The organism is Paenibacillus sp. USDA918EY, assembly GCF_009870825.1.
GTDB lineage: Bacteria > Bacillota > Bacilli > Paenibacillales > Paenibacillaceae > Paenibacillus_AQ > Paenibacillus_AQ albilobatus.
The window spans coordinates 1-115,343 of the sequence record NZ_WTWY01000008.1; the positions used below are offsets into that span (position 1 = coordinate 1).

At 53.1% G+C, this 115,343-nt stretch carries 94 protein-coding genes, 1 pseudogene, 1 riboswitch and 1 other annotated feature (1 of these 97 running past the window's edge); of the genes and pseudogenes, 79 read left to right on the plus strand and 16 right to left on the minus strand.

Annotation, left to right across the window (positions count from 1 at the left end; translation table 11 throughout):
- Positions 1–120 precede the first annotated feature (120 nt).
- The 5 genes from GQY55_RS17155 (at position 121) to GQY55_RS17175 (ending at position 4,873) form a co-directional block, all read left to right on the plus strand.
- Positions 121–2,634 (plus strand): hypothetical protein, encoded by a 2,514-nt coding sequence (locus GQY55_RS17155; protein ID WP_160043103.1) that lies wholly within the window; start codon positions 121–123, stop codon positions 2,632–2,634.
- A 13-nt stretch (positions 2,635–2,647) separates the two neighbouring features.
- Positions 2,648–3,298 (plus strand): hypothetical protein, encoded by a 651-nt coding sequence (locus GQY55_RS17160; RefSeq protein WP_201452174.1) that lies wholly within the window; start codon positions 2,648–2,650, stop codon positions 3,296–3,298.
- Positions 3,291–3,434: an XkdX family protein gene (locus tag GQY55_RS17165; RefSeq protein WP_160043104.1), complete on the plus strand. Its 144-nt coding sequence runs from the start codon at positions 3,291–3,293 to the stop codon at positions 3,432–3,434. The genes GQY55_RS17160 and GQY55_RS17165 overlap by 8 nt, the downstream gene beginning before the upstream one ends.
- A gap of 67 nt (positions 3,435–3,501) precedes the next feature.
- Positions 3,502–3,969: a phage holin family protein gene (locus tag GQY55_RS17170; RefSeq protein ID WP_160043105.1), complete on the plus strand. Its 468-nt coding sequence runs from the start codon at positions 3,502–3,504 to the stop codon at positions 3,967–3,969.
- Positions 3,953–4,873: a glycoside hydrolase family 25 protein gene (locus GQY55_RS17175; RefSeq protein ID WP_160043106.1), complete on the plus strand. Its 921-nt coding sequence runs from the start codon at positions 3,953–3,955 to the stop codon at positions 4,871–4,873. Before GQY55_RS17170 ends, GQY55_RS17175 begins: the two co-directional genes overlap by 17 nt.
- Positions 4,874–5,060: 187 nt before the next feature.
- Here GQY55_RS17175 and GQY55_RS17180 read toward each other — a convergent pair whose 3' ends face one another.
- Entirely contained in the window at positions 5,061–5,300 is a 240-nt protein-coding gene (locus GQY55_RS17180) for a hypothetical protein (protein ID WP_160043107.1), read from the minus strand.
- Positions 5,301–5,756: 456 nt separating this feature from the next.
- Complete coding sequence (locus GQY55_RS17185; protein WP_160043108.1) at positions 5,757–6,917, minus strand: ROK family transcriptional regulator; 1,161 nt, start codon at positions 6,915–6,917, stop codon at positions 5,757–5,759.
- A 303-nt stretch (positions 6,918–7,220) separates the two neighbouring features.
- On the opposite strand from GQY55_RS17185, the gene xylA reads away from it, so the two are divergent.
- From xylA to GQY55_RS17240, 11 genes and pseudogenes are all read left to right on the plus strand, one after another.
- A complete protein-coding gene (gene xylA / locus GQY55_RS17190) occupies positions 7,221–8,537 on the plus strand; it encodes a xylose isomerase (protein ID WP_160043109.1) in 1,317 nt (438 codons plus the stop codon).
- 232 nt (positions 8,538–8,769) lie between these two features.
- Complete coding sequence (gene xylB / locus GQY55_RS17195) at positions 8,770–10,266, plus strand: xylulokinase (protein ID WP_160043110.1); 1,497 nt, start codon at positions 8,770–8,772, stop codon at positions 10,264–10,266.
- Positions 10,267–10,352: 86 nt separating this feature from the next.
- Positions 10,353–12,134 (plus strand): cache domain-containing sensor histidine kinase, encoded by a 1,782-nt coding sequence (locus GQY55_RS17200; protein ID WP_160043111.1) that lies wholly within the window; start codon positions 10,353–10,355, stop codon positions 12,132–12,134.
- A 6-nt stretch (positions 12,135–12,140) separates the two neighbouring features.
- Complete coding sequence (locus tag GQY55_RS17205) at positions 12,141–13,697, plus strand: response regulator transcription factor (protein WP_373309234.1); 1,557 nt, start codon at positions 12,141–12,143, stop codon at positions 13,695–13,697.
- A gap of 152 nt (positions 13,698–13,849) precedes the next feature.
- Positions 13,850–14,833 carry an ABC transporter permease gene (locus GQY55_RS17210; protein WP_373309219.1) on the plus strand — a complete coding sequence of 328 codons (984 nt, stop codon included), beginning with the start codon at positions 13,850–13,852 and terminating at the stop codon, positions 14,831–14,833.
- A 69-nt stretch (positions 14,834–14,902) separates the two neighbouring features.
- Positions 14,903–15,811 carry a carbohydrate ABC transporter permease gene (locus tag GQY55_RS17215; protein ID WP_236575679.1) on the plus strand — a complete coding sequence of 303 codons (909 nt, stop codon included), beginning with the start codon at positions 14,903–14,905 and terminating at the stop codon, positions 15,809–15,811.
- Positions 15,812–15,919: 108 nt separating this feature from the next.
- Positions 15,920–17,641: an ABC transporter substrate-binding protein gene (locus tag GQY55_RS17220; protein WP_236575680.1), complete on the plus strand. Its 1,722-nt coding sequence runs from the start codon at positions 15,920–15,922 to the stop codon at positions 17,639–17,641.
- 106 nt (positions 17,642–17,747) lie between these two features.
- Positions 17,748–20,072: an alpha-xylosidase gene (gene yicI, locus GQY55_RS17225; protein WP_160043113.1), complete on the plus strand. Its 2,325-nt coding sequence runs from the start codon at positions 17,748–17,750 to the stop codon at positions 20,070–20,072.
- A 162-nt stretch (positions 20,073–20,234) separates the two neighbouring features.
- Positions 20,235–22,607, plus strand: coding sequence for a glycoside hydrolase family 95 protein (locus GQY55_RS17230; RefSeq protein WP_160043114.1), 2,373 nt, complete (start codon positions 20,235–20,237; stop codon positions 22,605–22,607).
- A 13-nt stretch (positions 22,608–22,620) separates the two neighbouring features.
- Positions 22,621–22,770: pseudogene (locus tag GQY55_RS17235) on the plus strand (family 1 glycosylhydrolase); the annotation flags it as partial.
- Positions 22,771–22,793: 23 nt separating this feature from the next.
- Complete coding sequence (locus GQY55_RS17240; protein WP_160043116.1) at positions 22,794–24,824, plus strand: beta-galactosidase; 2,031 nt, start codon at positions 22,794–22,796, stop codon at positions 24,822–24,824.
- A gap of 191 nt (positions 24,825–25,015) precedes the next feature.
- On the opposite strand, the gene GQY55_RS17245 is transcribed toward GQY55_RS17240, so the two are convergent.
- The 3 genes from GQY55_RS17245 to GQY55_RS17255 form a co-directional block, all read right to left on the minus strand.
- The gene (locus GQY55_RS17245; RefSeq protein ID WP_160043117.1) at positions 25,016–25,687 is read right to left on the minus strand and encodes a response regulator; all 672 of its coding nucleotides are present in this window, start codon (positions 25,685–25,687) and stop codon (positions 25,016–25,018) included.
- Positions 25,688–25,817: 130 nt separating this feature from the next.
- Positions 25,818–27,017 (minus strand): sensor histidine kinase, encoded by a 1,200-nt coding sequence (locus tag GQY55_RS17250; RefSeq protein ID WP_160043118.1) that lies wholly within the window; start codon positions 27,015–27,017, stop codon positions 25,818–25,820.
- A 73-nt stretch (positions 27,018–27,090) separates the two neighbouring features.
- The gene (locus GQY55_RS17255) at positions 27,091–27,546 is read right to left on the minus strand and encodes a CcdC protein domain-containing protein (protein ID WP_160043119.1); all 456 of its coding nucleotides are present in this window, start codon (positions 27,544–27,546) and stop codon (positions 27,091–27,093) included.
- A gap of 548 nt (positions 27,547–28,094) precedes the next feature.
- On the opposite strand from GQY55_RS17255, the gene abc-f reads away from it, so the two are divergent.
- From abc-f to GQY55_RS17275, 4 genes are all read left to right on the plus strand, one after another.
- The gene (gene abc-f / locus GQY55_RS17260) at positions 28,095–29,936 is read left to right on the plus strand and encodes a ribosomal protection-like ABC-F family protein (RefSeq protein ID WP_160043120.1); all 1,842 of its coding nucleotides are present in this window, start codon (positions 28,095–28,097) and stop codon (positions 29,934–29,936) included.
- A gap of 110 nt (positions 29,937–30,046) precedes the next feature.
- Positions 30,047–30,312, plus strand: a binding site (T-box leader).
- A gap of 142 nt (positions 30,313–30,454) precedes the next feature.
- Complete coding sequence (pheS, locus tag GQY55_RS17265; RefSeq protein WP_160043121.1) at positions 30,455–31,489, plus strand: phenylalanine--tRNA ligase subunit alpha; 1,035 nt, start codon at positions 30,455–30,457, stop codon at positions 31,487–31,489.
- Positions 31,490–31,538: 49 nt separating this feature from the next.
- Positions 31,539–33,986, plus strand: coding sequence for a phenylalanine--tRNA ligase subunit beta (gene pheT, locus GQY55_RS17270; RefSeq protein ID WP_160043122.1), 2,448 nt, complete (start codon positions 31,539–31,541; stop codon positions 33,984–33,986).
- A 113-nt stretch (positions 33,987–34,099) separates the two neighbouring features.
- Entirely contained in the window at positions 34,100–36,964 is a 2,865-nt protein-coding gene (locus GQY55_RS17275) for a hypothetical protein (protein ID WP_160043123.1), read from the plus strand.
- A gap of 189 nt (positions 36,965–37,153) precedes the next feature.
- Here GQY55_RS17275 and GQY55_RS17280 read toward each other — a convergent pair whose 3' ends face one another.
- Positions 37,154–37,543, minus strand: coding sequence for a cytochrome C oxidase subunit II (locus GQY55_RS17280; RefSeq protein WP_160043124.1), 390 nt, complete (start codon positions 37,541–37,543; stop codon positions 37,154–37,156).
- Positions 37,544–37,810: 267 nt separating this feature from the next.
- Between GQY55_RS17280 and GQY55_RS17285 the strand changes: the two genes are divergently transcribed.
- Positions 37,811–38,953: a GGDEF domain-containing protein gene (locus GQY55_RS17285; RefSeq protein WP_160043125.1), complete on the plus strand. Its 1,143-nt coding sequence runs from the start codon at positions 37,811–37,813 to the stop codon at positions 38,951–38,953.
- Between the two features lie 74 nt (positions 38,954–39,027).
- Here the strand turns inward: GQY55_RS17285 and GQY55_RS17290 are convergent, their stop codons facing one another.
- Positions 39,028–39,381 (minus strand): phage holin family protein, encoded by a 354-nt coding sequence (locus GQY55_RS17290; protein ID WP_160043126.1) that lies wholly within the window; start codon positions 39,379–39,381, stop codon positions 39,028–39,030.
- 298 nt (positions 39,382–39,679) lie between these two features.
- On the opposite strand from GQY55_RS17290, the gene GQY55_RS17295 reads away from it, so the two are divergent.
- The 10 genes from GQY55_RS17295 (at position 39,680) to GQY55_RS17340 (ending at position 52,483) form a co-directional block, all read left to right on the plus strand.
- Positions 39,680–42,046, plus strand: a complete 2,367-nt coding sequence (locus GQY55_RS17295) for an endonuclease MutS2 (RefSeq protein WP_160043127.1) — start codon at positions 39,680–39,682, stop codon at positions 42,044–42,046.
- A 46-nt stretch (positions 42,047–42,092) separates the two neighbouring features.
- Positions 42,093–42,512: a DUF350 domain-containing protein gene (locus GQY55_RS17300; protein ID WP_160043128.1), complete on the plus strand. Its 420-nt coding sequence runs from the start codon at positions 42,093–42,095 to the stop codon at positions 42,510–42,512.
- A gap of 103 nt (positions 42,513–42,615) precedes the next feature.
- Positions 42,616–43,167: a hypothetical protein gene (locus GQY55_RS17305; protein WP_160043129.1), complete on the plus strand. Its 552-nt coding sequence runs from the start codon at positions 42,616–42,618 to the stop codon at positions 43,165–43,167.
- A gap of 99 nt (positions 43,168–43,266) precedes the next feature.
- Entirely contained in the window at positions 43,267–44,487 is a 1,221-nt protein-coding gene (locus GQY55_RS17310) for an MFS transporter (RefSeq protein WP_160043130.1), read from the plus strand.
- A gap of 255 nt (positions 44,488–44,742) precedes the next feature.
- The gene (locus tag GQY55_RS17315) at positions 44,743–45,510 is read left to right on the plus strand and encodes an ABC transporter ATP-binding protein (protein WP_160043131.1); all 768 of its coding nucleotides are present in this window, start codon (positions 44,743–44,745) and stop codon (positions 45,508–45,510) included.
- Positions 45,497–47,428: an ABC transporter permease gene (locus tag GQY55_RS17320; protein WP_160043132.1), complete on the plus strand. Its 1,932-nt coding sequence runs from the start codon at positions 45,497–45,499 to the stop codon at positions 47,426–47,428. The genes GQY55_RS17315 and GQY55_RS17320 overlap by 14 nt, the downstream gene beginning before the upstream one ends.
- Positions 47,429–47,441: 13 nt before the next feature.
- Positions 47,442–47,810 carry a YxeA family protein gene (locus tag GQY55_RS17325; protein ID WP_160043133.1) on the plus strand — a complete coding sequence of 123 codons (369 nt, stop codon included), beginning with the start codon at positions 47,442–47,444 and terminating at the stop codon, positions 47,808–47,810.
- Between the two features lie 183 nt (positions 47,811–47,993).
- Positions 47,994–50,195, plus strand: a complete 2,202-nt coding sequence (locus GQY55_RS17330) for a M1 family metallopeptidase (RefSeq protein ID WP_160043134.1) — start codon at positions 47,994–47,996, stop codon at positions 50,193–50,195.
- Positions 50,196–50,330: 135 nt separating this feature from the next.
- Positions 50,331–51,044 carry a response regulator transcription factor gene (locus GQY55_RS17335; protein WP_160043135.1) on the plus strand — a complete coding sequence of 238 codons (714 nt, stop codon included), beginning with the start codon at positions 50,331–50,333 and terminating at the stop codon, positions 51,042–51,044.
- Positions 51,041–52,483, plus strand: coding sequence for a sensor histidine kinase (locus GQY55_RS17340; RefSeq protein ID WP_160043136.1), 1,443 nt, complete (start codon positions 51,041–51,043; stop codon positions 52,481–52,483). The genes GQY55_RS17335 and GQY55_RS17340 overlap by 4 nt, the downstream gene beginning before the upstream one ends.
- Positions 52,484–52,500: 17 nt before the next feature.
- On the opposite strand, the gene GQY55_RS17345 is transcribed toward GQY55_RS17340, so the two are convergent.
- Positions 52,501–53,742, minus strand: coding sequence for an NAD(P)/FAD-dependent oxidoreductase (locus tag GQY55_RS17345; RefSeq protein ID WP_160043137.1), 1,242 nt, complete (start codon positions 53,740–53,742; stop codon positions 52,501–52,503).
- Between the two features lie 149 nt (positions 53,743–53,891).
- Between GQY55_RS17345 and GQY55_RS17350 the strand changes: the two genes are divergently transcribed.
- The 13 genes from GQY55_RS17350 (at position 53,892) to GQY55_RS17410 (ending at position 63,921) form a co-directional block, all read left to right on the plus strand.
- On the plus strand, positions 53,892–54,128 hold the full coding sequence (locus GQY55_RS17350; RefSeq protein WP_160043138.1) for a hypothetical protein: 237 nt from the start codon (positions 53,892–53,894) through the stop codon (positions 54,126–54,128).
- 26 nt (positions 54,129–54,154) lie between these two features.
- Complete coding sequence (locus GQY55_RS17355) at positions 54,155–54,544, plus strand: spore coat protein (RefSeq protein WP_160043139.1); 390 nt, start codon at positions 54,155–54,157, stop codon at positions 54,542–54,544.
- Positions 54,545–54,756: 212 nt separating this feature from the next.
- A complete protein-coding gene (locus GQY55_RS17360; RefSeq protein WP_160043140.1) occupies positions 54,757–55,257 on the plus strand; it encodes an Lrp/AsnC family transcriptional regulator in 501 nt (166 codons plus the stop codon).
- 13 nt (positions 55,258–55,270) lie between these two features.
- On the plus strand, positions 55,271–56,482 hold the full coding sequence (locus tag GQY55_RS17365; protein ID WP_201452175.1) for an aminotransferase class I/II-fold pyridoxal phosphate-dependent enzyme: 1,212 nt from the start codon (positions 55,271–55,273) through the stop codon (positions 56,480–56,482).
- A 279-nt stretch (positions 56,483–56,761) separates the two neighbouring features.
- Positions 56,762–57,028, plus strand: coding sequence for an aspartyl-phosphate phosphatase Spo0E family protein (locus GQY55_RS17370; protein ID WP_160043141.1), 267 nt, complete (start codon positions 56,762–56,764; stop codon positions 57,026–57,028).
- A gap of 205 nt (positions 57,029–57,233) precedes the next feature.
- Complete coding sequence (locus tag GQY55_RS17375) at positions 57,234–57,770, plus strand: hypothetical protein (RefSeq protein ID WP_236575681.1); 537 nt, start codon at positions 57,234–57,236, stop codon at positions 57,768–57,770.
- A 32-nt stretch (positions 57,771–57,802) separates the two neighbouring features.
- Positions 57,803–58,372, plus strand: coding sequence for a cob(I)yrinic acid a,c-diamide adenosyltransferase (locus GQY55_RS17380; protein WP_160043142.1), 570 nt, complete (start codon positions 57,803–57,805; stop codon positions 58,370–58,372).
- Positions 58,369–59,385, plus strand: coding sequence for an RluA family pseudouridine synthase (locus GQY55_RS17385; protein ID WP_160043143.1), 1,017 nt, complete (start codon positions 58,369–58,371; stop codon positions 59,383–59,385). The genes GQY55_RS17380 and GQY55_RS17385 overlap by 4 nt, the downstream gene beginning before the upstream one ends.
- A 54-nt stretch (positions 59,386–59,439) precedes the next feature.
- A complete protein-coding gene (locus GQY55_RS17390) occupies positions 59,440–59,799 on the plus strand; it encodes an arsenate reductase family protein (RefSeq protein WP_160043144.1) in 360 nt (119 codons plus the stop codon).
- Positions 59,800–59,901: 102 nt separating this feature from the next.
- On the plus strand, positions 59,902–60,786 hold the full coding sequence (locus tag GQY55_RS17395) for a 5'-3' exonuclease (RefSeq protein WP_268895033.1): 885 nt from the start codon (positions 59,902–59,904) through the stop codon (positions 60,784–60,786).
- A 181-nt stretch (positions 60,787–60,967) separates the two neighbouring features.
- Positions 60,968–61,849 (plus strand): ROK family protein, encoded by an 882-nt coding sequence (locus tag GQY55_RS17400; RefSeq protein ID WP_160043145.1) that lies wholly within the window; start codon positions 60,968–60,970, stop codon positions 61,847–61,849.
- Between the two features lie 196 nt (positions 61,850–62,045).
- Complete coding sequence (locus GQY55_RS17405; protein ID WP_236575682.1) at positions 62,046–62,726, plus strand: stalk domain-containing protein; 681 nt, start codon at positions 62,046–62,048, stop codon at positions 62,724–62,726.
- A 190-nt stretch (positions 62,727–62,916) separates the two neighbouring features.
- Positions 62,917–63,921, plus strand: coding sequence for an HRDC domain-containing protein (locus GQY55_RS17410; protein WP_160043146.1), 1,005 nt, complete (start codon positions 62,917–62,919; stop codon positions 63,919–63,921).
- Positions 63,922–64,108: 187 nt separating this feature from the next.
- Here GQY55_RS17410 and corA read toward each other — a convergent pair whose 3' ends face one another.
- Positions 64,109–65,044: a magnesium/cobalt transporter CorA gene (gene corA, locus GQY55_RS17415; protein WP_160043147.1), complete on the minus strand. Its 936-nt coding sequence runs from the start codon at positions 65,042–65,044 to the stop codon at positions 64,109–64,111.
- Between the two features lie 445 nt (positions 65,045–65,489).
- Positions 65,490–65,613: riboswitch (SAM riboswitch) on the plus strand.
- A 113-nt stretch (positions 65,614–65,726) separates the two neighbouring features.
- Between corA and metA the strand changes: the two genes are divergently transcribed.
- The 25 genes from metA (at position 65,727) to GQY55_RS17540 (ending at position 94,568) form a co-directional block, all read left to right on the plus strand.
- Positions 65,727–66,662: a homoserine O-acetyltransferase MetA gene (gene metA, locus GQY55_RS17420; protein ID WP_160043148.1), complete on the plus strand. Its 936-nt coding sequence runs from the start codon at positions 65,727–65,729 to the stop codon at positions 66,660–66,662.
- Between the two features lie 62 nt (positions 66,663–66,724).
- Positions 66,725–67,915 carry an aminotransferase class I/II-fold pyridoxal phosphate-dependent enzyme gene (locus tag GQY55_RS17425; protein WP_160043149.1) on the plus strand — a complete coding sequence of 397 codons (1,191 nt, stop codon included), beginning with the start codon at positions 66,725–66,727 and terminating at the stop codon, positions 67,913–67,915.
- Positions 67,908–69,086 (plus strand): aminotransferase class I/II-fold pyridoxal phosphate-dependent enzyme, encoded by a 1,179-nt coding sequence (locus GQY55_RS17430; RefSeq protein WP_160043150.1) that lies wholly within the window; start codon positions 67,908–67,910, stop codon positions 69,084–69,086. The genes GQY55_RS17425 and GQY55_RS17430 overlap by 8 nt, the downstream gene beginning before the upstream one ends.
- Positions 69,087–69,374: 288 nt before the next feature.
- Positions 69,375–70,508, plus strand: coding sequence for a cyclic dehypoxanthinyl futalosine synthase (mqnC, locus tag GQY55_RS17435; RefSeq protein WP_160043151.1), 1,134 nt, complete (start codon positions 69,375–69,377; stop codon positions 70,506–70,508).
- Between the two features lie 203 nt (positions 70,509–70,711).
- Complete coding sequence (locus tag GQY55_RS17440; RefSeq protein ID WP_160043152.1) at positions 70,712–71,293, plus strand: TetR/AcrR family transcriptional regulator; 582 nt, start codon at positions 70,712–70,714, stop codon at positions 71,291–71,293.
- Between the two features lie 49 nt (positions 71,294–71,342).
- Positions 71,343–72,653: a cytosine permease gene (locus GQY55_RS17445; protein WP_236575683.1), complete on the plus strand. Its 1,311-nt coding sequence runs from the start codon at positions 71,343–71,345 to the stop codon at positions 72,651–72,653.
- 4 nt (positions 72,654–72,657) lie between these two features.
- Positions 72,658–73,782, plus strand: a complete 1,125-nt coding sequence (locus GQY55_RS17450) for a DUF917 domain-containing protein (protein ID WP_236575684.1) — start codon at positions 72,658–72,660, stop codon at positions 73,780–73,782.
- The gene (locus GQY55_RS17455; RefSeq protein ID WP_201452176.1) at positions 73,782–75,362 is read left to right on the plus strand and encodes an ROK family protein; all 1,581 of its coding nucleotides are present in this window, start codon (positions 73,782–73,784) and stop codon (positions 75,360–75,362) included. Before GQY55_RS17450 ends, GQY55_RS17455 begins: the two co-directional genes overlap by 1 nt.
- A gap of 247 nt (positions 75,363–75,609) precedes the next feature.
- Positions 75,610–76,512: a putative sporulation protein YtxC gene (ytxC, locus tag GQY55_RS17460; RefSeq protein WP_160043154.1), complete on the plus strand. Its 903-nt coding sequence runs from the start codon at positions 75,610–75,612 to the stop codon at positions 76,510–76,512.
- A 376-nt stretch (positions 76,513–76,888) separates the two neighbouring features.
- A complete protein-coding gene (thrS, locus tag GQY55_RS17465; RefSeq protein WP_160043155.1) occupies positions 76,889–78,829 on the plus strand; it encodes a threonine--tRNA ligase in 1,941 nt (646 codons plus the stop codon).
- A 225-nt stretch (positions 78,830–79,054) separates the two neighbouring features.
- Positions 79,055–79,852: a 3D domain-containing protein gene (locus GQY55_RS32110; protein ID WP_160043156.1), complete on the plus strand. Its 798-nt coding sequence runs from the start codon at positions 79,055–79,057 to the stop codon at positions 79,850–79,852.
- A 116-nt stretch (positions 79,853–79,968) separates the two neighbouring features.
- Complete coding sequence (locus GQY55_RS17475; protein WP_160043157.1) at positions 79,969–80,181, plus strand: hypothetical protein; 213 nt, start codon at positions 79,969–79,971, stop codon at positions 80,179–80,181.
- Positions 80,182–80,395: 214 nt separating this feature from the next.
- The gene (gene liaF, locus GQY55_RS17480; RefSeq protein WP_160043158.1) at positions 80,396–81,454 is read left to right on the plus strand and encodes a cell wall-active antibiotics response protein LiaF; all 1,059 of its coding nucleotides are present in this window, start codon (positions 80,396–80,398) and stop codon (positions 81,452–81,454) included.
- 4 nt (positions 81,455–81,458) lie between these two features.
- Positions 81,459–82,517: a sensor histidine kinase gene (locus GQY55_RS17485; RefSeq protein ID WP_160043159.1), complete on the plus strand. Its 1,059-nt coding sequence runs from the start codon at positions 81,459–81,461 to the stop codon at positions 82,515–82,517.
- Complete coding sequence (locus tag GQY55_RS17490) at positions 82,517–83,173, plus strand: response regulator (protein WP_160043160.1); 657 nt, start codon at positions 82,517–82,519, stop codon at positions 83,171–83,173. Before GQY55_RS17485 ends, GQY55_RS17490 begins: the two co-directional genes overlap by 1 nt.
- A gap of 208 nt (positions 83,174–83,381) precedes the next feature.
- On the plus strand, positions 83,382–83,720 hold the full coding sequence (locus tag GQY55_RS17495; RefSeq protein WP_160043161.1) for a hypothetical protein: 339 nt from the start codon (positions 83,382–83,384) through the stop codon (positions 83,718–83,720).
- Between the two features lie 301 nt (positions 83,721–84,021).
- Positions 84,022–85,647 (plus strand): S1C family serine protease, encoded by a 1,626-nt coding sequence (locus GQY55_RS17500; protein ID WP_201452177.1) that lies wholly within the window; start codon positions 84,022–84,024, stop codon positions 85,645–85,647.
- A gap of 136 nt (positions 85,648–85,783) precedes the next feature.
- Positions 85,784–86,473: a response regulator transcription factor gene (locus tag GQY55_RS17505; protein WP_160043162.1), complete on the plus strand. Its 690-nt coding sequence runs from the start codon at positions 85,784–85,786 to the stop codon at positions 86,471–86,473.
- A gap of 2 nt (positions 86,474–86,475) precedes the next feature.
- Positions 86,476–87,942 carry a sensor histidine kinase gene (locus tag GQY55_RS17510; RefSeq protein ID WP_160043163.1) on the plus strand — a complete coding sequence of 489 codons (1,467 nt, stop codon included), beginning with the start codon at positions 86,476–86,478 and terminating at the stop codon, positions 87,940–87,942.
- Positions 87,943–87,997: 55 nt separating this feature from the next.
- On the plus strand, positions 87,998–88,945 hold the full coding sequence (locus GQY55_RS17515) for a 4-hydroxy-3-methylbut-2-enyl diphosphate reductase (RefSeq protein ID WP_160043164.1): 948 nt from the start codon (positions 87,998–88,000) through the stop codon (positions 88,943–88,945).
- A gap of 462 nt (positions 88,946–89,407) precedes the next feature.
- Positions 89,408–90,460 carry a 3-deoxy-7-phosphoheptulonate synthase gene (gene aroF, locus GQY55_RS17520; protein ID WP_160043165.1) on the plus strand — a complete coding sequence of 351 codons (1,053 nt, stop codon included), beginning with the start codon at positions 89,408–89,410 and terminating at the stop codon, positions 90,458–90,460.
- 250 nt (positions 90,461–90,710) lie between these two features.
- Complete coding sequence (gene glnA / locus GQY55_RS17525) at positions 90,711–92,135, plus strand: type I glutamate--ammonia ligase (RefSeq protein ID WP_160043166.1); 1,425 nt, start codon at positions 90,711–90,713, stop codon at positions 92,133–92,135.
- Between the two features lie 208 nt (positions 92,136–92,343).
- The gene (gene serC, locus GQY55_RS17530) at positions 92,344–93,435 is read left to right on the plus strand and encodes a 3-phosphoserine/phosphohydroxythreonine transaminase (protein ID WP_201452183.1); all 1,092 of its coding nucleotides are present in this window, start codon (positions 92,344–92,346) and stop codon (positions 93,433–93,435) included.
- 129 nt (positions 93,436–93,564) lie between these two features.
- Positions 93,565–94,029 (plus strand): tRNA (uridine(34)/cytosine(34)/5-carboxymethylaminomethyluridine(34)-2'-O)-methyltransferase TrmL, encoded by a 465-nt coding sequence (gene trmL / locus GQY55_RS17535; protein WP_160043168.1) that lies wholly within the window; start codon positions 93,565–93,567, stop codon positions 94,027–94,029.
- Positions 94,030–94,313: 284 nt separating this feature from the next.
- Positions 94,314–94,568: an AbrB/MazE/SpoVT family DNA-binding domain-containing protein gene (locus GQY55_RS17540; RefSeq protein WP_160043317.1), complete on the plus strand. Its 255-nt coding sequence runs from the start codon at positions 94,314–94,316 to the stop codon at positions 94,566–94,568.
- 293 nt (positions 94,569–94,861) lie between these two features.
- On the opposite strand, the gene GQY55_RS17545 is transcribed toward GQY55_RS17540, so the two are convergent.
- Together GQY55_RS17545 and GQY55_RS17550 are read right to left on the minus strand one after the other, a co-directional pair.
- A complete protein-coding gene (locus GQY55_RS17545; protein ID WP_160043169.1) occupies positions 94,862–95,929 on the minus strand; it encodes a phosphodiester glycosidase family protein in 1,068 nt (355 codons plus the stop codon).
- Positions 95,926–96,333: a hypothetical protein gene (locus GQY55_RS17550; RefSeq protein WP_160043170.1), complete on the minus strand. Its 408-nt coding sequence runs from the start codon at positions 96,331–96,333 to the stop codon at positions 95,926–95,928. The genes GQY55_RS17545 and GQY55_RS17550 overlap by 4 nt, the downstream gene beginning before the upstream one ends.
- A 324-nt stretch (positions 96,334–96,657) precedes the next feature.
- On the opposite strand from GQY55_RS17550, the gene GQY55_RS17555 reads away from it, so the two are divergent.
- Positions 96,658–97,314 (plus strand): response regulator transcription factor, encoded by a 657-nt coding sequence (locus tag GQY55_RS17555; protein WP_160043171.1) that lies wholly within the window; start codon positions 96,658–96,660, stop codon positions 97,312–97,314.
- A gap of 78 nt (positions 97,315–97,392) precedes the next feature.
- Positions 97,393–98,616 (plus strand): aminotransferase-like domain-containing protein, encoded by a 1,224-nt coding sequence (locus GQY55_RS17560; protein WP_160043172.1) that lies wholly within the window; start codon positions 97,393–97,395, stop codon positions 98,614–98,616.
- Here the strand turns inward: GQY55_RS17560 and GQY55_RS17565 are convergent.
- Positions 98,600–99,355, minus strand: a complete 756-nt coding sequence (locus tag GQY55_RS17565) for a DUF2161 domain-containing phosphodiesterase (protein WP_160043173.1) — start codon at positions 99,353–99,355, stop codon at positions 98,600–98,602. The genes GQY55_RS17560 and GQY55_RS17565 overlap by 17 nt on opposite strands.
- A 296-nt stretch (positions 99,356–99,651) precedes the next feature.
- On the opposite strand from GQY55_RS17565, the gene GQY55_RS17570 reads away from it, so the two are divergent.
- From GQY55_RS17570 to GQY55_RS17585, 4 genes are all read left to right on the plus strand, one after another.
- Positions 99,652–101,547, plus strand: a complete 1,896-nt coding sequence (locus GQY55_RS17570) for a PrkA family serine protein kinase (protein ID WP_160043174.1) — start codon at positions 99,652–99,654, stop codon at positions 101,545–101,547.
- Positions 101,548–101,745: 198 nt separating this feature from the next.
- Positions 101,746–102,753, plus strand: coding sequence for a globin-coupled sensor protein (locus GQY55_RS17575; protein WP_160043175.1), 1,008 nt, complete (start codon positions 101,746–101,748; stop codon positions 102,751–102,753).
- A 209-nt stretch (positions 102,754–102,962) separates the two neighbouring features.
- The gene (locus GQY55_RS17580) at positions 102,963–103,982 is read left to right on the plus strand and encodes a LacI family DNA-binding transcriptional regulator (RefSeq protein ID WP_328803746.1); all 1,020 of its coding nucleotides are present in this window, start codon (positions 102,963–102,965) and stop codon (positions 103,980–103,982) included.
- Between the two features lie 126 nt (positions 103,983–104,108).
- Positions 104,109–104,801: a response regulator transcription factor gene (locus tag GQY55_RS17585; RefSeq protein ID WP_160043177.1), complete on the plus strand. Its 693-nt coding sequence runs from the start codon at positions 104,109–104,111 to the stop codon at positions 104,799–104,801.
- Positions 104,802–104,872: 71 nt separating this feature from the next.
- Here GQY55_RS17585 and GQY55_RS17590 read toward each other — a convergent pair whose 3' ends face one another.
- The gene (locus tag GQY55_RS17590) at positions 104,873–107,314 is read right to left on the minus strand and encodes an S-layer homology domain-containing protein (RefSeq protein WP_160043178.1); all 2,442 of its coding nucleotides are present in this window, start codon (positions 107,312–107,314) and stop codon (positions 104,873–104,875) included.
- Between the two features lie 270 nt (positions 107,315–107,584).
- Positions 107,585–109,018, minus strand: a complete 1,434-nt coding sequence (locus GQY55_RS17595) for a SpoVR family protein (RefSeq protein ID WP_160043179.1) — start codon at positions 109,016–109,018, stop codon at positions 107,585–107,587.
- 422 nt (positions 109,019–109,440) lie between these two features.
- Between GQY55_RS17595 and GQY55_RS17600 the strand changes: the two genes are divergently transcribed.
- A complete protein-coding gene (locus tag GQY55_RS17600; protein ID WP_160043180.1) occupies positions 109,441–110,010 on the plus strand; it encodes a Uma2 family endonuclease in 570 nt (189 codons plus the stop codon).
- A 190-nt stretch (positions 110,011–110,200) separates the two neighbouring features.
- On the opposite strand, the gene GQY55_RS17605 is transcribed toward GQY55_RS17600, so the two are convergent.
- The gene (locus tag GQY55_RS17605) at positions 110,201–111,022 is read right to left on the minus strand and encodes a CPBP family intramembrane glutamic endopeptidase (RefSeq protein WP_236575685.1); all 822 of its coding nucleotides are present in this window, start codon (positions 111,020–111,022) and stop codon (positions 110,201–110,203) included.
- Positions 111,023–111,386: 364 nt separating this feature from the next.
- Here GQY55_RS17605 and GQY55_RS17610 point away from each other — a divergent pair, with 364 nt between their 5' ends.
- Positions 111,387–111,830, plus strand: a complete 444-nt coding sequence (locus GQY55_RS17610; RefSeq protein ID WP_236575686.1) for a J-domain-containing protein — start codon at positions 111,387–111,389, stop codon at positions 111,828–111,830.
- A gap of 135 nt (positions 111,831–111,965) precedes the next feature.
- Here the strand turns inward: GQY55_RS17610 and yhbH are convergent, their stop codons facing one another.
- Positions 111,966–113,123, minus strand: a complete 1,158-nt coding sequence (gene yhbH / locus GQY55_RS17615) for a sporulation protein YhbH (protein WP_160043183.1) — start codon at positions 113,121–113,123, stop codon at positions 111,966–111,968.
- 388 nt (positions 113,124–113,511) lie between these two features.
- On the opposite strand from yhbH, the gene GQY55_RS17620 reads away from it, so the two are divergent.
- Together GQY55_RS17620 and GQY55_RS17625 are read left to right on the plus strand one after the other, a co-directional pair.
- Positions 113,512–114,468, plus strand: a complete 957-nt coding sequence (locus GQY55_RS17620) for a copper amine oxidase N-terminal domain-containing protein (protein ID WP_373309233.1) — start codon at positions 113,512–113,514, stop codon at positions 114,466–114,468.
- 68 nt (positions 114,469–114,536) lie between these two features.
- Positions 114,537–115,343, plus strand: the 5' end (the start) of a protein-coding gene (locus GQY55_RS17625; RefSeq protein WP_201452184.1) for a DUF5704 domain-containing protein. Its footprint extends 2,427 nt past the window's final position; only the first 807 of its 3,234 coding nucleotides appear in the window; it begins with the start codon at positions 114,537–114,539; its stop codon lies off the right edge, out of view.

Genomic DNA, 115,343 nt, shown 5'->3' on the forward strand with positions numbered 1-115,343 from the left:
AAATCTGCGCCGTAATCTCGGCCTTGGTACCTTATCATTACGGCCAAGAAGAGGCAATTTTGCAAGGCATCAAGGATGCCGTGGAGCAAAGACTGAAGCATCTGAAAGGAGCTGAATCCAATGGCGAACCGATACGCGAACCTGCAAGGAAGTAAGAAAATATCGGAAGACTTTAACAACATCAATATCGGTTTTGACCGAGTGCAGGAGGACATGGACAAGAAAGCATCGGCGGACAATCCGGTGTTTACCGGCACGCCCACCGCTCCGACGCAACCGGCAGGCGATAATTCGAATAAGCTTGCCACAACCAAATACGCCGATCGTGCAGCCGGCACAGTGCAGACCAATCTGGATAAGCATACCGCTGATAAGGTTGTCCACGTCACGCAGGCAGACCATGACAAGCTGGGTGGGATCCAGGAGGGCGCAGAGGTTAACCAAAACGCCTTTGCCAAAGTGAACGATATTGCCGCGGCGGATCCGTCTTCGCAGTTTTTTATCGTCGGTGGCGTAGGAATCACCGTAACAACGAATCCGAACACCGGGGAAGTTACCATCACCGCCACGGGTCAAGCAGCTCCTGGGGCGCACGGTCCGACGCATACGGAACACGGAGCGGATCCGATCCCAGCGGCAACGCTGACTGAGGGCGGGCTGCTTTCGGCCGCTCAATTTGCGGAAATCGTCGCCCACGGCGAGCTGCTGGACGAGCATAGCGCGGCTATCACAGCGCTGGAAGATAGGCTCGACACTGCAGAATCCGAAACGCTCACGCTGCAGCCTGGTGTACAGATCGTTACAGCCAAACGTGATGCGCGGTTTAAGCTCGGGTCCATTAAAGGGAAGACGGAGATTAACGGGCAGGGACGAATAGGGATTATAGGTGTCGAGAATCCGTATGTGACACGGATCAGTGGAAACCTGCTACCGCCGTTTTACGAATGGAATCTCCATCCTAATGCCACCTTAATATCGCCTTACAAGCTTTCATTAAAAGCTAGTGCATCTTGGGAAGCAAGCAGCATAACAATTACTTTGATTGAGAATCAGTCTTATAAACTAAAACTGGATAAAGAGAATGGTTTATATGTTAAAGTTGCCGATTTAAAAGGGAATGTGATTAAAGAAGGATATTATGCTACAACGGGAGAGATTTCATTCACTACGGCAACAGGAATTAATAAAGTAGTAGTTACGTTTATGAGTGCCACTACTGGTACATTTACATTCGAGAATCCTATGTTAACTATCAGCACGAAATCAATGCCATTTACCCCACGAGAAGACGTTATGCTTGCTTTTCAAACGGAGCTACATGCTAACCCAACCGACGGCAGCGAGTCGGACGAATTGTTTGAACGTGATGGGCAGTATTACAAGCTAGCGAAGTGGAAGAAGGTTGTTCTGGACGGATCGTTTAATTGGCAATTTGGGGCAGCTTTTACCGGATTTAAACGAATTACGATAGTGACTAGCTTTAAGGACGCATTGGAAACATCCAATAATAGGGTCGTTAAATTTGACGGTAAGGTGGTAACTAGGGATGTCAACGTAAACCTACCGGACACGTTTAACCTCGATAAGAACGGTACTTTTCATATCCTTATTCCTAACTCAGACAGCGGATGGGGCGATAACTACACACCGACACCTGACGAGATTAAGGCGTATTTTATGGGATATAAGATGTACTCAGGCACACCTGAAACACCGTACAATGGTTCGGGGACAAAGTCCTTTGGTGCACGACAACCCAATGGGAACGTATATTGGGTGCAGGATACTACGCCACCAAATACGGTTAATGCAGCTTTGCCCTCATACAGCCTCTTATATAAACTCGCTTCTCCTGTTGTCGAGCCGGTTACGTCTGAGGGCTGCTTAACGCTGACTGAGGGCGACAATCAAATCGAAGTCGGTACAGGGATTATTTTAAGGGAGGGAACACATCCCAAGCTATCCGCTCTTTACAATACCTACGAAATAAACTCATTAAGCCCTGGGAATGTAGCTTCAAATCCGCTTAAGTACAAAGCTGAAAAGATATTGTCAGTGTATAAGTACAACCGCCCCGATAAATGGTCGAGGATTTCTGACACAAATTCCTATGGCAAGGAACGCGCGTTTTTAGATGCATCGCTGTTTGATCAAACCGCAGCGTACAGCGTGACTTATACCAAAATCGACAAATCGCCAGTCGTTCCGATCACCGGCAGCCTGGCCGTAAACGAAAAGGCGCAGCTTACCGATCTGATGACGGGGGTGCAAGAGGCGCTGCAACGTGTCAGCGTGGCCGAAATGAAGAAGGCGGAGAAGGATGCGCCGGGATGGATTACACCGACATTATTGAATGGCGCTTTACCTGGAACCACTCCGGTCGAGTATAAAAAGAAAAACGGATTCGTCATCATCCGAGGCGTATATACATCCAAAGCAGGATCTATACTTCTTTTCAAACTACCTGTGGGATATAGGCCTAAATATGTAGTTAGATATGGTCAAATGGGAGTAACAGGTGGACAACTTGTTCAATCAAATATAGAAATATACCCCAATGGCGATGTTGGTGTGGGATACATTGGAACTGACTACATGGTTTTAGACGGTATTATTTTTGAAGCTGAACAATAAAGGGAGGTATCACATGAAAGCAGTACCTAAAGTAAATACTGATGGCCTCTACATTGAGGACGCGCTTGTGAACGATGCCTTTTCCGGTGTTGCCCCTTTTTATGCCGATCCACCGGAACCGGAATCATTTGAACCGGGAGAACCGCAAGAGCATCCGGAAGACGGCGAAGAGCCTGAGAGGGAGATCGCCGGATATATCGTCGGCGTTCCGGTCGTGCCGGGATTGTATCTTCCGAAGTTTGACCTCATCGCCTGGGAAGCCCGAGAAGAGGATAAGCCGGTTAATCCAGCGGATTATTGGCGTGAAGGCTTAACGCCGGAAGAAATCGAGGATCTGCACAAGCCTGCGGAGCCAAGCAAACTAGAACGGTTGGAAAAGGATATGACGTCACTGAAAGAGGGAGTCGCCGATATAGCTTCGGAGCTGGATCAGGTTGCGCGAAAAGCAGATGATCGCATTGAGGACGTCGGTACAATTGGCTCCGAACAGGTCAAGCAAGACTTGGCTACGCTCGACCTAAAAAAACAGAGTACCGTTATTGGTGGCGAGTTAGTTAAAAAGGATATAGCTATTCTTGATTTATACCAGCAAAACAAGGCACTTGGTCAGATGTTAGCAGCCCTTGAATTAAAAATTTTAGCAGGAGGCGAATCAAATGTTTAACAGTGATTTCGAGCGTTTGTCATACTACTATGAAAAGAAATGGGTGTCAGACGTCCAACTCCGGCTTTACGTATCATTTAACGTCATCACAGCATCAGAGTTTAAAGTTATCACAGGCAAGGATTATAAAGCGTAATAATTATTCATCAATTCGCCCTCGGGTAATCCGGGGGCTATTTAAATCTAGAAAGGATTGATCAAGCTTGGATAAATACGTTATTTCCGTAGCTGGGGCCATACTGGTCCCGGCTTTTGAATTTTTGTATGGCGGCGGTGATGCAGTGGGTGCGATTATGACAGCTCTTTTGTTTTTTATCGTTATGGATTGGATCTCCGGCACCCGTGCCGCTAAAAAGGATAATTCGTATGCCAGCAAATACGGTATCGATGGGGTCATCCGGACCGTGTTTATGCTTCTGCTTCCAGCTGGCGGTCATTTGCTTGACGTTATCTTTAACCTTCCGGGTGTCATCTTTGGGGCGCTGGCATTCGGCCTCATTTACCACGTGCTGCAATCAATGACGGCCAACAGTATCCGGGCAGGGTGGGGCGACTGGCTGCCGTTGCCGGTTCTTAATGCTTTGATTGAGTGGGTAAAATCCGAATTGGACAAAAAGCTGAAACGAGCAGAGGATCGGAAAGGGGGAAGTGTCGATGCAAAACAGGGTTAAGGGAAATGCCCAAGGAATCGACGTATCGCATTATCAAGGCGTAATCGATTGGCCGGCGGTGGCAGCTGCCGGCATTTCTTTTGCCTTTATCAAGGCGACCCAAAACCGGATGGACACGAGGTTTTTGGAAAATCTTAAAGGCGCTAAGGCCGCGGGTTTGCTGGTCGGGGCCTACCATTACGTGGACGACTCGGTGACAACGCCGGACAAGGCGCGGGCGGCAGCTCAGCTCTTTTACAGCGCAATCAAAGCGGCAGGTGGGCCCGAGGTCTTTGACCTACCGTTTGTCATGGACTATGAGAGCAACAAAGGCGGATTAACGCCTGCAGGCTGCACTGCGGTAGCCAAGGCCTTCTTGGAGGAGACCGAGCGGCTGACCGGAAGGAGGCCGATGGTTTACACGTATCCGTCGTTTATCGGCCGGTTCTCTGGCCTGACGAATTATCCGCTTTGGATCGCAAGGTACAGCAACCAGGCGCCGGCGGATGCTTCGGGATGGAAGCGCTGGGAGTTTTGGCAGTACAGCGACGGCACGCTTGGCGGGGAGCTCCCGGGCGGCGGGCGCAAAGTGCCTGGGATCTCTGGCCCGGTCGATCTCAACGAGTTTGACGGGACGGTCGACGAGCTGCGGCGCCGGTATGGTAAAAAACAAACAGGAAAGGATGGGGAGAAGATGACTGAACGTGATATTAACCAAGTGAGCACTTGGGCAGCGGCAGCATGGGAGGAAGCGACGGCAAATGGATATTTTGACGGTAACCGCCCGGGCGCACCGGTAACGCGGGAGGAACTGGCGATCGTTGTAAACCGGATGAGGAAAAACTTCTTAGCCTTGATTGCTGGCAACACGGAGCGCATTGCTGAGCTGGAGCGGCAACTTCAGCAGATTGAAAAAGGCAAATGAAAAATCGCGTATAATGCGCATAATTTGACATAATTGATTAAATAATAACGGTGTGGCAAACCACCTTTATTCCAATAGACGTCCTCCCAAACAAGCGGTTGCCGAGCCGTTTGAGGGCTGTCGAGCAAAAAAACTGTTGGCACACTTACAGCCAGCAGGTTTTTTGCTATTTGATAATTTTCTTCTATTATATATTGAACTCTTCCCAGCCCGGATCCGGAGGGGGAAGCTCCACGATCTCCAGGTCCTCCGCTTCAATGACCAGCCTTGCCTCGCCTATGTCGACGAGCGCTCCTGATCGATGTTCGCCGGAAATGAGCTGGAACGTTCCGGCATCCAATACGATACCGCCGCGGCCACCGAAACCACTCTTGTGACCATCAGCAATTCGAACTGGCAATCCCGGTTTAAGGTCTTCAAATTTCAAACGATATTCCTCCTTGGTGTTTGCCCCTTCTATGCAAAAGGGGCAAAAAAGGGGCAAACTTTTTTCTGAATCTAAGGTTTGCTTGACCACCACAGACTAGGAGAAAATCGAAAAACCGTTAATCTATAAGGTTTTATGCCCAAATTGAACATCACAGACTAGGGGCGGTACCAGCCTTCCAAGCTGGTAGCGTGGGTTCGATTCCCATCACCCGCTCCATAAAACGAAAAGACAACGCCGATGGGCGTTTTTTTTGTTTTATGGAGGTTTGCGGGGAAGAGAACCCACGCGTGGGTGGATCGTCCGTGCAGGCATCTGGGGATGACCCGATCAGGGCGCGCGTCAACATCTACCTCTAGCTGCGAGCCGGAGGCTCGCTTTTAGATCAGGATGTTGAGTATTCCCATCACCCGCTCCATAGGAATTCAAAAAAAACGCCGAAAGGCGCTTTTTTGTTTACACCATCACCCTCGTGTGCCCCAGAAAATGCATCGCCGCGGAGAAACCGGCTCCGATCATCGTCGCCCGGCTGCCGAGCGCGGAAAACGCGATTTCGAGCTGCTGCTTGTGGTAGGGGAGCGTCCGTTTGGCGACGACCCGCTGCATCGGCTCCTCCAGCCATTCGCGGGCTTCGGACAACGCGCCGCCGAGCACGATCAGCTCCGGATTAAAGCCGTTGATCAGGTTCGTCAGGCCGATGCCGAGATAGTTGCCCATGACGTGAAACTGGCCGCGCGCAGCCTCGTCGCCTTCGGCGGCATAACGGACGAGCTCCCGGGTCTGATAGGAGGGAAGCTCGCTCGCCGCCAGATCGTACGCCTTCTCCGAAGCATACAGCTCCCAGCACCCGCGGCTGCCGCAGCTGCAAGGCATGCCTTCGGCTTCGATGCTCATATGGCCGGTTTCGCCGGCATATCCTCTGGAACCTTTGTACAGCTCGCCGCTGATAATGATCCCGGAACCGATCCCCGAACCCGCGCTGATATACAGCAAATGCCGGACATCCTGGCCCCGGCCGAAATGGAGCTCGCCGAGCGCTCCGCTGTTCGCTTCATTGTCGATGATGACGGGGAGAGCGAAATGCTCCTCCAGCATGCTGCGCAGATCGACCGTTTCCCAGCCGAGGTTGGGCGCAAACAGGACGACCCCGTTTTCGTCGACCATGCCGGGCACCCCGACGCCGATGCCGACGATGCCGTAGTGGGTTGACGGAACGCCTGCGATCAGCCCGGCAATCATCGTTTTCATTTGTTCAAACGTGTAAGCAAGATCGTGCCGGTGAAGCGGGGCCTCCGTTTCTGCGAGCACGTTCCCGTTCAAATCGCACAGGACGGCGGAGATCTGCTTAACGCGCAGCTCCATGCCGATCACGCAGCCGGCCATCGCGTTAAAATGCAAAATAAGAGGCTTGCGCCCTCCGCTCGATTCGCCCGGACCGGCTTCGAGGACAAGCTGCTCCTGCTGCAGCTCGGCCACCAAATTGGACACGGTCGCTTTGTTCAGTCCCGTAATTTCCGAAATCCGGGCGCGGGACAGCTCGGGATGCCTGCGGATCGTATGGAGGATCAGCGATTTGTTTATTTTTTTGACGAGCGCCTGGTCGCCGGTTACATTCATGTCAAACACATCCTTCAGGGAACCTTTCGATTTTCCAAAATAAAAGAATTTATAGGTTTCTCGCTTCGAAACAGGCTTGTATTTCATCCGCGAAACGGAATCTCCGCCGGTCAAGACGGCGATGCCGTTTATGATCGTATCCCCCTAGTCTAGTGTCTTCTTTTGCAAAATGCAACATGATAAAAATACTTAGTTTAACCAATATACAAAGTCGAAACTTTGTGTTAGGATGGTGTTGTAAAGGCTTTCGTCGATAAGAAATAGCAGGGTAAAACATACAGTATCCAAGGAGGAGCATGCGCAATGGCATATTTTGAAAACGTCGGAAAAATCAAATTCGAGGGCAGCCGCTCGACCAATCCGTTTGCGTTCAAGTACTACAATCCGGAGGAAAAGGTTGCCGGCAAAACGATGGAAGAGCATCTGCGCTTCGCCATGGCTTATTGGCATACGTTGACCGCGGGCGGAACCGACCCGTTCGGCAGCGAAACCGCCGTCCGCGGCTGGGATCACCTCAGCGGCATGGATAAAGCGAAAGCTCGCGTGGAAGCCGCATTTGAATTCATGGATAAAATGAATCTGCAGTACTTCTGCTTCCATGACGTCGACATCGCGCCGGAAGGCGGCAGCTTGAAGGAATTTTTCAGCAACATCGACACGATCGTGGACCTCATTGAGCAGGGCATGAAATCTTCCGGCAAAAAGCTGCTGTGGAACACGGCGAACATGTTCACGAATCCGCGCTACATGCACGGCGCAGGTTCGACCTGCAACGCCGACGTATACGCATATGCAGCGGCCCAAATCAAGAAAGGCCTTGAGGTCGGCAAACGTCTCGGAGCGGAAAACTACGTTTTCTGGGGCGGCCGCGAAGGTTACGAAACACTGCTTAACACCGACATGCAGTTGGAAATGGACAACATGGCCCGCCTGTTCTCCATGGCGGTGGATTACGCGAAGGAAATCGGCTTTGACGCGCAGTTCCTGATCGAGCCGAAGCCGAAAGAGCCGACGAAACACCAATATGATTTTGATGCGGCAACGACGATTTCGTTCCTGCAAAAATACGGTCTCGACAAACATTTCAAACTGAACCTGGAAGCCAACCATGCGACGCTGGCAGGCCATACGTTCGAGCATGAGCTGCGCGTGGCGCGGATCAACGGCATGCTGGGTTCGCTCGACGCCAACCAAGGCGACATGCTGCTCGGATGGGACACGGACGAATTCCCTGTGAACATCTACGACGCAGCGCTGACGTTGTACGAAGTGCTCAAAAACGACGGCCTCGGCAAAGGCGGCATCAACTTCGACGCGAAAGTGCGCCGTCCGTCTTTTGAGCCGGAGGATCTGTTCCTGGCCCATATCGCCGGCATGGATACGTATGCCAAAGGGCTGAAAGTAGCCGCCAAGCTGATCGAAGACCGCGTGTTCGACGACTTCATCGAAAAACGTTACAGCAGCTTCAAGGAAGGCGTCGGCGCCGAGATCGTTTCCGGCAAGGCGACGCTGGCTTCCCTGTCCGAATATGCGCTGAACAACGACCAGCCTCGCAAAAACGAATCCGGACGCCAGGAAATGCTGAGATCGCTGTTGAACCAATACATTTTGGCGGAATAAGCGAAGGTTCGCGAAAGGTACGCGAGGGAAACAAAGGCATGCAGCGGAGGTTGCCTGAAGAAGCATTCTTCGGCAGCCTCTTTCTTTTTAAAAGATAAGGAAGTATAAACCTTCCGTGCCAAAGCATCCTTAACTCGCAAAAAAACTTCCGCTAAAATGCGGTCCGTCTTCGGTGAAAGTACGTCGATAGACGTTTTCTTTTAAAAGAATTTAGCCTTGGGAGGCGCTATTCATGAAATACGTAATCGGAATCGACATCGGGACCAGCGCGGTCAAATCCGTGCTTGTGTCGGAGGAAGGCCAGGTGGTCTGCGAGCACGCGGAAAGCTATCCGCTGCATCGCCCGAATCCGGGCTGGAGCGAGCAACATCCGGAGGATTGGGCGGAGCGCACCATCGTAAGCCTGCGCAAGTTGATGGAGAAATCGCAGGCTGACCCGTCCGACGTGGAAGGCATCAGCTTTTCCGGACAGATGCACGGGCTTGTGCTGGTGGATGCGGAAGGAAAGGTGCTCCGTCCGGCCATCTTGTGGAATGATACGCGGACGACGCCGCAATGCCGCCAAATCGAACAAAAGCTTGGGGGCAAGCTGCTCGACATTGCGCGCAACCGCGCGTTGGAAGGGTTTACGCTTCCGAAAATATTGTGGGTGCAGGAGCATGAACCGGAAATTCTGTCCCAAGCTTCGCTCTTTTTGCTGCCGAAAGATTACGTCCGGTACCGTCTGACGGGCGATTTTGCGATGGATTATTCGGATGCGGCCGGCACGCTGCTGCTCGATGTGGCGGAAAAAGCATGGAGCGCGGACATTGCCGGCGCGTTTGATCTGCCCTTGTCGCTTTGTCCGAAGCTGGTGGAATCCTCCGACCTGACGGGCACGCTGCTCCCGGAAGTGGCTGAAGCGGCAGGGCTTCTCCCGGCGACGAAGGTGTTTGCGGGCGGGGCGGACAATGCGTGCGGAGCGATCGGCGCGGGCATTTTGGGCGAAGGCAAAACGATGTGCAGCATCGGCACGTCGGGCGTCGTCCTTTCCTATGAAAGCCGGAAAGACGTCAATCCGCAGGGAAAAATGCATTTCTTCAACCACGGGGAAGAGAACGCCTTTTACGTGATGGGCGTCACTTTGGCGGCGGGGCACAGCCTTTCCTGGTTTAAACAAACGTTTGCGAAGGAATCTTCCTTTGACGAGCTGCTGAAGGGCATCGAAGACATTCCGGCGGGGAGCGGCGGACTGCTGTTTACGCCGTACATTTCCGGCGAGCGCACGCCCCATCCGGATGCGGACATCCGCGGCAGCTTCATCGGCATGGATTCGGGCCATGCGCTAAAGCATTTTGCGCGTGCGGTTTTGGAGGGCATCACGTTTTCGCTGCGCGAGTCCATCGGCATCATCCGCGGGTCCGGCAAGGAAATTACCGAGGTGACGGCGATCGGCGGCGGCGCTCAGAACGAAACCTGGCTGCAAATGCAGGCGGATATTTTGAATGCCGACATCCTCAAGCTCGAAAGCGAGCAGGGGCCTGCCATGGGGGCCGCCATGCTGGCGGCGTACGGCTGCGGATGGTTTCCGTCGCTTGAAGCGTGCGCGAAGAAGTTCATCCGTCCGGCTGAAGTCTTTTCGCCGAATCCGGAGCAGGTCAAGCAGTATGACGGGTTGTTTGCGGTATATCAGGACGTATACGGCCAAACCAAGGAACTGAACCAAAGGCTTGCGGCCTACCGCAAATAGGATATAAAGTTAGAAGGTAAGAAAGGGACGGCATCCGCAAGGATGGGGACGCTTTCGGTAACTGACTCGCCGTGGGGGAAACAGACATGTGGCACCGCTTCGTCACGTTATTAAACGATATCAAAATACGGAATAAGCTGCTGCTGTCTTTCCTGCTTGCGGCGCTCCTGCCGGTGCTGCTGGTCGGGGGATACCTCACCGCCGAAATGAGGCAGATGGCGTTCAACAACGCGATGGAGCAAGCTTCGACGAACGTCGACCGGATCAAAAAGAGGACCGAGGAGGTCATTCGCGTCTCGCTCGACATTTCTTACCGTTTATCCAACGACGCCAGGCTTAAAAAGCTGGCGAACCGGCATTATGAAAGCGTATACGACGTGGTCGAGGCCTACAGGGAATATCCCGACATGCGGGAATATTTAAGGCTCTACAAAGAAATATCCAACATCCGTCTTTATACCGACAACGCGACGCTGCTCAACAACTGGGAGCTGATCAACGCGTCGGACGAGATCAAGGACAGCGACTGGTACCGGCATGCGCTCAAGCATGAAAGCCTGGTCAGTTGGCGGTATATCGAGGACGAACGCGACCATAAAAAATATTTGAGCCTGGTGCGGACGATCGAACTCGAAAGCTTGAAAAAATACGGCGTGCTGGTGTTGAACGTCAACGCGAACATGCTAAACTCGATCCTGAACCAGGAAACCTTCGATACGATGATCGTGGACGATCAGGACAACATCGTCGCGGCCAACCGCGATGATTGGAAGGACAAAAAGCTGACCGACCTTTCGCTCGACCGAAACATGATGACCAAACGCAGCGGAACCTTCGAGGCCACGCTCAACGGCGTCCCTTCCAAAGTGCTGATCGACGAGCTCAAACCGGTTTCCAGCGAAAACGGGGTGCGGATCATTTCCGTTTTTTCGATCGGCAGCATCGTCAAGGAACCGAACAAAATCATCCGATTGGCGCTTACGGTCATCGTGATCAGCATCATTTTGGCCTTCCTGCTCATTTATGGCGTCTCGTCCCTGTTTTCCCGGCGGATGCTGCGCCTCAGCAGGCATATTAACCGGGTCGGGCTCGGGGATTTCGACACGACGCTGCAAATCGACGGCAAGGATGAAATCGGGCTGTTGTCCAGGCAGTTCAACTCCATGGTCCGCAACATCCACGACTTGATGGAGGAAGTGACGGTGTCCAATGAACGGAACCGGCTGCTGGAGAAAAAACAAAGCGAAATCCGCTTTAAAATGCTGGCCAGCCAAATCAATCCCCATTTTCTGTTTAACGCGCTGGAATCGATCCGGATGGAGGCCCATATGCAAGGGCAGACGGAAATTGCGAGAATCGTGCGGCTGCTCGGCAAAATGATGCGGAACAACCTCGAGGTCGGCAACAGCAAAATTCCGCTCAAGCAGGAGCTCGAGATGGTCCACTGTTACCTGGAGATTCAGCGTTTTCGTTATGAGGACCGGCTCCGGTACGAGTTTCAAGTCGACCCGGATCTGGAGGCGCTGTACGTGCCCCCGCTGATCATCCAGCCGCTGGTGGAAAACGCCGTCGTGCACGGTTTGGACAATACGGCGGAAGGGGCGGCCGTCAAAGTTCGGATTCAGAGGAAAAACAACGCGGCCGAATTCACCATCACGGATAACGGTATCGGCATAACGGAGGAGAAAATGGACAAAATCATGCGGACGCTGGAAGATACGGAGGAACGGGAAGGCGAGCGGATCGGGCTGCGCAACGTGCATGTCCGGTTGAAGCTTACGTATGGGGAACCATGCGGTTTATCCATACATAGCCGGCCCGGCAGCGGGACGGCGATCTCCTTCGCCATTCCAATGGAAGGGGGGTGACGGATGATGCTGAAGGTATTGATCGTTGATGACGAACCGAAGCTGCGCGAAGGCTTGCGAACGTTGATCCCTTGGGAAGAACAGGGGTATCGGGTGGTCGATACGGCGGCGAACGGCCAGGAGGCTTTGGAGAAATACGAAGCGCATAAACCCGAGTTGATTTTGGCGGACATCCGGATGCCGGGCATGGACGGTCTGCAGCTCATTCAGGAGCTGCGCAGCCGCGGAGCGGACAGCCATATGCTGATTCTGAGCGGTTATGCCGACTTCGAGTATGCCAAACGCGCGATTTCCTGCCGCGTCGACGGTTATTTGCTCAAACCGGTGGACGAGGACGAGCTTGTATCCTATCTCGAACAAATTCGGGAGGCGATCGAAAAAGAGCGGCAGTTCAACCAGTGGAGCCGGGAAGAACCGGCCCGAAGCAAAGATGCGGTGCTGAAGGAATTGCTGCTGCCGGAGTCCGGCTCATTGGATGGCGGACGGCTGGCGAGCCTGGCGGCTTCCCTCGGCATTCCGGAAGGGCCTTGCGAGGTCGTGCTGCTGCGGCTCTGGCAATTGCAGGCGGCTGACGAAGAGGCGTTGTCCCGCATCCGGCAGGCTTTGGACGAGGGCTTTCGGCAGCAAGCGCTAGGTATATGCTTCCACTTTCCTCCGTATCTCGGACTCCTTCTAACGACACCGCCGGAATGCCGGGAAGGCGATCGGGAGCTGTACCGGATGATCGCGGAGTTTATGTCCGCGGGAGGCGCGGAGGGGCTGGCCTTCAGCGCGGCGGCGGGAGGAACGGTGTCCGGGCCGGAGGAGGCGCATATTTCCTTGGCGGCGGCAAGCGACGGGCTGAAGCGAAGTTTTTTCTGCCCGCAAGATACGTTTATACGGAACCGTTCGGCGGAGGTTTGGCAGGAAGAAGAGGGAGACCCGGTTTTGGAGCCTGACGAAGCCGAACACCGGTTGCTGCTTGTTTTGGAGACCGGCAATTCCGCAAAACTGCAGCCCCTCGTCGAAGCGATATGCCGGCGCATGGCGGCCGAAGGAATGGATGAAATGAAGCTGAAGGAGAATCTGATCCGGCTGGCGGGCGGCGTGCTGGCCCGTTTGGAATCGTCCCGCCCGGATATGCGCGCTTTTTGGACGGAGCACGGGGTTCCGGTCGGCGCTTTTTACGCAAGCAGTCACATAAGCGAACTGACCGGTTCGGCCGTCGCTTATTTTATGAAAATTTCCGAAAGGTTGCGCGGCGAAAGCCGGGGAAGCGAGATCGAGCGTATGTCGGAACTGATCGAGCGGCGTTACAATGAAAACTTAAAGCTCGAAACGCTGGCCGATCTGTTTAACTATAACAGCGCTTACCTGGGGAAAATGTTCAAAAATACGACCGGCGAATATTTTAACACGTATTTGGATAAGGTCCGCATCGAAAAAGCGAAGGCATTTTTGGACCAAGGCATGAAGGTGTACGAAGTCGCCGAAAAAGTGGGATATATGAACCCGGATTATTTTAATATGAAGTTCCGCAAATATGTCGGGGTATCTCCAACCTCTTACCGTAAGGGAAAATGACGGTAAGGGGTTTTCTTTTTTTGCATTCAAGGAACGGGTGTTCGGAGCTGGCGAAAATGTCTAATTTTCACAGGATTTTATCTCTAATTTTTCGGGTACTGCAATCGCTTACAACAATTTAAAATGGGGGTATAGAGAGGAGGGCATGTACATTGAGAGCGGCAGCCAACATAACAGACAGCGCTCCGGTTCGCGGGGGTAAGCCCGGCAAGAGGCCGGCGTCCCGAAAACGTTTTTGGAAAACGTTCCGAAACCAGAAGTATTTGTATCTGATGTCGATTCCGTTCGTCATTTGGGTGTTCGTGTTCAGCTATCTCCCGTTATGGGGATGGACGATGGCATTTCAAAAATATAAGCCGGCGCGAAGCTTTTTCGAGCAGGAATGGGTGGGATTCGAACATTTCAAGACGCTTTTCCACGACGAACAGTTTCTTTTGTCCCTGCGCAATACGCTGGCGATGAGCACCATGGGGCTGATTGCGGGTTTCGTGTTCCCGATTTTGTTCGCCATTTTGCTGAACGAGGTGCGCCTCAGCGTATTCAAACGTTTTGCCCAAACGATTTCGTATTTGCCCCATTTCGTGTCGTGGGTCGTGGCGGCGGGGATCGTCACCAAAATGCTGTCCACCGACAACGGACTGGTCAACGATGTGCTGCTGGGACTCGGGCTCATTCACGAACCGATCCAGTTTATGGCGAAGGGGCATCTGTTCTGGGGGATCGTGACCTTGTCGGACGTGTGGAAGGAAACCGGGTGGAACGCCATTATTTATTTGGCCGCCATCGCGGGCATCGGTCCCGAGCTGTACGAAGCGGCGCGAGTGGACGGGGCAAGCCGTTTCCGCCAAATATGGCATATTACGCTGCCGGGAATCCGGCCGACCATTATCGTACTCCTCATCATGTCCGTCGGCAACCTGCTGAACATCGGCTTCGAGAAGCAGTTCCTGCTCGGCAACAACCTGGTGACGGATTATTCGCAGGTGCTTGACCTGTATTCGCTGAAATACGGACTTGGCATGGCCCGTTATTCCTTCGGTACGGCGATCAACATTTTCAACTCGGTTATCAGCGTCGTGCTGTTGTTCACCATTAACGGCATTTTCAAGCGCACGACGAAAGAAAGCCTGTTATAGGATGCTGGGGACGGCCCTTACATACGGCTTCTTGCAAGCGACAACATTTTGGGAAAGGGGGAAACGATCGTGGGGAATACAGCATTTGCGCGCGGCAAATCTTGGTCCGACCGGATTTTTGATACGGTGGTATATGTGTTGGTGCTGTTCGTCGTCGTGGTGACCGTTTATCCGTTCCTGAACGTGCTCGCCATCTCGCTGAACGATTCCAGCGACAGCGTGCGCGGCGGCATTACCGTTTTTCCCCGAAAGTTCACTTGGGATAATTATACGAAAATATTCACGTTCAGCGGATTGGTCACGGGTTTTAAAATATCGGCGCTCCGCACCGTGATCGGCACGCTGCTTGGGCTGATCAGCGCATCGATGATTGCGTTTTCGATCAGCCGCCAGGATTTTCAAGGACGGAAATTCGTGTCCACGTGTCTCGCATTGACGATGTACGTATCCGGAGGACTTATTCCGACGTACATGCTGATGAAGGATTTGGGCCTCATGAACACGTTTGCGGTTTATATTTTGCCGGGTGTCGTAAGCGCTTTTAATGTTTTCGTCATGCGATCCTTTATCGACGGCATCCCGTATGCGCTGCAGGAATCGGCCAAGCTTGACGGGGCCAACGATTTTACGATTTACTGGCGGGTGATCCTGCCGCTGACCAAGCCGGCTTTGGCGACGATCTCGCTATTTTTGGCGGTGGGACAATGGAATGCCTGGTTCGATACATACCTGTACAATGGTTCCAGCGAGTCGCTGACGACGCTTCAGTATGAGCTGATGAAAGTGCTGCAGAGCACGACGGCGGGCAGCGGCGGCGATTACCGGACGAACGTGGTGGCAACCGCAGTCAATCAGGTGTCGCCGGAGTCGATCAAAATGGCCATCACCATTATCGTCACCGTGCCGATTTTGCTGGTGTATCCGTTCCTGCAAAAGTATTTTGTCAAAGGCATGACGCTCGGCGCGGTCAAAAGCTGACCCTTTGACGGTCCGAAACGGTATGATCAGGGGCGCTTAGCGGCTCCCTTGTTGTACAGATAGATCAGTTTGGAAGATCCATTCGAATCCATCAGGAGGGGTGCAAGTATGGCAAGCAACAGAAAGAGAAAAACGACAGCTTCGGTTTTGCTGCTCGTTTCCGCCTTGTTTGTCGGCATGTTGGCCGGATGCGGGGGGAATAACGGCAGCGACGCGGATGTAAAAACCGGCGGCTCCGGCAAGGAGGCGGCGACGGGCAGCGACAATTCGCCGATCACGTTCTCCTTTTTCAGCGCCGACCCGAGTCCGAACTGGACGGGGATGAAGGACGAAATCGGCAAAGTCCTTACGGAAAAAACCGGCGTGACCCTGGACGCGGAGTTCGCCGTCGGCGATCCGCAGCAGAAGGTGGCTTTGATCGCATCCAGCGGGCAATATCCCGACCTCATCAGCGCCAAAAACGATATCAGCAAGCTCGTCGACGCAGGCGCCATGCTGGATCTGACCGATCTCATCGACAAGTATGCTCCAAACATTAAAAAAGTGCTTGGCGATTCCTTGAAACGCGCCCGTTACAGCGATGAAGACCATGCCATCTACGCCATTCCGACTTATGCGGGGGTAGGGCAGCAGTACTTCCAGGCCGGCGGCGGCTTCGAACTCCAGCACCGGGCGGTCGCCGAAGCGGGATATCCGGAAATACGGACGGTCCAGGATTATGAAAACGTGATCAAATCCTATATCGAAAAACATCCGACGGACGAAAACGGCAACAAAAACATCGGCCTGACGTTAAACGCCGACGACTGGTACATGTACATTACGGTCACGAACCCGGCTTTTTACACGACGGGCTCGCCGGACGACGGCGAATACGCGATCGACGTGGATACGCAAAAAGTTACGTACCATTTCCGGCGCCCCGTGGAAAAAGAATATTTCCGCTGGCTCAATCATATGAACGATATCGGGCTGCTTGATCCGGAAAGCTTCGTGCAAAAATACGACCAATACAAAGCAAAGATCGCAACCGGCCGCGTCATCGGCCTGATCGATCAGGACTGGGCTTACGGCGACGCTGAAAAGGCGCTGAAAGCGGCGGGCAAATTCGATCAGGGCTACGGCCATTATCCGGTGACTTTAACCAAGGAATACAAAGAAACATCGTTCTGGCCGACAGGTTATATGGCAGGCTACGGCATCGGCATCAGCAAAGACTGCAAAGACCCGGTCCGCGCGATCAAATTCCTCGATTACCTGGCTTCCGATGAAGGGCAAGTGCTGCTGAACTGGGGAATTGAAGGCAAACACTACAACGTCGAAAACGGCAAACGCGTCATTCCGAAGGAAATCAGCGACCGCAAGGTTAACGACGCAACCAACTTCACCAAGGAAACAGGCATTGGCCTCTACAACACGCTTGGCGTTCATTACGGCGACGGCGTAAAAGATTCGACCGGAAACTACTACACGACGAACTTCCCGGAGCAAATCCAGACCTCGTACAACGAGGTCGAAAAGAAAACGCTGGCCGCCTACAACGTCAAATCGTGGAGAGATCTGTTCCCGAAAGAAGACGAGTTTAAAGTCAAACCTTGGGGCGCGGCATGGAATATCAACATTCCGGGCGACAGCGAAATCGTCGTGCTGGACAACAAGCTGAAGGATATTACGTGGAAACGGATTCCCGAAGCGATTTTGGCCAAACCGGCCGATTTCGATAAAGTATGGGACGCGTACATGAAAGATATCGAAAAAGCGGGCGTCGAAAAAGCCGAAACGCTGCGCGAGGAGCTCGTGAAAAAACGCGTGAAGCTGTGGAATGAATAATACCGCCCGCTAGGGCATTTAAAGGGATGCAAAAAAATGAATGGCGGGAAGTTTTGGCTGGTCAAAGCCGGGGCTTCCCGCCTGTTACCTGAGGTGAGCTGAAAAGATGAAATTTAGCGACGGCAATTGGTTGACGCTGCCCGGCTTCGAAATTATGAGCCCGATTCAGGCTTATGACCCGAAAGCCCGGGAAAAAACGGTAAGCGTGTACGCTTCGCCCCGGGATTTGACGCCGCGCTGGGCGATGCTTGACTTGCCCATGCTGACGGTGGGCCTTTCTTCCCCGATGGAGGACGTCATTCGCGTGTCCGTTCACCATCACAAAGGCGGAGCGCCGCTGAAGCCCGAATTCCGAATCCATGAACAAGAGGACCACGAGGTTCAAACGGGGCTTGGCGATGAAGAGGTTTGGCTGCAAAGCGGGCGGCTCAAGGCAAGCATCCGCCGCAGCGGCGACTGGGGCATGTCCTTTTATCAGGAAGGCAAACGGATCACGGGGAGCGGACTTAAAGCGCTCGCCCACATTACGCGCGCGGACGGTCAAACCTTCATGCGCGAACAGCTTGATTTGGGCGTCGGCGAGCATATCTATGGACTTGGGGAACGGTTTACGCCGTTCGTCAAAAACGGACAATCGCTCGACATTTGGAACCGCGACGGCGGCACGGGCACGGAGCAGGCCTACAAAAACATTCCTTTTTATCTGTCGAGCAAAGGATACGGCGTGTTTGTCAACAATCCGGGTCTCGTTTCCTTCGAAGTGGGTTCCGAGAAGGTGTCGAAGGTGCAATTCAGCGTCGAAGGGGAAAAGCTGGAGTACTTCATCGTCGGCGGCGAAACGCTGCGGCATGTGCTGCAAAATTATACGGCGCTCACCGGGAAACCGGCGCTGCCTCCGGCCTGGACCTTCGGCTTGTGGCTGACCACCTCTTTTACGACCGATTACGACGAACAGACGGTCATGAGCTTCGTCGACGGCATGAAGGAGCGCGACCTTCCGCTGCATGTGTTCCACTTCGACTGCTTTTGGATGAAGCCGCTTCATTGGACGGATTTCGAATGGGACGAGGCGGTATTTCCTGACCCCGGCGGTATGCTTGGACGATTAAAGGAAAAAGGGCTAAAAATTTGCGTCTGGATCAACCCGTATATCAGCGAGCAGTCGCGTTTATTCGACGAAGGGGCCGAAAACGGTTATTTCCTGAAAAACAAGGACGGCGGCGTCTGGCAGTGGGACCGTTGGCAGCCGGGCATGGCGATCGTCGATTTCACGAATCCGAATGCGTGCCGCTGGTATGGCGATTATTTGCGCGAGCTTGTCGATATGGGCGTGGATTCGTTCAAGACGGACTTCGGCGAGCGGATTCCGACCGACGCGGTTTATTTTGACGGCTCCGACCCGCACCGGATGCATAACTATTACACCCAGCTTTACAACCAAACGGTGTTTGAAGTGCTGGAAGAAAAGCTCGGCAAAGGGGAAGCGGCTTTGTTCGCCCGGTCCGCGACGGCCGGGGGCCAGCAGTTCCCGGTCCACTGGGGCGGGGATTGCACGGCCAACTACGATTCGATGGCGGAAAGCCTGCGCGGAGGCCTTTCTTTGGGCCTGTCCGGCTTCGGCTTCTGGAGCCACGACATCGGCGGCTTCGAAAGCACGGCGCCGGCCGACGTCTATATGCGCTGGGCGGCGTTTGGCCTGCTGTCCAGCCACAGCCGCCTTCACGGCAACCAATCGTACCGCGTGCCGTGGTTGTTCGGGGAGGAAGCCGTAGAGGTGGTGCGATTTTTCACGAAGCTCAAATGCCGCCTGATGCCGTACCTGTTCGGCGCCGCGGTGGACGCTTCGGTCCTGGGGCTGCCGTTGATGCGGGCGATGGTGCTCGAGTTCCCGGAAGATCCGGGATGCCGTACGCTCGACCGGCAGTACATGCTGGGCGATTCGCTTTTGGTTGCGCCCGTTTTCAGCGAAGACGGACAAGTCGAGTTTTATTTGCCGCCGGGTACGTGGACTTCCTTCCTGACGGGAGAGAAGGTGCAGGGCGGCCGGTGGATGTCCGAACAGCACGGTTTCATGAGCCTGCCGCTCTACGTGCGTCCGGGCAGCATCATCCCGGTCGGCGCCGTGGACGATAAACCGGACTATGATTTTGCGGACGGCGTGGAGCTTCATATCTTTGCGCCGGAGGAAGGCAAGGAGATGCGGGTGACCGTTCCGGACCTGAAAGGGAAGCCCGCGCTGCAGGCAAAAGCGGTTTTGGCCGGCGGCGAACTTTCCGTGCGCGTCGAGGCAGCGGGCACTTCGGACTGGAAGGCCGTTTTACCGGGCGTGAGCCGGGTGGCGAGCGTGAAAGGCGGCCGGGCGGCGAGCACGGAGCGCGGAATGATCGTGGCGCCGGATGCCGGCGCCGCGGAACTGACGATTTATTTGTAAACCGGGGTGAACTGAAAGTGTGTAAATATTTTAGCTTGTAATATTATAGTGTGTAATATTTTGCGGAAAATGCATCTGAAGGAAGGAACCTCCCGCACACCTATGGAAAGCTCTTGGCAAGAGGGATGAGTTGAAAAAGGGTCTGGGAAGGGGACAACGCGAATGAGTCAAAACAGAAAAACATTATGGTACAAGAGGCCGGCCGAGGAGTGGACCGAAGCTTTGCCCATCGGAAGCGGGCGGCTGGGCGGCATGGTATTCGGAGGAGCCCGGGAAGAGCGGATTCAGCTGAACGAAGACACGCTTTGGTCGGGGTTCCCGCGGGATACGTTAAATTATGAAGCGCTCCGCCATCTGAATCTTGCCAAGGAATTGGCGGCTCAGGGAAGATACACCGAGGCCGAGGCGCTGATCGAAGGAAGCATGATCGGCCGCCGGAGCGAATCCTATCAGCCGCTTGGCGATTTGCATATCGCAACCCGCATCGAAGGAGAAATCCGAAACTACCGCCGGACGCTGGATTTGGAGGAGGCCGTGGTAGAGGCGGGATTTGAAGCTGATGGCGTAAAAATCGTCCGGGAGGTGCTCGCCAGCCATGCGGACGACGTGATCGCCGTTCATATCCGCGCCGAAAAGGCCGACGGAAGCGGCGAAGCGGCGCTGCCCGATATCGATGTCTGGCTGTCTTCGCCGCATCCGTGCCGGATCGAAGAGGATGGGGCGCTGGTATTAACCGGCCGCAGTCCGTCCCATGTCGCGGAAAATTACCGCGGCGACCATCCGCGTCCGGTTCTGTACGAGGATACGATGGGGCTTAGCTTCTCGGTGATGCTGACCGCGAAAACCCAAGGCGGCGAGGCGGAAACGGAGAACGGGCGCTTGGTTATCCGGCAGGCCGGGTCTGTATTGCTCCTGCTTACGGCGGCGACGGATTTCGCCGGATACGACGCTATGCCGGGCCGGGACGGGTTGCCGCCGGCTGCAACATGCTCGCGGATTTTGCGGGACGCACCGGCGAGGTATGAAGAGATTCGGAAGCGGCATGTGCAGGATTACCGCTCCTTGTTTGACCGCTGCGATTTGCTCCTCGGTACGGAGACCCCGGGGACGGAAGCGGGAGCAGCCGCGAACCTCCCTGCGGATGAACGGCTGACAGCCTATCGGGGCGGAGCGTCCGATCCCGAGCTGGAAAGCCTGCTCTTTCATTACGGGCGATATTTGATGATCGCCGGCTCCAGGCCCGGTACCCAGGCCCTGAACCTGCAAGGGATTTGGAATCCGCATCTTCAGCCGCCGTGGAACAGCAATTATACGACCAACATCAATACGGAAATGAACTATTGGCCGGCGGAAAGCTGCAGCCTGGGAGAATGCCACGAGCCCCTTTTCGACCTGATCCGCGAGCTCAGCGACAGCGGCGGGCGTACGGCCGCGGTCCACTACGGATGCCGCGGGTGGGCCGCGCATCATAACACCGATTTGTGGCGGATGTCGACGCCGTCGGCAGGCAGCGCCAAATGGGCGTTTTGGCCGATGGCCGGCGTCTGGCTGTCCAGGCATTTATGGGAGAGGTATGCGTTCCGGCCGGATCTTTCGTTTTTACGGGAAACGGCGTATCCGATCCTGAAAGGAGCCGCGCTGTTTTGCCTGGATTGGCTGGTGCAGCGTCCGGACGGCGCATGGACGACACCTTTATCGACGTCGCCGGAGAACGTTTTTCTGACGGCGGACGGCACGCCGTGCAGCATAGCGCAAGGCTCCGCCATGGATATGGCCTTGATCGACGAGCTGTTCGGCCACTGTATTCAGGCGTCGGCCATTTTGAACACGGATGCCGAGCTCCGCGACGAGCTGGCGGCACGGCGGGAACGGCTGGCCCATCCGGGCATCGGGCCCGACGGGCGGCTCAGGGAGTGGAGCGGGGATTTTGCCGAGCATGAACCGGGACACCGGCATGTTTCCCATTTGTACGGCTTGTATCCCGGGAATGCCATCCATCCGCGGCTGACGCCGGAGCTTGCCGAAGCCGCCTCGGCGACGCTTGAGGCGAGACTTGCGGCCGGCAGCGGCCATACCGGCTGGAGCGCAGCCTGGATGATCAATTTATTCGCCCGGCTGGGCGACGGGGAACGGGCTTACCGCAGCATCCGCCGGGTGTTGACCGATTCGACCCTGCCGAACCTGTTCGGCAACCATCCGCCGTTCCAGATCGACGGCAACTTTGGGTTTACGGCAGGGGTGGCGGAGATGCTGCTTCAAAGCCATGCCGATGGTCTGGAGTTGCTCCCGGCGCTGCCTGAAGCCTGGAGTTGCGGCAAGGTTAAAGGGCTGGCCGCCCGCGGCGGATTTACCGTCGCCATGGAATGGGCGGAAGGCCGGCTGACCCGGGCGAACATCACGTCTACGCATGGCCACGCCTGCCGGATTTTGAACGGGGACGTTTATGTCGTCCAGCGCCAAGACGGGACGTTGGTTTCGGCCGCGGAAGAATTTGCGACGCAGCCGGGCGAGATCTATACGATAACACCGATGTGAGAGAAGAAATGGCATGAGCATATTTCAATTTCCGCCTGATTTCCGCTGGGGGGCCGCGACGGCCTTCTATCAGATCGAAGGGGCGTACGACGAGGACGGGCGCAGGTTTTCGATCTGGGATATGTTTTCCCATACGCCGGGAAAGGTGAAAAACGGGGACAACCGAGTAAAGGGGGCGACCGAATTTTGATCCATCCGAAACTGCCTAAAATTTGGTATGGCGGAGACTATAATCCGGAGCAGTGGGGGCCGGAAGAGTGGAAGGAAGACCACCGGATGTTCAAGCTGGCCGGGATCGACGTCGTGACGATCAACGTTTTTTCCTGGGCGCTGAACCAGCCGGATGAACATACGTACGATTTCGCCTGGCTGGACGAAACGATGGACCGCCTGCATGCGGACGGCATCGGCGTCGTGCTGGCGACGAGCACGGCGGCGCATCCGGCATGGATGGCCAAGCGGCATCCGGACGTGACCCGGGTCGATTTTTACGGGCGGAAGCGCAGGTTCGGCGGGCGCCATAATTCCTGCCCGAACAGCCCGACGTACCGCAAATATTCCGGGCGGATCGCAAGCAGGCTGGCGGAGCGCTACAAGGATCATCCCGCGCTTCTGCTCTGGCATGTCTCGAACGAATACGGGGGTTACTGTTACTGCGAACGCTGCGAGGCGGCTTTTCGCGAATGGCTGCAAAACCGCTACCGAACGCTCGATGCCGTCAATCAAGCATGGAATACGCGCTTCTGGGGACATACGTTTTACGATTGGGACGACATCGTGCTTCCAAGCGGCCTCAGCGAAGAAGGGGAAGGCAACGTCAGCGCGTTTCAAGGCATTTCGCTTGATTATCGCCGGTTTATGTCGGACAGCCTGCTGGCCTGCTACAAAATCGAAGCGGAGGCGATCCGCGAGCACAGCAAGGACGTGCCGATTACGACCAACCTGATGGGAACGTACCCGGAGCTGAACTATTTCGATTGGGCCAAAGAGATGGATGTCATCTCCTGGGACAATTACCCGTCGCTTAACACGCCCGTCAGCGAAACGGCGATGGTGCATGATTTGATGCGCGGGCTGAAGGACGGGATGCCGTTCCTGTTGATGGAGCAGACGCCGAGCCAGCAGAACTGGCAGGCCTACAACTCGCTCAAAAGGCCCGGCGTCATGCGGCTGTGGAGCTATCAGGCGGTCGCCCGCGGCGCGGATACGGTCATGTTTTTCCAAATGCGGCGCTCGATCGGAGCTTGCGAGAAGTTCCATGGCGCGGTCATCGAACATGCGGGGCATGAGCATACGCGCGTGTTCCGCGAGGTTGCGGAGCTTGGCAAAGAGCTGCAACGGCTTGGAGACAGTCTACTTGACGCCCGCAGCGACGCGAAAGTCGCGATCCTTTATGATTGGGAAAACCGCTGGGCGGTCGAGCTTTCGAGCGGTCCGACGGTGGAACTGCAGTATGTGCGCGAAGTGCATAAATATTATGACGCCTTGTTCAAGCTCGGGATTCAGGCCGACATGATCAGCGTCGAAGCCGATTACAGCCGATACGACATCGTCATCGCGCCGGTCATGTATATGGTCAAACCGGGGGTTGCCAAAAAGCTGGAGGCCTTTACGGCGGCGGGCGGCACGTTCGTCACGACGTTTTTCAGCGGCATCGTCAATGAAAACGACCGCGTCACGACCGGCGGTTATCCGGGCGAGCTTCGTCCGCTGCTTGGCATCTGGGCGGAGGAAATCGATGCCCTTCCTGCGGGACAGTACAACCAGATCGTGATGAAAGAACCGTTTGGCGAGCTGGACGGCTCCTACGACTGCGAAATGCTGTTCGACCTGATCCATGCGGAGGGGGCCGAAGTGCTGGCGGAATACGGCTCGGATTTTTATCAAGGCATGCCTGCTTTGACCGTTCATGCTTACGGAAAAGGCAAGGCGTATTATGTAGCCACTAGCGCAGCACCGGGATTTTTGCGTCCGTTCCTCGCCAAGCTGTGCGCGGATCAAGGGGTCAAACCTCTGGTCGAGCGGCTGCCCGATGGGGTTGAAGCCGCAAGGCGCGTGAAGGAAGGCCGTTCCTTCCTCTTCCTGTTGAACCATAACGCGGACCTTGCGGCAGTCGACATCGGCAGCGGCAAGCGTCGGGATTTGCTGTCGGGACAAATACTGTCGGGAACCGTGGAACTGCCGGGACGCGGGGTATTGATATTGGAAGAAGTATAGATTCATTCAATCGAATGCTGGATCCACTTCCAATTTCCACCGCGGACGAGAAACCATTCAGGAAATTGGAGCGCAAGAGCGACGGGAGGAATGATCCGTATCCGTAGCGTCTCGCAACAGAAAAAATCGGGCCGCCCTCAAGATCCAAGATCTTTTGGGACGGCTTTTTTTTGGTTTTCCGGTGTGCGGCCCTAGTCTACCCAGCGGTTGCGGATGGCCAGCACGACCGCCTGCGTGCGGTCTTCCGCGCCGATTTTTTGCAAAATCCGATGCACATGGGTTTTGACGGTGCTTTCGCTGATATGGAGCCTCGCGGCAATGTCCTCGTTTTTCAGGCCGTAAGCCATCTCCTGAAGCACTTCCAGCTCGCGGTCGGTCAGCGGATCGGGCAGACCGGAAAGCGCGTCCTTTTTGCCCTGCGCCGCAGCGGACATCTGTAAGGCTTCCGAAATCATTTTGGCCGCGGCGGAGGTACGGTAAATCGCTTCTCCGCGGTGGGCCGCGCGAATCGAGTTCAGCAGTTCGTCCGGGTCGGCGTCTTTCAGCAAATACCCGACGGCGCCGGCGCGAATGCCCTCGTACACGTATTCCTCCAGGTCGAAGGTGGTCAGGATGATCACTTTCGCATCCGGCAGCAGCCGCTTCAACTCCCGGGTGGCTTCGATGCCGTCCTGTTCGGGCATTTGCACATCCATCAGCACGATGTCGGGGCATTCCTTCAGGGCGAGCGTGACGGCTTCATGGCCGTTGCCGGCTTCTCCGCACCATTCCATATCCTGTTGGACTTTGATGATGAACCCGAGTCCGTGGCGGATCAAAGGCTGGTCGTCGGCAATGATGACGCGGATCCGTTCGGTGGGCATGTTGGGCCACCTCTTTCTCGTTTCGCCTGTTTTAAGACAGCGAAGCGTTTATAGTATTTTGTACCATTCATCATGGTTCTCCTAGCGTACCTGAATAACTTCGGAACAATCGCTCATTTGCGGGGATTCTCTAACCTTTCTTTTTCGGCAGCTGCGCCACAAGTTCCAATCCATGGGGGTGTATCGTACGGATCGCGAGAGAGCCTCCGGCTTTTTCGCATCTTGCCTTCATCGCCGACAGGCCGAATCCCGGCTTGACGGGAGACTCGGCCCGACCGTTATCGCGAATGGTCATGGTGATGCGGTCGCGCTCCCCCGACAGCCGAATTTCGGCTGCGGTCGCCTCGGCATGGCGCAAAACGTTCGTCAATCCTTCCTGTAGGATGCGGTACAGCACGTCGATTTGTTCGGGCGGAATTTGTTCGTGCAGATCGGCGGCAAAATCGGCCTCAAGCCCGCTTCGTTCGGCGAAGTTGTCGGCAAGCTTTTTCAGACCGGTCATGCCGGTATGGGAGAGACCCATTTCATGAACGACCGCCCGGACGTCCTGCAGGCACCCGCGGGCGATTTCGGTCACGCTTTGCAGCGCGGAGCGCGCTTCGTCCGGGGCTGCCCGGATCATGTACGGCAGCGCCTGCAGCTGCACGATGACGGAGGTCAGACCATGCCCGATGCTGTCGTGGATATCCGCGGCGATCCGGCTCCGTTCTTCCAGAACGGCATAACGGAGCGAACGTTCGGCGGCCTCTTCCAGCTCCAGATGGGCCTCGTGAAGTTGAGCGTAGGCTTGTTCAAGCTGTTGGTGCGCTTCCGTAAGCTCCCGTAAATGCCGCTGTTCCATCCTGCGCGCGTCCTTCCGGACTTTGCTGCCCCACATCAGCAGGTAAATGCCGGCGAGTCCCATCCCATGGGTAAACAACGATTCGGGTCCCTGTCCGCTCACATAAAAGAGGAGGAAAAGGCTCGCAACGCAGGTAGCAGCCGTAAAAATGGCGGAGTGCGCCGACGGCACCCATGAGGTGACCCATCCCGTAAGGAAGATGAGCACGATATAAACCGTCGCGTTCAACCCTTCGGCAAGCCAAAACGACATGGTGCCGATCCAAAGGATCGACGCGGCCGCAAGAATAATCCAGGGGCGCTTGAACCGGACCGGCATCCATAACAGCGATAAGCAGCCAATCATCAGGGCCGCGCCAGGCAATGCCTCATGGAGCGGGGCGCGGCTCAGGTTTTGAACCATGGAGAAGGCGAGGATGAGGGTGAACAGCAGGCTGCGCACGCGTGTGGCGGCGCCCGGTATTTTTGGATCGGCCTTGCTGTTTTGCATGGCGGTTACCTCCAAAACAAAAGATGCGGGCAGTCAAAGGCGAAACATGAACGGACGCCCGAGGCGCTTTCGGTTACATGCCGCGCCGGCTCAACATGGCTTGATAACGCCGGTAAATGACGATGCGGCGGGCACAAATCGTGCCAAGCGGAATGAACATCAGCGCATTCGCGAAGCTGACGAAGGAGTGCGTCTGCCCCCAATGTTCCGCAAACAGCCTGAGGGCGAGCACGGCGACAAAAATAAGCATGCTGACCATCGAGCCCTGCGTGACAATGCTGCCGTCCTCGCGGACGCGCATTTTTTCCAGTTTACCTCTGATGACGCCAAGAGCCAATCCGACGACGACGCATAAGGCAAACATGCCGGCTTCGAGGACGCCGACCGACTGCCATTGGATCGCGGGCAGCACCATAAACGCCCACAAGGCCGGGATGATCCACATACTTACGGGTTTCACGGTTCTTTTTCTGGCTGAAAGCAATAACACAAGCACAATGATAATAATATAGTTGGAAGAATTCGTCATCGTTAACCACCTCATGATTATACTTTTTTTAAAACTTCGTTCATGTCATGATTCAAGAATATCAACAGATCCGGCGGCCGGAATCCCACCGCGAGTCGATTCTTTATCCCGGGAGTACATCCGGAGATGTACGCGGGGGTTCTTCCAGGCTTCCCTTCCTCGGATAAATTTGATACAATGGCATCGAGCATTTCATCCTAACGAATCGAGGTAACCACAATACCAATGGATACACATGGCTATTCTCTTTAATCTGCATGCCGACATGAATATGTTGCACAGGCAGTTTTCTCGCGCCAAGCGCAGGGAAGAGAGTGGTTATGTCTATTTTTCGGGATTCGTGGGCCCAGTTAAGGATGCGGAGTGCTTTTTTTTCGCGTTTTTGGAGGCGTATAGGGAAGCAGCGTTCCGGGTTGCAGTCATGCTCCGGGTCGATGGCTCCGTATGTCCGCGTATGAACGAATAGGCATCATCCTATTTTGAATCCCTGCCGTAGGCGAGCTGCCTGCGGTTTTTCTTATTTTTGATTTCAAAAGGATGATGCATAGATGATGAATATTATGAAAGCAAAACAGCTAACCAAGGAGTTTAAAGGCAAAACGATTTTTGAAAACGTGGATTTCGAAATTTTCGAAGGCGAACGGGTGGCGTTATTCGGCGCCAACGGAGCCGGCAAAACGACGCTGCTCAACATCCTGACGGGGCGGCTGGCCCCGGACCGCGGCAGCGTGGAACGCGGACTGCCTCTCGAACAGTGGGGAATGATGGAGCAGGGCTCCGAATCGCTGATGTCCTTGAAAACGCTGGATGCGGCGGGATGCGACAGCGGGGAGGTTTGGCGCGCGAAGCAGAACCTGAAGCAGCTTGAACAGCGGCTCGCGGATCCTTCCGCTTCGGAAGACGGCACCGTGCTTGACGCTTATGGACAAACGCTGGAGCGTTATGAACAGCTCGGCGGGTTCCAGTGGGAAATCGAACTCGAGCGAGTGCTTACCATGCTGAATATCGGACCGGAGTTATGGGAGCTTCCTTTTGCGGATCTGAGCGGCGGCCAGAAAACGCGGGTACGGCTGGCGGCGCTGCTGGCCAAACGCCCGGCGTTTCTGCTGCTTGACGAACCGACCAACCATCTCGACGGTGAAAGCATGGCCTGGCTCGAAACTTGGCTTAACCAATACGACGGCACGGTGTTGATCGTTTCCCATGACCGGACCTTCCTGGATCGGGTGGCGACGGGAATCTGGGAGCTGACCCCGACCGGCGCAAAAAAATACAAAGGCGGCTATTCCGACTACAAACGGGAGAAGGAGCGGGAGTTGAGGGAGCAGGAGGCGCTGTACAAAAAGCAGAAGCAGGCGAAGGAAGCGCTGGAAGAGTCGATCCGCCGTTACCAGGAATGGTTCCACCACGCCGAAAAATCGGCCGATAAAAATACCGAAACCAAAGCCGCCACTCCTTATTACAAAGCAAAAGCGAAGAAAAACATTTCCAGGTACCATGCGAAGCAAAAAGAATTGGAACGATTGGAAAAGGACAGCGTGCAGAAACCGAGGGATACGCCGAAGGTCCATATGCAGCTTGGGGACGGAGGGTTTGCGGCCCGCTACCTGCTTCGGCTGGAAGACGTAACCTTCGGTTATGATGATGCACCGCTGTTCCGGGATTTGGACTTTGATCTGTCCCGAGGCGACCGGATGGCGGTAAGAGGCCCGAACGGCAGCGGCAAATCCACCCTTCTGAAGCTGGTGCTCGGCGAGCTTGAACCGGATCAAGGGAACGTGTGGATGCATCCTGCGGTTCGCATCGGTTATTTTTCGCAGGAGCTGGAAGGCTTGAATTTGGATGAAACGCTGCTGGACAGCTTGCTGCGCCTGCCGGACATGACGGAAACGCATGCGCGCACGATTCTGGGCTGCTTTCTTTTTTCGCGGGAAGACGTGTTCAAAAAAATCGGCAATCTCAGCATGGGCGAAAAATGCCGGGCGGCGTTCCTGCAGCTCTATTTCAGCGGCGCCAACCTGCTTGTGCTGGATGAGCCGACGAACTATCTGGACATCCAGACGCGCGAGGTGGTCGAAGAGGCGCTGGCTTCGTATCCCGGGGCACTGCTCGTCGTGTCCCATGACCGGATGCTGGTCCGCAAGCTGGCGAACCGCCTGCTGACGCTTTCCCCGGACCATGAAGCTGCGCTGTTCGAAGGCACGGTGGAGGAAGAAGAGGAGCGCATAGCTAGGCATGGGGGAGTTTTAAATGAAGATCCGGAGCGGGAAAACCGGAGGCTCGCGCTTGAATGGGAAATCGCCAGGCTGCTCGAGATCGATGAGGCGGAGGGCGCCGAAGAGCGCATCCGGCAAATTCGTTCGCTGCGGAAGGAACTGGAGAGCCTTTAATTCCGATGCGAACGGGGCGGTGGCTTGCCACCGCCGCCCTTTTTGCTTATAATAGATGACTATAGTGTGCAAGATGAAGTAAACGTCATATATTGATGTTCAACAACAAAACAAATGCCATGATGGAGACAAGTACGCAGTGCCGCTTTACAGGGAGGAGACGCCGGAGATTGAGAGCGTTTCTATAGGGACAGGGCTGCCGAAATTCCCTCCGGAGCAGTTCCCTGAACCTTTTGTCCGGCGCGGCCGGCACGGGGCAGTAGGGGAAACCGGTTTTCGTGCCGTTAACGACGAATCAGAGTGAGAACAGGCATGCCCGTCTGCGGGCGATATGCGGTTCTAACAAGGGTGGTACCACGGTCTTTTCGTCCCTTTTGGGGAGAAAAGGCCTTTTTTGTTTTTTGTAAAGCTTCAGGGATCAGGTTCGGGTCCAGTGTTCCTCTTCGTTGCGGGGAGGCTGCCGAATCGCCCTTGAGGCGAAAGAGGTACGTTTATTTTGAGAAGGAGGCAGGAAAAAGATGAAGGAGAAACTCGAAGCGCTGCGGCAGGAAGCCCTGGACCAGCTGCAGGGAGTAGAGGATGTGCAGCAGCTGAATGACCTGCGCGTCAAATATTTGGGCAAAAAAGGCGCGCTGACGGAAATTTTGCGGGGCATGGGCGCGCTGAGCGCCGAGGAACGCCCGGTCATCGGCCAGGTGGCCAACGACGTGCGCGGCGCGATTGAAGCGGTCATCGAATCGAAACAGGAAGCATTCCAGAAAGCCGAAACCGAAAAACGCCTGCAGGCGGAAAAAGTCGACGTGACGCTGCCTGGACGCAAAATGAAGCAGGGCGGCGTTCATCCGCTGAACCGGGTCATCCAGGAAATCGAAGAAATTTTCATCGGCATGGGGTATGAAATCGCCGAAGGGCCGGAAGTGGAGACGGACTATTACAACTTCGAGGCGCTGAATCTGCCGAAAAACCACCCGGCGCGCGACATGCAAGATACGTTCTACATTACGGAAGACATTTTGATGCGGACGCAAACGTCGCCTGTGCAAGTGCGGACGATGGAAAAGATGCAGGGGCATGTGCCTGTCAAAATTATTTGCCCGGGCAAAGTGTACCGCCGCGACGACGATGACGCGACGCACTCCTTCCAGTTCAACCAGATCGAAGGTTTGGTCATCGGCGAAAATATCCGGATGAGCGACCTGAAAGGGACGCTGCTCCAATTCGTGCAAAAAATGTTCGGGCCCGAAACCCAAATCCGCCTGCGTCCAAGCTTCTTCCCGTTCACCGAGCCAAGCGCCGAAGTGGACGTGACCTGCGCAAGATGCGGAGGCAGCGGCTGCCGCGTGTGCAAGCAAACCGGCTGGCTCGAAATTTTGGGCTGCGGCATGGTGCACCCGGAAGTGCTGCGCAAAGGCGGCTACGATCCTGAAGTATACAGCGGATTCGCTTTCGGCATGGGGCCGGACCGGATCGCGATGCTCAAGTACGGCATTGACGACATTCGTCATTTCTATAATGGGGATATGGCATTTTTGAAACAGTTCGCCCGCAGGTAAAGGAAATTGCGAACGGACATGAAATCAGGAAAGAAGGAAGGGACCCGGGATGAAAGTATCAACAGAATGGTTAGCGGACTATGTTTCGCTTGAAAACGTGGCGGCCGAAGAGCTTGCCGAACAAATCACGCGCGCGGGGATCGAAATCGACGAAATCGAAAACCGCAACAAAGGCGTCTCGAAGGTCGTTGTCGGCTACGTAAAAAGCAAGGAAAAACATCCGGATGCGGATAAGCTGAACGTCTGCATCGTCGATGCCGGACAAGAAGAAGACCTGCAGATCGTGTGCGGCGCGAAAAACGTCGCCGCAGGCCAAAAGGTGCCGGTGGCGCTCGTCGGAGCGAAACTTCCCGGAGGGCTGGAAATAAAAAAAGCCAAGCTGCGCGGCGTCGCGTCGCAAGGCATGATCTGCTCGGCGAAGGAGCTCGGCATGAACGACAAGCTTCTGCCAAAGGAACAGCAGGAAGGCATTCTCGTGCTGCAAGAGAACGTACAGGTCGGCACGCCGATCGGAAATGTACTCGGCTTGGACGACAAGGTGCTGGAATTCGACCTGACGCCGAACCGTTCCGACTGCCTCAGCATGATCGGCGCGGCTTACGAAGTCGGGGCCATTCTCGGCCGCGACGTGAAGCTGCCGAAACCGGAAAAGGAACTGATGGAAATCAGCGATGCGGCAGCCGACCATATTTCCGTCAACATCAGCGCTCCGGAGCAATGCAGCCACTATGCCGCCAGATACATTACGGGCGTGAAAATCGGGCCGTCCCCGCAGTGGATGCAAAACCGATTGATGGCCGCGGGCGTGCGCCCGATCAACAACATCGTCGATATCACGAACTATGTCATGCTGGAATACGGCCAGCCGCTGCATGCGTTTGACGCCGATCAGCTGGAGAACGGCGCGATCGACGTCCGCCTTGCCAAGGAAGGCGAAACGCTGGTCACGCTGGACGGGCAGGAACGCAAGCTGGAGCCGCATATGCTGCTCATTACCGACGGCGTTAAACCGGTCGCGCTTGCCGGCGTCATGGGCGGGCTGAATTCCGAAGTGACGGACGGCACGGTGAACATCCTGCTCGAATCCGCCAAGTTCGACGGCGGTACGGTGCGGAAAACGTCCAGACAGCTGGGACTCCGCTCGGAAGCGAGCCAGCGTTTCGAGAAGGAAGTCGATCCAAGCGCCGTCATTCCTGCGCTCAACCGGGCGGCGGAGCTGATCTGCCGTTATGCGTCCGGCGCGGTTCATAAAGGCATCGTGGAAGCCGGATCGGTAAACGCGGAAGAGAAGGTGATCGTGCTTTCCTTCGACAAGCTGAACCGTTTCCTTGGCACCGATCTGTCGATGCTGGAGGTCAAAACGATTTTCAATCGCCTTCATTTCAGCTGTGCCGACACCGCGCAGGGCGTGCTTGAAGTTAAAGTGCCGACGCGGCGCGGAGACATTACGCTGGACGTGGATTTGATCGAAGAGATTGCCCGCCTGTACGGCTACGACAACATCCCGACGACGGCGATCGAAGGCAAAACGACGCCGGGCGCTTACACGAAGGCGCAGGCGATCCGCCGCGATATCCGCAAGATGTTTACGCATGGCGGATGGCAGGAGGTCATTACGTATTCCTTCACGCATCCGGAGACGACCCGCTTGTTCCCGGCCTTGACCGAGGGCAGCCATGCCGTCAAGCTGCTGATGCCGATGAGCGAGGAGCGCAGCGTCCTCCGCACCAGCATCATTCCGAACCTGCTGGACGTCGCCGCGTATAACGCCAACCGCAAGCAAAACGACCTTGCCGTGTTCGAGATCGGGAACGTGTTCTATACGAACGAAGAGCAGCTGACGGTTCAGCCGAAAGAATTGCCGGTGCTGTCGCTGCTGCTTTGCGGCAGCCGCGCGGAAAAACAGTGGAACCAAACGCCGGAGAAGGTCGATTTCTTCGATCTGAAAGGCGCGCTGGAAACGTTGTTCGGATTCCTCGGCCTCGAGGACAACATCCGTTACGTGGCGAATCAACCGGAAGGATATCATCCGGGGCGCTCCGCTTCCCTATATTTGCAGCATGGCACGGAGCAGATTCTGATCGGCACGATGGGCCAGGTGCATCCGCAGCTTCAGCAGGAGCGCGACCTTGGCGACGTATATACGGCGGAAATTTTGCTTCAGCCGCTATATGATCATACTAGTGAAGACATCAGATACCGCGAGCTTCCTCGCTTCCCGGCATCCGAACGCGACATCGCCGTCGTCGTCGACGAAAGCGTGGAAGCCGGAGCGATGCTGGAAGCCATCCGCGAAGCGGCCGGAGAATTGCTGCAGTCCGTGCAGGTATTCGACGTGTACACGGGCAGCAAGCTGGGCGAAGGCAAAAAGAGCGTCGCGATTTCGACGGTCTACCGCCACAACGAACGCACGCTGACGGATGAAGAGGTATCCGCGGCGCATGCAGCCGTAGTCGGCCGCCTGGAGCAAACTTTTCATGCAGAATTGAGAAAATAGCAGGAATTGAACGAAGCCGCATCGAATCCATGTACATATACGATTCGATGTGGCTTTTTTTGCGGAAAAAACAGACATCTCAGACCAACACAATACGAAGGAGGGCGCAAGCAGTGACTACACCCGATCGTACCCGCGTCACCGTAGAGATCTACGGGACTTCTTATAAATTGGTAGGCAGCAGTGCCGATTACATGAAAAAAATCGCCGCTTACGTCGATGAGCGGATGAACACCATTTCCAAAAGCCATGCCCGGCTCGACACGATGAAGCTTGCCGTGTTGACCGCCGTGCATATGGCCGAGGAAGCCATTCAGATGCAAGAGCTTCAGAGCGAGGTCAAAATGCTGACCGGCGAAAGAAGCGAGCTGCGGAGCGAGCTGGCGAAGCTGCATGCGCTCCGCGCGGAGCAGCAGGAGGCATACGAAAAACTCCAGGCCGATCATAAGGCGAGCCGGAAAGAGATGGAGGAGCTTCGGAAGCAGTGGGAGTCCGAACGCTCCGGGCTTCAAAAGCAGTTGGAGGACACCAAAGGATCCTTAAGCGCCGAACTGCAGAAAACCCGGGCTTCGCTCGGCAAAGAGCTGGAAGACGCGCGCGCTTTGCTCAAGAAGGAAACGGAAGCGAAGGAAGCGCTGCAGCGCAAGGAAAAACAGGCGGCAGAGCAGCATCAAAGGGACCGTCAATCGCTAGAAGCGCGGCACAAGGCGGCGGTGCAGGAGCTTGAGAAGGGGCATGCCGCTGCCCTGCAGGCGGCGGAGCAGAAGCAGCAGGAACTGCTCAAAACGGCCGAAGAAAAGCATTTGGCCGCATTAAAGGAAGCCCGCGAGAAGCACGAAGCGTCCCTGCGCGAGGCGGAGCAAAAACATCAAACGGCCATCGAGGGCTTAAACAAACAGTTGAACGAGCTTCGGGGAGGGAGCGCCCAGCTGCAAGGCAAGCTCCGAAGTCTTCAGGAGGAACTGCAGCAGTCGAAAAACGCGTATGCCAAACTTCAGGAGCAGCACCAGGCGGCGCTCAAGAAAGAAGAGGTTTCCCAGACCGAACTGAAGACGCTTCGGGAGCAGCAGGTCAGACTGAATGGACAGATCAACGGTCTCAAGGAGGAAGCAGCCCTTGCGGAAGAGGAACAACGCCGCATGCAAAAGCTTCTTGAAGAATACGGCGCGTCCGCCCAAAAGCAGAAAGCGGAGCTGGAAAAGCTGGCGGCCGATGCGGCTTCCTGGCGCAGCCAGGCGGACAAGCACAAGGAAGAAATCGGCGATTTGGAGCTTCGGCTGCTGGAGGCCGGAGAGCAGAACGATACGCTCGAAGCCGGCATGAAGTCACTGCACGACGAGCTGAGCGTGCTTAAGGAGCAGCTGGAGGAAGAGAACCGGAAGGCGGAAGCCGCGGAGCGGAAGAACGAAGAACAGCGCGCCCTGCTGGAACAGCAGCAGCGGCAGATCGAATACTTGAACAAGAAGCTCGAAGACCTGGACGAAACGCTGCAGCTGCAGGAGCTTTCCATCGAAGAGCAGCAGGAGCTGCTTGCGGCCAAGGAGCAGCTTCTCCGGGAACGTCAGGAGCAGCTTGATTCAAGCCAAGAGCTGATCCAAACGCTGCAGCAGTCGGTGCAGGAAAAAGACGGAATCCGGAAGAAGCTGGAAGGAGAGCTTCTTGAAAAAGAAGCTGCGCAAGAGCAGCTTCAGCGCGAGTTCGATGAAAAAGAAGCTGCGCAAGAACAGCTTCGGCGCGAGCTCGATGAAAAAGAAGCCCGATACGAGCAGCTTCGGCGGACGCTCGAGGAAACCGAGGCCGGATACGAGCAGCTCCAGCGGACGCTGGAGGAAAAAGAAGCGGGGTATGCGAAGCTTCAGCAAATGCTGAAGGAGAACGAAGCGCATTCCGAACAGCTCCACCGGACGCTCAAGGAAACGGAAGCGCAATGCGAACAGCTTCAGCTCGCGCTTGACGGGAACAAAGCCCAAGCCGAGGAACTTCGGAAGGCGCTTGAGGAAAGCAAGGCGAATAGCGCGGATTTCCGAGAGGCTTTGAAAGAACAGCAGGCGCGGTATGCGGAGCTGGAGCAGGCAGCGGAACAAAAAGAAGCCGGGCTTACGGAACTGCGGCATTCGATGGAAGAAAAAGAAGAGCAGTACCGCAAGCTGCAGCGCCAGCACGGCGAAACGCTGCAGCAGCATGAGATGCTGAAGGATCAGTACGATCAGCGGCTCCGGGAACAGGATGAGCTGCTGAACCAGATGGCCGAAACAAGCGAACGGTGCGACCGCCTTGAAAGGGAGCTTGCCGAACTTGAGGCGTCTTATCGGGAGGCTGAACTCCAGGTCAGTGATTTCAGGCAGAAACATAGCGGCTTGGAACGCCTCTATCAGGAGCACATGAACCAATACGAAAATTTGAAGCAGCAGTACCAAGGTTTGCAAAAGCAATACGAGGAGCTGCAGCGGAAGGTCGCCGAAATGAAACGGCAGCAGGAAGATACCGAAATCGAGTATTTGATGGTGCTGGAGGAAAAGGATGAAGCGATCCGGAAGGCGGAGGAGCTGACGCGGATGCTGGATGAAGCCGCCGATCGGGAAAACGAGCAGCGGGAGCTGCTCCGCAATAGCGAGCTCGCGCTTCAGTCCTATCAGGAAAAGCTGGAAGAGATGATGAGCCGCGAGGAGCATTGGAACAGCAAGGAATCGGAGCTGCAGGCGGAGCTTGCCGAATGGCAGCGTCAAATTGCCGCAGGAGAAGAGAAGCTGGACAAGCTGCAGAACGAGAAGGAACGCGCGGCGGCCGAACTGCGCGAGGTCGGCGAAAACTTCGAGCTAATGGCCAACCAGTACCGTCTGCTGCAGGCCGAGCTTGAGCTTCAGCAGGAGAAAACGGAGGAGCTGCAAAAGGAACACAGCTTGCTCCAGGATGAATACGCCAAGCTGCAAACCGAATACAACGAGTGGATCGAACTGATCGAACAGGACCAAAGCTGATCGCGTTCCCTAAAAGACAGACAATCCCCCTACAGCCGCAAGCAGGAGCATATCATGACGCGTTCCTTTCTGCAGTCTGTAGGGGGATTTGCTTGGGTCCGTCCGATCGTCGAAGATCCCTATACCCTTTTGTTATTTGGACGGGTTTCGGTTTGCGGACCGTTATTTGTCGAGATGACCCGCCTGATGTTATTCGTCCACGATCACTTTGGCGATCATGGCCGTATGTCCCGCGCCGCAAAATACCGAGCAGGTCATTTCGAACGTGCCGGCTTTATCCGGTGTCACGACTTGGGATTTATGTTTGTTGTCGAGCTGGAGTTCGAGAGCCGGAACCAAAACGCCGTGGATCCCTTCCGCATTGTCGAGCGAAATTTTGACGGGAACCCCTTTTTTGAGATGATATTCCTGTTTATCGAACGAATAATTCGTCGCTTTGATGACCAGCTCTTCGCTGGGGGCAACGCCCGTGTCGGTGACGCCGCCGTTTGCGGTTGAAGCATCCTCCTTATTTTTTCCGCAAGCGACAAGCGTCAGGAGAAGCATGCAGGAAAGAACCAAAGCAATGGTCTTTTTCAATCGTGAACCCTCCTCAAAACTTTAATTTTGAAGTAATTCTAGTAGTCATCATACCCCAAAATTGGAAGAACGGAACGTTGCTCATTTGAATAATTGGTGAATTCATAACGCAAGTCGTCAATAAAGGAACCAATCCAATGAATTTTCAAGAATTTTACAGCTCGAGATGTATTTTGACTTAATGTTAAGTTATAATGATAATCACGATTCCTTATGTTTTTCCTTGTAAGTTTATTTTTTCCTAAAGAGTAGGGGATTGACTTTTTCATGGACGGGAACAATGTTCTTTTGGAGGATCGGTGGCACCGAAAAATATTAAACGCTTACTGGATCGTCATGCTGATGTTTCTGCTGGCCCAGGCCGTTTTTTTGCTGTCCGGCGGAGCCCACCCGGGCGGGGCGGGAAAAGGGGCGGGCTTCTGGCTGAGGTGGGCCGGCTCGAACGGGCTGACCGTGCTGCTGCTCGTCATGACCGAAACGTGGCTGCGCTGCTGGCCGAAACATCATAAAAAGGCGATCGCGGCATGCGGTTTTTTGATCTCGTACATGTTTTATTTTATTACCCAGCCGACCGCGGACGGATCGCAAACCGCGCTGCTGCTTCCCGTTGTCATCTCCGTCGTCTATTTTGACCGAAAAATGCTGTTCAGCTTCGGTGTTTTTACCATTTTGACGTACATACCGATTTATTTTTTGATCGAACGTCCGCTATATCAAAAACCGATCGAGGAATTCATTCAGGTCGAAAGCGTGTTTGTGGTCAGCCTGCTGATTGGAAGCACGATTTTGATCCGGGTGAAGGAATTTGCCGGGTATTTGAAAACGGTCATGAAGTCGGAACAGCAGCTTCTCGTCGAAAAAACCATTTCGGACAAGCTGCTTAAAATGGATGCTTTGACGGGGCTTTACAATCATAAAACCTTTCACGAATATTTGGACGCGCTGCTGCAGCATTCGGAGAAATACCATCTGCCGTTGCAGCTGGCGATTATCGATATCGACGGATTCAAAAAGGTCAACGATTCGTACGGGCATTGGGTCGGCGACCTCGTGCTCAAGCAGGTGGCTGCAACGATCACTTCCATCATGATGCCGAACGATTTCGCGGCCCGGTATGGAGGGGAAGAGTTTGCGGTTATTTTCGCGGATAAAACGCTGGCGGAGGCAGAAGCCATCACGGAAAAGCTCCGTTTAGGAATTTCCGCCCAGGAGCACCCGAACCTGAAAGGCCGGCCGGTGACGGTGAGCATCGGGTTATGCGATTACCGGCCCGGGGACGACAAGGAAACGTTGTTCTGCAAGGCTGACATCGCGTTATATCATGCCAAGCGGACAGGCAAAAACAAAGTGGTGACGGCTTCCGATGCGATTTTGGCCGACTCGCCCGAGGGCAAGGTGGCTTCCATCTGATCCGAACCATAACCATGACAGGCGAAATGAAAAACCCTCCTGCTTCCATGGGAACAGGAGGGTTTTTGCATGTGTTATTTATGGTCTTTGGCTGCATTGAAGGCGGACACCGGAATGAACAGGTCGATAATCCCGATCACGAGGGCGGCAAGGATCGCACCAAGGATGGTGACGCTGACTCCGCCAACGATAAATTGGGCGATGTAAATGACCAGCGCGCTGACCACGAAGCCGACAATGCCCCGACCGAACGGCGAAACTCGTTTGCCGAAGATTCCTTCAATTACCCAGCCAAGCAAAGCAATGACCAGGGCCAACAGCAGAGCGCTCCAGAATCCACCGACGGAGAATTGCGGAACGATCCAGCCGACAACCATAAGCACAATCGCGGAAACGATAAATCGTACGACATGACCCAGAAAATGCATGCAATTGGCCTCCTTTGCGTAGAAAGTACGTTGTATGAACCATTTCGTAATGCTTGTTAATGCCGTTCATTAGGAAATGGGTTCTGTATGCATCGTTTATTGTATTCAATTTGAGCAATGTTATGTATCGGACTTGTCCTGATTTATTGGAATTTCCGCTTTGGCCATTTTGAAGGCAAATAGCGAAGGCGAGCATGTTTCGTATATAATAAAGAGCGATATGGGGATTTGCAAAAAAGCTGACTGCGGCAGCACACGGTTTGCAGGTCCCGATGCATGAGAGGAGTAGTGAATTTTCTTGGACGATAAAATTTTGCATACAATGGAATACCGCAAGATTTTAAATACATGTGCCGGCTATACCCAGACCTCCATGGGCAAACAAATCACGGAAAACTTAAGGCCGGACATCGACCTCGAGTCGGTCAAAAAACTGCTGCAGGCGACCGATGAAGCCTATACCGTGGAACGTCTGAAAGGAACGCCGTCCTTCGGCGGAATCAGCGACGTTTCGGCGGCGCTGAAACGGGCGAAAATCGGCGGCACGCTGAATCCGCACGAGCTTTTGGCGATCAGCAACACGACCGGAGGCGCAAGACGCATCAAGCGTTTCATCTCGCAAATGAACGAGGACGAGCCTCTTGCGCTGCTCGTAAGCATCAGCGAAAACATTTCGGAGCAAAAAGCGCTGGAGGACGCCATTAAGGCATGCATTTCGGATGAAGCGGATGTGCTGGATTCCGCAAGCTCTGAGCTTGCCCAAATCCGCCGCGAGCTCCGCTCCGGCGAAGTGCGCATCCGCGAGAAGCTGGATAACATGATCCGTTCCTCGTCCGTCGCCAAAATGCTGCAGGACCAGCTCGTGACGATCCGCGGCGACCGTTTCGTCATTCCGGTCAAAGCGGAATACCGTTCGTATTTCGGCGGCATCGTGCACGACCAATCCGGTTCCGGCGCAACGCTGTTTATCGAACCGGAATCGATCGTGGCGATGAACAACAAGCTCCGCGAAACCCGAATGAAAGAGGAACGCGAAATCGAGGTCATTTTGCAGAAGCTGACGGCCAAAGTGGGCGAGCAGGCGGATTTGTTGCTGTTCGACCTCGATCTGGTCGGCCAGCTCGACTTTATTTTTGCTAAAGGCCGCTTGGCCCATGCGATGAAAGCATCAAAACCGATCATGAACGACCGGGGGTTCCTGAAGCTTCGCAAAGGGCGCCATCCGCTCATCGATATGGAGAAGGTTGTCCCGATCGACGTGGAGCTGGGGAATTCCTACACGTCCATCATCGTCACGGGCCCGAATACCGGCGGGAAGACGGTAACGCTGAAAACGATCGGCTTGCTCAGCCTGATGGCGATGTCGGGGATGTTCGTTCCGGCGGAGGAAGGCAGCCAGCTATGCGTATTCGACGCGATTTACGCCGATATCGGGGATGAGCAGAGCATCGAGCAGAGCCTCAGTACCTTTTCAAGCCATATGACGAACATTATCCGTATTTTGAAAAACATGACGCCAAAAAGCCTCGTGCTGCTGGACGAGGTCGGTGCGGGCACCGATCCGGCGGAAGGCTCCGCGCTTGCGATCGCGATTTTGGAGCATATCCATCAAATGGGCTGCCGCATGGTCGCAACGACGCACTACAGCGAGCTGAAGGCTTACGCTTACGAACGAAAATCCGTCATCAACGCGAGCATGGAGTTTGACGTAAACACCTTAAGCCCGACGTATCGGCTGCTTGTGGGCGTGCCGGGCCGAAGCAACGCGTTTGCGATTGCGGAACGGCTTGGGCTGCCGAACCAAATTCTTGATTTTGCGCGCGGCCAAGTCAACGAAGAGGATCAGCGCGTTGAGCATATGATCGCATCGCTCGAGGAAAACCGCCTTGGCGCGGAAGTGGAGCGGGAGCAGGCCGAAAAGCTGCGGCAGGAGATGGAGCAGCTGCGCAGCAGGCACCAGCAGGAGCTGGAGAAACTCGAGCAGCAGCGCGACCGGTTGATCGAAAAAGCGCAGGCGGAAGCGAAAGAGGTTATTGCGAAAGCGAAACGCGAAGCGGAGGAAATCATCGGCGATCTCCGTCAGCTCGCCAAAGAAGAAGGCGCGGCGGTCAAAGAGCATAAGCTGATTGCAGCACGCAAAAGGCTTGACGATGCCGAGCCGCAGCAGCGCAAAAAATCGGCGGCGCGAAACAAACCGAAGGCTCCCCGCAAAATCGAAGCGGGCGACGAGGTCATGGTGTACAGCCTGAACCAAAAAGGCCATGTCGTCGAGCTGGCCGGATCTAAAGAAGCGGTCGTGCAGCTCGGCATCATGAAAATGAAAGTCGGCCTGGATGACCTGGAGCTGGTGCAGACGCACGAAGCGGCGGCCAAACAGACTCAGCGGCAGGCGACGACGGTGAAGCGCACCCGGGACGACAACGTCCGGACCGAGCTTGATTTGCGCGGCGCCAATCTTGAAGAAGCGTTGATCGAAGTCGATCGTTTTATCGACGAAGCTTTCCTTGGCAACTTGGGTCAGGTGTACCTGATTCACGGCAAAGGCACAGGCATTTTACGGAAGGGAATCACCGATTATTTACGCAGGCATAAACACGTCAAGAGCTTCCGTCTCGGCAATTACGGCGAAGGCGGAACAGGCGTGACGGTTGCGGAGCTTAAATAATCGGCCGGTTAAAGGCTGACGTGCAGCGATTGAAGGAGGCAGGACGATGAAAAATGGGGTGGATCAGATGCTTTCCCATCCGCTTGGGATTTTGATCGGTTATTTTTCGGTAGCCATTTTGGGCTTGATCGTATTTTTGTACCTGTTTGAGCTGGTCGCCAGATATAATTGCTGGAAGGAGATCAGCCGCGGCAACGTCGCGGCATCCCTGGCGACCGGCGGCAAAATTTTCGCCATAGCCAACGTGTTAAGGTACAGCATCGAGGCGAAAACAACCATATACGATACGATGAAGTGGGCCGTTTTTGGTTATATTTTGCTGTTTGTGGCGTATTTGCTGTTTGAGTTTTTAACTCCGGTATTTTCGGTCGACGAGGAAATACGCAAGGATAACCGGGCGGTAGGGATCATCTCCCTGCTGATCTCGGTATCCCTGTCTTATGTCATCGGGGCTTGTATTTATTAGGGGGAAAAAATGAAGAACCTGATAAGAATTTTATTCGTGGCCGCTTTAATCTTTTTTATCGTCGGCATCTATTATTTAATGAATCATTGAGGAGTGAATGGCAATGGAAACGACCGTTTGCCCATGGTGCCAGACGGAAATCGTCTGGGACGAGGAAATTGGACCTGAAGATGCTTGTCCATACTGCCAAAACGAATTGAAGGGGTATCGGACGCTGAGCATCCAGCTCGGGGAAGAGGAAGAAGAGCCCGCGGAGCATGAGGAATGGGAAGACGAAGGCGGCGATGACGACGCGGCGTATTGGGGACAAGAGGATATGCGGCATAATCTTCCCCCTTCTATCCGTACGCTGGATAAATTCGAAGAGAGCCATGATTTGATGAATTACGAGGAAACCGTGGAAAAAATATTGGATGAGCAGGAGGAAGTGCCGGAATGTCCGAAATGCCGCGACTACATGATTTTGGCCGGCACCCAGCAGATTACAGGGGACAGCTTTGCGCCGGCGCAGTTCAGCGCGATGAAGTCGCCTGTCATTCAGCCTCCTTTCCGGGTCAATATGTATATTTGCACGGGATGCTTCCATGTTGAAACCAATTTGTCCGAAGAAGACCGGCTGCGCATGGTGGACCATTTGAGCCGCGGCAACGCTTAACCGCTCATGGACCCTGAATGCACATGATTTTTTAAATGATATTCCTCCCTTTGGGGTATGTTAAGACCGAACATGTCCGGCGATCCAAAGGGGGGACTTATGAAAACGAAGGCACATTTGAACCGCCAATCGCTGCTACTCTTGGCCGTGAACGGGTTGATCGTGCTGGCGGGCGCCCTTTCCGGCACCTTTTTGAACGTGTATCTATGGAAAAGCAAACAGGATTACGCGATGATCGGCTGGTTTACCGTCGCCCAACAGGTGGCTATCGGGCTTACCTTTTGGCTTGGCGGCAAGTGGGTGAAAGAATACAACAAGATGAACGCCCTGCGTGCAGGCATCGTTCTTTCGGGGCTGTTTTATCTGCTGGTGTTATGGGCAGGGCCGAACGCGGTACGTTGGATCTGGCCGCTGGGGCTGCTGCTTGGCATTGCAATGGGACTCTTTTGGCTTTCGTTCAACGTCGTTTATTTCGAAGTGACCGACCGGGTCAACCGGGATTTGTTTAACGGCTGGGTCGGGCTTCTCGGTTCGGTCACCGGCATCGTCGGCCCCTGGTTTTCGGGGCTGCTGATTACGTGGCTTAAGGGCGATCGGGGATACAGGGTCGTGTTTACGATCTCGCTGGTGATTTACGGCCTTTGCGTCTTCCTTAGTTTTTTTCTGAAAAAAAGGGAGAGAGGCAGCGGCTACAGCTGGGCGGAGCCCATCAGCCAGCTGCGCAGCAAAGGGAATCCGTGGCGGTGGATGACGCCGGGGCTTGTGGCCCAAGGCGTACGCGAAGGGGTTTTCGCCTTCCTGATCGGCCTGCTCGTGTTCGTGGCGACGAAGCAGGAATCGAAGCTGGGACAATTTACGCTGATTACGTCAGCGATATCGCTTCTGACTTATTGGGTTGCCGGGAAGTGGTTCAAACCCAAATTCAGAAGTCCGGGGATGCTTGTCGGAGCCCTGCTGCTGTGGATTGTCATTCTCCCGCTGTTGTGGAAAAACGGCTACGGTACCCTGCTGGCGTTCGGGATCGGGACGGCGGTGTTTATGCCGCTGTATATTTTGCCGATCACCGCGGCGGGGTTCGACTTGATGGGCAGGAGCGACGAAACGGTAGAAAAACGGGTCGAGCTGGTCGTCCTGCGCGAGCTGAGCCTGATGGTCGGGCGGCTGCTCGGAACCTTTATTTTCATCGCCGTGCTGATGGTCAGCAGGACGCCGCTCACCATCACCATGCTGATGCTTGTTCTCGGCGCATCGCCGATTGTCAGCTGGGTGTTCGCCCGCAAGCTGCTGAAGGCGGAAAAGTCGGCCGTAACAAATAAGTAGTAATATGGTATTTTTGGAACCCTCGGGGTGACGCTGAAAAAGCGCCCCGGGGGTTTTCTTGTGTCTATAGCATTGGGGGGTTATTTTCCGTTGTGAAATTTAAGGTTGCTGTAAGGTTGGGATTAAAATGCTGTAAGGTTGGGGCTTTAAAATTAGGTTTGTGATGGTGAGTAAGCTCTTACGTCAAACGCCTTCATAATAGCGGTACCTCGCACAAAGTAAAGATCAAAGATTATTCATTTAAGGAGTAACCAAATGAAAACCATACTGCAAGCAAAAAACGTAAACAAAACCTTTGGCACAAAAGGAAACCTATATACGGCGCTGCAAAACATCAACCTGAGCATTGAAGAAGGGGAGTATGTCGGCATCATGGGCCCGTCCGGGGCGGGGAAATCGACGCTGCTGAACATCTTCTCGACCATCGATACGCCGACCTCCGGCGAAATCACGATCGACGGGCAAAACATCGTTGCCATGAACGAGGAGAAGCTGTCCGATTTCCGTCGGAATAAACTCGGGTTTATTTTTCAGGACTACAATCTGCTTGATACGTTGACGGTCAAGGAAAACATCCTGCTCCCGCTGGCCTTATCCAAAGTCCCGGCAGCCGAAATCGAAAAGCGGGTTGAGGAAATCGCCGATACGTTCGGCATTCGCGAGATTCTCGATAAGTACCCGTACCACATTTCGGGGGGACAAAAGCAGCGTGCGGCGGCATCGCGGGCGATCGTGTCGAATCCGAGCCTGATTTTGGCGGACGAGCCGACCGGCGCGCTCGATTCGAAATCGGCGACCGGGCTGCTGGAAAGCTTGAGCAAGCTGAACCGGCACAATCAAGCGACCATCCTGATGGTTACGCATGACGCTTATGCCGCGAGCTTCTGCAAGCGGGTCATTTTCATCAACGACGGCCGGCTGTTCAAGGAGCTTCATAAGGAAGGCATGACGAGACAAGCATTTTTCGGACAGATTCTTGAGGTATTGGCGACGCTCGGAGGTGGGCATCATGACGCTGTTTAAGATCGCCGGGAAAAACATCCGGAAAAATTTCACGAATTATTTTCTTTATTTCGCATCGATGATTTTCAGCATCGTCATTTACTTTACGTTCGTGTCCTTGAAATACGACAGCACCATCGCATCCGCATCGGAAGGATCGCAGAAGATCAGCTCGGCGTTCAGCGGGGCGGCGGTCGTATTGATCGTTTTCGTGGCGGTGTTCATCTGGTATTCGAATTCGTTTTTCACACGGAAGCGCAAAAAAGAGGTCGGGCTGTATTCGCTGCTTGGCGTCCGTAAAAAACAGATCGGGCGGATGCTTTTTTACGAGAATTTCCTGATGGGCATTCTGGCCCTGATCGTCGGAATTGCGCTTGGATCGGTGCTGAGCCGGTTTTTTGTCATGATTTTGATGAAGGTGATGGGTTATTCCGTTGTGGCGAATTTCTCCATTTCTCCGGCTGCCATCTTGAATACGTTCCTGGTGTTCATGATCATCACGCTGATCACGTCGGTCCAAGGCTATCGCCTGATCTATCGTTTCAAGCTGATCGAGCTGTTCAAGGCAGACCAAGAGCGTGAGAAAGAACCAAAGTCTTCCGTGATCATTGCGTTATTATCCGTGGCACTTATCGGGTTCGGCTATTGGCTTGCGCTGCAAAACTTGCTTACGTCCAAGGCATGGGCGGCGATGGGCTTCATGCTGACTCCGCTCGTTATACTGATCTCGGTCATCCTGGGCACATACCTGCTGTTTAACACGTTAACCGTTACGCTGTTGAAGATGGCCCGAAAACACAAAAAAAGCTACTGGCGCGGACTGAACCTGATCGGGACTTCCCAGCTGCTGTACCGGATGAAAGGCAACGCGCGGACACTGACGATCATCGCCGTGCTGAGTGCAACGACGCTGACGGCGGTCGGAACCGCGTACAGCATCTATTACAACAACCGGACGAACGCGGCGGTTGCGAATCCGAACAGCTATATGTTTATCGGGGTGGACAGTAAGGCCGCAGGAAAAGCCGATAAGGCGATCGAGCAGGCTGCGGGGCATAAAGTGCTTTACCATGAGTCCATTCCTCTCCTTGAGGTAGATGCGGACACCTCCGGCCTGAATCATGCTCAAGGATCAGATGAGCAGTCGTTTACCGTCTTATCAAACCGCGAGTTTAACCGGTTGGCCAAGCTTCAGGGGCGGGACGATGCCGTAAGCCTTGAAGGCAGCGAAGCCGCGGCGCTCGAGCCGGGCTATATAGAAGGCATTTCGCCGGAGTACGTCGATTCGTCGATCAAGCTGAAGGGAAAAGGCATCAATAAAACCATCCGATTCAAAGCATTAAAAAATTACAGCGTGCTGAATCTTGGATCGGTCTATTCCACCATTGTCATCAGCGACGACATGTTTGCGGAGCTTAAGCCGAATGCCAAGGCCATGGCTGTTGAAGCATACGGCATCACGCATCAGGACAAGGCGAAGGAGCTGACGAAGCAGCTGGAAGTCATTTTGCCTGAGAAAGCTAAGCTTTCAAGCTTTTACAGCGATTATTCGCGGGGAATGGAATCTTCCGGCCTCTTGATGTTTATGGGTGGATTCCTCGGACTCGTGTTCCTGGCGGCAACAGGCAGCATCATTTACTTCAAGCAGCTGACGGAAGCCGGGAGCGACAAAGCCCGTTATGCGATTTTGCATAAAATCGGCGTCAAAAAACGGGAAATCCGCAAATCCGTCGCCAAACAGGTACTGTTCATCTTTGCCCTGCCGCTTGCTTTCGGCATCGCCCACTGCGCCGTCGCCCTGTCGGCTTTATCGAAGCTGTTGATGACCAACCTGGTCGTGCCTGTCGTGAGCTGCATGGGTGTCTATGTGTGCATTTACCTGATCTATTACTTCTTGACCGTGCGTGCGTACTGCAAAATCGTTACCAATACAAAATAAGGAGTGAACGGGAATGAAAAAAGGGATTATCGCTTTAGCCGTCGTTTTGATCGTTTTGGTCGGATTCGTCGTATTCATCCAAAACGTGAATTTGAACCGAATCGGTGCGGAGCAATATTACGTGCAGATTAACCAAGACGGAAAGAAAATAGAAGATAAGTCGGACGGTGGACAGAAGTATGTTTCTTACGAATACGCCCTGGAGGGCTTTGATTCTAACGGGAAGGAAAAAAACCTGACCTTTAGAGCATTCAAAGAACTGCGCAAAGATGCGTACCTGCGAATCTATGTGAAGGGGGATGGAGTCAGCTCCTACCAGGAGGTGCAGGCCGCGGAACTGCCCGAGGGGGCAAAACGGAAGCTGGAGACTGCCGGGAAATAGGTACCTGTACCGCCTGAGACATAAATTAGGGTTTTGCAAAATTCGATTCCTGCCGCTCCAGGGTACAATGTATAGGCGAATTAAAGCGTTTCGCTCTATATATTGCTGATTGGAAGTCACTTTCTGGACTTTTGCAAAATCCTCAAATAAATATCTTATTTCTGGATCAAGGGAGAGAAACCGATGAAAAAAACTGTTTTTAAAACCGTATCCCAAAAAACGCTGGCTTATTCGCTCGCATTTACGCTTGCGGCTTGCCCGCTGGCAAGCGCCGGTCATGTTCTGGCCGCGCCGGCAGCGGCATCCGCGGATTCCGTAGAGGCTGCGCAGGCGCATGCCCAAGCCCAAGTCGCGTACCGGATTAACGCTAGGCTCGACGAAAAAAATATGCGCATCCAAGGGAGCGAAACCGTTACCTACCGGAACACATCCAAAGATGCGCTGCGGAAGATCGTCTTCCATACGTTTGCCGATGCCAACCGGTCCAAAGCGACCCAAACGTCGATGTTTGAGCAAAACAACGAGGAGATCCGGAAGGAAAATCCGCAGAAGAAGCCGGAAGATTTTCTTGGCGGCATCTACATTCGCAGCGCGGCGGCTAACGGACAACCTTTGGTTTTTTCAAACAGCAATCAGGCTCTGACCGTTGAATTGAAGCAGGAGCTAAAGCCTGGGGAAGCGGTGACGGTTGAAATCGGTTTTGAGGTGAAAATTCCTTTCGGCATGCAGCGCCTGTCCTACTACAAAGACATCGTCAATGGCGCTCATTGGTTCCCGGTCATGTCGGTCTACGACGAGAACAAGCATGAGTGGGACAACAAGCCGTACAGCAAGACCTTCGAAACCGACTATTACGATTCATCCGATTTCGAAGTTCATATTAACGTGCCGGAAGCCTATCAAGTGCTGATGCCGGGAACGATCACCACGCAGGCGGACCCGAAAGAGCCCGGCCGGAAAGTCGTTACCGCCGTTGCCGACAACACCCGGGAGCATGTCTTTTTTGCCAGCCCGAATTATAAGGTGGAGAGCGTAACGCGTGACGGCCTGACGATTGAATATTATTATTTCGACAATATGCCGGACAAGAAAAAAATCGTCGATGAATACATCGACACCGCTTTTAAGGCTATTCAATTTTTCAGTGAAAAGTACGGGAAATATCCTTACTCTGAGTTCCGGATCGCGGAGTCGTACGTAGAGGGTGTGGCGGTCGAGTTTGCCCGGGTCATCCAAATGGGGCAAATCCGGCCGAATAGCGACCCGGCGCATGATACCACATTCGTGCACGAGATCGCCCATCAATGGTTCCATGCCTTGATCGGCAACGATTCGGAGAAAGAGTCGTTTTTGGACGAAGGGTTTGCCGATTTTTCGATGGTGTATTTTGCGGAAAAACAAGGCGATAAGCTGAACGGGTTCAAATCGATCCAAATCGATGATTGGTCTTATTTAGACAAGCCGATCGCCTCAAACAATACGGAAGCGGGGGACGAGGCCAACCCGGTCTTTTATAAAAAAGGACGCCAGGCCATCTACCAGCTGTACCGCATGGTGGGCGAGGACAAATTCGATGCGTTCATGCAGGAATATTTCAAGCGGTACGCGCACAAAAACGCGACGATCAGCGGGTTGCTGCACACCATCCAGGATACGCTAGGAGAGGAAGCGCGAAAGGAAATGGACAAAGCGCTGCATGATCCGCAGTTTGCTCTAAAGCCCGAATACCGATTGTCTGAGGCGGAAGAAGCGGCTTATTGGCGTGAACAGTTTAAAACCTCGTACCGTTCTTCCCTGTCCCAAATTCCGAATCTTCCGGCGGAAACGATGAGCCGCATCATGGATAAGGCGCTGCAGGGCGAACCGCTGACGATCGTGATGGGTGATCAGGCTGGCAGCAAAGCGAAAAAGCAACAGCAGACGATCTTGGCACAGCTTGAAGGGACTCTTGGGATCATGGGCATTCCATGCGAGGTCATTTCCGACCGGCAAACACTCAAGAAAAAGCTGAAAAAGGAGCTCGGAACGAGCAATATCATCGCCATCGGCAGCGCGAAAACGAACGGACTCATCCAGGCGCTCAAACCCGGCATCATGCAGAAATCGAAGGCCATCGGCTTCGACTGGAAAAGCCGGATGAACCAAACAGCTTCTTCAGGCGCTTATGTCATCAAACATCCGTATAATCAAAATCGCCTGCTCCTGCATTTTTTCTGGAACGGTGACGCCCTGAGCGACAACGCGGTCGAGCCGTTTGCGGAGCAAATGCTGAAAGCACTCAACTTTAGCACCGACTTTTATCAGTATTACGTTTTGAACAAAACAGGCCACGTCGCAACAGATAGAAAGATCGCTAACCCGATAGCGAAATTATTCGGCGAATAATAATAGAGTCTCTGGCCAATACACCCGTTTCAATATATGGTTATAGTAATGGAAGGGCGGGGAAGATGATTACTGAAGACTCGGCAGTTTAGCTGCCGGTCTTTTTCCCTATCTGCAGAAAGGAGATCGAACCGATTGCCGCTAAGTCAGAAAATATTGATCGTGGACGATGAAGAAGATATTTTGAAGCTCCTGAAAACGGTGCTGATCAAGGAAGGATTTGAGCACGTACATACCGCCGCTACGGCGAACGAAGGCTGGCTTCAGTTTCAGGACAAGCAGCCCGACCTTGTCATTCTGGACATTATGCTGCCGGACGGCGAAGGGTATGACGTATGCAAACAAATCCGCAGCGTTTCGAACGTGCCGATTTTCTTTTTGTCGGCCAAAACCGAGGAAATCGATAAAATACTTGGTTTTGCCATCGGCGGCGACGATTATATTACCAAACCGTTCAGCCCGAAGGAAGTGGCTTACCGGATCAAGGCCCGTTTCAGAAGAACGGAGGTTGCCCCGGATGAAGATAAGAACCAGCACGAACTGAAGGCAGGCCCGTTTGAGCTTGACGAACAAAAATTCGAACTGAAGAAAAACGGCGAAATCATCGAGTTGAAACCGAAAGAGCTCGGCCTCTTGACCTATTTGCTAAAGCACCCGAACCGGATTATAAGCAAGGAAAGTCTATACGAGCAGGTCTGGGGAGAGGAATCCTTCGGTTATGACAACACGGTTATGGTTCATATTCGGCGGCTGAGGGAAAAAATCGAGGAGGATCCTTCCAACCCGCAATATCTGGTGACCGTAAAGGGACTGGGATATAAGTTTGCCTTGGAGGAACCGGCCCGATGAAATGGCGGCTGACCGGCAGATACCTGGCATCCGTCGTCCTTATTGTCGTCATCGTCATATTTATTAACCTATTGGTGGTAGCCGGGCTTTTTATGTACCAGAGCATATCCCCTCAATACCCTTTCCATCAAGGAGATGCCTCGGCCGAGGCCATCACCCGCTCATTTAGCAAAGAAATCGTCGTTTCCGAATCGGGGATGGACATTACCAGGCAGGGGAAGGAAACGCTAGAGCGCAATAACGCCTGGGTTCAAATTCTGGACGAAAACGGCAAAGAGGTGTATGGCTATCGGGTGCCGCCTGAAGCGAAAACCAAATATACGCCGATGGATATCGTTCAGACCTACAAGTATATGGAAATAGAACTGATGTCGACCGTTTTTATCGGGGAAAAGCCTGGGAACGGGGAGCGCTACAGCTATTTGATCGGCTTTCAGGACCCTTATCTGGAGCGGAACATTCTCACCTATGATATTCGGAAGGTTGGACGGTTCCTTCAAATCGGAATCGTCATCGTTCTTTGCGTCGACGGCTTCATCGCGCTTTGCATTGCTTATTTGTTCAGCAAAAGGTTAACCCGACCGCTTTCCGCGCTCATAGACGGGATTAAACAGCTGGCTCATAAAAACTACCGGGTGCGCTACGAAACGAAAGGCATTTACAAGGACGTGTTTTACAACGTCAATGTCCTGACGGAGGAGCTGCAGGCAAGCGAATTGGAACGGAAAAAGCTGGACCGGATGAAAGAGGAGTGGATTGCCAACATTTCGCATGATATCAAAACCCCGCTTGCTTCGATTCAGGGATACGCCGAAATGATGCGAGACAAGGATTATGATTTTACGATCGAGGAAATACGGGATTACGCGGAAATTATTGAACGGAAGTCGCTTTATTTGAAAGACGTGATCGAGGATCTGAACCTTTCCACCCGTTTGAGAAACAAGGGACTGTCGCTAAATTTGAAAAGCATAAACATTGTCAGTCTCGTCCGGAACGCTGTTATCGATACGCTAAACGATGCCCGGTACGGCAACCGGAATATCGATTTCCGGTATAACGACGAAGTTATCCTCGTGGAGGCTGACGATATCCTGATTCGCCGCGCGGTCGCCAATTTGATCTACAACGCGGTCGTCCATAACGATGAGGATGTGGCCGTTCAAGTCCGTGTCGAGAAGGAAAGGGATTTCGTACGAATCGTTGTCGAGGATCATGGCAAAGGAATCAAGAAAGAAGAGCTGGAACGGATTTTCGATCGTTATTATCGCGGAACGAACACGGGCGAGCTGCATAAAGGATCCGGCCTCGGCATGGCCATCGCACACGATATCGTGGAGGCTCATGGAGGGGAAATCCATGTGGACAGCGAGCTTCACCAAGGAACCAGCATCGAGATCCGGCTTCAAATGAGAAAAGCAGGCCATGTCAACGGATGACACGGCCTGTTTTTTGTTTAGCGGATCGGAACCGAGTTTGACGGAGAAGGTTTGCTGCTCCGCTGAAGCGAAAACATGCCAAGCTCCGGGCGTTTCCGCCCCAAGAGCTCATCCGCCAGCAAATCCGCTGCGATCATGCAGCAGACGGTGCCGTTGCCGCCGTATGCTTCGATAAAATAGCAATGCGGATAGTCCGGGTGCGTGCCGATCATCGGCATGCCGTCATGGGTCGTGCCGAAAATCGACGCCCAAGCGTAATCGGCCTTGAGGCGGTGATATCCGGGAAAGAGGTTGCGGATTTCGTCCAGCAGCACCTCGGTTTGATGCAGGAGGCGGCCTTCGCGTTTTTCAGGAGCGGGGGGAGCTTCGTCCAGCCCGCCCGCGACGATGCGGTTGTCCGGCGTGGTCCGCATATAGAGGTATGGCCTTGCCGTCTCCCAGATCAAGCAGCGTTCATGCCAGTCCGACAGGTCCTCGAGGGGTTGGGTCAACACGGCATAAGAAACGTTGATCACTGCGTTTTTGTCTTTTTTTATTTCCTGCGTCTCGTAGCCCGTCGAAAAGATCACTTTGTTTGCGCGGATGATGCCGGCATCCGTATAACAGGTGACGCCGCTTTCGCCGTATTCGAAATGAACCGCTTCGGTATGCTCGAACACCCGGACTCCCCGCAGCGCCGCGGCTTCGACCATGGCGTGTACAAGGCGGAACGGGTTCACCTCGGCGTCGCCGCGGGTGTAAAGGGCGGCCGCTTTCGAGAAAGGCATATGTTTTTCAATGCTGCTCCGATCCCAATAATCCACCTCGAAACCATAGGTGTGCAGCGTCTCATACTCCTCTTGAAGCATCTCGACGTCTTTTTCGCTGCTGGCAAAATAAAGGCTATTGCGGGGTACGAATTCCAGATCGCGCGGAAGCTTGGCGCACATCTCCCGAATTTGGCGGATGCTTCGCTCGCAGCTTTTGTAGAAGGCAACGCCGATCTCCTCGCCGAAGGTGCGGATCATGGACGTCAGCGTTTTGTCGTTCGAATATTGAAGCAAGCCGGTATTGGCGGCCGAGCTGCCGCCTCCGATTTTTCTTTTGTCGATAAGTATGATGTCGGAATTCTGTTCCGCGAGTTTGTATGCAAGCATGGCGCCGCCCATCCCGCCGCCGACGATCAGGAAGCTGCATTCCAGGTCTTCATCCAGCGCGGGATATTCGGGTACGGGTTTCATCGTATGGGGCCATGCCGGATTTCCGCTGTTCAGAATCATCTTGCTATCATTCCTTTCCCTTGCTCCAGCCTCGTTTGCCCTCACTTCAGTATTTGTCATTCCCAGGCCGATTACGCTCGGCACATAGAAAAAACGGACCGGGACATAATAAATGCGAGTTAAATATCCCCAGAGGAGGCAAAACGTTTATGCAATCCGGTCAAATGCAGGCCATAACTGGCAAAGAGCTGGAATATATCGTCGATTCGATTTCCAATGAAGATTTGCTGATCAAGCAATGCGCGGCCACTTGCGCTACGACCCAAAATCCGACGATTCAGCAGGCTTTGCAGCAATATATCCGGTCGATGGACCACCATCTGGATCTGCTCGTCCAATCCTTGCAGCAGCATCAGCCGCTTGCGCCGACCCAGCCGCAGCAATAAATTACTTCAGGAGGTAAACGACTACGATGAATTATCAATCCGGCAACTCCGCATTCATGCAGGATGAGGACCTGCTGTACACTATCCTCGCAGATTTGAAACGGACCGTCAGGGAATACACGACGGCGACGACGGAATCTTCCTGTCCGGCCGTGCGGCAGCTGTTCACGCAGTTGACCAACGATACGCTTCGCATGCAGGGAGAACTCTATAATCTGATGAAGCAGCTCAACATGTATTCGACTTCCTCCAGCGCCCTTCGCCAGGACCTCGACAAGCAGGTTCAGGATGCGCGGAACACGCAGCAAAAGACCCGGCAGTTCGTGCAACAAAAAACGAGCAGCATGGGCCATTACGCGCAGGCTTCGCAAATGCAGCAAAATCAGCAAAACGCTCAAAATCCTTATTACATGTAACCAATAACCGGCTTCCCGCAGGCTTAAACATGTGCTCGGAAGTTCCGGTTGGAGGAGCATGGCACATTTTTACCGTCTCAAATTCGGCCCACGCCGGGGAGACGGTTTTTCTTTGCATGCATCCCAAAGTATTGTAATATTAGTATTAATCTCTTTCCCGGGTATGACATGTTTTGTAAGCAACCCGCGAAACGAATGCTGGAGGAACCTGTATGAAAGAACTTACCGAACTGAAGCTGAAAGTCCTCGATCTGCTGAATGAGGATGCGAGACGATCTCCCAAACTTCTCGCCACCCTGATTGGCGTGGAAGAGGAGGCGGTGAAAGAGGCGATTGCGGAGCTTGAAGCGGACCACGTCATCGTGAAATACGCGGCCGTTGTCAACTGGAGCAAAATTGAAGAAGAAACCGTAACGGCGCTGATCGAAGTGCAGATTACCCCGGAGCGGGGCCGCGGGTTCGAAGGAATCGCGGAGCGCATTTATTTGTACCCGCAGGTGAAATCCGTTTATTTGATGAGCGGCGCATACGATCTGCTTGTCGAAGTGGAAGGGCGGAACCTGAGGGAAGTGGCGAACTTCGTGTCCGAGAAGCTGTCGCCGATCGATTCGGTATTGTCGACGAAAACCAATTTTATTTTGAAAAAATATAAGCAGGACGGCATCATTTTTGAGGATCGCGAAGAAGATAACCGTCTCATAGTCTCGCCGTAAAGGAAGATGTGTCATGATCGTGAATGAAGATACCAAACAACAGCAAGTTAAATCGATGGAATCGTATTTGTCCCCGCTGGTCCGCAACATTCCGCCGTCCGGGATCCGCAAGTTTTTCGACCTGGCGAACGGCAGCAAGGATATCATCACGCTCGGCGTGGGCGAACCCGACTTCACGACGCCTTGGCATGTCAGGGAGGCCTGTGTGTATTCCCTGGAACGCGGAATGACCGCGTATACTTCCAATGCGGGGATGATCGAACTCCGTGAAGCGATTTCGGAATATTTGAACGACAGCTTTCAGGTGGCATACGATCCGAAGGACCAGATTATCGTCACGGTCGGCGGCAGCGAAGCCATCGACCTCGCCCTGCGCGCCCTGATCGTTCCGGGAGACGAAATCCTGATTCCGGAACCGTGTTACGTGCCTTACTCGCCGATCACTTCGATCGGGGGCGGCGTGCCTGTCGGCATCGAAACTTACGCGAAGGACGATTTCAAGCTGACGGCCGAAGCACTGGAAGCGAAAATTACGCCTAAAACCAAGGTGCTGATCCTGTGTTATCCGAGCAATCCGACCGGATCCATCATGACGTACGAGGATTGGCTTCCGATCGCGAAAGTCGTGGAAAAACACGATCTGATCGTCATTTCCGACGAAATTTACGCCGAGCTGACTTACGGCCAAAAGCATGTCAGTGTGGCATCCGTTCCGGGCATGAAGGACCGCACCATTCTGGTCAGCGGCTTTTCCAAGGCGTTTGCGATGACCGGCTGGCGGATGGGGTACGTCTGCGCCCATCCTGAACTGATCTCCGCCATGCTGAAAATCCATCAATATACGATCATGTGCGCTCCGGTTATGGGCCAGGTGGCCGCTCTGGAAGCGCTGAAACACGGCATGGAGGAGAAGGACCGGATGATCGAGTCCTACAACCAGCGCCGGCGCCTGATCGTTCAAGGCTTCCAGGACATCGGGCTTTCGTGCCACGAACCTCAAGGCGCGTTTTACGCGTTCCCAAGCATTGCATCGACGGGACTCCGCTCCGAGGAATTTGCGCACCGGCTGCTGCTCGAAGCGAAAGTCGCGGCGGTTCCGGGAACGGCGTTCGGCGCAAGCGGGGAAGGATTTTTACGCTGTTCCTATGCCACGTCCGTGGCTCAGCTGACCGAGGCGCTTGACCGGATCGGGCAGTTTCTGCACAAACTCAAACAGGAGTCTTGAATCGAATCCGATCGGCCGTCCTCCGGCTGATTGGATGTTTTTAGCATTTTCAAGTTTCATTTCCATTATTTTCTGTTTAATGTAACTATAGGTCTTCCTCAACATGGTTTTCTTTTCTTCTTGGCCGGAAGCCTCCCTTAAGGATATTTGCAAAACCTTTTTTTAGGGGTTTGTACTGATTTTTGAATAATTTAACGAATTATTCACTTTCTTTTATCCGCGAATATGTTATAATTTTGCTTCGGGAGCAAGAAAAGACTTACCAGGGAGGGATTACCTTTGTTCTGTGCCGAATATGATTTGCCCTCATATCAAGGCGACTATATTGCAGAAGATGATCAGCGCGGTGATTGGTCGGCCAAAACGACGGATTCTGCGAAGAATATTTCCTTGGAAGATGAAATTCTGATGCTCCGCAACAAGATGGAACAAATCTTTATGCAGGAACAGTCCTTCACCTCGGAAGTCGTGATCGAAATCAGCAGCTTGCTGGATCTGAAGATTAACGAATACATGAAATCCTGCCCCAAGAAAAATAAATCGTAAGCCTTAAAAAGGCTGCAAATATCCTTGTTTTCGTTAAAACCCCCGCCCCTTCGGGGAACAGGAAAGCGGAGTTCGTTTTCAGCGAATTTCCGCCGCCTGTCCCGAGGGGGCTTTTTGCTGTTTGCGGGTTTGGAAGCGGTCCGCTTTTTTGTCTCTTCCAGGTATGATATATTGAACCTATTGGAGAATGGAGGAGGAGCAGAGAGTGAAGGCGTACGGTAAACTCATGCTGGTTATTTTCGCTGTTTTTATGCTTGCGGGCTGCGGGAAGGAAAAGCCGGATCTATCGATTTTCATGATTGATGACAAGTCCGATCCGACGCAGGTCGCCGAACCGCTTGAGAAAGCGCTGCAGGAACGTCTCGGCGAGGACATCAAGGTCCAGGTGATCGCAAGCCCGCTGTATAACCCGGAAAAGCTGATGGTCGAATATGCCGCGGGCGGCCACGACATCATGATTTTGCCTGAAGAGGACATGAAAAATTACGGCAAAATGGGAGGCCATGTCGTGCTGGATGACCATTTTGATCCGAAAAAATATCCGGCAGGCGTATTTGCGAGCAAGGAAGAAAAGGAAGATAAAACGATCGACAACACGGAGCATCTGTACGGGATTCCCGTCAAGGATATGAAGATGTTCAAAGATTTGAAATATACGCCGGACAAGCTGTTCGTCACGATCCCCGTGTCGGCGAAACATGTGGATAACGCGGTGAAGGCGCTTAAGGAAATGACGGAGTAGGCGGCTTTACGGCCTAAGGGAGGAACGATCGAATGAGAATATATACACGGACCGGGGACGAAGGCGAGACATCCGTTATCGGCGGACGCGTATCGAAGGATGACCTTCAGGTGGAAACTTACGGAACCATCGACGAGCTGAATTGTTACGTCGGCCAGGCTGCAAGCCTGATGGAGGGCGAGGTTTTTGCCGATTTGCGCGGCGACCTGATCGAAATTATGCATGAATTGTTTGATTGCGGTTCGGATCTGGCGTTCGTCAAACTGAGCGAGAGCAAATATAAAGTGCGTGCCGAGATGGTGGAGCGGCTGGAGCAGTGGATCGATAAATATCTGGAGGAGACCCCTGAGCTGGAACGGTTTATTTTGCCTGGGGGAACGCTGTTGTCATCAACGCTGCATGTATGCAGAACGGTATGCCGCCGGGCGGAACGCAGAGTCGTCACATTGGGGCGTCACAAAGAAATCAACCCGGAGGTTCGCCGGTATTTGAACCGGCTGTCCGATTATTTCTTCGTTGCGGCCCGTACGGCCAACGTTCGCGGCGGCGTCCCGGATATCGAATATGTCCGCAGCAAAAAGGTGTTCGGCAACAAAAAATGACATCCTATTATCCGCCAATCACTTATATCGTGCCCGAAGCGGAGGACGGCTGGCTGCTCAAGACCATCCTGCTCCGGCGCATGCATGTATCACGCAAGCTGCAGTCCCGGCTGAAGCTGACGGAACAAGGAATTACGTTAAACGGCCGCAGAGTTTACACCAGCGTTCCCGTTCAAGCCGGGGACGAGGTGGCAATCCGGATGGAGCAGGAAACCTCCGACGACATTTTGCCGCAGCCGATTCCTTTCGAAATTCTTTATGAAGACGAGCATATCCTCGTCGTAAACAAGGAAGCCGGCATGATCGTGCACCCCACGCACGGGCATTATACGGGCACGCTTGCGAACGGGGTCGTGGATTATTGGCGCCAAAAAGGGGAGGCCTTCCGTTTCCGCGCGGTACACCGTCTCGACCAGGAAACGACCGGCGTGCTTGCGATCGCCAAAAATCCTTACGTGCACCAGCATATATCCGAGCAAATGATCGGAAACCGCGTGGACAAAACCTATCTCGCTTTGGTACACGGTACGCCGGAGCCGCCCGAGGGCGAAATCGACGGGCCGATCGACAGGGACCCTGAGGAGCCCCACCGCCGGATCGTGACGCCGGACGGCTATCCGTCGCGGACGAAATACCGGATGCTGGAAAGCTGGGCGGACGGGTCACTTGTCCGGCTGAAGCTGGAGACGGGAAGAACGCATCAGATCCGCGTGCACATGACCAGCATCGGCTGTCCCCTGATCGGGGACAAGCTGTACCGTCACGACGTTTACAAGGACATCGAAAGCCAAGGCTCGGAACCCGGAAATGAAGCCGAAGCGGACGTAAGCCTTATGCCCTCATTCGAGCGGAACATCGTTTTATTGGACCGGGCCATCCCGCGCCAGGCGCTTCACGCCTTCGAGCTGTCCTTCGAGCATCCGGTCACGCACGAGAAGATGACCTTTCAGGCGCCGATGCCCGAGGATATGCGGGAATTGCGGGAGCTGTTACAGAAAGGACGCTATAGCTGAAAAGCACGACAGACGACGAGAAAGTATGACTAAAAAAGAGAGTTGATTGACCAGATGAGCAAACTTCAAGTTTACCAATATCCGAAATGCGGCACCTGCCGCAATGCCGTCAAATGGCTTCAGTCCCATGGACATGAACTGGAGCTTCATCATATTAAAGAAGAGCCGCCGAAGCCGGAAGCGCTGACCGAACTTGTACGCCTAAGCGGGCTTCCGCTCAAAAAGTTCTTTAACACGAGTGGCGAAGTGTACAAAGAATTGGGTTTAAAAGACAAACTGGCCGACATGACCGAAGAAGAGCAGATCAAGCTGTTGTCGTCCAACGGCATGTTGATTAAACGCCCCGTCGTAACCGATGGCCGCAAAGTTACCGTCGGTTTCAAGGAGGATCAGTACGAATCCGTCTGGGGATAACAGGAAACCGCCCAAAAGCTCCCCCGAGTTGTGTTATACTAAAGGCAGCATTGCCCGCCCTTGGATGAGGGATGAGGCACACAAGGGGAGAAACGAAGATTGATCACGAATACGAACCGCCCGTCCGTCCTGTTGGTCGACGGAATGGCATTGTTGTTTAGAGCTTATTACGCTACCGCCACCAGCGGATATATCCGCCGGACGAAATCGGGAATTCCGACCAATGCGATTTACGGTTTCATCCGCTACTTCTGGGATGCGGTGCAAAACTTTGACCCGAGCCACGTGGTTTGCTGCTGGGATCTTGGGGGCAAGACGTTCCGCGGGGAGCATTTTTCGGCTTACAAAGGCAACCGTCCGGAGGCGCCGGACGATCTGGTGCCGCAGTTTTCGCTGATCCGGGACGTCATGGACAGTATGGGCGTACCCAACATCGGAGCGGAAGGTTACGAGGCCGACGATTGCATCGGCACGTTGGCGGCCAAGTTCAGCCAGGACATGGACGTTATGGTGCTGTCGGGCGATCATGATCTGCTGCAGCTCGTAAGCGACCGTACGACCGTCATTATCATGAAAAAAGGCCACGGCAACTATAAGGTGTACACACCGGAGTCGTTATACGAGGAAAGGCAGCTTCATCCGCGCCAAATCATTGACGTGAAGGCGTTGATGGGAGATGCCAGCGACAACTATCCGGGCGTCCGCGGCATCGGCGAAAAAACGGCGCATAAGCTGATCCAGGAATACGGATCGATCGAAGGCATCTTGGACAATCTCGATCAGGTATCGAAAAGCGTCCGCGCCAAAATCGAAGCGGATCTGGAAATGATGCATCTGTCGCGCAAGCTCGCGGAAATCTATTGTGCAGCCCCTGTGGCATGCGCGCTGGAGAACTGCGAGCTGTCGCTCGACGAGCAGTCGGTGGTCGACAAGTTCGAGGAGCTCGAAATGAAAAGCCTCTGCCATCTGCTTGGAGTCGCCTTATAGCCTTATAAAGGAAAAACACCGGGGGATGCCGGCACCGCGCCAGGCGTCCCCGCCGTGTGTTTGTACATTGACTTTCATCGGAGAACTGGGCTATAATGCCCGTGGTTATGGATAGGATTCAGTACTTAAATGCCTCGTAAGAACAACAGACAAGAGAATGGTGCAGGAGGGATTGCAAACGATGAGTATTCTGGGAGCGATTGAAGCCGGAGGTACAAAATTTGTGTGCGGAATCGGCAAGGAAGACGGAACCGTGCTGGAGCGGGTCAGCTTTCCGACGGCAACGCCGGAAGAAACGATGGCACAGGTGGTTTCCTTTTTTCAAAATAAAGGCGTGGAAGCGATTGGGGTAGGTTCGTTCGGCCCGATCGATCCCGTCAAAGGAAGTCCTACATACGGACGCATTACGACGACACCCAAGCCGCATTGGAGCAACTTTGATATCGTAGGCCATTTGGGTTCGCATTTTCAGGTGCCGATCGAATTCGATACCGACGTGAACGGCGCGGCGCTGGGCGAATATACGTGGGGAGCCGCCAAAGGATTTGACAGCTGCCTCTACATTACGGTAGGCACCGGGGTTGGCGCCGGCGCGGTCGTTGGCGGCGAGCTGGTGCACGGGCTTTCGCACCCTGAAATGGGACATATTCTGGTCCGCCGCCATCCGGAGGACAAATTCGAAGGTTTCTGCCCTTATCATGGCGACTGCCTGGAAGGCGTGGCCGCAGGCCCATCGCTTTCGAAACGGTGGGGAGTCCCGGGTGCAGATCTGACGCCGGATCACCCGGCTTGGGAAATGGAAGCCTATTATCTCGCGCAAGCGTTGATGAACTACATTCTCATTTTGTCTCCGCAAAAAATCGTTATGGGCGGCGGCGTCATGAAACAGCTGCAGCTGTTCCCGCTGATTCATGCCAAACTGCAGGAGCTGCTGAACGGCTACGTGCAGCTTCCGGCCATCTCCGAACAAATCGCGGACTACATCGTTCCTCCGCAGCTGGGAGACAACGCCGGTTTATGCGGAGCGCTCGCTTTGGCCAAAAAGGCGCTGGCTGCCGGATAAACGAACCGTCCAATGGGACAAGCACTTTATTTTAAGCAAATTGAGAAGGAGGCTGAGAAGCCTCCTTTTTCGCGTTTATGCCGTCTATTTGATCTATTGCGAAACATCTTTTTTAGTCAAAAAGCCGCTTGTTTTAGGAAATACAAAACTCTATAGTTCATATATATTGATTGTGAAAACCATTATATGGCAAGGAGTGGAAAGTTTGAAAAAGAAATGGATCGTGACGACGGCAGCGGCTGCAATGCTGCTAACTGCGGCTTCAGGCGTTTATGCCGGAGCCAAACTTCAGGAGGTCAAAGCGTATTTGAACAGCAGCATCCAGCTCAAATTCAACGGAACGCCCGTTCAGCCTCGGGACGAGAAAGGAAATGCGGTGCTGCCGATTACATACAACGGAACGACGTATCTTCCGGTTCGCGCCGTTGCGGACGTGATGGGGATCGCCGTATCCTATAATCCGGAAACGTACACGGTAGAGCTCGGGGAGAAGTCGGAAGGCGTAGCGATCGCGAAAGGGTTCGAAAGCATGTATTATACGAAGGACCCGGCGCAAACGACCTATCAGGGCAAGGATTACAAGGAAGCGTATTTCGATAATGCCGGCAGCAAACGCAGCAGCAGCTTCATGCTGTTCCCGAAAGGAAAATACCAGAAGCTGTATCTGCAGGTGGCTGCCGTGGGCGAAGATATCGACAACTTTTTCATTGAGGACAGTGAGAAGAATGTCAAGCTAAAAACGGAAAAGGTTGCCGTAAAAGACGGCTTGAAAACGATCGTCGTCGACATCTCCGGCGTCAACGAACTGTTCATTTATGCGGATGTGGAGAACAAAGGAGCCTTGTTCGTTCCACTGACCACGTCTTATTATAAGTAAGGCCATTGCAGGAATCCGATCGGCATGCGTCTTTGATTAGCCAAGGCCGCCGTTTTTTCAAAAAGGATTGACCATTTGCGATGATGTGGTATCATTTGGAATAACAGCATAATAACGGGGAAGCACCTCTCTTGAACTTCAAGGGAGGTGCTTTTTTTGTTGTGCTGATTTCAGAGGGAGGTAAAGCAAGATGCAGACCGTATTTATGAACCGAATGGTGAAGGTAAGCGAACAGGGAGACGGGATGGCCGAAGTATGGATCGATGAGGGGGAAGGCGTTTGGAGGCTTGGCTGGAGGGATCTGGAGGACGGCGGCCGGGAACGGGAACAGGTGTGGTATGAAGGCGGCTCCTGGAATGAAATGCTGCATATTTACCGCCACGGTTTGGCCGTGAAATTAGGCGAAGGCTTCCGGCCCGTCATTGACGGGATTTTTCACGACGAAGAGGAGCAGAAAGGAAAAAGCCAGGCCGTTCAGAAGCTATACTGCTACAGCGAGCTGAACTACCGCGAGGAGCTTTACAACGAGCTTTGCGCCTGGAGGCGCAAAAAGGCGGCGGCCGAGCGGAAAGCGCCGTATTTTATTGCGACGAACCGGCTGCTGCGGCTGATCAGCACGTTCGTGCCGGCGACGTTGGACGAGCTGCTGCAGCTGCCGGGCGTCGGGGACAACAAGGCGGCGGAATACGGCGGGGAGCTGCTCGAAATTACCGCCGGACGGGAGCGCAGCCACGGTTTCCCGCTGGATTGGGTTCAGGACGAGCTGGACGAAACGACGTACGAGGCTTGGGTATACAAGCAAAAAGAGCAGAAATATAAGCAGGATCTCGACAAATACCGGACGAAGCAGCAGCTGCTTCAAGGCATTCGAACCGGAAAAAGGCTGGTGCAGATGGAACAGGAAACCGGCCTGACGAGACGCGAGCTGGTGGAAGCGCTGGAACAGCTTGAAAAAGAAGGTTACGACGCGGAAAGCCTGATCGCCGGGGAGCTGCAGGAAATGCCGGAAGCGGAGCAGGAAGAGGTATGGAGGGCGTTCGAGGAGCTGGGCGATACGCTGCTGAAGCCGGTGCTGCACCGGGTGTACGGCCAGGAGGCGGCCGCCGGGCCGCTGATGGAGCTGCGGTATGAACGGCTGCGCCTGATTCGGATCCGTTTCCGCAAGGAAGCCGAAGGCAGAAGAAATGCGGGATAGGCTGCGCACCCGGGCGGCCGTGCGCAAATCCGAACGTCCGGTACGGCGTTTGGCATGACGGCGGCCTGCTTAAGCTGCCCCATTCCCCGAAATGACGATAAACGCAAAAAAGGACGAAGAAGCTTATGCCTGCAAACGATGCAGTAAAAAGCGCTTCTTCGTCCTTTCTTTTTTGGCCGTCCGCCTTTCAAATCCAGTCTTTTTTGCGGAAGATCAGGAGCATGCTGACGGCGAGCACGGCCATGATCCCGATCACGACAAAATATCCGTATGATGTATGCGTTTCAGGCATATTGTCGAAGTTCATGCCATAGATCCCCGTAATGACGGTCAGCGGCATGAATATCGTCGTGATGGCCGTAAAAACGCGCATGATTTCGTTTGCCCGGTTCGCGATACTGGACTGGTAGGCCTCGCGAAGGTTGCCCATCAGGTCGCGGAACGTATCGAAGGTTTCAGAAATTTTGACGGCATTTTCATAGATGTCGCTGAAATATTTTTGAAGCTGGTCGTCGATCAAACGAAGATCCCGCTTGTTGAGTGTGTTAATAAGATCCTTTTGCGGTCCGAGCACCTTTTTCAGCCATAAAATTTCGCTTCGCAGGCCGATGATTTCGTTCAGGTGCGATTTTTTCGTGTGCATCAGGATATCTTCTTCCAGCTTTTCGATTTTGGCTTCGATCCGGTCGCCTACCGTGAAATAGTTGTCTACGACCAGGTCGACCAGCAAATACAGAAAGCGGTCCGGCGTGCTGACTTCCTGCTCCCATAAAATCGGCTTCAGGGTGCGCAGCTCGTTGATTTTCTGCTTGGTGACGGTGATGATGAAATAACGGCCCAAAAACACGTTTAATGCGCGCAGGAAAATTTCCTCGTCATCGAAACGGATGGAATTCACAACGATAAAATAATGGTTTTCGTAAATTTCGAGTTTGGGACGCTGCTCTTCTTCGCTCAAGCAGTCCTCCACCGCCAGATCATGCAAGGAAAATAAAGGCTGCAGAAGCGCCAGGTCTTCCACGTCCGCATCGATCCAATAAAATCCTGCAGACGGGGCTGTCATTGTGGTTTGGATGTCGTCAATCGGCGTGAAAACACCCTCGTTGACCAACCGGATTTTCATATGATTTCACTCCTTCATCCCTTCATGCAACGCATGCTCAGGGAATGCTTGTTTAGGGCATAGGAAAGAAATCAGCGTACCGGTCGTTTTTTTGGGGGAATTTTAGCTGAGGAATCCGTGGTGGACAAAAGCGAAAACTTCCCTGCGCCGGCAAGCTGATTTCGTTTCTATGCGGTTGTGTTCAATTGCATTCAGCTTCGGGCTCGGGTCGCCTTCCATCTCATGTCACCTCTTGTTTTGGGTTCAAACACTTGTCTAGTATAACGCCGGGCCATGGACCTTTCAAGAAAAAATTGACCCTTGCTGGCGTCCGCTTACAGCGTATGACAAAGGCTGGAAAAAGGTGTGGGAAAATGTTGCGGCATCCGCCCGAAAGCTTCTTGACGAAGGATGGGATTATGATTTAAAGTAAGGAACAAAGAACATTAAAACTGAATACAGCGAAATCTTATCAAGAGCAGGTGGAGGGACTAGCCCGATGAAACCCGGCAACCGGCGCGTATGCGCACGGTGCTAATTCTTGCAGGAACGTTGCGCTGCGGCAAGCAGCGGTTTCTGACAGATGAGAGAGGCGTAAAATATAACGAACATGACCTTTCTCTATGCGGAAGGTCATTTTTGTTTTATATGCACCTTGCTCCCCCGTATGATTTTCGCCACCTTCTAAAAGGAGTGTTGAATCATGCCAATTAAAATTCCGGATGCTTTGCCGGCCAAAGAAATTCTGAACGGAGAAAACATTTTCGTCATGGATGACAGCAGAGCGTACCATCAGGACATCCGTCCGCTTCGGATCGCCATCATGAACATCATGCCGACCAAAGAGACGACGGAAACGCAGCTGCTCCGTCTTCTCGGAAACTCCCCCCTGCAGGTGGAAATTACGCTGCTGCACCCGCAGTCGCATACGTCGAAAAATACGTCCGTGGAACATTTGGAAGCATTTTATAAGACGTTTGACGAAGTGCGCCACCGCCGTTTCGACGGCATGATCATTACCGGCGCGCCGGTGGAACGCCTGGATTTCGAAGACGTGTTCTATTGGCACGAGCTCGAGGAAATCATGGATTGGTCCAAAACGAACGTCACTTCGACGCTGCATATTTGTTGGGCCTCGCAGGCGGGCTTGTATCATCATTTCGGCGTTCCGAAATGGGATCTGGCCAAAAAATGCTTCGGCGTGTTCCCGCATACGGTCAATCGGCAGAACGTCAAGCTTCTTCGCGGTTTCGACGAAATCTTTTATGTACCGCATTCCCGCCATACGGAGGTGCGCCGGGAAGACATCGACGGCATCGACGAGCTCGAAATTTTGTCCGAGTCCGAGGAAGCGGGCATTTATTTGGTGGCAACCAAAGACGGCAAACAAATTTTCGTGACGGGACATTCCGAATACGACCCTTATTCCCTGAAATGGGAATACGAGCGGGACGTCGCCAAGGGCATGGCCATGGACATTCCGAAGCATTATTACCCGAATGACGACCCGTCCCAAACGCCGCCGGCGATTTGGCGCGCCCATGCAAACTTATTATTCTCTAATTGGCTGAATTACTATGTATATCAGGAAACGCCTTATGACATCGGAGAGGTCGCCGAAGTCTGGCCGCAGATTTAAACGATGTATCCGGGGATTTTGTTATAAGTTCTGAACTTAAAGAGAGTATGGGGGAAACCGACATGGAGAAAAACAAAGCATTAAACATCGAAAGCCGGTTGGCGCAAATCGGCTCGCAGGAGGATCCGGTCACGGGTGCCGTGAACTTTCCGATTTACCAGGCGACCGCGTTCCGCCATCCGAAGCTTGGGCAAAGCACGGGATTCGATTACGCCCGCACGAAAAGCCCGACGCGCAAAGTTCTGGAGGAAGCGGCCGCTGAACTGGAGTCAGGAGACGCCGCTTTTGCCTGTAGCTCGGGCATGGCTGCTTTGCAAACGATTTTTTCCCTGTTCAAGCAGGGCGACCATTTGATCGTATCGCTTGATTTGTACGGGGGTACTTACCGGCTGCTTGAGAGAATCCTTTCAAAATTCGGCGTAAGCGCGTCTTACATCGACACCAACGATCTGGATGAGCTTGAAAGATCGAGACGGCCGGAAACGAAAGCGGTCTTTATCGAAACGCCGACCAATCCGCTGATGATGATTACCGACATCGAAAAGGTGTCCGCATGGGCCAAGCGCCATGAACTGCTGACCATCGTGGACAATACGCTGCTGACGCCGTTTTTCCAGCGTCCGATCGAGCTTGGCGCGGATATCGTCATTCATAGCGCGACCAAATATTTGGGCGGGCACAACGACGTGCTGGCCGGTTTGATCATTACGAAAGGCAAAGAGCTGTCGGAAGAAATGTTTTTCCTGCATAACTCGATCGGCGCCGTTCTTGGGGCAAGCGATTCGTACCAGCTGATGAGAGGCATGAAGACGCTGGCGCTGCGGATGGAACGGCACGAAAGCAACGCGATTGCCGTGGCCGAGTTTCTCAAGACGCATCCGGCGGTGGCCGAAGTGTTCCATCCGGCGTTTCCGGAGCACCCGGGTTATGACATTCAAAAGAAACAATCCAGCGGGAACACGGGCATTTTCTCCTTCAAGGTCAAGGATGCCCGTTACGTGGAGCCGGTTCTCCGCCACATCCGGCTGATCGCGTTTGCCGAAAGCTTGGGCGGCGTGGAATCGCTGATGACTTATCCGGCCGTACAAACCCATGCGGACATTCCGGAAGAAATCCGGAAGGCGGTCGGCGTGGATGACAGGCTGCTGCGCTTCTCCGTCGGCATCGAGCATATCGACGATTTGATCGCCGATCTCGGCGGCGCGTTGGACGCGGCCATTGAGGAAGTCGAAGGGGGAAAACGCCATGAGTGAGCAGCACGACAAAGAGCAAAACAGCCATGAAGCACGGAAGTTCGCGACGAAACTTCTTCATTTCGGCTCCGAAATCGATCGCAACACCGGGGCGTCCAGCGTTCCGATTTACCAGGCGTCGACCTTTCATCACGAGGATGTGTTTAACCCTCCGGTTCACGACTACAGCCGTTCGGGCAATCCGACGCGCCAGGCGCTTGAAGATTATATTGCGCTTTTGGAAGGCGGCGTAAGAGGTTTTGCCTATTCCTCCGGCATGGCCGCCATCTCCAGCACGTTTATGATGCTGTCCGCCGGCGACCATATGATCGTGACCGAGGACGTGTACGGCGGTACATACCGTTTGCTGACCAGCATTTTGAACCGCCTCGGCATCGAAAGCACGTTTGTGGACATGACCGACCTGGAGCAGGTCAAAGCGGCTTTGAAGCCAAACACCAAGGCGGTGTATATGGAAACCCCGTCGAACCCGACGCTGAAAATTACCGACATTGCGGCCGTCACGTCCTGGGCGAAAGAACATGACCTGCTTACGATGCTCGACAACACGTTTATGACGCCGTATTATCAGCGTCCGATCGAGCATGGCGTCGATATCGTGCTGCACAGCGCGACGAAATTTCTGGGCGGGCACAGCGACGTGTTGGCCGGTCTCGCCGTCGCGCGTACGCCTTCCATCGGCAGACAACTGAAGCAGCTGCAAAACGGGCTCGGAACGGTGCTTGGCGTGCAGGATTCCTGGCTGCTCATGCGGGGGATGAAAACCCTGCAGGCCCGGATGAACCACAGCGAGCAAAGCGCAGCCGTATTGGCCGCATGGCTGAACGGGCGCCCGGACATCGAGAAGGTGTATTATCCGGGGCTGCTGGATCATCCGGGACGGGAAATCCACGAGAAGCAGTCGACAGGATACGGAGCCGTCGTTTCCTTCGACGTCGGTTCGGGCGAAAGGGCCAAACAGGTTCTGAACAAAGTCCGGATTCCGCTCGTCGCCGTCAGCCTGGGAGCGGTGGAGAGCATTCTGTCCTACCCGGCGATGATGTCCCATGCGGCGATGCCGCCGGAGGTCCGCCACGAACGGGGAATTGCGGACGGACTGCTTCGTTTCTCCGTAGGCCTGGAGGATATCGACGATCTGATTGCCGATTTGGATCAAGCCCTGCAGGGATAACGCAGCAATGGAAGACGCCGCCTGACGCGGCGTTTTCTTTTTTGCCATGGTGAGCATCGCCATACCCTTGGGCTGTCGGGCTTTTTTTTGTCCATTTCGTGTCCATTTTGTGACGTTAGCCCTGTCAAATCCTTGAAAATCGCGGCTTCTGCAAAAAATACGGCCTTACATCCGAGAAAGTGAAGTTTTTCTCAAATGTAAAATGTGATAAGATGATGAAGACGGTTTGATGATATAAGTCCGCTAAAAGCATATATATTTTGCCATATGATAAGGAGGCTTCCGGAGATGAGCACAGTAGATCAGATCCTGGACAAAGCGCTGCGCGGGGAACGCTTGAACCTGGAGGACAGCGTCACCCTGTTTGAAAGCAACGAAGTCGAAAAAATCGGCCACGCCGCCGATATCATGATGAAAAGGAAGCATCCGGAACCGATTACGACGTTTGTGATCGGGCGGAACGTCAACTATACGAACGTGTGCGATACATACTGCACGTTTTGCGCCTTTTACCGCGTACCCGGTCATAAAGAAGGTTACTTGCTTCCCGACGAAGTGATCTTCCAAAAGATCAAAGAAACCGAAGATGTGGGCGGGACCGAAATTCTGATGCAGGGCGGCACGAACCCCGATTTGCCGTTCAGCTATTATACGGATCTGCTTCGCGGCATCAAGCAGCGGTTCCCGAACATTACGATGCACTCGTTCTCCCCGGCGGAAATCCGCAAAATGGTGGAGGTATCCGGGCTGTCGCTCGAAGAAGTCATGCGCGATCTGAAGGCTGCGGGCCTCGATTCCCTGCCCGGCGGCGGAGCCGAAATTTTGGATGACCGCATCCGCAAAAAAATCAGCCGCCATAAAGGCACGTGGCGCGACTGGATGGACGTCATGCAAACGGCTCACAAAATCGGCATGAACACAACCGCCACGATGGTCATCGGCTTTGGCGAAACGATGGAAGAACGCGCCCTTCACATGCTGCGGATTCGCGACGCCCAGGATGAGTGCATCGCAAACGGCTATGATTCGAAAGGTTTCCTTGCGTTCATTCCGTTTACGTTCCAGCCGGACAATACGGGCCTGAAGCGGGAGCGCGAAACGCCTGAAGCTTACCTGAAAACGGTGGCGATCGGACGCCTCGTCCTCGACAACGTGCCGAATCTGCAATCCTCTTGGGTGACGATGGGCCCTGAAGTGGGCAAACTGTCGCTCAGCTACGGCTGCAACGATTTCGGCAGCACGATGATGGAAGAAAACGTCGTGTCTTCGGCCGGCGCCGTGCACAAAGTGAACATCGCCTCGATCCTTCAGCTGATCCGTGAAGCGGGCAAAATTCCGGCGCAGCGCAACACCCGCTATGACATTTTGCGCGTGTTCGAAGAAGGAACCGAAATTGAACGCGATTTTGTTATGCAGAACTAATCGGTCTATTATTACGTTAATATTAGAAATAAATATGGAATGTTGAACGACAAAAATCCTGCTTCGGTACGAAGCGGGATTTTTTTGCGTTGATGCCAAATGCTGGAGCCTGCAACATCACCGAAAAAAAGTATTGTATTTTTATGCGTATATTTGTATAGTTTACTTAATTAACGTTAATTAAATGTTGGAGTTGAGGATCCATGACCAGAAATAAGCTCAAGGAAGCTGCGATGCGTTTGTTCGGGGAGAAGGGATACGACGGCACGGCACTCTCTGAAATCGCAAAAGAGGTGGGCGTGAAAACGCCGGCGATTTATGCCTTTTACGAAAGCAAGGAAGATTTGTTCATGACGGTTTTTCGCGAGGCGATGGATTCTTACAATACGTTTATTCAGGAGCTGTCCAAAGGGCGGGAGAAGCTGAGCGCACGGGAAAGCATGTACGGGATTTTGTCCAGGCAATACGAATTTTACCGGGAGTGCCCTGACGCGAGTAAATTCGTGCTGCGCTATATGGTATTTCCGCCCGTGTTTCTGAAAGAAACGATAGAGGAGGCCTTTCTCCATTCGGACGAACGGCTGACGAAGCTTGTCGGAACATTGATCGTGCAGGGCATGGAAGAGGGCGCCATCCGCGATCAGAAGGTGCAGCCGCTGGTAGATTCCTTTTTAAACGTAATGGACGGATTAAGCATCCAATATTTCTACTACACCTCCAAAGAGGTGTACGAACGCAAGCTGAATCATGTTTTTGAAACGTTTTGGAACGGCGTGCGCTCGTAAGCAATGGACAACCTCATCAAGAAGATTTCACAACAAGGGGATGGGTAAAGTGAGTGAAGCGAGTCAAGCAAAAAACAAGGAATCAAACGCGCAAGATTTTGAAAGGGAACCCGTTCCGGCGCATTTGCGCAAAAAATGGTTGTCCATGTCGCTCGTCTGGATCGCGATCGGCATCGACTTGTCGGCGATGTTTTTGGGAGCGGAGCTCGGCAACGGCATGAATCTTTCCGACTCGCTGACGGCCACGGTGATCGGTTCCGTCATTTTGGGATTGATCGGCGCGTTGTGCGCTTTTGTCGGAGCGAAAACGGGACTGTCCACGGCAATGATCAGCCGGTTTCTGTTCGGGAACGTCGGGGCGCGGATCGTATCGATCGTACTCGGTATTTTCTCGCTCGGCTGGTTCGGCGTGCAGGTGGGATTTTTTGCATCCAATATGCATACGGCCTTCGATAAACTCGTCGGAATGGATCTGCCGCTGGGCCTTCTATCGTTTATCGGCGGATTGCTCATGATGTCGACGGCGATTTGGGGATACCGTTCCATTGAAAGATTAAGCGTGTGGTCCGTACCGCTGCTTGTCATTTTCATCGGGATCGCCGTTTTCACGGCGTTCAAAACGAAGGGCGCCTCAGCGATTTGGGAGCCGATCAGTGGCTCGCCGATTCCGATGGGCACCGCGATTTCGCTCGTGATCGGCATCTTTATCGTCGGCACGGTGCTCTCGCCGGATATCGGACGTTGGGCGCGTACGCCGATGCATGCGGTAACGGCGGCGTTTATCGGTTTTTTTGTCGGGAACAGCTTTATGACGATCATCGCGATCTTTTTGTCCCGCCTTATGGACACGGATGATCTGACGAATATTTTCATTGCGCTTGGGCTCGGGCTTCCTGCCATCATCGTGTTGACGCTGGCGCAGTGGACGACGAACACGAACAATTTGTATTCCGCGTCGCTAGGATTTTCCGTCGTCTTTCAACGGGTGCCGAAAAAGCTGATTACCGTCATTGCCGGCATTCTCGCAACTTTGCTTGCCGTTTTCGGCATCTATGACAAGTTTCTGTCGTTCCTGAACGTCATTACGAGTTTCGTGTCGCCGATCGGCGGGCTTTACACCGCGGAATATTTGCTCGTGAACCGCGAAAAGTTTACGTTCGAAGGCATCGAGCGCAATAAAAACTGGATCATACGCTCGCTTGCCGTGTGGGTGCTTGCGACTTTGTTCGCTTATATGACGACGCCGTCGCCGGACGGGTTCGGATGGTTCCAGCTGACGCGCGTTCCGGCGCTGGACGCTTTTATCTTCGCTTTTATCGTCCAGTGGATCATCGGCAAAATTATGAGTAAGAAAGGATAACATCATGGCTAACAACATGGATTTTAACAAGTTGACTGAATTGGATGAACAGGCCGTCCAATATATCGCCGTCGGCGCGGCGGTGCTTGGAACGGGCGGGGGCGGGGATCCCCATATCGGTAAATTGATGGCGATGGAAGCCATCCGCAAATACGGCCCCGTGCGTTTGGTAAGACCCGAGGAACTGGAAGACGACAGTTTGGTCGTTCCTCTGTCGATGATCGGCGCTCCGACGGTCATGAACGAAAAAATACCTTCCGTTGAGCAGATGACCAGACCGCTGGATTTGATCGAAAAGGAGCTTGGGCGCAAAGTGAGCGCGGTTATGCCGATCGAGGTCGGCGGCGGAAACTCGCTTGTTCCCGTCATTGCGGCGGCGGAGCGCGGCATTCCGATTTTGGATGCCGATGCGATGGGACGGGCTTTCCCGGAATCGCAGATGGTGACGTTTTACCTGGACGGCATCGATTGCAGCCCGATCACGATGGCGGACGAACGCGGCAACGGCGTGCTTATGCATGCGATCGACGGCGTTTGGGAGGAACGGATGGCGCGCGCGCTGACGATTCAAATGGGCGGCTCGGCTTCCATCTGCGATTACCCGGTGTCGGGGGCGCAGGTCAAAAAAAGCGCCGTGCCGCACACGCTGACGCTGGCCTATGAAATCGGGAAAACGCTGTTTGAATCCAAAGAGCAGAAGCAAAACCCGATCGAAGCTTTGCTGAAGCAGCTGGGCGGTTACGCGTTGTTCAACGGCAAAGCCGTCGACATCCGCCGCCGGACCGAAGGCGGTTTTACGCGGGGAGAGGCCGTGTTTGAAGGGACCGATGCGGAGAAGGGACGCACGATGCGCCTGTTTTTCCAAAACGAATTCCTGCTTGCGACGGAGGATGGGCGGTCTCTGGCGGTCACGCCGGATCTCATTACGCTGCTCGATCAGGACACCGGGATGCCGATTACTACCGAAAACTTGAAATATGGCGCCAGAGTGACGGCGGCCGGTTTCCCATGCGACCCGAGATGGCGGACGCCGAAAGGGCTCGAGACGGTCGGGCCGAAATATTTCGGCTATGACGTCCCATATCTACCGATTGAAGAGCTTGCAGCAGGGAAAGGAGGAGATCTGTGATGTCGTGGACGCTCATAAGCGACAACGAAGAAATGTACCGCATCGGGATTGATGTCGGCGGGACGAATACGGACGCCGCCCTGCTCGATTCCAAGCTGAACACGATTCATACGGTCAAGGTGCACACGACCCGCGACGTCAACGAAGGCATCGTCGAGTCGATCCGCCGGCTGCTGGCGGAAAGCGGCGTAAATCCGGCCCGGGTCGGCTATGCGATGCTGGGAACGACCCACTGCACCAACGCCATCGTCGAACGCAAGCATTTGGGCTACGTCGGGCTCATCCGGATCGGCGCACCGGCAACGACCGCCGTGCCTCCGCTTGCGGATTGGGACGATACGCTGAAGGCCGCCGTCGGCCCTCATGCTTACGTTGCCCGGGGCGGTTACGAATACGACGGCCGTACAATCGTCGAGCTCGATGAAGCCGAAATCAGGGATTATTTGGGCAGAATGAAGGGGGAAGTGCAGGCCGTGGCCGTTTGCGGCGTCTTTTCTCCCGTCAATCCGTCCCAAGAAAAACGGGTCGCGGAACTGGCAAAAGAAGTGCTTGGCGACAAGATGCCGGTGACGTTGTCCCATGAAATCGGAAGCATCGGCATTCTGGAGCGCGAAAATGCATCGCTGCTGAACGGGGCGCTCCTGAACGTTATCGCGGGCGTCGTCCACGGCTTCGAACAGGCGCTGCAAAGCTTCGGAATTCGCGCCGGCGTCTATATCTGCCAAAACGACGGAACGCTTATGCGCAGCGAATACGCGCTTTCGTATCCGATCCTGACGATTGCCTGCGGACCTACCAATTCCATCCGCGGCGCGGCGCACTTATCCGGACTGAACAACGCGCTTGTCGTCGATATCGGCGGCACGACGACGGATATCGGCGTGCTCGCCCAAGGGTTCCCGCGCCAATCTTCGGCGGCGGTCGAAATCGGCGGCGTGCGCACGAACTTCCGCATGCCGGACATTTTGTCGATCGGCATCGGCGGGGGCACGATCGTGCGGGCTGACAAGGAGGGCGACCGCGTTACGGTCGGACCGGACAGCGTCGGCTACGAGCTGCTGAGACGCGGCCGGATTTTTGGCGGCGATACGCTGACGGCGACGGACGTCGCGGTAAAGCTCGGCCGTTACGAATGGGACGGCGCGCAGACAGAAGGGCTTGAAGAATCAATCTGTCTCAAAGCCGACGGAATCATCACACGCGATATCGAAGACGCCATCGACCGCATGAAAACGAGCGCCGAGCCGGTGGACGTCATTCTCGTCGGGGGCGGAAGCATCCTTGTTCCGGACAAGCTGGAAGGCGTCGCCCGGATCGTCAGACCGGATCATTACGATGCCGCCAACGCGATCGGTGCCGCCCTCGGCGAAGTCAGCGGGGAATCGGAGCGCATCTATTCGCTCGACGAGATGACTTACGACGAAGCCGTCGCGGACGCCAAAAGCCAGGCGATCGAGCAGGCGGTGCTTGCCGGAGCGGACCGTGCCACGGTGCAGATCGTGTTTTCCGAGGATATTCCGATCGCCTACCTGCCGGGCAATGCGCTGCTCGTGAAGGCCAAAGCGGCAGGACGTTTGTAATAATCCTTGCGTTAACCATTTTTTGAAAAGGCTTCTTCCTATGGCACTTGCATAGGGAGAGGCCTTTTTTGCCGATTGCGCATCCCCGGAATTTGGCATCCCGAGCAGCAAATTTCGCCCGGTTTTCCAGCGGTTTCATGTCGATTCGGCTTGAGAAATGTTAGCCTGTTTTCCATCGATCCCTCCCGTATATCCCCCCCGCAGAGACATATACTTTGTAAGAAGGATTTTGAAAGGAGTGAACTCCATGGAACTGTTCAGCATCGCAGCCCGAACCTCCGATTCACGGGAAGAGGAGCGTTATATCCGCATGATTACGAAAGCAAACCAGGCTTTACATAAAAAGTACAAAACACTCAGCATCAGCTGTTCGGTCCATGAGGGGACGACCTTCTGGCGGTGCCGCGAAGACGACCCGCGGTTTTTGAAGGGCAATGTTTTGCAGCAGATTTACGGTGCGGCGGCAAGCGCGCTTGCCGAGTATATTTTGCAGGAGAAAGAGCGGGAGCTGTTGAAAAAGATTCTTGACGAGGAGTTCGACTTTCCTGATCCGGAGGAGCATGAGCAAATCCTGAAGCATTGCCGGATGATGATGGAGGGAAAATCGGAGTTCGGCGATTCGAGGCACCGCCGCTCGTCCATGCTTGCCCAAGGCATTCAGCAATGTTTAAGCGAAAGACCGTTGCTTCATGTGGATGGTTTTTTAACCTTCCGTGCCCATAACTACATGAAGGAATTAAAAGAAATCGTGGAATACGCCGTGGATGAGTTTTTGATGGACCGCCAGTACGAAGAATTCGTCGGCATGCTGAAATATTTCGTTTATTTCCAGCAGCCGCAGGTTCCGCTCGTCCACCTGATCCACAAGGGCGGGCAGGACGTGCTGCTTTTGGATGAGGACATGAAGCCGCTCGATCACCGGCATGACGAGGGCGTTGTGGTGGAGCGGCTGGACCAGCAGGATTTGCAGATGGAGGACGCCGTGGTGACCACGCTGATTTCCGTATCCCCGGCCAAAATCATCATCCATACCCGGGAGCCGCATATGGCGGTCATCAGAACGCTGTCGCAAATTTTCGAGGACCGGGTGGAAATATGCCGATATTGTCCCGATTGCCACGGTTATTTCCGGGAAACGGGGAAGATCTGACTTGACTGTAAAAAGTCTGGGACTTATAATAACTCACATAATTCGATAAAAGCTTCGACAAAGACATGGACCTAAGAAACGGGCGTTGCAGAGAGAGGAACCGATGGCTGAAATTTCCTCACGATCCGGCTTACGCGTCTACCCCTTTGTAGCTGCGGTCAGGAACGTTTTTCCAAGCGGGAAAAGCAAGTAATGGACCGCCGGGTCATTCCGTTACCATATGCTGATGAAGGATAATGCGGGTTTGCGGTAAAGTCTGCCGATGACATGCATTATTGAATTTGGGTGGAACCACGGGTACAGACACTCGTCCCTATGTTACAGGGATGGGTGTTTTTTTGTATGCTTTGGGTTAATTTTGAAGGAGGAATAAAAGATGTCGGTAAGTATCAAACTGCCGGACGGTTCGGTTCGGGAATACGCGGAAGGAAGCACGATTGAGGATGTAGCCGCTTCGATCAGCAGTGGTCTGAAGAAAAACGCAGCAGCAGGCAAAATGGACGGAATTGTGGTGGATTTGTCTACCCCGCTAAAGGACGGCGCAACGATTGAAATCGTAACGCTCGATTCGCCGGAAGGCCTTGAAGTGATGCGTCACAGCACGGCGCATTTGATGGCTCAAGCGACGAAACGCCTTTTCGGCGCTAAAGAAGTGAAGCTTGGCGTCGGACCCGTCATCGAAGGCGGATTTTATTACGATATGGATTTGGAGCATCCGCTCAACCCCGAGGATCTGCAAAAAATCGAAAAGGAAATGGAGCGCATCGTCGGCGAAAACCTGTCGATCGTACGCAAGGAGGTCAGCCGCCAGGAAGCGCTGGACATTTTCGGCGAGCTGGGCGATCCTTACAAGCTGGAATTGATCAATGCGCTGCCTGAAGACAGCGTCATCTCGATTTACGAGCAGGGCGAATTTTTCGACCTTTGCCGCGGGCCGCATTTGCCTTCGACCGGCAAAATCAAAGTGTTCAAGTTGATGAATGTGGCCGGCGCGTATTGGCGCGGAGACAGCAAAAACAAAATGCTGCAGCGGATTTACGGCACGGCGTTTGCGAAAAAAGCCCAGCTGGACGAGCATTTGCACTTGCTGGAGGAAGCGAAAAAACGCGACCACCGCAAGCTTGGCAAAGAGCTCGGCATTTTCACCTTCTCCCAGCTTGTGGGACAAGGCCTGCCGATGTGGCTGCCAAAAGGCGCGAAGCTGCGCCGCACGCTGGAACGTTACATCGTGGATCTGGAAGAAAGCCTTGGCTACCAGCACGTATATACGCCGGTTCTTGGCAATGTCGAGCTGTACAAAACGTCCGGCCACTGGGAACATTACCAGGAGGATATGTTCCCGAAAATGGAACTCGACAACGAAGAGCTTGTGCTTCGTCCGATGAACTGTCCGCACCATATGATGATTTATAAAAGCGAAATGCACAGCTACCGCGATCTGCCGATCCGGATCGCAGAGCTTGGCATGATGCACCGCTACGAAATGTCCGGCGCTTTGACCGGTCTTCACCGCGTGCGTGCGATGACGTTAAACGATTCCCATATTTTCTGCCGTCCGGACCAGATCAAAGAAGAGTTCCTGCGCGTCATCCAGCTGATTACGAAGGTATATGACGATTTCGGCATCAAGGATTTCCGTTTCCGCTTGTCTTACCGCGATCCGGAAGATACCGAGAAATACTTCCAGAACGACGAGATGTGGGAAATGTCCCAGCGCATGCTGCGCGAGGTCGTCGAGGAAACCGGCATTCCGTTCTTTGAAGCGGAAGGGGAAGCGGCCTTTTACGGACCGAAGCTGGACGTGCAAATCCGCACGGCGCTCGGCAAGGAAGAAACGCTGTCGACCGTACAGCTGGACTTCCTGCTGCCTGAACGCTTCGAGCTGGAATACGTAGGCGATGACGGCCAGAAGCATCGTCCGGTTGTTATTCACCGCGGTATTCTGGGCACGATGGAACGGTTTGCGGCTTTCCTGCTGGAAAATTTCGCGGGTTCACTGCCGCTGTGGCTGTCCCCGGTTCAGGTCAAAGTCATTCCGGTTTCGAACGCTTTCGAAGATTACGCCAAGCATGTGGCTGATCAGCTGCAGCTTAGCGGCATTACCGTCGATGCGGACCTCCGCAACGAAAAAATGGGCTACAAAATCCGCGAAGCACAGCTGGAAAAAATCCCGTACATGTTTATCGTCGGCGAAAACGAAATGAACGCTGGCTCCGTCTCCATCCGCAAACGCGGGGAAGGCGACCAGGGCGCGAAGCCGCTTGCCGAAGCGGCGGCGATGCTGAAAGAGCAAATCGCAAACCGCGTTATTTTCTAAATATCAATGGCTCGAAATTGGATCGTAGTGTTTGGAATGAAGCGAAAGTAGCGGAGGGGACGGAATCGTTCTGAAGTAGCTGAAAGCTTTTGAAAAAAGCTACTTCGGACATGCACGTTCCATATTTTGAGCGACATCATCCTCTGCCATGAACTTCGGGTTCAAAAAACATGTATAAACGCCAAATCATCTGGACATCCTCGGAAGTAAAGGGGGAGGATTTCAATGATGAAGGTAAAAACATGGCAGAGGATTTTGTTGTGTGTTTTTTTAATCGGGCTATTCGCGGATACGCCTAATTTGTATGCCTCGGCATTTTCGATGATGCCGTCCTATACCGAGGACAACAACGGCCCGAACTTGATGATCGCCTCAAAAAACGACTACTATCTTAAACCGTTAAAATATGCTTCCAACCCGGAAATGTTCATGATCGTCGATCTTAACCAGAAGAAGACGGAACAATTTGCCGCCAAGTCCCAGGACGAGTATTTGCCCAAATTCGGGGCAATGGCGCTGCCCGCGGTCACGAAACCGGAAACCAAGGTTCCCGCCAAAAAGCAGGGGGCCATTGCAGTCACGGCTCCGAAGCGGGATCAGGTCATCCATACGCTCAAGGTCATGGCGACAGGATACACTGCCGGTTACGAGTCCACGGGCAAACACCCGTCGCACCCGCAGTACGGGATTACGTATTCCGGCGTGAAGGTCCGCAGGGATAAAAATACGATATCCACGATTGCGGCCGATCCGCGCGTATTCCCGCTGGGCACCATTTTGTATATTCCGGATTACGGGTATGCGGTCGTTGCCGATGTCGGCTCTGCCATCAAGGGACGAAAAATCGACCTGTATTTCGATACGACCAAGCAGGTATACAAGGAATGGGGCAAAAAAGAGGTCGAGGTTCAAGTGATTAAAGTCGGCAACGGGAAATGCAGCGAGAAGCTGCTGAATACGCTCGGCAAAGCCATTCAAACTTATAAATCCGTTCCGGCTTCATTGCTGGAAGAAGTCATTTAGACGATTGCCGCTGCATAAATTTCTTGGCATTTCACATACTACGGACTGGGGAACAAAAAACGCCCCCGGCAACTGAGGTTTGCCGTTTACGACAAGCTCAGGGAGGTGAAACGGCCATGAAAAAGCAACAACAACAAGGCAGCTATATGACGCCGAACGAAAAGTTCAAAACGGAATTTGGCGAGGACACTGCCAATACGCCAACGACACAAACGACGGGCACCGCTCGTACCGGCAGCGCAGGCAGTGCAGGTGCAGGCAGCACCGGCAGCTACAAAACGCCAAACGAAAAGTTTGACGAAGAATTCAAACCGACTGACCAAGCTTAAGAACATAACGGTACATCCAGACATCCGCTCGAAAGGGCGGGTGTTTTATTTTTGCCAATCTGTTCCAATGGACTCGGTCTCGGGACGGAGGACGATTTCATTCCCGCGCCGCTATCTTCATTACGCCAACCTGTTGTACACTTAGATCAAAGTTACAGAAGCTCGGAGTGACTCCAAGCGGGCAAAGAAGATTATGTTAAAAGGAGAACCTGTTATGAAAAAACGATGGTTGGACCGGCTGTTCGGCGGGGTCGTGCTCATTGGGATCGGGGTCATTTTCCTGCTGAACCAGCTGAACGTCATTGATGTCAGTCTCGGTTACGTGATCAGCCATTACTGGCCGGTCATACTAATTGTCCTGGGCGTCAAGGAGCTGCTGAAAGGGCGGAGAGCCTTTTTGGGAGCGGCATTCCTTTTGCTTTTCGGGACCTATTTTCTGGGAAGGAACGAAGGCTGGGATTGGGTAACGCCGGGAAGCTTCTTCAAAATCATCATTCCGGCCATGCTCATTCTCGCTGGACTGTACGTCATCTTCAAGCCGAATGACCGCAAGCCGCCTTCCCGGCCGACCCCGGACCATGATGCGCCGGCATTTACGCCGGAACCGCCTGAACCGGAGGATCTGACCGCAAAATCGACCTTGGACCAGCAGTTCGAGGAAAAGTTCGGGATTCCGTACACGAAGCAGCAGGCTGAGCGCAAGTCGATCCATGGGGATGCGGACTTCGATGACGACGACGATTTCGATCCGGACGACCTGGACGACGATCACGTGAAGGATCGATACAAGCATTACAAAAAGAGATACAAAGAGCAAAAAAAACACTACCAGCAGATGAGACATGAAGCCCGCCACGGCCATGCCGAATGGGACGGACATCACAACGACGGCGGAAAAATCAACCGGTCTTCGTTTATCGGGGATATTCATCTGGGACGCGAATATTTTGAGTTGAAGCCGACGAACCTGTCGCAATTTATCGGGGATACGGTACTCGATCTGACGAACGCGCATATCCCTTTCGGAGAAACGAAAATCAACATTTCCGCGTTTATCGGCGACATTAAGGTGTACGTACCGGACGATACGGACCTTGGAATCTCCGTCAACACCAGCTCGTTTATCGGGGACATGTCGGTGCTTAATGAATCGCGCAGCGGGTTTATGAGCAATTTTCAGACGAAAACCCCGTTTTATAAGGAAGCCCGCAAAAAAATCCGCATTAATGTCAGCGCGTTTATCGGCGACATTAAAGTGAACAAAGTGGGTTAAGCGCATGCGGAACATAACGAAAAATACGAAATGGGTGCTGCTGTTTTATTTCGTTCTGACCGGCCTCATAATGAGCGCGGTGTTGGTGATCGGGGCGGACAGCGGATACCTGACCGTAAAAGGAACCTGGGTTTGGGTCTACACAAGCCTGGGCTTCCTGCTGTTGTCGATCATTGTCGGATACATGGCCGGCCAGCGGATTCAGCGCAGGGTCGACATACTCGAATACAATATGCTGCAGGTGGCCAAAGGCAATTTATCGGTGAGGATCGGGGAATGCGACGACCCGACTTTTGAGCGTTTGTATCATGAGTTTAACAACCTGATGGAAGCGATGGAGAAAAAAATGATGCTGCTGCAGCGGATGGGCGAGCAGGAGGTTGTGGAGAAGGAGCAAGCCGCCGAACGCGCCGTATTGGAGGAACGCCGGCGCATGGCGCGGGATTTGCACGATACGGTCAGCCAGCAGCTGTTCGCGATCCATATGTCCGCCTCCTCGCTTCCAAAAGTGTTGGAGCGCAACGCGGAACAAGGACAGACGGTCATGAATCAGCTGATTTCAATGTCCCAGATGGCGCAAAAGCAGATGCGCGCCCTTATTGCCCAGCTGCGTCCGGTCGAGCTTGAGGGCAAAAACCTGGAGGACGCCCTGGAGGTATGGTTCCCGGATTACTGCCGCCAAAACGGCTTGAAAGGAATGAAGGAAGTCGAGCTGCAGGGCAAGCTGTCCGAAGCGATCGAACACCAGTTGTTTTTGATCATCCAGGAGGCGATGGCGAATATCGTGAAGCATGCCCATGCACGGCTGGTCAGCATGTCGCTGCGCGAGGAGCAAAGGCAGGTTGTGCTCAGCATCAGCGACGACGGACAGGGTTTTAACGAGGTGCCGTATAAGACGGGATCTTACGGTTTGTCCACGATGCAGGAGCGCGCCGAAAAATTGGGCGGAAAAGTGGAAATCATCAGCCGTCAAGGTTCCGGTACAACGATTCGCGTACATATACCGAAGTTTGTGGATGGGACGGCCGGCGGAAAACAACCGATAGGAGAGGATGAGGAATAATGGCGGATGTCTTGAAAGTGATGATCGTGGATGACCACGAAATGGTGCGGATGGGGCTGAAAACGTATTTGATGCTGGATCCTTCCATCGAGGTCGTGGGCGAGGCCGATAACGGCTCGAAGGTGGTCGATTGGCTGAACAATGCCGCGCCGGAGCAGTTTCCGGACTTGATCCTGATGGATTTGATGATGCCGGTGATGAACGGGGTGGAGACGACCAAGGCGGTTTTGGCCGAATACCCTTTCATGAAAATCGTTATTTTGACCAGTTTTCTGGAGGATGATCTTGTTGTCGATGCCGTGGAGGCCGGTGCGGTCAGCTATGTGCTAAAAACAGTCTCGGCGGATGAACTGATCTATGCCTTGCAGGGCGCCAACCGCGGCATGCCGGTTATGACCGGCGACGTGTCGCAGGCGCTTACCCGGGGGATCCGCCAGCGCACCGTCCAGGGCGACTCCTCCGGCCTCACCGAGCGTGAGAAAGAGGTGCTGCTCCTGATCGCCGAAGGCAAAAGCAACAAGGAGATCGCCGAAGAGCTGCATATCAGCATCAAAACCGTCAAAACCCATGTCAGCAACCTGCTGATGAAATGCGAGCTGGAGGACCGGACGCAGCTGGCGATTTACGCGCACCGTAAAGGATGGGTGCAGGGATAATGAAGCCCGTCCTTCAGTGCTTACAAACATTAGCTCCTCTTCATGGCTAATTCTGTTGGTTAAAAATGATTGTTCGTATGCAAGATTGTATAAAAAATACAGGAAGATAATAAAGGATTGTAGAATACTTCATTTAGAATATATTGTATTTTTTGGAATATATGATAATATTAATAATGAAAAATGCAAATTGATAGGAGGTATTTTTATGAAAAAATTTTTAATTGCTTCTGTTGCAACATCTTTACTTGCAGTCGCACCAAGTGCAAGCTTTGCATCAAATGAAATACCGCCTCAGATTCAAGAGCAGTCTTCAAGAATCGCTCTGAATTCAGATCAATTAGCCGCATCATTAGATCCAGTATACATTTCCTCATATAAACCTTCTCGTGGATATTCTCAATCTAAGGATGTACCAACCACTGTTCCTTATTCAACAACTATTAACGGTTATCAATATTATGGAAATCTGAAACTGATCTCAACGCAGCTGATAAATGGATTATGGTACGGTACTTATGCAGGATGGATAGCAGTTTTGGCTTAATGAGATGAACTAAAAACTAGTGGCATCAAATTTATTAAATAAACAAATTTTTAAACAACAAACCCAGTATCTTAAAAGGTACTGGGTTTGTTGTTTATTTAAAAAGCGAACATTATCAATTCAGTCGTTTATAGTTAAAAATAATGAAAAAACATGTTATCAATGTCTTTTTGCAGTTTATCTTTTTATCTCCGCTTAAATTGTTTTTAATCTGTGGTTAAGGTTTATAGTACATCATATAAACAGTTAAACAATTCCCCAAGGACATTGAGATATAAAAAGGTGCACAGGAGGCATTATTATGGACGAAAGAAACAGATCGGGTCAACCTGAAGACGAGTTTCAAAACGACGGCGTGAAACGTCAAGGATCTTCCGAATCGGGTTCTTCATATTATTATTCCTACGGACCGTTCCAGTCGATTGGAAAAGACCGGGCAGAACAGCATGGCGCCGAAAGCCGCAGCAAGCAGGAGGACGTCGAAATCACCCCTCCGAACCCGGTTCGGCCGCTCCCTACCTCTAATGCATACCGCTTCTCGTCCGACTCCGGCAATGCCGGCGGATACGGCGGCGGAACGGGTGGGGGCGGCGGCAACTGGCAGTTTAACCAGAAGCCGCCGCAGAAAACATCCGTCAAAACGGTGTTGATTTCGTTCCTGGCCGGCGTTGTCGTTATCTCGGCTCTGATGTTTACGTCGGACCGGATGAACCTGTTTACGCCAAAAGCGGCTTTGTCCGCCGAAGAACAGGCTACCACGCCTGTGACCGCAGCACCGGAAACCAGCAACGGCAGCAATCAACCGGCTTCGCTTCCGCTGAACAAGCCGCTTGACGTCTCGGGCGTCGTGGAACAAGCGGGACCTGCGGTCGTTAAAATCGAAACGCTCGTCAAATCGAACAGCCGGAGCTCGCAATCGCAATCGCCGTTTATGAACGATCCGTTTTCGTTCTTCTTTGGCGGAGACAGCGATTATTACAGCAACAACGGCGGTGATTCCGGCTCCGGCCAAAATTCCCAGAATCCGGGCAAATCCCAGCTGGTTCCTTACGGCATCGGCTCCGGATTCATCTATAAAAAAGACGGATACATTTTGACCAATGAACACGTCGTTGAAAATGCGGATGTCATTCAGGTAACGGTCGAAAATGACACCAAAACGTATGAAGCCAAACTGCTCGGCAAATCCAAAGATCTGGACCTTGCCGTGTTGAAAATCGAAGGCAAAAATAATTTTCCGGTCGTACCTCTCGGCGATTCCAACAGCCTGAAGGTAGGGCAACCGGTTGTAGCCATCGGTAATCCGCAAGGGTTTGACCATACCGTAACGACAGGCGTCCTGAGTGCGCGCGAACGCACCATCGATGCGAGTGATGAAGGAAGCACGGATACGCGTAAATACCAGCATTTGCTGCAAACCGACGCATCCATCAACCCCGGCAACTCCGGCGGTCCGCTTCTTAACCTGAACGGCGAAGTCATCGGCATGAACGTAGCCGTCAGCAAGGATTCGCAAGGCATCGGGTTTGCCATCCCGGCGAGCACGATCAAAAACGTCGTTCAGAAGCTGGAAAACAATCAGGAAATTCCGAAGGATCCGGAACCGTTTATTGGCGTCAAGCTGATAACTTTAACGGATGAAGTCGCCAAGCAAATGGAAACAAACGTAACCCAAGGTGCGGTCGTTGTAGAGGTTACTTTCAAATCTCCGGCCTATGAAGCTGATCTGCGCCCATACGACATCATTACCGGCGTCGATAGCACCAACGTTAAAACCCATACGGATATTGTGAATTATATCCAAAAACAAAAGGTTGGCGCGAAAGTAACGCTGCATGTCGTCCGCAACGGTAAAAAAATGGATATGGAACTCACCATCGGCGACAAAAACAAATACAACATTCCTTCCGACGGCAGCAATCAGTAATCATCGGAAGGCTTCAATCGGCAGCGGAAGGGAAGGTCCCTTCCGCTGTTGCCGTGCAAGGATGCAAACGCAAAACTTCACTGCTACAATAGAAATAACAACGAACATAGTTAAGAAATAAAGGAGCCATCCGTTTATGCGATCGAAAGTACTGATTATTGACGACGACGAAAAAATCATTTCCATGCTGCGCAGAGGGCTTGCGTTTGAAGGGTATGATATCATAACGGCCAACAACGGGGCCGAAGGTTTAAAAAGCGTTCTCAACAGCGAGCCCGACCTCGTCATTCTGGACGTCATGATGCCCCAGGTCGATGGATTCGAAGTGTGCCGCCGTCTGCGCGAAGGCGGGATCCGTGTGCCTATTCTGATGCTGACCGCAAAAGACGAGATCGAACACCGCGTGAAGGGACTGGATCTCGGCGCCGACGATTATTTGGTCAAACCGTTTGCGCTCGAGGAGCTGCTGGCGCGGGTCCGTGCATTGCTGCGACGCAAGCCGGGCCAGGAGGAGGCGGAAGACCACCGTTTGACCTTCGAGGATATCGTGCTCGACGTCGATTCCCGGGAGGTGCTGCGCGGCGGACAACGACTGGAGCTGACGGCCAAGGAATTCGAGCTGCTGCACCTATTTATGCAAAATCCGAAACGCGTGTTGTCCCGCGACCTGATCATGGATAAAATCTGGGGATACGATTACAGCGGCGAATCCAACGTGCTTGAGGTTTATATCGCGATGCTGCGGCAAAAAACCGAGGAGCATGGAGGCAAACGCGTAATCCAGACGATTCGGGGGGCCGGCTACATTCTGAGAGGTGACTCCTAAACATGTCCATACGACTCCGGCTGACAGCCTGGTATACGTGCATCTTGGCCGTAACGCTGATCTTGTTTGGCTCTGCCGTGTATGGGGTGGTTCATTTTTATACTTTTTCTAAAGTGAAGAGCAATCTTGAAGAGCAGAGCAAACAAATTCAGCCTAATCTGGTGTTGTACATTTCCCAAGGTGAATTAAAATTTGATATTGGTGGGTTGTCCGCGACTTCGGGTTTTCAATCTTCCCAGATTTTTGGACAGTTGCATGACTATAATAATAATCGTGACCTGATCACGGAAAATTTGGGGAGGATGAAAAAGACCTTTCCCGTCCCTTCCGCAAAGAATGCTTTTAATGTCGATTCTTTTGAGACCTTCCGATTAAACGGCAATCCTTTCATGGTCTATCAAAAGCCTGTTGTTGTTCAGAATCAGTTAATCGGATTTTTGCAACTCGCCGTTTGGACTGGTCACGAGGAGGAATTGCTAAGTCTTCTCCGTTCCATATTGATCATCAGCGCAACCATCATGGTACTCATGGCAACGACTTTCGGCTTATTCCTGGCACGCAAGTCGATCGCCCCGATCGGGAAAGTCATCGAGGCGGCCGATCAGATTCAAAAAGGCTCGGACCTGAGCGTACGGATCGCTTATGACGGGCCGCAGGACGAGATCGGGCAGCTGATCAATACGGTTAACAACATGCTGGGCCGGATGGAAGGGTTTTATAAAAACCTGGAGGACTCCTATGCCGCGCAGCGCCGTTTCGTTTCGGACGCGTCCCACGAGCTGCGCACGCCGCTTACGACGATTCGCGGCAACGTCGACCTGCTGCAAAGGATGTGGTCAAAGGACGACGGTTCCGAACGCCCGAACCTGGATGAGGAAACGATGCACCAGATGACGCTTGAAGCCGTCAACGACATCGCGGACGAATCGAAGCGGATGAGCAGGCTGGTGAGCGACATGCTCTCCCTGGCCCGGGCCGATACCGGACGGACCTTCGAGAAGCAGCCGGTGCCGCTTGAAATTCTCGTCGAGGAAGTGGCGCGCCGGGCCAAAATGCTGCCGCGTACAGCCGAATGGATTACCGGAGACTTCTCGATCCTGAATGGCGTTTATGTCAACGGCAACAAGGATTACATGCAGCAAATGCTGTTCATTTTTATCGAAAACGCGTTCAAATACACGCCGGAAGGCCAGGTCGTTTTTGATGCTTTTATCTACAAAAATCAGGTAGGCATCCGGATTTCCGATACCGGAATCGGCATGGACAAGGAGGAAGTGCCGCATATTTTCGAACGCTTCTACCGGGCGGACCAATCCCGCGGCGTGACGGAAGGCATCGGCCTCGGCTTGTCCATCGCCAAATGGATCATCGATGAGCTGGAAGGTTCGGTCGAGGTCGTCACGCGTTTGGGTGAAGGGACCACGTTTGTCATCTGGCTGCCGATCGTCTTTCCGACGCCTTTGGAATAAGGTATAATGAATAGATGTTAGCTGCAACAGCATAAGAAAGCAGGTGAAGTCAGTCATGGAAGTTATTAAAATATCACCGCGCGGATATTGCTACGGGGTGGTGGACGCCATGGTGCTTGCGCGCCAAGCGGCCCAAAACCTGGATCTCCCGCGGCCCATATATATTCTCGGCATGATTGTTCACAACAGCCATGTCACGAACTCTTTCGAAGACGAAGGCATCATCACGCTTGACGGCGCCAATCGTCTGGACATTTTGGATCAGGTGGATAAAGGAACGGTTATCTTCACCGCCCATGGCGTTTCCCCCGAGGTGCGCCGAATTGCCCGGGAAAAAGGTCTGACAACGGTCGATGCGACCTGCCCGGACGTCACCAAGACGCATGACTTGATCCGGGAAAAGGTTGCGGACGGGTACGAAATCATCTACATCGGCAAAAAAGGCCATCCGGAGCCGGAAGGCGCGATCGGGATCGCCCCGGACCATGTGCATCTCATCGAAAAGGAAGAGGAAATCGACGCCCTGAACATTCCTTCCTCCAAAATCGTCATTACGAACCAGACGACGATGAGCCAATGGGACATTAAGCATATCGTCAAAAAACTGCTCGAGCTGTATCCTTCGGCCGAAGTGCATAACGAAATATGCCTTGCGACGCAGGTTCGCCAAGAGGCGGTGGCAGAGCAGGCGGGCCAAGCGGACCTCGTTATCGTCGTCGGAGATCCGAGAAGCAACAACTCCAACCGCCTGGCGCAGGTTTCCGAGGAAATCGCCCATGTCAAAGCGTACCGGATTGCGGACATTACCGAGCTGAAACGCGAATGGCTGGAAGGCGTCGCCAAGGTGGCGGTGACCTCGGGAGCATCGACGCCGACGCCGATAACGAAAGAGGTCATCAACTATTTGGAGCAATACGATCCGAACAACGAAGAGACTTGGGAAATCAAGCGGACCGTCAATATGAACAAGCTTCTGCCCCCGGTCAAAACGATCAAATCTTAAAAAAAGATGCAGGAGAGGATTGCCGGCGAGGGCTGGCGGTTCCCTTCAACAAACATTTAACCATAGGAAAGAGCGGTACAAGAAAAATATCTTGTGCCGCTTTTTTTTTCATCCATCCGCAGGCGGCAGCCGATATCCGGAAAATGGGAAACGAGACGAGGCAAGAATGGAGCAAAAGCGATAGCTTAGTTTAAAACGTTGACCGGTGCCGGCGGGCCGCCAAGCAACGAGTCATTTTTGTTCCCTGGGCTTGACGGACAGAGCAAAATAGTTTATTGTTACTTTATCGATTAAAAGCATAAAAGCTAAAAAGCTAAAAAGCTAAAACGCGTTTAAGCAAATAGGTGAATGTCATCGCCGATTTTATCGGATTGAAAAGTGTCGGCTTCCATGCTCCCGGGAACCCGGTTCCCGGCATTTGATTCGGCATACAGAAACTGATGATAGAGAGGAATGGTAATCATGATCGTTATTACATCCAATACCACCCCTGAAGAGCAAATTCAGGACATCGTTCGCGTCATTGAAAATAACGGGCTTCAAGCCCATATTTCCAGAGGTTCGGACCGTACGGTGATCGGCCTTGTCGGCAAGGTCGATCCGTCCATCGCAGAGCATTTGCGCCAGATGAAAGGCGTCGAAAACGTGGTGAAAATTTCGAAATCCTACAAGTTGGCCAGCCGGGACTTCCATCCGGAAAATACGGTGATCGATATTAAAGGCGTGAAAATCGGCGGCGATGAGCTGGTCGTTATGGGCGGGCCGTGTGCCGTCGAATCCCCGAAGCAGATCGACGAGATCGCGGCGCTCGTCAAGGCGGCCGGGGGCCAGGTGCTGCGCGGCGGCGCGTTTAAACCGCGTACAGGCCCTTACAGCTTCCAAGGCGTCGGCGTCGAGGGACTGATCATGATGGCCGAGGCAGGGCAAAAACACGGCCTGCTAACGATTACCGAGGTCATGACGCCGGAATACGTGGACATTTGCGCGGAATACGCCGATATTTTGCAGGTCGGCACCCGCAACATGCAGAACTTCGACCTGCTGCGCAAACTGGGGACCTGCGGCAAGCCGGTGCTTTTGAAGCGCGGCTTCAGCGCCACCTACGACGAGCTGCTTAACGCCGCCGAGTACATTCTCGCCGGAGGAAATCCGAACGTTATGCTGTGCGAACGCGGCATCCGGACGTTCGAAAGCTACACGCGCAACACGCTCGATCTGACGGCGATCCCCGTGCTGCAGCAGCTCAGCCACCTGCCGGTCATTTCCGATCCGAGCCACGGCACGGGCCGCCGCGAGCTGGTGGAACCGATGTCCAAGGCATCCGTAGCCGCCGGGGCGAACGGACTCATTATCGAGATGCATACCGATCCGGACAACTCGATGACGGGCGACGGCGTGCAATCGCTGTTCCCGGACCAATTCGCCGCGCTGCTCAAGGATCTGGAGAAGCTCGCTCCGCTGGTCGGCCGTACATTCAACACGGAGAAGGCTCCTGCCGAAGCGTTTGCGCAATAACTGTTTATTCATAACCTTTATACATGGCCTGCTCACCGGCTTTTAAGCCGGATGGGCAGGCTGTTTGTGTGCAGCTAACAAGGGCTTAAACCTAAATGGTGTAAGGATACCTAACACATGCTAAAAAAATACCTGACATGGATATTGACGATGTCAGGTTTTGCGTTTTATAATGACGACATAAATAGAAGATGCTGAACGTTCTCGTAGAATATGTGGGTAATTGTTCGGAAAATGGGAGGAAGAGAAGATGTCGGTTGAAAACGTGTTGAAAACAATCAAAGATAATGCAATTGAGTGGGTGGATTTTCGTTTTGTCGATTTGTCCGGTCGTGCGCATCACATTTCTTTGCCTGCCAGAGAAGTGGATGAAGAAACGTTCGTAAACGGGGTTGCGTTTGACGGCTCTTCCATCGCCGGGTTCCGGGGAATCGAAGAATCCGACATGGTTATGATGCCGGATCCGGATGCGACGTTTATCGATCCGTTTACCGCACATCCGACATTAAACATCATGTGCAACATCTACACGCCGGACGGCGAGCGTTACGAACGCGATCCGCGCAGCATTGCGGCGAAAGCGGAAGAATATCTGCAAGCCAGCGGCGTGGGTACAGCGGCATTTTTCGCGCCGGAGTCCGAGTTCTTTATTTTCGACGACGTCCGTTACGAAAGCAGCATGAACAGCTCTTCCTTCTATGTGGATTCCGAAGAAGCCGCATGGAACACGAACCGGAAAGAAGAAGGCGGAAACCTCGGCTTCAAAATCAAAGTAAAAGGCGGATACGTGCCGGTAGCTCCCGTCGATACGCAGCAGGACATCCGCAGCGAAATGTGCCGTTTGCTTGAAGAAGTCGGACTGCGCGTGGAACGACATCACCATGAAGTGGCGACCGCCGGCCAGGCCGAAATCAACTTCCGTTTCGATACCTTGAAGAAAACAGCGGATAACCTGCTGGTCTATAAATATATCGTACACAACACGGCCCGCCAATACGGCAAAGTGGCAACCTTCATGCCGAAACCCCTCTTTGGCGACAACGGCAGCGGCATGCACGTTCACCAGTCGATTTTCGACGGCGACACTCCGCTGTTCTATGAAAAAGGCGAGTACGCGAACCTGAGCGAGATGGCTCTCCATTACATTGGCGGCATCCTCTACCATGCGCCTGCGCTGCTTGCTTTGACGAACCCGTCGACCAACTCGTTCAAACGCCTGGTTCCCGGCTACGAAGCTCCTGTGAACCTTGTGTTCTCCAAAGGAAACCGTTCCGCGGCCATCCGCATTCCGGTTGCTGCCGTGACGCCAAAAGGGTGCCGCATCGAGTTCCGTACGCCGGACTCCACGGCCAACCCGTACCTCGCGTTCTCCGCGATGCTGTTGGCCGGCCTGGACGGCATCAAGCGCAAAATCAATCCGGTCGAGCTTGGATACGGCCCGATGGACAAAAACATCTACGAGCTTACCGACGAGCAAAAAGCCGAAATCCGCAGCGTGCCCGGCACGCTGGACGAAGCGCTCGACGCGCTGAAAGCCGACCATGAATTCCTGCTCGCAGGCGATGTATTTACGAAAGATTTCATCGATAACTACATTGAACTGAAACGCAGCGAAGCAAAAGCCGTATCGATCCGTATTCATCCGCATGAATACAGCCTCTACTTTGACTGCTAATCGAAACGCAGACGAAAGGCTGTCCCGCGACGGGGCAGTCTCTTTCGCTTTTCAATTCTTTAAAGCTTTACTTCGGGAAATATGCTAAAGTGGTAGAAGAAAACGATGGCGCCGGGACATGCGCTTGTGCATTTTGGTACTTGATGCGTCCCCGGATACCTGCTATCATTGATTTCAAAAAAATTCGAGTACAGAGAGAGGGAGAGTTATCGTGAGCAAGAGAGCATACAATTTCAACGCGGGGCCGGCAGCGCTGCCGCTTGAAGTTTTGACGCGCGCGCAAGCGGAGTTTGTTGATTTTCGGGGAACGGGCATGTCCATTATGGAAATGTCGCACCGGGGCAAAGTATACGAAGAAGTCCATCATGAAGCGGAAAACCGCCTTTTGTCGCTTCTCGGCAATCCTGAAGGCTATAAAGTGCTGTTTTTGCAAGGGGGAGCCAGCACGCAGTTCGCGATGATTCCGATGAACTTTCTGACCGAAGGCAAAACGGCGAGCTACGTCAAAAGCGGCAGCTGGGCGGACAAGGCGATCAAAGAAGCGAAGCTGATCGGCGAAACGCATATCGCCGCCTCTTCGGAAGCAGACAAGTATATGAAAATTCCCGATCTTGCAAGCATCGAAATTCCGGAAAACGCCGCGTACCTGCATGTAACCTCCAACGAAACGATTGAAGGGACGCAGTACCAGCAGTATCCGGATTCGGGGAACGTGCCCCTGATCGCGGATATGTCGAGCGACATTTTGTGCCGCGAATTCGACGCGAACCAGTTCGATTTTATCTATGCGGGCGCCCAGAAAAACTTGGGACCTTCAGGGGTAACGGTCGTGATTGCCCGGGAAGCCATGCTGGCCGATTCTCCAAGCCATATTCCGACGATGCTGCGTTACAGTACGCACGCGAAGAACGACTCTCTCTATAACACGCCTCCATCTTTCTCCGTATATATGGTGAACGAGGTTTTGAAATGGATCGAAGAACAGGGCGGTCTTGCCGGCGTTGAGCAGGCCAACCGCAAGAAAGCCGGACTTATTTATGATATAATCGATAGCAGCGAAGGCTTCTATCGCGGTCCCGTCGATGCAGGCAGCCGTTCGATCATGAACGTCACGTTCCGCCTGGTATCGGAAGAGCTCGAAAAGCAGTTCATCAAGGAATCGGAGCAAGCGGGATTCGTGGGCCTGAAAGGTCACCGCAGCGTGGGCGGTTTGCGCGCTTCGATTTACAACGCGGTGCCGTATGACAGCTGCAAAGCTCTGGTTGATTTTATGGCCGATTTCCAAAAGCGTCACGGATAAGGCAGCCCGATTCGGACTTTAGCCAGTGAAAAGCCAGCCTTTCGCCTTACAGCGAAGGGCTTTTTCGTTGCTTATGGCGGCGAATGAAAACAGATCGGAACAATACCCGAAGGATGGAGTGACTGACCCATGGCACTGCATATCGTGCTAGTAGAACCCGAAATACCGGCCAACACCGGTAACATTGCAAGAACCTGCGCAGCGACGGGAACCCATTTGCATCTGGTGCGCCCGCTCGGCTTCAGCACGGATGATTCGAAGCTGAAAAGGGCGGGGCTGGATTATTGGTATGCCGTTCAGATCGAATACCATGACTCTTTTGCAGAGCTGCAGGAAAAATATCCGGAAGGCCGTTTTTTCTACACGTCGACGAAAGCGGACAAAAGATATACCGACGTCCCGTTCCGGGACGGAGATTTCCTGGTGTTCGGCAAAGAAACCAAGGGACTGCCGCCGGAGCTGCTGGCCGCAAATCCGGACAGCTGCATCCGCATGCCGATGACCGATAAGGTCCGTTCCCTGAATTTGTCGAATTCGGCGGCGATCATTGTGTACGAAGCGCTGCGCCAGCTGGATTTCCCCGGCATGAAGTAACTTTTTAAAGAAAGAAATAAAAATTATAAGGGTTAGCAGGATTCGACATCCGCACATCGAACTATTAAGAAAGACCCATTTTTTGTGATTGGAAAAGGCATACTGACCGCGAGGAGTACTTTCTAATCATTGAAGAACGTCCATTGACGGATTTTGTCATTCTAAACCGCGTAAATCGACGTTTTTCTTCCTGGTTATCGGAATATGGTTCGACCCCGGCCCGGAACCGATGTCCATAATCTTACAACAAGTTGAATAGTTAATAGGAGAGGTGTAGTTTGTCTATGAAACCTGCTGGTGTAGTTCGCAAAGTTGATCAGCTGGGAAGAATCGTCCTGCCCAAGTCGCTTCGAAAACGGTATCAGATGAATGAAGGCGACCCTGTCGAAATTTTGGTACAGGGAGATCATATTATTTTGGAGCGTTATCGTCCCAAATGCGTATTCTGCGGATCCATGGACGAAGTAAGCGAGTTCAAGGAACGTTATATTTGCGGACAGTGCCAATCCGACATGGCGCAGCTGCAAAGACATGCATAATGGCATGACAGACATCACGAATCATTCGTGATGTTTCTTTTTTTTGCGAAAAATCGCCCGAAAACGAGAAAAAGGCCTCCTGATTCAGGAAGCCTTTTTGGGCCATGGATTAAAGGCCTTTGGTCTTATCATCGTTATAAGCCGCGGTTAAGATGCCAGTCAGGAACATAACAAGCACCAGTGTAACAATCCAAAATGTTAATGAGAACGACATGAAGGCCACCTCCCGCTAATCTACCATGCTCTTAAACCATATTATACCCACACTTCGGAAAAAAATAAATGAATTCGTTTTATTTAAAAAATAAAAAGTGGGTCGGAACCGGCCGCAGATTCCCGTCCGACGGATGGTTTACGACCCTTCCGCTCACAATAAGGGAAGAAGATCCGCCGCCATCCAGATTGTAGGCATCGACGATGCCGAGACCGTACATTTTGCTTTGGAGCTCTTGAAGCGTCGCGCCGGAGCCGCCGCTTTCGTTGTAGCCGTCCACGACGATGATCAGCAGCTGATCGTCCTTGTAATTTCCGATGACGGTGCGGGGCGCGCGATTCGGGGATGTTTTCCACTTATCCGGAATCGGCATCGGCTGCCCGTTTTTCAGCAGGACCGGCACAAAAGTAGCCCCGAATCTTGGCTTCAGCCGATCCAACTCCGCCTGGTTCGAAAACTTGCCGCCGATCAGTTTGCCTGCATCATTCAGCCCGACAAAAAACAAATCCTTGAAGCTTGGCTCGAACCCGTTGACATATTTACCGTTCAGCACCGTTGTGCTCAGCGGGTAGCGTTTGCCGCCGGAATCCGCGAAACCGCCGGCGTTGATGCCGGCTACCGCACCGTACCGGTTAACGGCCTGCAGCGTCGTTTCGGCTCCGCCGACCTTGTCGCGGCCCAAAGTCATTTGCATGGCGTTTTGGTCCTTCAGCTTCACCTTCATCGCGTAGCCTTGGTAAACGCCGGGATTGACATGGTACAGCTCGATCCGGATGCGGCTGCTTTCCACCCGTTCGAACGGAACGCCAAGCTTGGCGCTGATGCGGCGGTTATAGATCGTTTCAGGCCGCTCCGCCTGGGTTTGCGCCGTTTTGACGATGGCATTCATGGCTGCGGTCGTTTGCTTGTATAAAGCCGAAGTTCGGCGGATCGAGGAGATGGTCGCTTGAACGGTCTGTTCCGCCTTATCAAGGTTTTGCTTGAGCCGCTCGGATTGGGCAGCCAGCGTTTTGGCAGGGACGTAGGAGGCTGTCTGAACCTCTACATGTATCGTTTTGAAGCTGAGCATCATAAAGATGAACATGCCCAAAAACGGTCCGGTTGCCAAAAGGAAAAAACGGTTGATTTTCTTTTTTTCGACAATCATTTCAGCAAATCCATTTTCCGCTGAAGCTCGTTCAGCTGTTTTTTGACTTCGTTCAGCTGTGTGTACAGCTTATTGCTGTTGTCCGTTTTGTTTGAGGCGTTGTCTTTCGTGAACGTCAACAGCTCGTTAAACGACTGTACCTTGCTTTCCAGCTCTTTGACTTCCCCGGACAATTCCGTAAATTTCGCTTCATAGCTTTGCTTCAGCTCATTCATCTGTTTATGGGTGTCGGCCTGAAGCTGCCGGATCATATCCTGCTTCACATGATTGCTGTATAGATAAGCGCCGGTAATGCCTGCGGCTATAAGCAATATCCAGACGAGCAAAACGAGCATGACGGAAGGGGATTTTCCCCGGCTTGTCCGGTTCTGATAGGCGGAGGAAGGTTCGGTATTCGTTTCCATATCATCACCCCGGTTACAATTGGTTTTTTTGCCAGTCCCCATTCTAACATTACCCTATCAATTTCGCAAAAATGAATCTAAAGTCACAGAAAAGCCTAAAAAGAGATTGCGCCCAATGGAAGCGTTGCGATACAATCTTGATAGATTTATTTGGAGTAAGGGAGAGTCCGTATGCCACTTTAACATTATTTTCCTGAATATACCTCTGACACCATTTTCTACTTTGAACACGTCTTAAAACAAGCATTTAACGCGCTTAGAATTGTCATAAATTAGATGATCAAGCATTCATTCCACTTTATTGATCAGGGGGTTTCAATCGAAATGGCGAAGGTTTGGCGGGTCGTGATTATAGACAGTCACCCCACAAGTATGCTGGGAACCAAATTGATTTTGGAAGAAAGGGAAGAACTTAGGGTCACGGGAATGGCTTCGACATGGGATGAAGGACTGATGCTCGTGACCGAGCAAAAGCCGGAACTGGTGCTCTTGGACTACCAAATGCCGGAAGGAACGGCGGAATCGCTGCTGGAGAGAATTAAACACGGCTCGCCGGACAGTCATGTGCTCATTTTGACGGATACCGACGGGATTAAGCTGCTGCATTCGATCGTCAATCTGGGCGGGAGCGGAATTTTGTCGAAACAGGCGTCCGCGGCCCAGCTGATGCTGATGATCGACGGACTGCGCGAGGGGCTTGCGATGCTCCCGATGGATTGGCTGAAAAACGGAATCTGGCAGGTGCAGCCGGCGGTTGTCGACGGTGCCCTATACCATTTGACGGAAACGGAAATATTTATCATGGAACGGATCGTGCAAGGGATTACGTATGACAAAATCGCGATGGAAATATCGGTAAGCCGGCGTTCGATCGATAATTACTTGCGCAAAATATACGTGAAGCTCGGCGTCTCCACCCGGGCTCAGGCGATCGAAAAATTTGCCCTGACCACGCGACAAAAAAGTCCTGTTTTCAGCTAGACCGGGATATATATACATGGAGTAGAGAAGATACAACCGGACCGCCGGTGATTGGAACTGGGAGAAGGAGGAGATATCATGCGGTATTCCTTTGCGGAACGGACCAAAGCGATGCTTTCGTCGCCGATCCACTTCATGAGATCGCTGTCGACGCGGGAATCGTTCATTTCTTTTGCCGAGGAACTTCCCGCCGAGGAGTTGTTCCCGATTTCGTCACTGGAGGCTGCCGCGGCAGCCGTCATTTCCAAAAGCCCTGCAGCGCTTCAATACGGCGAGCCGCAGGGCTATTTGCCGCTTCGGGAATGGCTGTGCAAGGATTTTAAGGAGCGCAAGGGGACGGACGTGGATGCGGGGCAGATTCTCTTGACGACAGGCAGCCAGCAGGCGATGGATCTTCTTGCCCGCGTATACGTGGAGCCCGGCGACCCGGTGCTGGTCGAGCAGCCGACGGCACCGGGGTTTATGCAAATCCTGAAGATGCAGGGGGCCTCCATCGTGCCGGTCGAGGGGGATGCGGAAGGGATTAGCCCGGAGCGTTTGCAGGAAGAGGTGGATCGGCTGAAGCCGAAGCTTCTGCTCGTGTCGCCGAACTTCACCAATCCGACCGGGGTTTTATGGAGCCTGGCGCGCCGCCGGGAGGTTCTGGACATTTGCAAAACGCGGAACGTGCTCATCGTCGAAGACAATTCGTACGGCGATCTTCATTTTGGGGGCATCGGCGCAAAAGCTTTTTACGGCGGGCACCCTTCCCTGTTTTCGCTGGATGATGCGGGGAAAGGAGGGCAGGTGCTGCATATCGGCTCCTTCAGCAAAACGGTCGTCCCGGCGCTTCGTACCGGCTGGGCGGCAGGAAACAAAAAATTGATCGAGACGATGATCATGGCCAAGCAGCTGGCGGATTGGCAATCCAGCCACTTCAACCAATGCCTTCTGCATTACTTGCTGGAGTCTTCCACCTTTAATATTCACGAGCATATCCAGATGCTGAACCGCGAATACGAAACAAGGCTCAAACTGATGACGGAGCTGCTCAAACGGCCGGCCTGGAAAAACGTCCGCTACGACGTTCCCGGAGGCGGCATGTTCATTTGGGTGAAGCTTCCGGAGGCGTTGGACTGCGTCGCCCTCCTGAAATGTTCGCTGGATAAAGGAGCCGCGTTTCTCCCCGGGACGTTATGTTACCCGAACGGTGGGGGCAGCGAATACATCCGCCTTAATTTCACGCATCCCGGGCGGGATGAGCTGCTGCTCGGCATGAATTTGATCGGCGAAGCGATCTCGGAATTTACGGCCCGGAGCTAGCGCTTCCCGGGAGGTTTGCCGCGGACGAAGAAGCGGCTTCAAGCACGCCGGCGTATTCTTTGAGGCTTGCGGCTCCGGCGGCGGTGAGCACGTACCGGCCGCGCTTGATCCGGTCGAACCATCCGTAATAATTGTGCTGCAGGATGGCCGCCGTATTGGCGAGGCCGGTAAGGCTGCGCAGCTGCGCCGGAGAAGCGCCTTCCGGCGGGGCTGCCGCAAGAGCCTGGGCCACGCGCAGCGCCTTTTCGCGGTAGGCGGTAACGAGCTTCGCGCGGCTGCTGCCGCCGACGTTGTAATCCCCGCTGCGCTCGTGAAATTCGTAGAGCAGTCGCTCCTTCCGTTTTTGCCTGACGGGTTTGGCAGGCTCCTGAACGCCAGGCTCGCACAGCACCTCGACAACCGGCTTTTTCGTTTTGTAAAACGTAATCGTAATAAGCCCGAAGCCCAATTTGCGGCACAGCTTCGTAATGTCGCCCCAACGCTGGTTGACGGCGCCGCGCTTGGTTCGGCTGCGTTCGACCGCCAAATAAACCCGGGAGCTCAGCTGCAGACGTTCCATGCCTTGCAGCAGCAAGGCCAGATTAAACGTTTTTTTCATTTCCACGATTAAAGGCTCGGTATCCTCCGGTCGTACCCCGACCAGATCGCAGTGCCGCACCTCTCCCTTGATTTCATAGCCCCGCTGTTCGAAAAAAGCCTTCAGCGGCTCATACAGCTCGGTTTCATGCTGCACGGTCATGATCATTCCCCTTTGCAATGCTTTCCGATTTCCTTTAACCATTCCGCTCCGACACATACATGCTTTCATCAGGCGAATTCGATCGGATTTTTTGATTTCCTATATTATAACATCCGATAAAAGACAAACCTCCTTTCGCGAAAAAATAGGTCAACTAATCCCATCGTTCCGCATAGGTATGTATTACACTTTTCGATCAATGGATGTTTGAATATGCGATGAATGGGATGGAAGTTGACCCTTGACGCTTTGATGAAATTTTGACCACCCATAACGTAGTCATAGGAGGTACTAGCATGGATATTTTCGAACGCGTTGCGGCCTATCGGGCAGAAAGTGATCAACTTGCGTGGAACGGCACCTTTAAAGATTACATCGAGCTGCTCCGTAAAAATCCTTCGGCTGCGGTCACGGCTCATGCACGCGTATATGACATGATCAAGTCGTACGGCGTGGAGGAGGTGGGCGGCTATAAGCGTTATAAATTTTTCGAGCAGGAGATTTTCGGACTGGACCGGTCCATTGAAAAGCTGGTGGAGGAATATTTTCACTCCGCGGCCCGCCGGCTTGATGTCCGCAAACGTATTTTGCTGCTGATGGGTCCGGTGAGCGGCGGCAAATCTACGCTGGTAACTCTCCTGAAACGGGGCCTGGAAAAATATTCGCGAACGGACCAGGGAGCGCTTTACGCGATCGACGGCTGCCCGATGCACGAGGAGCCGCTGCATTTGATTCCGCTTGAGCTGAGGGCTGAGGTGGAGGAGGAGCTTGGCGTGCGCATCGAGGGAAACCTGTGCCCTTCCTGCCAAATGCGGCTGAAGCTGGAGTACGGAGGCGATATCGAAAAAGTGCCCGTCACCCGCGTGATCATCTCCGAGGATTCCCGGGTGGGTATCGGGACGTTCAGCCCTTCGGATCCCAAATCGCAGGATATCGCCGACCTGACCGGCAGCATCGATTTTTCGACGATCACCGAATTCGGCTCGGAATCGGACCCTCGGGCATACCGCTTTGACGGAGAATTGAACAAGGCGAACCGGGGGCTGATGGAGTTCCAGGAGATGCTGAAGTGCGACGAAAAGTTTCTGTGGAATTTGCTTTCCTTGACCCAGGAGGGCAACTTCAAGGCGGGACGTTTCGCGCTCATTTCGGCGGATGAGCTGATTGTGGCGCACACGAACGAAGCCGAATACAGGGCGTTTATTTCCAACAAGAAAAACGAAGCGCTGCAATCGCGGATGATCGTCATGCCGATTCCATACAACCTGAAGGTATCCGAAGAGGAGAAAATCTACAACAAGCTGATCAAGCAAAGCGATATGAAGCATGTGCACATTGCGCCGCATGCGCTGCGGGCCGCCGCGATTTTCTCGATCCTCACCCGCCTGAAGGAAACCAAAAAACACGGCATGGATCTCGTCAAAAAAATGCGGATGTACGACGGCGAAGAGGTCGAAGGCTTCAAGGAAGCCGACCTGAAGGAAATGCAGTCCGAATATTTGGAAGAGGGCATGTCCGGCGTGGATCCGCGGTACGTCATCAACCGCATTTCCAGCGCTTTGATCAAGCAGGATCTTCAGTGCATTAACGCATTGGATATTTTGCGGGCGATCAAAGACGGCCTGGACCAGCATGCTTCCATCACGAAGGAGGAGCGGGAGCGTTACTTGAATTTCATTTCCGTGGCGCGCAAGGAATACGACGAGCTGGCGAAAAAAGAAGTGCAAAAAGCGTTTGTGTACTCCTTTGACGAGTCGGCAAAAACGCTTTTTGAAAATTATCTGGACAATATCGAAGCCTTTTGCAACATGTCCAAAATCCGCGATCCGCTGACCGATGAGGAGATGAACCCGGATGAACGGCTGATGCGCTCGATCGAGGAGCAGATCGGCATTTCGGAAAACGCCAAAAAGGCGTTCAGGGAAGAAATCATGATCCGCATTTCGACTTACTCGCGCAAAGGGAAAAAGTTCGAATACCACAACCATGACCGGCTGCGCGAAGCCATCGAGAAGAAGCTGTTTGCGGACCTGAAAGACATCGTCAAAATTACGACTTCCACCAAAACGCCGGATGCAACCCAACTGAAGCGGATCAACGAAGTCAGCAAACGTTTGATGGATGATCACGGGTACTGCCCGGTATGCGCAAACGAGTTGCTTCGATATGTGGGAAGCCTGCTGAACCGGTAAAAAATCCGCAAACCGTCCTCGAAAGAGGGCGGTTTTTTTCATGTGTACGGCATATTTCGGGATTTTTTACGGGAACAGGAAAAAACAAGAAAAAATTTATTTCAAATCTAGTGGAATACGCGTTGATATAGTCTATAATATACAAAGTTAACATATTTAGCGGAAAATTTTAGGACTAAAGAAGGAGATGCCTGATCCATGATTAAGATATCCCCCAAACGGCAAGCACAGCTGAATTATATTAAACTAACCGAACAAGACGTAGAGATTCTGGCGCAGCACCGCCCCGTTTTCGAGAAAGTGGTTGAAGAGGTGGTTACCCGCTTTTACGCGAATATAGCCACAGAACCGAAACTGATGGAGATCATCGGCAAATTCACCACGATTGAAAGATTGAAGGAAACGCAGAGGGAATATTGGTTGTCGCTGGCTGACGGCAAAATCGACGACGAATATTTGGAGAGAAGGGTCGCCATCGGGCTCGTGCATTCCCGCGTCGGTCTCCCTGTCGAATATTACCTCGGAAGCTACATGACCTATCTGGACATCGCCACGGATCTGCTGCGTCAAGCTGTGCCGGATCAATGGACGAAAGTTATCTTTTCGCTAAGCAAAATGTTCAACCTCGACTCCCAGCTGGTGCTGGAAGCTTACGAGATGAAGGAAAAAGAGAAGCTGAAAGATTTGGCGGACGAAAAAGACCATGTGCTGCAAGCGGTTACCGAAGTCGTGCAGCAGCTTACCGGGATGATTGCGGAGCTTAACGAAAGCGCCGGGCAAATCGCCACAACCGCGCAGGTGACCGCCGATTCCCAGGAGACGGCCCATGCGCTGATGGACGAGCTGCATGAGGACGTGAAGCAAATCGAAAGCATGGGCGCCTTGATCAAAGCGATCTCCGATCAGACCCATCTGCTGGGCCTGAATGCCGCGATCGAAGCGGCGCATGCCGGGGATATGGGCAGAGGTTTCGCGGTCGTTGCGGGCGAGGTTCGGAAGCTGGCCGCCCATTCCAGGGAAGCGCTTGAACAGATTCAGGATAAGGTGGCAGGCATTATGAAGCGGCTGAGCAGCGTTCGGGAGGAAACGGAGAAAACTACGGTTCATGCCAGGGAGCAGGCAAGCAGCTCGCAGGAATTGGCTTCTTTTGTGAGTATGATCGAGAAGCTGACGCAGGATTTGGCGGAAATCCAGAAGCGAAGCTAACCTGTCTCCCCTGAACGCCAAATGCGGTCTATCTTCCGTACAAGTGCGCCGATAGACGCGTTTTTTATGAAGGGATTGCTTATTCTTCCAATTTCATGCAAAATAGATCGTATATACGCACAAACCTTCTAGTATAATAGAGTACGGCATCATGAGAATGAGGGAAGAAGACATGGTTTAAAACGTGTTTCGGCAATCCGTCGTTTGGGGTGATTGAATTGGCTTCGATTCATGATGTGGCGAAGGAGGCAGGGGTATCGGTAGCAACCGTATCCAAGGTGATCAACCATTACCCCGATGTCAGCGAAAAAACGAGAAAAAAAGTCAAACTTGCGATCGCGCGGCTGCGTTACCGGCCCAACGTCATCGCAAGGGGACTCGTAACCGGGAGATCCTGGACGGTCGGGGTGCTCCTGCATGTGCCGTTTACGAATCCTTACGTATCCATGCTGCTTGAAGGGATGAAAACGGCGCTGGAGCATAGCGGGTATGACCTGATGCGTTTGTCCGCACGGCTCAACGATCCGGACTATTCCTTTATCGATCATTGCCACAGCCGCAATTTGGACGGGATTGTTGTGTTCGGCGTGGAAAAAGACCATCGCAGCATTCAAGAGCTGATCCAAGCGGGCATTCCGACGATGTTCGTGGATACCGATGCTACCGGACTGCGGGCCGGCAACATTACGACGGACAACCGGAACGGCATCCGGATGGCGGTGCAGCATTTGTTTGAGCTGGGACATCGCCGGATCGCCTATTTGGCGGGCGTGCCCGGCCAGGACGTCAACGAATTGCGTTTGGCCGGGTATCGGGAAGGGCTTGGGGCCTTTTCGCTTGCCTATCGGGAAGATTATGTCGTGGACGGCGATTATTCCTATGACAGCGGCTTTCAGGGGATGAATAGGCTGATGGAGCTGGATGTGCCTCCGACGGCGGTCATCTGCACCTCCGATATGGCGGCCTTCGGCGCGATCCGCGCCATCGAAGCGCGGGGCTTCACCGTTCCCGGCGACATTTCCGTCGTAGGCTTCGATAACATTTTTGAAACGGAGTTGTTCAAGCCGGGGTTGACCACCATTAACCAGAACATCCATGCCATCGGCGTCAAATCGATCGAAGAGCTGATTGCCATGATCAAAGATCCCAAATATCCGCCGCCGGTCGTGACGGAGCCGTCGAGCCTGGTCATCCGCGAATCGACGGGGATCGCCAAAGTGATCACATGAAGGATAAAAAGGGCATGCTGGGTTAAGCATGCCTTTTTTTGGGCGCGTTTTCATCCGGCAGCGTAATTTAATATAATAAGGGAAACGAACGAATACGCTGCTGTTTTAAGCGGAGGGACAAACTTCATGGATCAAAAAAGAGTGCTGGTTGCGGACGACGAGGAAAGCATCCGCAGCGCGATTACATATGCATTAAAGCGGGAAGGCTTTGAGGTCGCAACCGCGGCCGACGGGGAGGAGGCGCTGCAGAAGGCGGCTTCGTTCCGCCCCGACTTGCTCGTGCTGGACGTCATGATGCCCAAACTTAGCGGTTATGACGTTTGCCGGCGGCTTGCCCACGAGAAGGGGCTGGGCATTCTTCTGCTGACCGTCAAAAACGATATCGTGGATAAGGTGCTTGGGCTCGAGCTCGGGGCCGACGACTTCATGAGCAAACCGTTTGACGTCCGCGAGCTGGTGGCCCGCGTCAAATCGATCGTGCGCCGGTTGGACAAAGGAAGCGACGGGGCATCCCCTTCCGACGGGGAAGTTTACCGCCTGGAAGGCCTGAAGGTCGATACGGTGCGGCGAACGGCGGAAATCGGCGGGAACCCGATGGAGTTGACGCCGAAAGAATTCGACTTGCTTGCGCTTCTGGTTTCCCATGCCGGGCGCGTGTACACCCGCGAGGATTTGCTGGATCTCGTATGGGGAATGGAATATTTCGGAGGCACGCGCACCGTGGATATCCATATCCAGCGGCTGCGCAAAAAGCTCGGGGATGCCCATTATCTGCTGCAGACGGTGTATGGGATCGGGTATAAGGCGATGGATAGATAAAAAAGCAACCTCGATCGGTTGAATTGCCGTATCGAGGTTGCTTTTTCCCTTTTTATGTCCCATCCGTTTTCTTACTTCAGCAAGTCTTTGAGCGTTGGTTCGGTTCTCAGCATGCGCAGGATCACCGTTACGGCTTCCGCCCGCGTAATGTTATCGTTCGGAGCAAAAGTATCCCGGGTTTTGCCTTGAATGATTCCGGCGGCTGCAGCTTCTTCGATCAGCTTGCCGGCCCAATGCTGTGGCGCAACGTCGATGAATGGACCTCTTTTGCCGGAAACATTTTTTTGAAGGACGATCAATTTGGAGACCATCGCAACCATCTCGGCGCGTGTCATTGGGCGGTCCGGGCGGAAGGTTCCGTCAGGGTAGCCGCCAATGACGCCCAAGGAAGCGCTAATTTCAACAGACTCCCGCGCCCAGGAGGACTGAACATCATCGAATGTCTTTGTTTCGCCGCCTTGGCGTAAGGCGAACGCTTTGACGAGAAGCGTGCTGAACTCGGCCCGCGTGATTGCGGCATTCGGTCTGAAGGTGCCGTCTTGATAACCTTTCGTGATGCCCAGCTTGGCGGCAAGCCTAATATCGCCCGCAGCCCAATGGGACGCCGCGTCTTTGAAATCCGGAGCGTTCCCGGAAGCCAAAGCTGCTTTTATGAAGGCGGCAAGCCGGTCGAGATCCACGAAGGGATAAAAGGCCGAAGCCTTCTGAACCGGTGGCGTTACGGGACTTGGAACGGCCGGACTCGGATTGCTGTTTCCGCCTCCTCCGCCCCCGCCGCCGCTTACGTCATTTCCGCGGTCATTTCCGCCGTTGTTACCGCCGTTGTTACCGCCGGAGTCTCCGCCATGCCCGGGGATCGAAGTTACCGTCAGGCTAATGTCCACGGATCGGGTTCCGTAGACGGCTGTCAGGACCGTGCTGCCCGGACTCAGCCCCGTGATCGTTCCTCCGGATACGCTGGCGACTTCAGGCTTTTGGACCGTCCAGGACACATAGGGGGTTACGTCGAGTTGGGACTGATCCGAATACGTAGCGGTGATGACCGTGCTGGTGCTTTGACCCGCTTGAACGGTTACGGTTGCGGGATTGGCGCTTAGGCTAGTTAACTGTAATGCTTCAAGGGCAACGCTTTTCGTTGCGGTATTGCTGTTTGCTTTTCCGTCGTTGACGGTGAAGCTGATGACGCGTTCCGCCGTATTGGGAGTTGAGTTTGTATTGGCGTACGTAACCGAACGCAGGGCATTTTGCCACTGCTCCACGGTCGCCGTCGCCCCCGCAGACGTCAGCGCCAGTACGCCGGTACCGGCATTATAATTGGATGTGATGTTGCCATGGACAGCCTCGCTAACGTTGGAGAAAGCCAGTACGTCTTCTCCGGATTGAAAATGGTCCGTAATGGCAACGGTGCCGCTGGCCAACGCCGTGCCGCCCGATGCCGTTATTTTCATATCCGGATCGATGACGACCGATTTCCCGTGCCCGTTATCGCCGGTCGTAAAGTTGGCCTCCCCGCTGCTTGTCGACACAAAAACCGGAGCCTGATTGGCTGGCGTTACAATGATGGTTTTTGTTGTGGCGTCGCTTGTTTTTATTCCGTCATTGATGGAAAAACTGATTGTGCGTACCGATGTATTCGGAGCATTTTTCGAATTGCTGTACGTAACGGAACGCAAGGCGTTCTGCCATTGGGCCACCGTAGCCGTCGCTCCCGCCGATGTCAATGTCAGAACGCCGGTGGAAAGATTATAGCTGGCTGTGATGTTGCCGTATTGGGATGTGTTTGTGTCGATGAATGTCAGCACATCATATCCGGGCTGATAATGGGCCGTGACCGCTACGAACGCGCTGGATAATGTACTGTTGTCCCGGTCGGATACAGTCAGGCCCGAATCGACGATCACGGGCGTCCGAGTCCCGCCGGCTTCGACCTTGAAGACGGTAGGCCCGTCGCTTGTCGTCAAGACCGGCGTTTGGTCCACCGCCGTTACGGTGACGGTCTTCGTTGCAGAGTTGCTGACGGACGTTCCGTCATTTACGGAAAAGCTGATCGTGCGCGTCTCAGTATTAGGGGTTATTGCCGTATTGGTGTAGGTTACCGAGCGCAAGGCGCTCTGCCACTGAGCCACCGTAGCCGTCGCTCCGGATGACGTTAGCGTTAGAACGGCGGAGCTACTGTCATAACTGGCTTTAATGTTACCGTAAAGAGCCGCGTTGTTGCCTGTAAAGGCCAGGGTGTCTTCTCCGGGGTGAATATTGCCCGTAATGGCCACCGTGGCGCTGCTTAACGTAGTATTGTCCGGGTCGGATAACGTCAGGCCGTTATCGATGATGACGGGCATGGAGGTCGTATTATCGCCGGCGATGAAGAAAGCCGATCCGCCGCTTGTTTTTAGTACGGGCGGTTGATTCGATGATGCCGCAAAGATCGGGGACGAGACCCCGTTTCCAAGGCTTGTTTGAATGAATAACGCGAGAATGATGATTAACGGCCACTTTCCCGGCTTTCCTCTCATCTATTATTTCCTCCTTGTATGTATATGCACTAAGTATAATCTATTAAAGTCGAAAAAAAGAGAAACATATGAATGAATATCGGTGTCTTCAATGGATGAACGATCGTTCGAAACCCAGCAATACAAACAAAAAATGGAGCGCAAAGGCGGGGCGTTTCATGCCCGGCAGCTTTGCCTCCATTTTTTATCGGCATTAGAGGAGTCCATGCTTAAAGTCGGCAGACTTAGCGATTCACTTGATTTACTTGCGGGGGATTACCTATCAAAGCATCACACAAACTTGCGATGCAGCTTTTTGCCGTCGTACGAAAACATCACTTTTTTGTCCTCGATCACCGTTTCGAGATGCACCGTGCGTCCCCACAACTGGTACACGTAAGGCATCGTCCGCTCCATGTATTTCAGGTCCAGTTCGGTTCCTTCGTACTCGTGCCGGATGACCATTTCCCCGTTGCGCATATAATCGCCGTCGGATACGACCAGATACGGGTTGCCCCCGTTCACTCTGGAGACGACCAGCTGGTCCCGGACGCGCTCCCAAGCCTTGTCGGTGATTTTCCATTCCGGGCCTTTTTTCTCGAACACGTACAAGTCCAAATCCTCGGTCAATTCTTTCGTCAAATAGTTGCGGATAAACGAAGTATCGGAATCGAACTCGCGCACCTCAAATATTTTTTCGCGTCCTTGGCCGGGTTTGCGTCCCATCAGCTCCTGCTCTTCTTTGGTCGGGTGATCCCAGCGCCGCTCGATGTCCTCGAAAATTTTCAGTCCAAGGTAATAAGGATTCAGGCTGTTTCGCGACGGCTGCACGACGGAGGCGTTGAGCTTGGCGAATTCGATCGTTTCCTCGCTTGTCAGGTCCAGCTCCCGGATGATGCGCTGATGCCAATAGGAAGCCCAGCCTTCGTTCATGATTTTCGTTTCCATCTGCGGCCAGAAATACAGCATTTCCTCGCGCAGCATGCTCATGATGTCCCGCTGCCAATCCTCGAGCACTTCGGAAAATTCCTGGATAAACCACATCATGTCCTTCTCGGGCTCCGGCGGGAAACGGCGCGGGGCGGACTCGCCTTTTTCTTTCGTTTTGGGATCGTCCAGGCTCCACAGATCGTCGTATTCGCCTGTTTTCGGCTCCTGTTTGGCGGCTTCCTTTTGCTCCTTTATTTTATACTCCATGTATTGCTGTTTATCGAAATGCTGCGGTTTGATCAGCTGCGGATCGACATGCTCCTGAATGCTCAGAACGGCGTCGATGAAGTTTTCGACGGCTTCCGTGCCATGTTCCATTTCATAGCGGCTGATCCGTTCGGCCGTGGCCGACATGCTTTCGACCATGTTTCGGTTGGAGGCGGAGAAACGGAAATTGTTTTTGAAAAAATCGCAGTGGGCGAGGACATGCGCGACGATCAGCTTGTTTTGGATCAGGGAGTTGCCGTCGAGCAGAAACGCGTAACACGGGTTGGAGTTGATGACCAGCTCGTAAATTTTGCTGAGCCCGAAGTCGTATTGCATTTTCATTTTATGAAACGTTTTTCCGAAGCTCCAGTGCGAGAAACGGGTCGGCATGCCGTAAGCCCCGAACGTATAAATGATATCCGCCGGACAGATTTCGTAACGCATCGGATAATAATCCAGGCCAAAGCCGTCGGCAATTTCCATGATTTCGCGGATGGCGTATTCGAGTTGCTTGATTTCATCGCTCATGAATGAGTAGCTCCTTCCTGTGTCCGGAAGAACGCGCGTAAGCGCCGGGCGGGTTTTGGTATGACGGGCGGGGCATGTTCGGGATGGATGCAGCGATCAGCGCCAGAGGTGTTCTCCCTGAAAAATCCTCCAGTATATTGTATGCGGCGGGTGTGCGATTTAATAATGCCGCGATGGACGATTGAGAGCGTTGAGATTGGTAAAGATTTCGCCGGTGTAAGGGGAAACGACGCCGCGCTGAGAATTCGCAGCCATCTGTGTTATAATTCGGGTACGCGCAACCCGATTTTCACAAGGAGATCGAAGGAGGTTGCGACAACGGATGATAAAACAAGAGGTTTGAGAAGGGGCATTAAACATATCAAACGTGTTGAACTTATAGATAGGCGGAAGTTGAATAAATCCGAAGGAGGTAGATCCAATTGTCGAATCCGGATGAGAAGAAGCTGCACACGTATCAAGATTGGTTGACATGGGAGGGGGCATGGGAGCTAATTAACGGCAAGGCGTATAACATGTCCCCGGCTCCGACAGCCCTTCACCAGTTTGTTGTAGGGGAGCTGCATTTCGCGCTGCGAACGCACTTGCAGAATCAAAGCTGCTATGTTTTTGTCGCTCCGTTCGACGTGTTTTTCAGTGAGAGCGATTCCTATGATGTGCCTGACCATGTGACGCAGCCGGATCTGTCGGTGGTCTGCTCCAAGGATCGGATTTCCAAAAACGGCTGTCACGGCGCGCCAACGATGGTTATCGAAGTGTTGTCGCCCTCAACCGCGCTGAAGGATTTCAATGAGAAGTTCAATCTTTATCAGAAATACGGAGTTCAGGAATATTGGATCGTCGATCCCGGCAATCGAACGGTTCATGTGAATGCGCTGCAGGATGGATTATACCAGTTGAGAAACCTATATACAGAGCAGGATGACGTACGGTCGAATATCTTTAAGGATTTTCAAATATCGCTCAGCAAGCTCTTTAACTTGGAAACCTAATTTAGATAGAGCCGATTCCAACCGGAGTCGGCTTTTTTGCGCCCGAAAATTTAAGCGCGGTTCTCCCTGAAAAATCCTCCAGTACATTGTATGCGGCGGGAGTGCGATTTAATAATGCAAGGCTGCATAGAAGTATCAGGGAGAACGAAGGGGGAAGAGAAACGATGTTTGCTCGTATGTTCGTGTAAAGCTAGTGAAGACGCGACATGGAAGCGGACGCGGAGCTTTTCGTTTCAACGGGCTTGGCTTTCACAAGCAGCTTCTTCCAAATAAACAAGGCAGCAATGGCCCAAACCGCGATGGTCACAATCCCGCTTTCTCCGGCGATGTAGGACCACCCCGTGGATTTTTCGAAAAACAGTTGTTCCAGCCAGCTGCGCCCCAAATTGATGATCATATGAATGATCACCGCAGGCCATACACTTTGGCTCCGCCAGCGAACCCAGCCCATGAACACAGACAGAGGGAAGATCATGACCGAAAACAGCAACATGTTGATCCAGACGTTCCCGTCTTCGTTATACCCGTTCAGGTAAAAAGGATAATGGAAGCATGTCCACACCGCTGCGGTGATGAGGATCGATTTTTTGATGCCGAACGCTTTGGTAAGTCTAGGCTGCAAATACCCGCGCCAGCCGATCTCTTCCCCGAAGGAAAAGATAAACATCATGATCAGCATGATCGGCGCCCAGGAGTTCAGCGTGACGTACCAAGCATATTGGGGAACGGTAAAATGGGCGGTGCCTTTGGCGAGAAAATCGGCGGAAGGCAGATTGGCGATGCCCAATGCCCATGCGGCAAGAAAACCAACCGCGATCGGGACGATGGATAACAATGCGGCCGCATACCACTTCAGCCCGCCGATTTTGGCGATGCCGAGCAGCTTCAAAGCCTCTTTTCGCCCAGGCAGCGCAATGAGCAGCAGTATAACGGTAATCATGGGCACGAGCTGGCTGATGCCAACCAAAGTCGTATTTTTCGACAGATTGGCAAGCAGCGTGAGCAGTAACACCAGGATGCTAAAGGCAGCACCAGAGACAGCAAAAGATTTGTTCATAAGGGATTCGTTCCTTTCATGGATGTCGTTGGGCCCATTGTAGAAAACGATTATCAAGAAATTATAAAGACGCTGGATTGGATCGGAATTTTTTTCGAATCCCGTTCTCCGGCTTTAGAATTTGAAAAAATTTCAAATGTTGGTTGGCGGCCTGCCGTTCACCCCGTGCTACAATAAAATTGAAAATGCTTCATTTTTAATTTCTTGAGATTTATCTATATAGATTGAATTAAAGTAAGCCACGTCTTTGAAACGGATATTCCCTGCGGATCAAGGAATGACAAGTAAAAACTTTAATTCATTCTATCTATTTCTTGAAATGAGGTGGCGCGTCTTGGACTGGAACGACCGTAAAAAGAAAGCGGCTCAGGAAAATCGGCAGCACATGACCGAAGAGAAGCATGAACACTTGTCCACGCGGGAAGGGATGATCGAGTCGGCCGTCGACGAATTCGCCAAAAACGGCGGTTTCGACGATTTGCCCGGCAAAGGAAAACCGATCAAAATCGAGGAAGGGGACATGCTGACGACCATCCTGAAAAACGCCAACGTTCAGCCGCCCTGGATCGAGCTCAGAAAGGAAATCGCCGCGGATATGAAGCGGGTCATCGAGCAGGGACCGACTGCCGCGGAGGCGGACGCCAAGCTGGAAGAAATCAATCAGAAGATCCGCAAATACAACAGGCTGGTCCCGAATTCCCTTTTGCAAAAAGGGCTCGTATCAAGCGCAAATCTGCAAAAGGCTTATGACAAATGGGTCTAACGCAAATGTTTCACTAACGAACCGGATGTAGGCATAAAAATAACCTTTTTCATATGACGAGAAAAAAGACGTTGTTTCGGCTGCTTGCAAGCAAACCGACAACGTCTTTTGATTGATGGCCCGGCTGCCCATCCCTTAATTCAGCGCGGCTTCCTGTTTGCGGAAAAACGTCCGCAGCGCTTGGTAAACCTCGCCTTTTTCCTTGATGACGTAATACATGAACTGATCCAGTTTAATATTGCGGTAGGCCGACATCAAGGTGCTGCTCCGGTTGTACTGGTTGACTTCCCCGTATCCGAACATGTTGCTGACTTTCAGCAGCTCGCCGATCAGGCGCACGCAGCGTTCATTGTCCGAGGTCAGGTTGTCGCCGTCGGAAAAATGGAACGGATAAATGTTGTACTTGGACGGCGGGTAACGCCGGTCGATGATTTCGAGCGCTTTTTGGTACGCGGACGAGCAGATGGTGCCGCCGCTTTCCCCCCTCGTGAAAAAGTCCTCCTCGGAAACTTCCTTCGCTTCCGTATGATGCGCCACAAACACGATATCCACCTTTTCGTACTGCCGCCGCAGAAAACGGGTCATCCAGAAAAAGAAGCTGCGCGCGCAATATTTTTCGAAGGAGCCCATAGAACCTGAAGTGTCCATCATGGCGATGATGACGGCGCTGGAATGGGGCACCACGACTTCCTCCCACGTTTTGTACCGCAGGTCGTCCGGACTGATATGGTGGATGCCCGGCGTGCCGGAAGTGGCATTGCGGCGCAAATTTTCCAGAATGGTTCGTTTTTTGTCGATGTTGGACTGCATCCCTTTTTTGCGAATGTCGTTAAACGTGATGGATTCGGTCACCACATCCTGCTGTTCCTTCGGTTTCATGAATGGAAGCTCCAATTCCTCGAACAGCATATTTTCCAGATCCTCCATGCTGACTTCGGCTTCCACGATATCGTATCCCGGCTGATCTCCCGCCTTTTCGCCCTGGCCGGGCTTTTGCACCGGATCGCGTCCGAGCACATCTCCAACCTGGCTGTCTCCGTCTCCTTGGCCGACATGCTTCTGCTTTTGGAAGTTATAGATAAAACGGTATTCGTCCAGACTCCGGATGGGCACCTTGATGATCTGTTTACCGTCCGACATAATGATGCTTTCTTCCGTAATGAGATCGGGCAGGTTCTGTTTAATCATTTCCTTCACTTTTTCCTGATGCCGGACTTGATCCTGGTATCCTTTGCGGTGCAGCGACCAGTCCTCCTTGGATACGACAAACAGCGAATGATCGTCAGATTGCATTGTTCAGCACCTCCCATACGCGCATACTCGGTTCAACGAATAAGCCGTTATTAATCAAGTATATTCACGCGCAGGGACGATATGTGATGGGACAGAAGCAAATTCGCAAGTTCAAACCATTGCAAAATAATCCATATTCAGGATGTTTGCCGATGTTTTCGATCTTTTATGACAAATTTTTCAAGGAACTTGTAGTATAATGCAGTTGTCCTATGATTTAGGACGGACAGTTGCATGTCTAGCATGACCAAATACATAGATTTTGAGGGGGTGTGCTCCAGATCATTCACGTGGGCAAGCAGTCCCGTAGGATAAGAAAAGATCAATCCAAGGATTACGAAACGGAGACGGTTGTTGGACAAGCAAAAATGTGATTGATAGGGAGTGTATTAGAGTGAAAAAGATGGCGCCATTGTTTATGGCAGGAGTTTTGTTGTTATCCGGCGGTTTGTTTGCGAACGGTTCCGCGACTGCCGCAGCTTCATCGACGGGCAATATTGAAGTGCTGTTAAACGCCAAAAAGATTCAGTTTCCGGACGCGAAACCTTATCAGGATGCGCAGGGCAGCGTCATGGTCCCGATCCGCTTCGTTTCCGAAGCGCTGGGCGCCGAGGTGGATTGGGAAAAGGTAAACGGCCAGATGACCGTTTCCGTCCAAAACGAACAACATACCGTCCAAATGACGGTCGGGCAAATGGTCGCCAAAGTGGACGGGCAGGACAAAACCTATGGCACGAAAATCGAGCTGAAGCAAAACCGGACCTTCGTTCCGCTGCGGCTGGTAAGTGAAGGATTAGGCCAGCCGGTGGAGTGGGATAAAATCGGACGATGGGTGTGGATTGGGAAGAGGGAGGCCCCGACGTTGGAGGAGCTGGGGTTGAAGCCGGTGGATATTGGGCCGTATAAGAAGTGGTTTGAAAAAATGCCCTATCTCTTGAAGAGTCCGCGTGAAGATATTACCTATGACAAAGTTCTTATTTTTAAAATCACTGATCTTCCAACATCGTTATTACGAGATATTTATAGCGTTGAGCCCTACACTGATACTAAAACAAAGGTAACCTATCTCAAGGTAAGATCTAAAACAACATCAAGTGCGGGGAACCTATTTTACTTAACTAAGAAAAAAGACATACGCTACAGATATCCTGTAGATGAAAGAACTATAAATAATGGTGATGGGACAAAGTATTGCTTCTATCCAATTTTTTCTCGGTCAGATAAAACTTTGGATGGAATTGTAGACCAAAAACCTTTACAGCTAGAGGACATTGAATATATCGGCTTTTATGGTGGTAAACAAGATTATATACCTCTTATGATTAACTCATGGAAGGGAATTTAACGTCCATGGGAGGAAAAGTTGGGCGAATTTTTAGAATATTTTTGTTTGGGGCATTACTTGTTCTTCAGATGCCTTTTCCTCCATTCCAAGTGCAAAAAGTTCATGCAGCGACCGATATTACACCGTTGAAATACCACAAGGAAAGAAACTTTCGGTATTTCGTCGGAATGATGTATTACGAAATGTGGAAAAGAACTGATGGGACATGGACTGATGGGGGACGACAACCTAATAAGGGGATGCGCGGGGAAGCAACCTTTACCTATAAATTTCAGTTTCCTGATAGGAAGATTAAAAATGTAGAGGCGCGCATATACACGTCTAATGATCCTGTAAGTTATTTTGAGGAATCGAGATCTGATAGCTATGATGATTACAAGCCAGCTATTAGTACAGGAACATTAGATTCTGACATCAAACCATTCCAAAAACAAGGTATTGGAACAGAGACAACCACTATTCCTATTACAGTAAATATGCTCCTTAATGCAACTCGCCCAAAAAGCATTAAAGACGAACAGTGCCCGACCTGTGCTCCCGAAGTTGAAGCATACCGGATTTTTGTCCCAATGCTCTTCAAAATCGAACTCGCCACCCAACTCAACGTCAAATACTTCACCACCGACGGGAACCCGCTTAACATTTTTACTCCAAGGATTAACGAAGAAATGACGGTGGGGAAAGATTATTCCTTTACGCCGCCTACGCATCAGGATTATGAATACGTGGGATTTAAAAAATCAACGACCGACGCTGCGCCAAGCGGCAGCATTACGCCGGGGAACCCGTATTCTTTTCAATACGACGGTTCCTTCGAAAAATACACGTTGTATATGTATTACAAAAAGAAGGATGGCACCGACAACGGCTGCCCT

What these genes read in the sequence shown, in the direction of transcription:
- GQY55_RS17595 (WP_160043179.1), bottom strand. Translation starts at nt 109,018, where the DNA reads ATGAGCGATGAAATCAAGCAACTCGAATACGCCATCCGCGAAATCATG.
- GQY55_RS17610 (WP_236575686.1), top strand. Translation starts at nt 111,387, where the DNA reads ATGAGGTGGCGCGTCTTGGACTGGAACGACCGTAAAAAGAAAGCGGCT.
- glnA (WP_160043166.1), top strand. Translation starts at nt 90,711, where the DNA reads ATGTCGGTTGAAAACGTGTTGAAAACAATCAAAGATAATGCAATTGAG.
- yhbH (WP_160043183.1), bottom strand. Translation starts at nt 113,123, where the DNA reads ATGCAATCTGACGATCATTCGCTGTTTGTCGTATCCAAGGAGGACTGG.
- abc-f (WP_160043120.1), top strand. Translation starts at nt 28,095, where the DNA reads ATGATGAATATTATGAAAGCAAAACAGCTAACCAAGGAGTTTAAAGGC.
- GQY55_RS17310 (WP_160043130.1), top strand. Translation starts at nt 43,267, where the DNA reads ATGAAAACGAAGGCACATTTGAACCGCCAATCGCTGCTACTCTTGGCC.
- GQY55_RS17515 (WP_160043164.1), top strand. Translation starts at nt 87,998, where the DNA reads ATGGAAGTTATTAAAATATCACCGCGCGGATATTGCTACGGGGTGGTG.
- GQY55_RS17315 (WP_160043131.1), top strand. Translation starts at nt 44,743, where the DNA reads ATGAAAACCATACTGCAAGCAAAAAACGTAAACAAAACCTTTGGCACA.
- GQY55_RS17360 (WP_160043140.1), top strand. Translation starts at nt 54,757, where the DNA reads ATGAAAGAACTTACCGAACTGAAGCTGAAAGTCCTCGATCTGCTGAAT.
- GQY55_RS17230 (WP_160043114.1), top strand. Translation starts at nt 20,235, where the DNA reads ATGAGTCAAAACAGAAAAACATTATGGTACAAGAGGCCGGCCGAGGAG.
- yicI (WP_160043113.1), top strand. Translation starts at nt 17,748, where the DNA reads ATGAAATTTAGCGACGGCAATTGGTTGACGCTGCCCGGCTTCGAAATT.
- GQY55_RS17485 (WP_160043159.1), top strand. Translation starts at nt 81,459, where the DNA reads ATGCGGAACATAACGAAAAATACGAAATGGGTGCTGCTGTTTTATTTC.
- GQY55_RS17165 (WP_160043104.1), top strand. Translation starts at nt 3,291, where the DNA reads ATGTTTAACAGTGATTTCGAGCGTTTGTCATACTACTATGAAAAGAAA.
- GQY55_RS17220 (WP_236575680.1), top strand. Translation starts at nt 15,920, where the DNA reads ATGGCAAGCAACAGAAAGAGAAAAACGACAGCTTCGGTTTTGCTGCTC.
- GQY55_RS17245 (WP_160043117.1), bottom strand. Translation starts at nt 25,687, where the DNA reads ATGCCCACCGAACGGATCCGCGTCATCATTGCCGACGACCAGCCTTTG.
- xylB (WP_160043110.1), top strand. Translation starts at nt 8,770, where the DNA reads ATGAAATACGTAATCGGAATCGACATCGGGACCAGCGCGGTCAAATCC.
- GQY55_RS17560 (WP_160043172.1), top strand. Translation starts at nt 97,393, where the DNA reads ATGCGGTATTCCTTTGCGGAACGGACCAAAGCGATGCTTTCGTCGCCG.
- GQY55_RS17330 (WP_160043134.1), top strand. Translation starts at nt 47,994, where the DNA reads ATGAAAAAAACTGTTTTTAAAACCGTATCCCAAAAAACGCTGGCTTAT.
- aroF (WP_160043165.1), top strand. Translation starts at nt 89,408, where the DNA reads ATGATCGTTATTACATCCAATACCACCCCTGAAGAGCAAATTCAGGAC.
- GQY55_RS17155 (WP_160043103.1), top strand. Translation starts at nt 121, where the DNA reads ATGGCGAACCGATACGCGAACCTGCAAGGAAGTAAGAAAATATCGGAA.
- GQY55_RS17300 (WP_160043128.1), top strand. Translation starts at nt 42,093, where the DNA reads ATGAAAAATGGGGTGGATCAGATGCTTTCCCATCCGCTTGGGATTTTG.
- GQY55_RS17550 (WP_160043170.1), bottom strand. Translation starts at nt 96,333, where the DNA reads ATGGAAACGAATACCGAACCTTCCTCCGCCTATCAGAACCGGACAAGC.
- GQY55_RS17390 (WP_160043144.1), top strand. Translation starts at nt 59,440, where the DNA reads ATGAGCAAACTTCAAGTTTACCAATATCCGAAATGCGGCACCTGCCGC.
- GQY55_RS17430 (WP_160043150.1), top strand. Translation starts at nt 67,908, where the DNA reads ATGAGTGAGCAGCACGACAAAGAGCAAAACAGCCATGAAGCACGGAAG.
- GQY55_RS17355 (WP_160043139.1), top strand. Translation starts at nt 54,155, where the DNA reads ATGAATTATCAATCCGGCAACTCCGCATTCATGCAGGATGAGGACCTG.
- GQY55_RS17350 (WP_160043138.1), top strand. Translation starts at nt 53,892, where the DNA reads ATGCAATCCGGTCAAATGCAGGCCATAACTGGCAAAGAGCTGGAATAT.
- GQY55_RS17590 (WP_160043178.1), bottom strand. Translation starts at nt 107,314, where the DNA reads ATGAGAGGAAAGCCGGGAAAGTGGCCGTTAATCATCATTCTCGCGTTA.
- GQY55_RS17385 (WP_160043143.1), top strand. Translation starts at nt 58,369, where the DNA reads ATGACATCCTATTATCCGCCAATCACTTATATCGTGCCCGAAGCGGAG.
- ytxC (WP_160043154.1), top strand. Translation starts at nt 75,610, where the DNA reads ATGGAACTGTTCAGCATCGCAGCCCGAACCTCCGATTCACGGGAAGAG.
- GQY55_RS17160 (WP_201452174.1), top strand. Translation starts at nt 2,648, where the DNA reads ATGAAAGCAGTACCTAAAGTAAATACTGATGGCCTCTACATTGAGGAC.
- xylA (WP_160043109.1), top strand. Translation starts at nt 7,221, where the DNA reads ATGGCATATTTTGAAAACGTCGGAAAAATCAAATTCGAGGGCAGCCGC.
- thrS (WP_160043155.1), top strand. Translation starts at nt 76,889, where the DNA reads ATGTCGGTAAGTATCAAACTGCCGGACGGTTCGGTTCGGGAATACGCG.
- pheT (WP_160043122.1), top strand. Translation starts at nt 31,539, where the DNA reads ATGAAAGTATCAACAGAATGGTTAGCGGACTATGTTTCGCTTGAAAAC.
- GQY55_RS17455 (WP_201452176.1), top strand. Translation starts at nt 73,782, where the DNA reads ATGTCGTGGACGCTCATAAGCGACAACGAAGAAATGTACCGCATCGGG.
- GQY55_RS17340 (WP_160043136.1), top strand. Translation starts at nt 51,041, where the DNA reads ATGAAATGGCGGCTGACCGGCAGATACCTGGCATCCGTCGTCCTTATT.
- trmL (WP_160043168.1), top strand. Translation starts at nt 93,565, where the DNA reads ATGGCACTGCATATCGTGCTAGTAGAACCCGAAATACCGGCCAACACC.
- GQY55_RS17250 (WP_160043118.1), bottom strand. Translation starts at nt 27,017, where the DNA reads ATGCAAAACAGCAAGGCCGATCCAAAAATACCGGGCGCCGCCACACGC.
- GQY55_RS17345 (WP_160043137.1), bottom strand. Translation starts at nt 53,742, where the DNA reads ATGATTCTGAACAGCGGAAATCCGGCATGGCCCCATACGATGAAACCC.
- GQY55_RS32110 (WP_160043156.1), top strand. Translation starts at nt 79,055, where the DNA reads ATGATGAAGGTAAAAACATGGCAGAGGATTTTGTTGTGTGTTTTTTTA.
- GQY55_RS17320 (WP_160043132.1), top strand. Translation starts at nt 45,497, where the DNA reads ATGACGCTGTTTAAGATCGCCGGGAAAAACATCCGGAAAAATTTCACG.
- GQY55_RS17255 (WP_160043119.1), bottom strand. Translation starts at nt 27,546, where the DNA reads ATGACGAATTCTTCCAACTATATTATTATCATTGTGCTTGTGTTATTG.
- GQY55_RS17575 (WP_160043175.1), top strand. Translation starts at nt 101,746, where the DNA reads ATGATTAAGATATCCCCCAAACGGCAAGCACAGCTGAATTATATTAAA.
- metA (WP_160043148.1), top strand. Translation starts at nt 65,727, where the DNA reads ATGCCAATTAAAATTCCGGATGCTTTGCCGGCCAAAGAAATTCTGAAC.
- GQY55_RS17325 (WP_160043133.1), top strand. Translation starts at nt 47,442, where the DNA reads ATGAAAAAAGGGATTATCGCTTTAGCCGTCGTTTTGATCGTTTTGGTC.
- GQY55_RS17490 (WP_160043160.1), top strand. Translation starts at nt 82,517, where the DNA reads ATGGCGGATGTCTTGAAAGTGATGATCGTGGATGACCACGAAATGGTG.
- GQY55_RS17475 (WP_160043157.1), top strand. Translation starts at nt 79,969, where the DNA reads ATGAAAAAGCAACAACAACAAGGCAGCTATATGACGCCGAACGAAAAG.
- GQY55_RS17500 (WP_201452177.1), top strand. Translation starts at nt 84,022, where the DNA reads ATGGACGAAAGAAACAGATCGGGTCAACCTGAAGACGAGTTTCAAAAC.
- GQY55_RS17570 (WP_160043174.1), top strand. Translation starts at nt 99,652, where the DNA reads ATGGATATTTTCGAACGCGTTGCGGCCTATCGGGCAGAAAGTGATCAA.
- GQY55_RS17380 (WP_160043142.1), top strand. Translation starts at nt 57,803, where the DNA reads ATGAGAATATATACACGGACCGGGGACGAAGGCGAGACATCCGTTATC.
- GQY55_RS17205 (WP_373309234.1), top strand. Translation starts at nt 12,141, where the DNA reads ATGCTGAAGGTATTGATCGTTGATGACGAACCGAAGCTGCGCGAAGGC.
- GQY55_RS17540 (WP_160043317.1), top strand. Translation starts at nt 94,314, where the DNA reads ATGAAACCTGCTGGTGTAGTTCGCAAAGTTGATCAGCTGGGAAGAATC.
- pheS (WP_160043121.1), top strand. Translation starts at nt 30,455, where the DNA reads ATGAAGGAGAAACTCGAAGCGCTGCGGCAGGAAGCCCTGGACCAGCTG.
- GQY55_RS17565 (WP_160043173.1), bottom strand. Translation starts at nt 99,355, where the DNA reads ATGACCGTGCAGCATGAAACCGAGCTGTATGAGCCGCTGAAGGCTTTT.
- GQY55_RS17305 (WP_160043129.1), top strand. Translation starts at nt 42,616, where the DNA reads ATGGAAACGACCGTTTGCCCATGGTGCCAGACGGAAATCGTCTGGGAC.
- GQY55_RS17440 (WP_160043152.1), top strand. Translation starts at nt 70,712, where the DNA reads ATGACCAGAAATAAGCTCAAGGAAGCTGCGATGCGTTTGTTCGGGGAG.
- GQY55_RS17585 (WP_160043177.1), top strand. Translation starts at nt 104,109, where the DNA reads ATGGATCAAAAAAGAGTGCTGGTTGCGGACGACGAGGAAAGCATCCGC.
- GQY55_RS17400 (WP_160043145.1), top strand. Translation starts at nt 60,968, where the DNA reads ATGAGTATTCTGGGAGCGATTGAAGCCGGAGGTACAAAATTTGTGTGC.
- GQY55_RS17285 (WP_160043125.1), top strand. Translation starts at nt 37,811, where the DNA reads ATGGACGGGAACAATGTTCTTTTGGAGGATCGGTGGCACCGAAAAATA.
- GQY55_RS17175 (WP_160043106.1), top strand. Translation starts at nt 3,953, where the DNA reads ATGCAAAACAGGGTTAAGGGAAATGCCCAAGGAATCGACGTATCGCAT.
- GQY55_RS17495 (WP_160043161.1), top strand. Translation starts at nt 83,382, where the DNA reads ATGAAAAAATTTTTAATTGCTTCTGTTGCAACATCTTTACTTGCAGTC.
- GQY55_RS17450 (WP_236575684.1), top strand. Translation starts at nt 72,658, where the DNA reads ATGGCTAACAACATGGATTTTAACAAGTTGACTGAATTGGATGAACAG.
- GQY55_RS17425 (WP_160043149.1), top strand. Translation starts at nt 66,725, where the DNA reads ATGGAGAAAAACAAAGCATTAAACATCGAAAGCCGGTTGGCGCAAATC.
- GQY55_RS17200 (WP_160043111.1), top strand. Translation starts at nt 10,353, where the DNA reads ATGTGGCACCGCTTCGTCACGTTATTAAACGATATCAAAATACGGAAT.
- GQY55_RS17555 (WP_160043171.1), top strand. Translation starts at nt 96,658, where the DNA reads ATGGCGAAGGTTTGGCGGGTCGTGATTATAGACAGTCACCCCACAAGT.
- GQY55_RS17410 (WP_160043146.1), top strand. Translation starts at nt 62,917, where the DNA reads ATGCAGACCGTATTTATGAACCGAATGGTGAAGGTAAGCGAACAGGGA.
- GQY55_RS17365 (WP_201452175.1), top strand. Translation starts at nt 55,271, where the DNA reads ATGATCGTGAATGAAGATACCAAACAACAGCAAGTTAAATCGATGGAA.
- corA (WP_160043147.1), bottom strand. Translation starts at nt 65,044, where the DNA reads ATGAAAATCCGGTTGGTCAACGAGGGTGTTTTCACGCCGATTGACGAC.
- liaF (WP_160043158.1), top strand. Translation starts at nt 80,396, where the DNA reads ATGAAAAAACGATGGTTGGACCGGCTGTTCGGCGGGGTCGTGCTCATT.
- GQY55_RS17505 (WP_160043162.1), top strand. Translation starts at nt 85,784, where the DNA reads ATGCGATCGAAAGTACTGATTATTGACGACGACGAAAAAATCATTTCC.
- GQY55_RS17510 (WP_160043163.1), top strand. Translation starts at nt 86,476, where the DNA reads ATGTCCATACGACTCCGGCTGACAGCCTGGTATACGTGCATCTTGGCC.
- GQY55_RS17290 (WP_160043126.1), bottom strand. Translation starts at nt 39,381, where the DNA reads ATGCATTTTCTGGGTCATGTCGTACGATTTATCGTTTCCGCGATTGTG.
- GQY55_RS17545 (WP_160043169.1), bottom strand. Translation starts at nt 95,929, where the DNA reads ATGATTGTCGAAAAAAAGAAAATCAACCGTTTTTTCCTTTTGGCAACC.
- GQY55_RS17185 (WP_160043108.1), bottom strand. Translation starts at nt 6,917, where the DNA reads ATGAATGTAACCGGCGACCAGGCGCTCGTCAAAAAAATAAACAAATCG.
- mqnC (WP_160043151.1), top strand. Translation starts at nt 69,375, where the DNA reads ATGAGCACAGTAGATCAGATCCTGGACAAAGCGCTGCGCGGGGAACGC.